This is a genomic window from Streptomyces monashensis (assembly GCF_001866665.1).
Lineage (GTDB): Bacteria > Actinomycetota > Actinomycetes > Streptomycetales > Streptomycetaceae > Streptomyces > Streptomyces monashensis.
The window spans coordinates 1-112,032 of sequence record NZ_MLYO01000045.1; the positions used below are offsets into that span (position 1 = coordinate 1).

Here is a 112,032-nt window from a genome sequence, read left to right on the forward strand (position 1 = left end):
GTGGCCTGCGTGCGGCCCTTGAGGTGGTTGTTCTCGGGCTGGTAGGTGTACGGGATGAAGGCGCGGAAGCCGCCCGTGCGGTCCTGGACGTCCCGGATCATCCGCAGGTGCTCGATGCGCTCGGCGTTCGTCTCACCGGTGCCCATCAGCATGGTGGAGGTGGACTCCACGCCGAGCGTGTGCGCGGTCTCCATGATCTCCAGCCAGCGCTCGCCGGACTCCTTCAAGGGCGCGATGGCCTTGCGCGGCCGCTCGGGAAGCAGTTCCGCGCCCGCGCCCGCGAAGGAGTCGAGGCCCGCCTCGTGGATCCGGGTGATGGCCTCCTCGACGGACACGCCGCTGATCCGGGCCATGTGCTCGACCTCGGACGCGCCGAGGGAGTGGATGACGAGCTGCGGGAAGGCGTCCTTGATGGCCTTGAAGTGCTTCTCGTAGTACTCGACGCCGTAGTCCGGGTGGTGGCCGCCCTGGAACATGATCTGGGTGCCGCCCAGCTCGACGGTCTCCGCGCAGCGGCGCAGGATGTCGTCCAGGTCGCGGGTCCAGCCCTTGTCGGTGTCCTTGGGGGCCGCGTAGAAGGCGCAGAACTTGCACGCCGTGACGCACACGTTCGTGTAGTTGATGTTCCGCTCGATGATGTACGTCGCGATGTGCTCGGTCCCGGCGTACGTGCGGCGGCGCACGGCGTCGGCGGCGGCGCCCAGCGCGTGCAGCGGGGCGTCCCGGTAGAGGACGAGAGCCTCTTCCGGGGTGATCCGCCCACCGGCAGCGGCACGGTCGAGGACGGACTGAAGGTCGGCCTTCTCGGTCACCGGACGCGTCCCTTTCGTAATGGCTTGTGGACGGACCGAACCAGCGTACGCCAGCCGTTTCACCCCGCTGACCTCAGGCCGCGCAGGCGCCGATCAGCAGTCCGGCCAGGGCGCCGGACAGCAGGAACGGCCCGAACGGGATTGTCGTCCTGCGCCCCGCCCGCCGTACGACCACCAGCGCACCGCCGTACACCGCGCCCAGCAGGAACCCGGCGAAGGCGCCGAGCAGCACGACGGACCAGCCGTACCAGCCGAGTACGGCGCCCATGCCCACCGCGAGCTTCACGTCCCCGAAGCCCATGCCGGAGGGATTGACGAGGAACAACACGAAATAGCCCGCGCCCAGCGCAACCGCACCGTACAGCGCGGTGAGCCAGTGGCCGGCGTGCTCGGGCAGCAGAGCGGCCAGGCCCAGCAGCGCGAGGGCGACGGGGGCGAGCGGCAGGGTCAGCGGGTCGGGCAGCCGCTGCACCCTGAAATCGACCACGGCCAGCAGCACCCCGACGGGCGCGAGCAGCAGCCAGACCGCCAGTTCCGGCCGGGTTCCGGTGGCGGCGGTGAGGGCGGCGCACAGGAGAGCGGTGACGGCGGCGAGGAGGGGGGCGGAGGGGGTGTACGGCAGGGTGCCGACGGAAGGTCCTGGCGTGTCCGACGGTCCGGCCGGATACGGCGGTGCGCACGCATCGGACGACTCGGCGGCAGCGGCCGCCCCCTCGTCCACGCACGCATCGGACGACTCGGCAGCGGCCGTCCCCTTGCCCGCGCACGGATCGGGCAGCTCGGCGTCAGCTGCCCCCTTGCCCGCGCACTCCCCGCAGCGCGCCGGTCCGAGCCAGCCGCGCAGCGCGTGTCCCTCCGGGCACCGGTCCCGCCAGCCCTCCCCCGCCGGGACGGCGAAACGGCAGGCGGCTCGGGGAAGCAGCGCCCCTGCCACCGCGCCCCACAGCACGGCGGCGGCGATGCCGAGCGGGACGCCGGTCATCCGGCCGCGGTGGCGCCCTCGCGCCAGGTCGGCAGGAGTTCGTCGAGAAGGGCCTCGGTGCGCGGCGGGAGACCGCGGGCGCCGCTGCGCGAGAGGAGATCGGCGGCGCGGGCGCGCAGTCGGTCCGGGTCGCCGGTGGCGTGGGTGGCGCGCAGCACCTCGTTCCACAGGCGCTCGTCCGCCGGAGCAGTGCGCAGCGCCGCGTCGAGTGCCTCGATCGCCTTTTCCGCGCGGTCCTTCTCCAGGTGGAACGCCGAGAGCGCAAGACCGATGTCCGCGATCAGCAGCGGGAGCTGGGCGTCGATGATCTCGTGGCCGAGCCAGTCGTAACGGCCCTCCGGGCGGTCGGCGAGGAGCGGGCCCCGTACCAGCACCAGCGCGTCGGTGAGCATGCGTCCGCGGACCGCGCGGTTGTCGGCCCCTTTGCCCTGGGTGGCCTCGTGGTAGAGGGAGCGCAGCACGTCCAGGTCGGAGACGACGGACGTGGCGAGGGTGAGCCGGCCGGTCTCGTCGGCACCCAGTCGCGGGCTGCCGTCGGGGTCGGTGCCCAGCCAGGCCCGCAGCCGCTCGACGAGTGCGTCGCGGACGTCCTCGGTCACGCCACGGGGCCACAACGCGGCGGCGAGCACGCGCGGATGGACGCCTTCCCGGTGCATGAGCAGCAGCGCGAGCGCCTCCCGGAGCAGGGTGCTGCGGTCGTCGTCCGGGGTGTCCAGGCCGATGATCTCGTAGGGCCCGACGAGGCGCGCGTAGACCGCGGGCCGGCCCTGTTCGGTGACGTCGACGAGGAAGGGCGGGGTGCTGGCCGGGCCGTCCGGATCGTGCTCCGGGTCGGCCTGGGCGAACAGCTCCACGACCGCGCGCTGCTGTGCGGCCGGCAGCAGCTGTGCGTCCAGTTCCAGCCCGAGAAGTGGCGCGAGCAGTTTGCCCTCGTGCGTGATCTGCATCTCCCAGGCGGCGCCGGGCAGGTCGTCGGCCTCGGTGCCGACGAGGTAGCCGATGCCGAGGCGGCTGGCGTCGGCGGCGAGTTCGGCGAGTTTGAGCGCGTCCTCGGCGGAGGGCTGGGCGGCGAGCAGCACCAGATGGGGGGCCCAACGGGTGTGCTGGGCGGGGCCGGTGCGGCCGGTGAGGACCGAGTCGTGGCCGGCGGCGCCGAGTGCGCCGCGCCGCTGCCGGGTCTCGGCCTCCATGGTCTCGGTCAGCGCCTCGATGCCGTCGAGGTGGCGCAGCCGGTTGGGTGCCAGGGCGGTGAGGTCCTCGCCGAAGCCCACGAGGGTGATGGTCATACGGTCCGACCAGCCGTTGGTGGCGAGTTCGGCGGCGACCGAGGCGAACACCGCGGCCCGGTCGGACGCGCGACCGCTCAGCGAGACGATGCCGGGCACCGCCTCCAGGTTGAGCAGCAGCCGGGAGTCGTCCATGGTGCCGAGGCTGACGAGGCCGGGGTAGGGAGCGGCGGTGTCCGTGTCGCCGTAGCGCTCGGCGTCCGTGCGGGACAGCACCCAGAAGGTCTGGTCCTGCCCGGGCCGCCAGGGTGCCGGCGGCTTCCCGGCGGGCTGGGCGAGCTGCAGGTGCAGTTCGCCGCGGCTGAGCCAGGCGGCATAGACGACGGGCAGCGGACGGGACTCTGCGGCGAGGGCGGCGGCGAGCCCGCGCAGCGACCGGTCCAGCAGCCGTACGCCCTCGGGGTCGGCGCCGACGAGCAGCGCGTCCTGGGCGCTTCGGGCGTCGCCGGTCGGGGTGGGGGGTTCCATGCCGCGCCGGCCGCCGACGGCGGCGAGCGCCGACTGCCACAGTGCCTGCCGGCGCCGGTGGCCGAGGGCCACGAGCAGTCCGGCGGCGAGCAGCGGGGCGCCGACGAGGGCTTCGGACAGACCGAAGGAAGAAGAGGAGGAGGCGTCCCGGGCGGCGGTGGCGCGCTGTCGGCCCGCCGCTGCGGCGCCGTCGGCCCCCGTGCCGGTGGCCGGCCCCCGCTGCGCGGGCATGGACACGTGGCCGCCGCCCTGGGCGTGCCGGCCGTTCTGCTCATGCTCGTGGGCGTGGTGGCCGGACTTGTCGTACCGCTGGATCTGCTTCTGCGCGGCCGGCGAGACGTGCGCGTCGGGCATCTCGACGAGTTCGCCGCCGTGGGCATCGCCGGGCATCTCCATGATCCAGCCGGGACGGATCAGGCTGGCCTCGGTGAGACGGGAGCCGTCGGCCTGGAGACGGTCCTTGTTGAGTTCGTAGATCTCCTTGTACCGGCGCCCGTCACCGAGGTGGCGCTGGGCTATCTCCCACAGGGAGTCGTGGTGACGGCCCTCGGGCGGCTGGATCCGGTAGAACTTGGTGGCCTCCTGCTTGCCTGTGTCCGACCGGGCCTGTGCCGCGGCGTGGTCCGCCTGCTCGGCGACGGCTGCTGCCGCGCGCTGGGCCTCGGCCTGCTGCGGGGGAAGGAGACCCGGCGTCTGCTGGGCGGCGGCGACCGTGCCCCTCTGGTTGCCCTCCAGGCCGGCGTGCTGCCCGAGCTGCGACAACCCGGGCGTGAGGCTGGCGGCGGTGGCACCGACGAGGAGCAGCGCGGTGACGAGCTGCCGCGCGAGCAGCTGGCTCGGGCCGGCGCCCGGGACGCGGCCCGGCAGGCCGACGCCGGAGAGGGCGGCCTTGATCTCCACGAGCACGCAGGCGGTGAACTGGGCCCAGGCGAGCCAGACGACGACGGTGAGCACGTGCAGGAAGGTCTGCACGGTGATCTCCTGCGTCAGCCAGTCCTGCGACGGCAGCCCGTGCGGCAGCGGCCAGCCCACGAAGACGGCGAGCGCACCGGGTACACCGACGACGAGCGCGAGCAGGGCGACGAACGCGAGGAACGCCATGACGAAGTCCCCGAACGTGCGCCGTCGTACCCGCACCGGGTGAGGTGTGCGGTTCCGCGGGCCCGTCGGCCTTCCCGTCGAGCCTGATGTGCTGCGTCGCGCCATGGCGGGTGTCCTGGGTCGTGGGGGCGGGAGAGTGCGGTGGGGCGTTGTCGAGAGCCTGCAGAGATCCTATGGACCGGGACTGACAGTGTGGAAACAGCGCATTCCTCAGCCGACCTCGTTCTTCGCCACGGACCGCCCGTGCACGACCACGTCGCCGCCGTAGAACAGCCCGGTGAACACCGGCTGGTACGTCAACTGGACCTCGACCTCAACCTGTTCGGTGTCCGCGGCGACGCAGTGGGTCGCGCCGATGTCGGCCGTGCTCATGCCCATCTCACGGGCGAACGCCTTCACCCGGGCGTCGCAGTCCTGGTACTTGATCGGCGCCGCGCCGCCCTGGTTCTCGTACAGAGCGTTCTTGTCGATGTCCTGGGCGGCGTACCGGGCGGCCTGTTCCGCGATGTCGGCGGCGCGTTCCCGTTTGGAGATGGACAGGCCGCCGTCGATGACGAAGGCCGCCAGCGAGAGGAAGACCAGGGCGAAGATGATGACCGCGCCCGCGCCCGAACCCCGGTCGTCCAGACGGCAGCGGCGCGCGGCCCACCAGGTGCGTCCGACGTCTCTCACGCCGACCTCCGGAACGGGTCGAGCGGGGAGGAGAAGCTTGCCGAGAGGTGGGTGGGGATGTCCAGGCCCAGCATGGCCAGACCACGCACCTGGCAGCTCACCTCGACGGTGAAGATGCTGTCGGGCGCGAAGCCCTGGCTGGTCTGGACGACCGAGACCGGGCCGGAGCAGACGTCCGACAGGTCTGCCTCGGCGGCCTTGCGGGCCTCCTCCATCGCCGTCCCGTGGTCCTTCTGGATCGAACCCGCGCGGGCCGCGTCGCGGGCGGCGCCGTCGATCGCGCCCCGGCCGTCGACGAGTTGGCCGAAGGCCACCAGCACCAGGATGAAGAGAATCATCACGGGGGCGAGGATGACCACCTCGACCGTGGACAGCCCCCGGTCGTCGGCCGTGCAGCGCCTTCTCAGCCAGGAGCGCATCAGTTCCCGGGCTCCTTCACGAACCGCTCCACCGGGCCCGACGACTGGGCGTGGACGGTCAGGTCCAGCCCGGGGAAGACCGTCGGCACCCGCGCCGTGATCACCACGCCCACCGTGTGCTGCTCGGGCTGGACCGTCTGCACGTCCGGCGAGAGCACCAACTGGGGGCCGAGCTGCTGGATGTAGGAGTCGACCACGTCCCGCGCCTCACCGCGCCACTCGCCGGGCTGCTCGTCGGCCGTGGCGCGCGCCTTGCGCGCCCCCGCCTGGGCCGCCGCCTGAGCCACGTGGTCGGCGAAGAAGTACAGCGCGAACTGCACGGTCGCGAAGATCATGAAGAAGAGGACGGGCGTGAGGAACACGAACTCGATCGAGGTCATGCCGGAGTCGGCGTTCCGGCCACGCGCGGCCGCGGCCCGCCGGCGCACCCATCTGCCGGCCCGGCCGCCGACGTTCACCGGCACCCCCGTCACCCCGTCACCCCCGTACCCCCTCGCCCGAGCCACCCGTCGTGTCGTACGTACGCTCAGCAGGTCTTGGACGCGCTCGCGCCCTTGATGCAGTTGCCGACCTTGTTGGCGCCGTCGCTCAGCGCGCTGTTGATGATGGCGGCCACCACGCCGACGATCGCCACCACGACCGCGGAGATGATGACCCACTCCACCGCCGAGGCACCGCGGTCCAGTTCACCGGAGCGGGCCCGCTCCACGCGGCCGCGCAGGAAGGTGACCAGAAAATCCACTGCCGGGATCCCGGTACTGAAATTCCGTCCGTTCATGATGAGTTGTCCTCTTTGTCGTCTCGTCTCGTACAGCAGTTGGTCGAAGTTCTTCCGAGACCGCTCACACCTGGAACACCCGCATCGCCGCGGGGAAGATCAGGAACACCAGGAACCCCGCACACAGCAGCAGCTGCGCCACGAGCATCGACTGGGACTTCTCGCCCGCGCTGCCCTCGATCTCGGCGAGTTCGCGGTGCCGCATGGTCTCGGCGCGAGAGGCGAGCGACTCGCGCACCTTGGCACCGTCGTCCGCGACGAGCGCCAGCGACGCCGACAGGTCCTTCAGCTCCTCCACGCCCAGTTGCTCACCCAGCCGGCCCAGCGCCTGCCACTGGCTGTGCCCGGTGATCCGGGCGTCGGCCAGGGCGCTGCGGATGCGCTGGTTGGCCCAGCCGTCGGAGATCTCGGCCGCCGCCATCAGCGCCTCCGGCAGACCGCGTCCGCCCGCCAGGCTCATCGACACCAGGTCCAGGTACGCCCCGATGACCCGGCGCAGGTCCCGGCGCTTGTCGGCCGCGTCCCGCCGTACCTCGACGTCGGGCAGGAGGAAGAACACCGCCGCGCATGCCAGGGCCAGCCAGACCGGGATGACCGGGCTGGAGCCGAAGCCCATCGTCCAGACCACCGCGAAGAGGAACGGCCCGAAGAACAGACCGGCGACCGCCAGCAGCACCTTGGTCGCGAGGAACCTCTCCCAACTCCGCTCCAGGACGGCCAGGTCGGCGCGGAGTGAGCGCTGCTCCCAGCCCTGCTGGAGGTAGAACTCCGAGACGCGGGCTCCGACGCGGGCACGCAGCGCGCCGAACCGGCCCTCGTCCTCCTTCGTCCGGCGCGCGGACTCGTACGCCGTTCCCCGCGCCCGCAGCGCGTCGATCCGAAAGACCTGGGCGACCGCGCTGCGCCTGGTCGGCATCAGCGCACGGATCAGGGCGTAGATGCCCAGCCCGAAGACGACGCCGACGACGATCGGCAGGGTGAGGCTCATCCCCGCACCCCCTCTTCCTGGGCCACCGCGAAGCGGGGCCGCACGAACAGCACCGCCGACTCGTCCCGGACCAGGAACCGCTCGGGCGTCTCGATCGTGGACAGCTTGCGCAGCCACCAGAACCCGAGTGCGAACAGGGCACAGACGAGCGCGAGGACGAGCTGTCCGACGGGGGTGCCGTACGGTGCGACGAAGTCCCGGTTGAAGACGGCGAGTCCGAGGACGAACGCGACCGACACGGCGACGACGATCTGCACCGAGCGCCGGGTGGAGGCGCGTTGGGCCATCACGCGCTGGCGCATGTCGACCTCCTCGCGCGCCGACTTGGCGAGCGCGCCGAGCACTTGGCGCAGACCGGGGCCGCGCAGCCGGGCGTTGAGGATCAACGCGGCGACGATGATGTCGGCGGAGGCGTCGTCGATCTCGTCGGCGAGCAGCTGCAGCGCGTCGGGCAGCGGAGTGCGGGCACGCAACCGGTCGACGAGCGCGTCCAGATGAGGCCGCAGTACCGGGGCGGCCGCCCGCGCGGAGGCGGGGATGGCCTGCTCCAGGCCGACGGCGCCGGCGATGGTGTCGCGCAGGGACTCGGTCCAGGAGGCGAGGGCCTCGACGCGGCGCATGGCGGCGCGTTCCTCGGCGGCACCGCCGAAGAGCCGGTTCCAGAAGAAGACGAGGACGCCCGCGGCGATACCGGCGACCACCCAGCGGGTCAGCAGCAGCACGACAAGGCCGACACCGACGGCGAGCGAGCCGCGCCGTCCGGCGAACCGGGCGAGTTCGGCGGCGCGTTCGTTGGCGCGCTGCTTCTCGTGCTCGGGCTTCGCCGGCAGGCCGCGGACAGCGATCAGGAGCAGCGCGAGTCCGCCGCCGACGACGACACCGCTGCCGATGGCGTACAGGACCGTGGTCGAGTACAGGGCGCCGAGCGCACCGAGGTCCATGCTCACCCCCAGCTTCCGTGGGGCCGGTAGCCGTGTGGCATCAGGTCCTCCAGGCAGGCGATGGGTGCGTGCGGTACGACCCGTCCGTCGGCGGCCTCGGCGAAGACCTCGCTGGACAGGACGCGGCCGTCGACGCCGTTGACCTCACGGACGGAGGTGACCATGCGCTGCAGCCGGCCGCCGCTCTCGTAGTTGTTGCGCCGCTGGATGAAGACGACGAAGTTGACCGCGCCCGCGATCAGCATCTGGCTGGCCTCGATGGGCAGCCGCTCCGACGCCTGCAACGCGTACGTCGAGATACGGTTGAAGACCTCGCTGGAGCTGTTGGCGTGGATCGTGGACAGCGAGCCGTCGTTGCCCTGCGACATCGCGTTCAGCATGGTGACGATCTCGTCGCCCAGCACCTCGCCGACGATGACGCGGGAGGGATTCATACGAAGGCTGCGGCGAACCAGTTCGGCCATGGAAATGGCGCCCTGCCCCTCGGAGTTGGGCAGTCGTTCCTCGAACGCGACGACGTTCGGGTGCAGTTCGGGGAAGGTGTCGAGGCCCAGCTCCAGGGCGCGTTCGACGGTGATGAGCCGCTCGTGCTGAGGGATCTCGTTGGCGAGCGCGCGCAGCAGGGTGGTCTTTCCGGCGTTGGTCGCACCGGCGATCATGATGTTCTTGCGGGCCCGGACCGCGCAGGCCATGAAGTGGGCGACCTCCGGCGTCAGCGTGCCGTTGCCGACCAGGTCGGCTATGAACACCTTGCCCATGCGGGCGCGCCGGATGGACAGCGCGGGCCGCCGGGCCACGTCCATGACCGCGGAGAGCCGGGAGCCGTCGGGCAGCCGCAGGTCCAGCTGCGGGTTGGCCGAGTCGAACGGCCGCGAGGACAGACCGGAGTAGGCGCCGAGCACCTGGATCAGCTCGATGAGCTCCTCGTCGGTCTCCGCGACGGGCTCGCCCCTCACCTCACGCCCGTCGGCGTACCCGACGAAGACCTGGTCGCAGCCGTTGATGTCGATGTTCTCGACCTCGGGGTCGTCCAGCAGCGGCTGGAGCCGCCCCACGCCGAACAGCGCCGCGTGCACGGCGGCGGCGTACTGCTCCTCGGTCTCGGCGTCCAGCGGCGCACGGCCCGCGTTGATCTCGGCGCGCGCGTGCTCCTCCAGTATCTGGGCGATCACCGCGCGGGCGTACTGCCGCTCGTCCTCCGTGGACATCGGCGCGACGCCACTGACCTGGTCCAGCCGCCGCTGCTCGGCGATCCGGTCACCGGCGTCCTGCCGGAACCGCTTGACCAGCTGATGGTCGACCGCGGTCATCGCCCGGCCCCCGTGTGCCCCTGCTGGGGTTGGTACGGCTGCTGGGGCTGGCCTTGCTGAGGCTGGTACGACGGCTGGTACTGGCCCTGGTGGGTCTGCTGAGCCTGCTGGTGCTGCTGCGGCTGCTGGCCCTGCTGCGGCTGTTGCATGTGATGGCCCTGCTGGGCCTGGGCGGAGACGGCCCAGGCGGCGCCGTACTGCTGGTTCAGATCGGCGGCGATCTTACGGGCCGAGCGGACCAGCAGCGACTTGTCGAGGCGGCCCCGCTTGCGCCCGGCCAGCATGTCGGCGCCGGCCGGGTCGTCCGCGAGGGTGCCCACGACCCGGGCACCGGTCTGGGCGTGCACCAGCATGTCGTTGACCTGGTTGACGAGCTTGCCCGAGCCCGCCGGGTCGGCGATCAGGACGACGCCGACGAGCGGGGTGGCGAGCGCCGCGGCACCGCGCGAGCCGCCGTGCAGCCGCGCGGACAGGTGGGCGGCCCGGTCCCGGACTCGGGCCAGTGCCTCGGGTTCGGTGCGGGACAGCAGCAGCACGAGCGCCGCGTGCGGGAACAGCTCGACGGCCGGGGTGTCACCGCTGACGCGTCCGCAGTCGGCGATGACGTCGGCGGGCGCCTGGGGCGAGTCTGCGAGGGCGGCGAACGAGCGCCCGAGCGTCGGCCACAGGCTGACCAGCCCGGCGGCCTGCTCGGCGACACCGAGCCCCACGAGTACTTCCAGCCCACCGCTCAACGGCTGGACATGATCCCAGAGTTGATCGGGCACCAGCCCGCGCCGGGCCGTCGCGGCGATCGACAGCAGTCCGGTGTTGGGGTTGAGCGGGCCACCGTGCGCGGCCGTACTGCGGTACACGAGGTCACCGCCCGCCGGGTCGGTCTCGGCGAGCAGAACACGGCGCGGCCAGACCGCGGCGAGCGCGACGGCCGCGGTGGTGACGCCGGGGGAACCCTTGTCGGCGGCGAGAGCGATGAGCGCCATGAGATCCGGGGTCCGCCTTACTGGTTGCCGGAGCCGGAGTCGGAGACGTGCACGACGGCGACCGCGCCGTTCGAGGCGGCGCGTGCCACGGCGGCGGCGTCGGCCTGGTCGACGATCAGGGTCAGCGAGAGATTGCCGCTGCTGATGGTGGCGTCGCCGCTGTCCTTCTTGTAGCCGACCTTGGCGGTGGCGATGGGGGCCCCGGAGGACGCGGAACCGGAGGACGAGGACCCGGTCCCGGCCCCCGTACCCGTCTTGCCCGACCCCGAACCGCCGCTGTCGACGTTGTAGACGGCGACCGTGTCACCGGCCTGGATGTCCGCCGGGTACTGGCCGTCCTTCAGCGACACACCGACGACGGCCTTGCCGGCCGGCAGCACATCGCCCTTGGTGAACATCTGGCCCACGACGATGGTGCCCGGGTAGATCGTGGTCCGCGCCTTGTAGTCCTTCAAGGCGCCCAACTGGTCCCACCGGACGTAGTCGATGCTGCTGTCCGCGGCCACCATCACGGACGTGGAGTTGCTGCTGTTGACGGACTGCCCGACCTGGATCGGCTGCGTCACCTTGACGACCTCGATCCGGTTCCCGGCCCGTAGCACGAGCGTGGTCGCACCGAGGGCACCGAGCAGGATGAGCAGCACCGCGAGCGCGGCGAGGGCGGGCTTGCGCTCACGGGGCGGGGTGGGGAGGCGGTCACCGACCGGCGGCTGCGCCGGAACGGCGGCACGACCGGCACCGGCCCCCGTACGCTCTTGGATCTTCACGCAATTGCCCCCGAACAGCTAAAGAATTCTTCAAGTAGCTGATTGCTTCGTCAAATTACCCTGCGTGCAGCCAAGTTCAGGCGCCGGGCCCCCGCACGGTATCAACACCATATAGACCCCTCAAGGCCGATCCCCTCTCGCCTGGAGGGCGGTTCATCGCACATGACCACGCGTCACAACGTCACCGCAGTTCCACACTTGATGCAGTCAATACGAAAACGCCGATGGCCAGGCTTCGCCAGATCGCCGAACCACCTAGGAGAGCCCGCATGAAGCGCTCGACCACCCTGGCCGCGTTCATGCTGTCGCTGCTGCCCCTCACCACACTCACTGGGTGCGGCGGCAGTGGCGGTGCAGACGCCAAGGGCGGTCCGGGCACCCCGACTTCGTCGGCATCGCCCTCCCCCACGAGGACGGCCAGTCCCACCCAACAGGTTCAGCAGCCAATCCTCACCAGCTCGGACGCCGCCGGGTACCTCGTGTCGAAGCCGCACTCCGGCTACGGCCTGGCCGCGTCGCAGAAGGACCTGACGGTGGACAAGTCGGCTTGCCTGCCCGCGGGTTACGCGATGAACAGCCTTCCGGTCGGCTCGCCGCAGGCGTCCCTGACCCGGATCGCCGCCAAGAAGCAGCCGGACGGGATCCTGATCCACATCACGCTGTCCGCCTACGCCCACGGCCAGGAACAGGCCGCCATGAACGTCCTTGCCGCGGCGGCGAGGTCCTGCGCCGACGGCTTCACGGCCAAGGGGCCCGGTGGCAAGAACCCCTACAAGACAGTCAGGTCAGAGCCGTCCCCGGCGGGCGGTGACGAGGCTCTCGCCTTCGCCGCCGGCTTCGACGACGCCTACGGGCACACGCAGACCGTCCGGACAGAGGCCTTCCGCTTCGGCGACCTGGTGGTCACGTACTTCGCCATCGACAGCCAGGCCTTCCTCCAGCGGACCACCGGCAACGCCAAGATCCCGCCAGCTGTCGTCAAGGCACAGAACGCAAAGCCGGCCTGACCAATCCTTTTGAATTTCCGTGCGTTTGCTTGACCTTGAGGACATGCGCCCGAAGAAACCGAACAACGCACCGGTAGCGTCATGCATCCTGACTCAACTCACGTCTCCGGGGGAGCCGATCGTGAAGAGCCGTTCCGTGCCCGTAGCCACCGCGTTGGCCGCGACAGCAGCCCTGCTGTTGACGGCGTGCGGTGGTGGCAGCAGCTCGTCAAAGGGCAACGACAAGATCGCCGGCGCCGGAGGCGGCACTGCGACCTCCTCGCCCTCGCCCAGCACTTCATCGACCGATGGCGCGTCCCGTCCTCGGATCACGCTGCCCGCCGACGTGCACGATGTCTTCGCAGGCTGGAACACCGCAGACCCCAAGGCCGGCCCAGTACTCGCCGACGCCGAACGGCGCATCGACGCCACGAACTACGCCCTCTCCCAGGGGAACCCCGACGAGCCTTCACTCGGCTTCTACTACACAGGGGATGCCCTCGTGGGAGCGGCTCAATGGGTCAAACAAGCCGTTGACGCAGGTGTCGTCCTCACTGGGACAACTCGCTACTTCAATGCCCGAGTCAACCTCTACGCAGCGAACAGCGCCACTCTGAGCTATTGCTCATTCGAAGGCAAGGCGTACGAGAAGAACCGAAAGACCGGCAAGGTCACGAAAGACCCTGTCACCGACAATTCCTACCTTCTCTACACCACACGCTTGGAGAAGAACGGCAAAGGCGTCTGGCAGACGAATGCTCTCCGGAGCGACAGGGGGAACAAGGCATGCACTCCCTGACCAGGGATAACTCAACGACATTCGCACGGAGATGGACCGTGGTGGCGTGCACTGCACTCCTCGGCTGCGTCGTGTTCACACCACCCGCCTGGGCGGGCTTCGACCCGGGCGGCGGTAGCCAGGGTGGTACCACCGCGACGTCCAAGCGGGACGGCCACACGATCGAGTCCCGCGTCTCCTTCTCCGGCTCCACCCGGTCCGCCGGCGACTCGTCGTCCTCCGCGGTCACCCCCGTCGGCAACTGGTCGCCGCCCGCCTGCTGGTACGAGCCGATATCGGCCCAGCAGTTCTCCAAGGAAATGGAGGACGGCTACAACCAGGTCGTCAACGATCCGAGTCAGCCCGACTACGCCAAGGAGGCGACGGGCGAGTACCGGGACATGTACAAGAACGGCAAGTACAAGAACTACAACCTGGACAAGGCCAATGAAGGCAACTGGTGGGTCTCCACACAGGACCCGTCTCGGTTGAACGATCCGGCGGCCTGGGAATGCAGTGACCTCCCCTTCTGGGTGAAGAACGGCGACACCCCGCCCGTCAAACAGGCGATCTCGCCGGAGATCCTGGCCGAACTCGCCTACAACCGAATCAAGTTGCCGGACACCAAGGTCTCGCTCGCTCCGGCCGATGTCACCAAGGTCAATCTCCCCACCTGGGCCTGGCTGGACAAGGCCACATTCAAAAAGGTGTCCGTCACCGCTTCGCTGAACGTGCCCGGCCTGAACATCCAGGCCACCACGACCGCCGAGCCCGTCTCGCTGAAGCTGGAGCCCGGCACGCCCGACGCCGAGACCTTCCCTTCCTCCGGTGAGTGTGCATTCAGCAGCGACCACTCGATCGGGCAGGCCTACGCCAAGGGGATGGCCGACCAGACCCCGCCCTGCGGCATCGAGTACCTGCGCTCCTCCGGCAACGGAACGTTCCCGCTGAAGGCCACGATCACCTGGGCGATCACCTGGACGGGCACGGGCACACCGGGCGGAACGCTGCCCGATGGAACGTTCGGCAAGGAACAGGATGTGAAGGTCCAGGAGATCCAGTCCGTGAACCACTGAACTACGGAACTGAGTTGGCACTCGAAGGCGGCCCGGCGACGTCGGGCCGCCGACCGGGCCGGATAGCCTTGCCGGCATTCGACGTGGCGGCGCCACGGTCCCCAGGAAGGAACACGGCCGATGCGGCTGTCCGTGACGGTGGTCCGACAGGGCACGGATCCACAGGACGTCATCCTCGACTTCGGTGAGGACGCGAGCGTCACTGAGGTGGCCAAGGCGCTGGCACCCTCGACCGCCCCCACCCCCACCCCCACCGCCGTCACCGCACTGCGGCAGGGTCGGTACGACCCGTACGACGCACGACCCGTTGGCGCGTCGGCACCCGGCGCATCGGACGGCCTGTGGGCCGACGGTCGGTACTGCGAACCAGACCTCCTGGCGGGCGACGTGCTCCGCGATGGCATGCGGATCTCCGTCGACGACGCCATCGGACCGTTTCTCCGGTCGGGGGAACCGTCCGGGCGCTACGAGCTGCGGGTCACTGGGGGTCCGGGCGCAGGCCGGGTCGCCCGGCTGGCCGCGGGTGTGAGCACGATCGGATCGGGGCCCGGTGCCACCATCGCCGTCCCCGATCCCCGCCTCCCCCACGAAGCGCTGCGGGTGAGCGTCGCCGTCGACGGCCGGGTCACCCTGACGCCGGGACCGGCGGGCGCCGAGGTGCTCCTGGAGGGGGAGGCTGTTGCCGGCGAACGCGAGTGGCCGCTGGGCACGCTCCTCACCTGCGGCAGTTCCCTGCTGGTCCTCGACAGTCCGGTGGAACCCGACGCACACCTGGCACCGATGGGCGAGGGCGGACTGGCCTACAACCGCCCGCCCCGGCTGAGTTCGCTCCCGCCGCGGGCGAGGCTCGTGGTTCCGGACTCCCCCGGCAAAGCCGAGCGCCATCGCTTCCAATTGATCGCCTCGATCACCCCCTTGATCTTCGGCGTGGTCATGTACCTCATGACCAAGCAGACGTACACGCTGCTGTTCTGCTTGATGAGCCCGGTCATGATGGCCGGCGAATGGGTCAGCCAGAACCGCGAGGGCAAGAAGAAGCACCGCACCACCATGAAGGAGTACAAGGCCCAGAAGGCCAAATACGACGAGGACCTGGCTCACCTGTGTGCAGCAGACCAGCGCGCCCGTCGCGACGCCTACCCGGACGCCGCCTCTCTCCTGCTGTTCGCGACCGGACCACGGCGACGTCTGTGGGAACGCAGGCTCACCGATCCCGACGCCCTGGTGCTGCGCGTCGGCGTCGCCGATCTTCCGGCGAACATCGAGCTCGCCGCCTCTCGGTCGAGGAGCGACGAGGGGCCGCCGGCACCGCCGCTCGTGCACGATGTGCCGCTACCGCTGCCGTTCACCGAACTGGGCGTCGTGGGTCTGGCCGGAGCGCGTACCCAGGTACTGGCCGGCGCCCGTTGGTTCGCGGTCCAGTCGGCTGTCCTGCACAGCCCGCGCGATCTGTCGATCGTGGTGCTCTCTTCCGCCCCGGACGCCGGGGACGCCTGGAGCTGGGCGCACTGGCTGCCCCACACAGCGCCGCGCAACGGGCAGGACTGCGTCTCTCTCGTGGGCGCCGACTCCGAGACCGTCGGGCGACGCGTCACCGAACTACTCAACGAACTGAATCGCCGTAAGGAGGCTGCCACTCCGGCCGGCGGCATGGGCCGGCTGCGGCCCGACCCCTACACCCTGATCGTTCTGGACGGGGCGCGGCTGCTCCGCCGGGTGCCGGGCGTTCCTCAACTGCTGCAGGAAGGGCCGCTCTACGGCATGTTCGCGCTGTGCGTGGACGAGGACGAGCGGCTGCTGCCCGAGGAGTGCCGCGCGGCGATCTGCTGGCCGACGGGCTCCGCCGACCGCGTGCTGCTCCGCGGTGCGGGACTCGACGCACTGGGTGAGGTGCTGGCCGACCAGGTGTCCCGGGAGTGGTGCGAACTGGTGGCCCGCTCACTGGCTCCTGTCCGCGACGTCAGCCGCGACGACGCCGACAGTGCGCTGCCATCGGCGGCACGCCTGCTGAACCTGCTGCAGATGCCTGATCCGACGGGCGCCGCCATCGAGCTGATGTGGCGCTCCGGCGGTGCCACCACCCGCTTCCCGGTAGGCGTCGGGGCCGAGGGCACCTTCTCTCTCGACCTCCGGCTGGACGGACCGCACGGACTCGTCGCCGGTACCACGGGTGCCGGCAAGTCCGAGTTGCTGCAGACCCTCATCACCTCGCTCGCCGTCCACAACCGGCCCGACGCCCTGAACTTCGTTCTGATCGACTACAAGGGCGGCGCCGCGTTCCAGGACTGCGCCCGCCTTCCGCACACCGTCGGCATGGTCAGCGACCTCGACGCACATCTGACGGAGCGCGCCCTGGCCTCGCTCGCCGCCGAACTGCGACGACGCGAGGAACTCCTGCTCCAGGCTCCCGCGAAGGACATCGAGGACTACACCGACACCCGTCAACTGCGGCCCGAGCTGGAGCCGATGCCCCGGCTGGTCATCATCATCGACGAGTTCGCCTCGCTGGTCGCCGAGCTGCCCGACTTCGTCGCCGGCCTGGTCGACATCGCCCGCCGAGGGCGCTCCCTCGGTGTGCACCTCATCCTCGCCACACAGCGTCCCGCGGGCGTCGTCAGCCAGGACATCCGCGCCAACACGAACCTGCGCATCGCGCTGCGCGTGACCAACCGCGACGAGTCCGCGGACGTGATCGACGCGCCGGACGCGGGGAGCATCGCGAAATCCACCCCGGGCCGGATGTACGTACGCTCGGGTGCGAACGCGCTGGTGGCCGTCCAGTCCGCACGCATCGGCGGCCGACGGCCCGGGCAGTCGTCGCGGCCTGCCGTCGGTCTCGTCCCGCTGCCCTGGAGCGCGGTCGGCCGTGCTCTGCCGAAGGCAGCCGCCGACGGCGACGACGGCACCATGGTGACGGATCTCGCGGTGCTGGTGGATGCCATCGCGGACGGTTCACGCCGCATGGGTTTCGGCGAGCCGCACAGCCCGTGGCTGCCGCCGCTGCCCACCCACGTCGCCCTCGCCGACCTGCGTCGGGAAAGCGGTCCCGCACAGGGCGACCTGTCACCGGCCGTCTTCGGTGTCATCGACGTACCCGCCCGGCAGGCTCGCTCTCCGCTTCACCTGGACCTGGTGGACGGCGAGCACCTGCTGATCGTCGGCGGTCCTCGCTCCGGACGGTCCACCACGCTGCGTACGCTCGCGGCCTCCGTGGCCATGACCACGTCCCCGTCCGACGTGCACCTCTACGGCATCGACTGCGGAGCCAACGTTCTCCTGCCGCTGACCAGGCTGCCGCATGCGGGCGGTGTCGTCACCCGCGACGAGACAGAGCGCCTGGTACGGCTGCTGGGCCGCCTCCAGGGCGAGGTGACCCGGCGCCAGCAACTCCTCGCTCACCTCGGCTTCTCTAGCGTCGCCGAGCAGCGGGCGTCGGCGCAGGGCGAGGACAGGCTGCCGTACATGGTGCTGCTCCTCGACGGCTGGGAGAGCTATGTCCAGACGTTCGAGGGGTACGACTACGGCAAGCTGATCGAAGCCGTCACCCGGCTGTTCCGTGAGGGCCCCGCCGTCGGCCTGCGCGTGGTGATGACCACGGACCGCAGCGGCACGACCGGAACCGTGACCAGCTCCTTCGGTGAGCGGCTGATCCTGCGGCTCACCAACCCCGACGACTACGGCATGGTCGGCATCAACCCGCGTTCCGTGCCCAAGGACATGCCGCCCGGCCGCGCCCTGCGTCTCACGGACGACGGCGTCCAGGAATGCCAACTGGCCCTGCTGGCCGCCGACCCGGCCGGCAAGGCCCAGGTGGAGGCAGTGCAGCAGATCGCCACCGAGGCCGCCCGTGTGCACCCGCGGCCGCCGCGACGGCTTCGGCCGATGCGGGTGGACGCCCTGCCCATCCGGTGCACGGCCAGGGAAGCCCTCGCCCTCGACCCGGAGTTCGCCCCCGTCTCGGACCTGTGGGCTCTGGTGGGCGTCGGGGGCGACGAACTGGCGCCGCTGGGGGTCGACTTGTCGGAGGCCGGACCCGGCTTCGTCATCGCCGGCCCACCGAAGTCGGGCCGGTCGAGCACGCTCACCACGATGGCACGGTCACTGACCCGGCGCGGCCTGCCCGTCGTTCTGGTCACCCCGAAACGCTCTCCGCTGAAGAACCTGGAGGGCGAGCCCGGCGTCCTCGGCGTCCTGACCGGCGACGCCTCGCAGCACGATCTCACCGAACTCCTGTCACCGGTGTCGACCGAGCGCTACGCGGTCCTCGTGGACGACGCGGAACTCCTCTACGACTCCGCACTGGCCGAGGGGCTGGAGGAGGTCGTCCGCAGCGGACTGGACGGCGATCACGCCGTCATCGCGGCCGGTTCGGCCGAGGTCCTGGGATCCCAGTACCGCGGCTTCGTGGTCGAGGCGCGACGCAACCGCCACGGCCTCCTCCTCGCTCCCACCCCGGACGCCGGCGAACAGCTCTTCGGCCTTCGCCTGCCCCGCACGACCGCGGCGGGCCCGGCGGGCCGCGGAATCCTGGTCCAGGGCAGCTCGACGACTCAGGTGCAGGCGGTCGTCGACGACTGAGAGGCCCGGAGATTCCCACCGGCACGGAAAACGGCCCGGGGGCGGGGAGTCCGAAGCTTCGGACTCCCCGCCCCCGGGCCGTAACTACTGGCTCAGTGACCCGAAGTGGCCCGGCGGATGTTCTCGTGGTGGGTCTGCGAGGCCTGGTGGGCCTCGTGCAGCAGGTCCACGATCTTCTGCAGGTGCGGCTTCATCGAGGACCACTCATGACGGAACTTGTCCGCCAGCGGACCCGTCCAGTACGCCTGGCTCTCGTCAGAGGCGGAGTTCAGACCGGAGAACACCGACTCCAGGTTGATCTTCTGGCTCTTGAAGTGATTGACCAGCTTGTTCAGCGCTTCGAGATCGGCACCACTGATATTAGCCATGGCTAACCGCTCCTCCCCGTATCAAGAACTCTGCCGCGGACCCGTCGTCCGCGAGCGGCACCGTACTCTACGCCACTCCCGAAACAACCGCGTCGGCGGATTCCTCTACAACACACGCCACCTGTATGCCCGTTGGTTCCCACATGCCATGATGTTGCTCCGCGTGGTACATGCGCATGCGACGGAAGCGGGGAGAGGTCATGGGGGATCCGGCAGCCCAGCAGAAGGTCGACAATCCATGGCGAGCGGCCTTGGTGTCACTGAAGAATGACCTCATGTCGGAAACCGAGCGGCTGAAGGGCCTACTGGCAACGGTCGACGCCGACATGCAGGGCAAGAAGGTGTGGACCAGTGAGACCGGTGGAGTCGCGGCGAACTTCCGGGACGACCTCCACGGCAAAAAGCAGCGAATCGGGACACTGGTGGGCAAGCTCATTCCGGCCGTGGAAGCCGAAATCGCCAAGTGCCCCGAGCAGGTCCCGCCGGGCGAGGCCAAGATGATGCGTATGGAGATGCAGGGCTACTGAGCCCTGGCCGGCAAAGTTCCGATAAGAGACTCCAACGGGGAAGCAAAAAGTGGGCGAGTTTTCGGCAATAGATCCGACGGCCATGCAGAGCATGATCACGTCCTACAACAAGGACAAGAGCGACCTGCGCAACAGCGTCACGAACATCAAGTCACGCTTCGACCGGTTCGGCATCGACTCCGGTGACCTGACGCAGATCCTGGGCATCTGCAACTGGCTCGACGACCAACTGTCCACGCTCACCCGCCACCAGGTCCTCGGGGCAGCCCTCGAACGGGAGAACCCCGGACTCACGATGGTCCAGGTCCCCGAGCCGGTCGTCAGCGCCGCCCAGGCCCGCAAGGACGGCAAGGACCTCGCCGACCGCATGAACAAGATCGACGGGACCGGCGACTCCGCCGAGCAGTACCACGAGATCGCCCAGCAACTGGCGGCCCACAAGGACGACCCCGACTACTGCTCGGCCTTCTATGCCGCGATCAGTCCCAACATCGCGCAGAACCTCCCCACCTTCCTTTCCTCCACGGGCAGTTCCACCGCAGGCGAGGACCTCAAGGCGTACAGCCAGGCACTCGGCTCCGCGTGCAGCGACGGCTACCCGGCACCCGGCTTCGACAAGGTCAAGAAGCTCTACCTGACCCCACCGCCCAAGGGTGACAACGCCCTCGCCTGGAACCGCGGAGCCATGCTCCAGTACGGCCAGTTCCCCGCCGACTTCCTGTCGAGGGCCGCCCGGGTCAACGTCCTGGATTCCTTCGCCAAGGACCACGACCAGAACTTGTCGTTGATCTCCCAGAACAGCGCACTGGGGCTGCCGTCCAACACCATGACGCTGTACCTCAACGCACTCGGCACCAACGGTGACGCGACTCGCGACGCCCTGGCCCACATGGGCGGGACCGGATCCGGAACCGACCTGCAGGGCAACCTGAAGTCGCTCATCGCCTACGCGAACCAGAGCCACGACCCGGACATGACCAACGCCCTCAAGTCGGCCCTGACCGCCGGATCAGGCGACCAGGTCACCCACGGAGCCGACGGCAGCCTGAGCGTCGTACCCACCATGCATGGTGGGTACGAAGCGGACTTCGCGGCAACGGCCATGTCCTCCCTCGCTCAGTCGCACGCGGACTACAAGACCTACAAGGACTACATCGACACGACGTTCACCGCGTATGGAACGCCGCCCGGTGCCCACAGCGACCAGAAGGGCGCGCAGGACGCCTTCCTGCTCCACCTCGCGACGGCCGGTGACCCGACATGGCCTCCGACCCGACCCGCCATCATCGCGGTCGGAAAGGACGCCGACGCCCTGAAGGGCGACACCGACTTCATGTCGGGTTTCTACTCACAGGGCGGCGACCGCTTCGAGGCCCAGGTCGCCTCGTCACTGCACGCGGAGGACGGCACGCACAACGGCCAGGTTCTCAGCAAGGACTCCCAGAACATTCTCGCCGAGTTCGGCGCGAACCTCGCCGCCGCCACCAAGCTGGAGGCATCGGGCAAGATCCCGACCGGCCTGACCCAGACCTTCACCAACCCGCCGGACATGTGGTCGGCGACGATGCTGATGAAGTACGGGCCGAAGGGGGGCGAGTGGGACCCTGGCTTCCTGTCCTCGATGGGTGACGCGGTGCTCCACTGGCGCAAGGCACACGACATGCGGCCCATCTATGTCGATGGTCAGACGACATTGGCCGGGTATGTCCCCGGAGGCTTCGCTGACCCCAAGAACGCCTGGTACTCCGAGCTGGGGTTGAAGGAGAACGCCGCCGACATGACCGGCGACGAGCAGTTCGCGATCGTTCAGGGCATCGATGACAACGACCCCAGCCTCGCCGTCCTGTCCAAACTCGCCGACAACGCCGACGCGTCCCGGACCCTGCTGTCCGGCAAGGACGGCTCCTTCGCGGCGCAGCAGCTGGTGAACGACCACTGGGCCACCCCGGGTACCGACTTCGACGACGCCAAGTTTCCGGCCGCCATCATCACAGCGGCCACCTCCGACCGTGAGCACCATGCCAAGGACGCGGCCGTGGCCGCGGCGAACATCATCAACGCCGGCGCGGCCAAGTACGCCGACGACAAGAACAAGAGCAGCGATGACAAGATCCTCTATCCGGTCAACACGGAGATCGAGAAGTCGCTGGCCTTCGTGTTCTCGACGTACGTACACGACTTCGCGGCCAGCACAGGCACCGATCAGAAGGCGGCGTCCCCGAACGGCGACGGAACGATCAAGGTACCCAGGGGCACCACGCTGGCGTTCCTCAGCGAGATTCTGGAGAACAAGGACAAGGACTGCGCCGGCAACGTCATCCAGGCCATCAACGCCCAGGTCAGAGCCACCTCTCAGCTCGGCGTCGAAGGGGACAACGGCGACTACATCAACAAGCTCGCCGAACTGCGGGGCGAGATCTCCAAGGCCGGACACAATGTGGACATGGACGAGGCGGCACTCGCCGACGCCGAGCACGCCAAGCAGCTCTTGTGGTTCAACATCGTCACCAGCGCTGCCGCGTCCGTGCCACTTCCAGGGGGGGCGCCGGCGGTCGAACTCGCCGAGAAATGGGCACAGGCCGCGATCTGGACGGGCATTCCCTACGGTGGCTCCAAGTTTCCGTCCGGGGCACAAGCAGCGGCGGAGGCCGATTACCAGGGCATGAAGTTCAGCGAGTCGACGTCTATGGCGGTGCCGCTGATGGAGGGGCTCGCCAAGTCCGGAAAACTGCAGCAGTGGCAGGTACCGCCCCCTCCGGGCCACCCGGAGTGGGTTCAGGGCCACATCGTCATCAAGAATGACGACGACCGCGATGCATTCAACACCTGGTGGCTCAACGCCCAGAAACACGGCGGCCTCGCCGGGTTCGACCAGCAGATGAGGGAGGCTTTCAGCCTTGGTGCGAGTTAAGCCGGTTGGCAGAGGTCGGTGGCTGACAGTTGTAGCGGCTTCGGTCGTACTACTCGGGCTCACGGGATGCGGCGGCGGAGGGGGTGATTGGAAGGAGCCCAAGCAGGGACAGGCGCTGGTCCTTCTCAGTACGGCTACGGGCGCTGCGTACGACGGGTTCGGCGACATCCCCGTGGGGCTCGCGGTCGGCAGGAATGACCAGGTCTACGGGATGTTCGTCAACCTCGTCGCCCTCGGAAAGGACCACAAGCTCAAGACGCTGCAACAGCACATAGACGGGATGCACGGACTCGTCGCCCTGCCTGACGGATCGCTGGCGACCGGCAGCGGCGGCCAGATCGTCAGACTGAGTGCTGACGGGCAGCAAACGGCGGTACTCGCCGGTACTTCGGGTCTGGGGCGCAAGGCCGGGCAGCCGGCCCCGGAGAGTGCCCCGGCGAAGCAATTCCGATTCGCCGACAAAGCTCCCGCGCCCTTTGGAGTACGCTCGGACGGCTCCCTCCTGATCACGGACGAGGACGTCATCTGGAGCCTCAAGGGCGACACTCTGACCCGCCTCTATCAGATCCCGACGGACGCGTACCGTAACGGAACCCGTTTCCTACCAGGCCAAGTAGCGAGCGGAACAAACAGCGTCTATGTGGCCGATCAGCCGACCCTCGGCGGCATCCGGACGGTCGACCCCGGCGGCACGTCACACCCCTTCGCCCTGCTGCACGGTGTCGCCGGGGTGACCGGCGACCTGTCGGCGCTCCAAGTGGCCTGGATGACGGGCGATGGCGCAAACGGTGTCTACGTCAAAGCCCACGACGAGAATGGCTCATATGTACTCCATCTGACCAGCGGCAAAGCCGAGTTGATCGTCAAGCAAGCAACCGGCGACACCGGCAGCGCGGCAAAGTCCGCTTGCAAGCCGGGCCGTCTGGTCGATGCGACGAAGCTGCCCTGCTCCATCCCGTATGCCCTGACTTACTCGGCGCACTCGGGAAGCCTCGTCATGGCGGGTAGCTCCTCGTATGTCCTGCGCGTGCCCACCAAGTAGGCATCAAGTCAAAGGATTTTGTGTGGTGACGCAATCGACACCTCAGAACCATGAAACATGAACGGCCACACTTACGCCGTTCTCCTTGCGGGTGTGACCGTGACCGCCGCCGCGTTTGACGTGATCCGTGTGTACCGGCGACTGCCGGAGAAGACTTCCGCCGAAGAGAACACTTCTGTTGAACGGAACTTCGGCTTCGTGGTGGTGTCCCGCGCCATAGTCGTCACCCTCGCCTTCATCGTCGCTGGCATGCTCTGGAACTTCGAGAACGACGAGCACTGGACCGAGAGCAAGGTCGTGCAAGCGACCGAGGACATCGCGGCCGACATGGAGCGCGGCGGGGATGCGCCCACCGATGCGGGAAGTTTCAAGTCACTGGTAGACCAGGAAGTACAAGGCTCCCGAAGCAACGGGCTCGGCCTGACAGACGACTGGGCCACACCACCGCCCGGCGCCCTGGAGAGCTACGTCATCACTGGCACCGAGTTCGAACATCAGACGCGCGAGTCACGACCCACCAAGTACCGGGCCTGCCTCGTCATCATCTCGTCGCGCCCCGTCCCGAACGGTCTGCCGACTAGCAACCCAGCGAGCAAGTACGTACACGACTACGCGATACGGACCAAGGTCGAGGCGGGCGGATGCTGAACGGGGACGCGCTGACCTACGCGCAAGTCGATCTCGAGCCAGACCGCGCAATGTTCGTGGGACGTACGACGGTGCCATGCCCGCTCACCGATCTACCCAAGAGCGACTGGACCGTCCCGGTCCGCTATTCGGAGAAGGACTCACTGGGTGTGGATGTGACGGGCCCAGCGCAGCAGCCAGCCCCGTCGGGCCCCCGAGTGCGTTCCGGCCAGGAAGGTTGCCGCGATGCTGATCATTCAACTCGCATACAACTGCCATATGGAGAACTGCACAGGGTTCAAGACAGACAACACTCCTTTCTATTTCCTGGTCGGCTCCGTTGTCTGCGCCGTCCTTTTCGTATGCATGGCGGAGGCTGTAACCACTCTCCAAAAGAGAAAGCTGTTGCAACGTGGCATCGCTGCGGGCGCGGAGATCAAGAAGGTTACCTCACGGAAAGTACACAAAGACGGAACAGTCGAGGTAGGCCTAAAGCTAGAGGTCACAGCGCCTGACGGGGAGGTGTTCGAAGCGCAGACCGACGAGGAGTTCCCGATCACCGAACTCCCGCAGATCGGCTGGTCGATCAACGTCCGCTACTCGGCAAAAGACCGACACAGAGTGGCTGCGGACGGCGCTGCCTCGCCATCCGACGGAAAGGACAGCGGCGACAGCGGCCGCCCTTGACATCGCGGCTCAGGAGCGCGCTTTTCTCCCGCTGGCTGGCAGCCCCCTTACCCGGCCAATGGGTTGCACTCGCGCCATGCCGACAGGCCTATACCCCGGCATGGGCCATAGACAACAGCACCGGGTGTCGCTCGTGGTCTCCGGGACGGTGATCACTGGAGGTGATCGGCAAGGACATCAGTGACCCGGTCAACGGTTGACGGCTTGGATTTCCTGCACCGTGACATTCTGCGTGGCCCCGAATTCGCCATCAGGCAGATCGTCACCGTTGCCGTCGCTGCCCTTCCAGTGGATCTTCCAGGTGATCGTGGCCTTCAGTGGGAACGAGCTGTTCCCGGAAGAGCGCAGGTACTTCACCCCACAGGGCGGCGTCTGATCAGCTTTCCCGTTCGCGTACGGTTCGCCGATCCTGCCGTTATTGAAATCGCAGACTCCCGACGCCGGATAGGTGACCGCGTCAGACGTGCCGGGATCGATCTTCAGCGAGTAAGGCTCCGCGGTAGCCGTCGCCGAGATGCCGAGCAGAGGAACGGAAGCAGTCACTGAGACCGGCTTGAACTCAGCGCCGTCCAGCCATGCCCATGTGGGCAGGTTGACCTTCGTAGCGTCTGTCGGTGCCAGTGTCACCCGCGTACTGGGGACTCGGATCTCGTTGTAGGCAAGTTCCGCAAGAATCTTCGGGGTGACGGCCTGGGGGATGTCGGCCGGCGGAGCGGTACCCGTGTCCACCCAGAAGATGGGTTTGGTGCAGGCAAGGGCTCCGGGATCACCCTCACGGCCCTGCGTGACGTACGAGTCCCACCAATAACCCTTGCCAGTCTTGTCCTTGTTGAAGTCTTTGTACGGGTGACCTTTGACGTAGCGGTCCCGCTGTTGGGCGTCCCACTCGTAACCCGTTGATTCCGCCGCCCAGATCGGCTCTAGGTAAACCTTCAGCTCCGCCGGGGTGTACTTGGGGGCGTAATAGCAGGCTGGTGGGGTCCAGGTCGTCGTCGGAGTGACAGAGCCGGCTGACTGGCCGGAGCCGTTCTTGGAGGTGTCGTAGACGACGGCACCAGCGGTCACTGAAACCGTCTGGTCCTTCTGGTCTGTGTTGGCCTGAGTCTCACTGCCCGTCCCCTTGCCTCCGGGAACGACGTCGGCCCATGCCGTCGGACCGGAAATCCATACCGCCGCGCCAACAACTGCCGCGCAGACAGAGACTCTGGCTACGGCTGACACTGGGTTGCCCCCCTGCTGGAAATGATCTGCGACGTCTGCCAGACGCCGTCGGCATTCTTGTCGAGCCGGGTGTTGTAGAGGACGTAACTGTTCTTCGTGACCGGCGTCTTGGCGATCTTGCCGGTCTTCATGTCCTTGCTGAAGCCCTTGCTCTCGTCAGCGCAGAACACAAGTGTCGCTGACGTCTTGTTCGTTTCGAGGGTCACCTTACGGTCGTAGTAGCGGACCTCGCCCGTTACCGTGGCGTGGGCCTGTTTGAACTGAGCCACCCAAGAGACGGCTGCTTCGAGAGCCTTACCCGTGTTGTAGTAGGCGAGCGCCTCGCCTTTGGAATCTGTGCCGGTGATCGCCGCGTCCACTGCGCGCATGCGCTCCGCGCTGTCTGCCAGTACGGCATCCTTCGTTGCGTCCCCCGTGTTCGACTCCTCGAAGGTCAGCGTCAGATCCGACGGCAGGGTGAACTTCGGGCGCCCGTCCGGACTGGACGCCGAGGCGGACGGAGAAGTAGGCGTGTCGTTCCCCGTTTCTGCTCCGGCGATCTTCCCGTTCCCCTTGGAGTCGCCGCCTCCCCCACCACACGCGGCAAGGAGGAGTACGGTCAGCGCGCCGGCGGTTGCTGTCGCGAGCGGGCGAAGTCGGCGGTCCAAGGTGCTCTCCTGGTGGGGCAGTTGAGGTCTGAGAACAGTCGATACCGTAACGGGTTTGACAACGGGCGCACCAGAGCGAATTGCCCCAAGATCAGCCTACGGACGGAGGCAGCCTGCGCCGTTCCGGTCGTCAGGGCGTGATAGTCCCGCCGCTGCCGAGGACCTCAGCCTTAGCTCTGTTTGGCCAGCAGGTCTCCGGCTCTTGCGCTATTCCTGGCCGCCATCTGCCGCCCCGTCCAATTCTCGGTACGCCACGAAGGTGCCCTTGGATGGAAGCGTTACGACAAGCCCGCGCTCCCGAAGCTCTCGCGTGGCTCGCCGCGCAGTCAGGTGAGCGACGCCATATTCCGCAGCAAGATCTCGCTCTCCAGGCAGCCGTGCCCCCGGCCGCAGTTCGCCCGACTTGATGCGCGCGGCAATGTGGTTCGCGACCTGCATGTATACGTAAGCGATCTCGTTCGGGTCGATGGGGGACCCACTCGGGTGCTCTGCCATATCGAACAACGTACGACAGCACTGACCTGCACAGTTCGGTGGAGCACGGCACACCGCTATATATCACTCATAACCACCCTGTACCGTGCCCCTGGAGACCCCGGCGAGGTGGACAGACCTCCCGGGGAATGGCCGATCTGAATGGACCAGACCGACATGCGCAAGCTTATCCACCGGATCCTCGACCGACTGAGCCTGATGCTCGCTCCCGGGACAGGACGGCGCCGCGCGGGCGGGCCTCCCCTCACGCCGGATCCCACCCCCTGGCCGGACGTCCGGCGCACCCCCGCGCCACTCCCCACCCACCGCTCGCCGTACTGCCTCCATGAGCCGATCGACGGCAGCACGACACTCCTCGTACGCCCCTACCTCGCTGCGCTGGAGAGGGAATCCACCCGGCAGGCACGTAGGCGACTCGCGCTCGTGCTCGCCGCCGACTTCGGGATCGACCTCGACCAGCACCTGATCGGGATGCAGGGGGCGGCTGCCTAGTGAAGCCAGTCACCACCGTCCGCCTCCTGCCCTGGCTGTCGCCCGAGGGGAATCCCTGCTACCTCGTGCCGGACAGCGAAGGCGGGCACCTGTCGCGCCTGGCCGACGACATCGAGGCCGTGCTACTGGCCACAGGCGCCGACGTGCTCGCCCTCGCCCGGAAGGTGCTTGGTGATCCGGTGGCACCGCATGCCGAAGTACGGTTCGCCGGGATCCGGCTCGCCGAGTGCCTGAACGACGCCTTGCGCGTGGCGGAATCACGCGGCATGCGGCTGCCCGGGACCAAGGCCCCGGACATCGGGGACGACAGCGGCTCGGGCGGGTGCACATGAGTCTGCGAGCCGTCTATCGCTACGTCTCACACACCATCCGGCACACCCCGGAAGGCGGCGTCGTGTACGAGGCGTACTGCACCGCTTCCAGTTGCGGCGCGCACTCCGGGCCGCAGGAAGCTCAGGAAGCCGTCCAGGACTGGGCTCTACGTCACACCGGGCGTACCAGTCATTCGCTGTTCCGCCGGGTGGTGACCGATCACGCCCGGGTGACCCGCGACGAGTAGCCCTGCCAACAGCGCGACGGTCCCGGACGCCGGATTTCCAAGGCAACCGGGGCCGCCATCGCCTTGAGCACGATCAGACCGCACGCCCAAACACAGGCAGCGATCCCCGCTCCACTCCGGAACCGGACCGCAGTCGCGTCAAGTCCGATGGTGGCCTTCCCTCCAGTCAGCCCGACAGTAGCCCTGGGGTCCTGCCCGAACGGGCGGATCTCACACCGCCGGCATCCCATGGCCTCCAGCCCGTTGGTCACCATCGGTAAGGACGGGGCCGGGGGCGCCCGATGGCCGATACGGCGCCCCGGCCCGGCGTCGACGGGGCCAGGACCGCGACGGCTCACGGCCTCAGCAGGTCCACCTTCACGTCCGCCGGAAACCCCGTCGTCGGGCCCACCCGGCGGGCGAACTCGGCGACGGCTGTCAACTGCGGGGCGCCGAAGCTGAAGTCGAGGGTGGTGAAGTACTGCGCCAGGGTCGCCTCGTCGAAGTTCTCCCAGCGGGCGGCCTGTTCGGCGACCTTGCCGACCTCCTCCAGCGAGACGTTGCGGGAGTCGAGGAAGGCCTCGTGGACCTGGCGGGTGATGAGCGGCTCGCGCTCCGCGTACTCCCTGCGGGCCGCCCAGACCGCGAAGACGAACGGCAGGCCGGTCCACTCCTTCCACATCCGGCCGAGGTCGTGCACGGTCAGGCCGTAGCGCGGGCCGTCGAGGAGGTTGGCGCGCAGCGCCGCGTCGCCGATCAGGACGGCGGCGTCGGCCTCCTGCATCATCAGGCTGAGGTCGGGCGGGCAGGTGTAGTACTCGGGCTGGACGCCGTAGCGCTCGGCGAGCAGCAGCTGGGCGAGCCGGACCGAGGTGCGGGAGGTCGAGCCGAGGGCGACCCGGGCGCGGTCGAGGCGGTCGAGGGGGACCTGCGAGACGATCACGCAGGACATGACGTCGCCGTCGCAGCCGACGGCGATGTCGGGAAAGGCGACGAGGTCGTCCGCGTTGCGCAGGAACTCGACGAGGGTGATCGGACCGATGTCGAGATCGCCGCGCACGAGCTGCTCGCTGAGCTTCTCCGGGGTGTCCTTGGTCAGCTCGAAGTCGAGGAGCGTGCCGGTTCTCGCGAGCCCCCAGTAGAGGGGCAGGCAGTTCAGGAACTGGATGTGGCCCACGCGTGGCCGGGTGCGAGAATTGTCCACATCGCGAGACTAGACCCCGTGCGGTACGGTGCCGGGACCGCCCCCGCCGTCGAACGGACTAACAGCCGTTCAAACATCCGGGTGAAGTGATCTTGCCCTCTATTGCTTTCGGGTGCCCGCGTGCTAGGCTCGCCGCAAGTTGCAGTTTGGTTTCCCTTGCAGTACAGAGCCTGCGGAGCATGTGACCGCGGGCTCTCGTCGTTTTCAGACGATTGCAGTTGTGCAGCACCGTTTCGCACGTGCAGGTTCTGGAGCAGGGCAACCCTTTTGAGCCCAAGGAGGGCTTATGGCTACCGGAACCGTTAAGTGGTTCAACGCCGAAAAGGGCTTTGGCTTCATCGCCCAGGAGGGCGGCGGCCCCGACGTCTTCGTTCACTACTCCGCGATCAACGCCCAGGGCTTCCGTTCGCTCGAGGAGAACCAGCAGGTCTCCTTCGACGTGACGCAGGGCCCGAAGGGTCCGCAGGCGGAGAACGTCACCCCCGTCTGATCACTGCCTGATCGCAGAACCTGAGTGCAGTACCCAAGGAGCCCCGGCCGTAAGGCGACGGGGCTCCTGCCTTTGCCGGGAACCCGCCTTCTGTGAATTCCCGGCGAATTCTCTACTTCTCTACACGTGCTGCATGACGAGGACGAAGGCCGTGCCCGGCATCAGCGCCTCGTACGAGTGGGCGACATCCCCGCGGTACGTCATGTAGTCACCGGGACCCAGTTCCGCCTCTTCTCCGGCCGGCCCCGCCTTCACCCGTCCCGTGCCGACGACCAGATGCTCCACCGTGCCCGGAATATGCGGCTCCGCCGCGCGGGCCGAGCCCGGTTCGGCGCAGATCCGGTAGATGTCCCGACGCGCCCCGGGCGGACTCGCCGACAGCAGCGTGCCGACGAAACTGGCCTGCTCGGAGCCGACGCCGGGGCCCTCACCGGCGCGGATCACCTGGACGCTCTGCACCGGCGGCTCGACCAGCACGCTGAACGGCACCCCCAGCGCCACCGCGAGCGCCCACAGCGTCTCGACGTTCGGATTCCCGCTCGCGGCCTCCAGCTGGGACAGCGTGGACTTGGCGATTCCGGCGCGCTTGGCCAGTTCGGACAGGGACAGCCCGGCGCGGGCGCGCTCGCGCTTGAGGGACGCGGCGATCCAGTCCATCGGGAGCCGGTCGGGGACCTCATGCATCTCGTTCGCTCCATCGGTACGATCGTTCGCCTTGACGGACAGGGCGCTCGCTGTCCATTCTAGAAAACATGCGTTCGCCACAACGAACAACCCCGATATCCCCGACACCCTCCATTTCCCCGGCGTCCTCCGGCATGTCCGGGGACCGCTCGCTGGTCCGCGACGCCTCGCTCGTCTGGCTGGCCAGCGGCATCGTCGGTGTCTCCTTCGGCGCGGTCTCCGTCGCGGGCGGGCTGCCGCTGTGGGTGCCGGTGCTGATGTCCGTGCTGGTGTACGCGGGATCGGCCCAGTTCAGCGCGGTCGGCGTGCTGCTCGCCGGGGGCGGTCCGGTCGCGGCGGCGGCCACCGGGCTGCTGCTCAACACCCGTACGGCCGCGTTCGGCCTGGCCGTCGCGGAGATCCTCGGCACCGGCCGCGCGGCCCGCTTCCTCGGCGCGCACCTGGTCACCGACGAGACGGTCGCCTTCGCCCTCGCCCAGAGCGATCCGGTACGGCAGCGGCGGGCCTTCTGGATATCCGGCCTCGGGCTGTTCGCCGTGTGGAACATCGGTGTGCTCGCGGGCGCACTGGCCGGCAGCGCGCTCGGCGACACCGCCCGCTACGGCCTGGACGCCGCCTTCCCGGCCGTCCTGGTCGCCCTGGTCCTGCCCGCGCTGCGCGCCGACGCGGCGGTACGACGGTGCGCGCTGGTCGGCGCCGCGCTGGCGCTGGCCGTGACGCCCGCGGTGCCGGCCGGGGTACCGGTGCTGGTCGCTCTGGCCGGGCTCTTCCTGCACCGGGGACCGGCCGCCCGGAAGGAGGCCTCCGCATGAACGCCACCGTCGTCGTGATCCTGGCCCTCGCCGTCGGCACGTACGCCTTCCGGCTGGTCGGGCCGGTGCTGCACGGGCGCGTGACGGTCCCGCCGCGGGTCCAGGAGCTGGCCTCGGCCGGAGCGGTGGTCCTGCTGGTCGCCCTGCTGGCCACGGGCGCGCTGACCGAGGGCGGCGGCTTCGCCGGGTGGGCCCGGCCGGCCGGGGTGCTGGTGGCCGTCCTGCTCGCCTGGCGGCGGGCACCGTTCGTCGTGGTGGTCGTGGGAGCGGCGGCGACGACCGCGCTGCTGCGGGTGGCCGGGGTCGCCTGATCCCCTGCCCCCGCCGCCCGTTCGGCGCGCTGCCCGGTGGGCCGGGCCGGCTCACCGGGCAGCCGGCGTCGGGAGCGCTTGAGGATCGCTGGAGGAACGCTTGAATCCGGGAGTACCGGGAGGCTGACCTGCTACGGGAACCAGCGGGGACGGCATGGGGATCGCAGCCCAAGAGCATCGGTCGCGGCGTCGGGGGAAGGCCCGGCGACCGGTTCACGATCCGTCTCTTCCTGGGGGATACACCATGCGTTCCATCGCACTGCGTACGAAGACGGCTCTGACCGCACTCGCCGGCGCGGGTGTCCTGACGCTCGCCATCGCCGCGGCCGGCCCGGCGAACGGTGTGGGCCGTGACCTGGCACAGGTCACGGCCGGTCTGTCGGGTTCGCACACGGCGGCGGGTCCGGTGCTGGCGGACGACCGTCAGCCCACCCTCACCCGGGTCCACGCCTGAGCGCACCACGGCATCGGCGGCACCGGCCGGGCGTATGCCCCGTTGGTGCCGTTCGACGTGGGTCAAAGGCGTCGCGCCGCCTCCGTGACTCCCATCGCGTCGTAGAGCGCCTCCGCAGCATGCCGATGCCGTTGTGCCGCCGGTTCGTCGCCCAGGGCATGCGCCGCCTCCGCCATACCGGACAGAGCGCGGGCGATCTCGATGCGGTAGCTGAGGCGCGAGGCCAATTGGTGCGCTTGGCGGTACATCTCCATCGCCCGGTCGGGGGCGCCCCTGCGCAGCTGGACCAGGCCGACCACATTCACCACAGCTGCCTGCCGCAGGACCGAGCTGTCGGCGGAAATCAGCTCCAGGGCACGTTCGGCGTGTTCGGCGGCCGAGCGTGCTTCGCCGAGGCGCTGGCAGAGCCGGGCCCAGTGGGCAAGAACGAATGCCACGTTCCCCGGTTTGCGGGATTCGTCGCACAGTTCAAGGGCCTGAGCGAGGCAGGCCCGTGCCCGCTCCTCCTCACCCGTGCCGAGGTGCGCCAGTGCCAGCCAGGTCAGAGAGTGGATCTCGTTGCTGCGCGCACCTACGCGCCGGTTCAACTCGGTGGCCCGGGCGGAGTACCGGACGCCTTCGGCGTAGTTCCCCGACCAGGTCTCCACGGTGCCGAGGTTGTCCAGCGCCTGCGCCTCCATCCGGTCGAGGCCCAACTCACGGTGCAGGGGAATGGCCTGGGTGAGGTAGGTACGGGCCGCGTCGAAATTGCCGAGTGCGCCGTGCAGCAAGCCCAGCACATCGAGGCAGCTCGCCTCTGATCCGCGGTCCTTGCCGGAGACCAGTGCCAGGCCTTCTTGGGCGGTGGCGATCCCGTCCGGGAAGTCGCCCAGCCACCAGTGGGCCACGGCCAGGTTGGACAGACTCACGCTCAGCAGCATCGGGTCGGCAAGCTCTCGGGCGGCATCGACCGCGATCCGGCTGACGACGCGGAACTGCTCGTAGTGCCCGCGCATGTCCAGGTAGAACAGGAGATTGCGCGCCAGCAGCGCGGTCGGGCCGGGCCGGGTCCCTGCGCCGGCCCGGGCGACAACCGCCAGCAGCGCTTCGTGTTCACGGTCGTACCAGCGAAGCGCCCGCGCGTCGCTGTCCAGCCGGGGCAGTTCCGGCACCTCACCGGCCGGTGGCTCGCCGAAGCGCTCGCGACCGGGAAAGAGCACGTCGCACGCCTGATCCGTGGCCAGCGTGTAATACCCCACCAGCCTCCCCACCGCCCCCTCCTCGTCGTCCTCCGCCTCCCGCACGCTCATCGCGTACGTGCGCACCAGGTCGTGGAAGCCGTACAGCCCGGCCTCGTGCTGTTCCAGGAGGTGGGCGTCGAGGAGGTTCTCCAGGGTGTCCTCGGCGTCGTGGACGTCGGTGCCGAGCAGCGCGGCGGCGGAGTGGACGTCGATGGCGCTGCCCGGGTGCAGGCCGAGGAGGCGGAAGGCGATGCGCTGGTCCGCGTCCATCGCCTGGTACGACAGCCGGAGCGTGGCCTCGACGCTGCGCTCCCCGGCGCTCAGCTCGCGCAGCCGCCGGGTCTCGTCGGCGAGCCGGTCGACCAGGTACTGCACGGTCCAGCGGGGGCGGTTGCGCAGCCGGGCGGTGGTGATGCGCAGGGCGAGGGGCAGCCCGCCGCACAGGCCGGCCAGCCGCGCGGTGGCCTCGGGTTCGGCGGTGGTGCGGTCGGCGCCGAGGGTCCGGGTGAGCAGGGTCGCGCTGTCGTCGGGCGAGAGCAGGCCGAGGGAGAGCCACTCGGCGCCGTCCAGGTCGAGCATCCGGACCCGGCCGGTGAGGATGGCCAGGCAGTCCTCGGCGGCGGGCAGCAGCGGGCGGACCTGGGCGGCGTCGGCGGCGTTGTCGAGGAGCAGCAGGAGTCTTCGCTGCGCCGAAACGGTTCGCCAGAGCGTCGTACGTCGCTCCAGGTCGTCGGGTATCCGGTCGTCCGGGATGCCGACGGCACGCAGCAGGGAGTGCAGGACCGCGGACGGCTCCTGCGCCTTCTCGCCGGGGCTGAAGCCGCGCAGGTCGACGAAGAGCTGCCCGTCCGGGTAGTCGGCGGCGAGCAGATGGGCCGCGTGCACCGCGAGCGCGCTCTTGCCGCTGCCGCCCATCCCGTCGACGCCGACGATCCGCGTGCTCCCGCCGGCCGGGGCCCGCCCCGCCTCCAGGATCCGCGCCAGCTCCGACTCGCGCCCGGTGAAGTCCGGCAGGTCGTAGGGCAGGGTGCAGGGCGCGGGCTCGGAGGGGGACGGCTGGAGGTAGGAGGCGGGGGCGAGGAGCGCGGCGCGGTCGGCCACGGACTGCGGCACCCGCGGGGCCACTTCGGGGCTGTCGCGCAGGATGGCCTCGTACAGCCGGGTCAGTTCGACGCCCGGGTCGATGCCCAGCTCCTCCACGAGCAGCGCGCGCACCCGGCCGAACTCCTCCAGCGCCTCCGCCTGCCGGCCGGCCCGGTACAGGGCGAGCATCAGACGGCCGCGCAGGGTCTCCCGCAGCGGATGGGCGATGACCAACTCGCGTAACGGGCCGACCAGTTCGGCGGACTGGCCGAGTTCGAGCTGGAGCTCGAAGTACTGCTCGGCGACCGCCATGTGGCGCTCCTCCAGCGCCGCGGAGGCCGCCGTGATCACCGTGCCGCCGGCGCCCGCCATGACCGGGCCGCGCCACAGGTCCAGGCAGGCCCGCAGGTGCCCGACCGCCTCGGCGGCGCGCCCGGCGGCCACCGCCTGCCGGGCCTGACGGGCCCACTGGGTGAACTCGTGCAGATCCAGCTGGTGTTCGCCGAGCATCGCCCGGTATCCGGCGCCGTCGGTGACGATCATCGAGGCGCCGTCGGGGATGTGGGTGCGCAGCGCGGCGACGGACTTGCGGATCTGGTGGCCGGCGGTCTGCGGCGGCGCCTCGTCCCAGGCGGCGGCGACCAGCCGGGGCAGCGGCACCATGCGCCCCGGCTCCAGCAGCAGGGTGACCAGGACGCGTTCCTGGGTCGGGCTGCCGAGCCGCAGGCGGTGCTCGCCGTGCCAGCCTTCCAGCGATCCGAGGATGTTGAACCGTACGACAGGACGACCCGATGCCGACGGTGCCGCCGAATCCACGAATGCGTCCCCTCCACCCCGTCGCACCGTCCGGCCCGAGATGCTCGGGACCACCTAGGTTGTACCGGAACGAGCGGCGCGGAGGGGGTGATTCCGTCCTCGTGGCGCACAGCTCGGCTCCGGCGGACAGCTCTGTCCCGACGGACAGCTAACCATCTTCACGCGAGCTGGAGGAGGGTCGCGTGCGCATCGCCTGCCAGCGCCGGGTCGTGGCGCAGGATCGCGTTCTCCACCCGGCGCAGCGCCGGGGAGGGCTGAATGCCCAGCTCGGCGTCGAGCAGACGGCGCATCCGGCGGAAGACGTCGAGGGCGTCGGCCTGCCGGCCCGCGCCGTACAGGGCGATCATCAACTGCTCGCAGAAGCGCTCGCGCAGCGGGTGGTTGGTGTGCGCCTCGGCCAGCTCCGCGAGGACGGCGGCGTGCCGGCCGAGGCGCAGCTCGGCGTCGAAGCTCAGCTCCATCGCCCGCATCCGGTACTCCTCGTAGCGGGCGGCGGCCAGCTGGCACAGGGTGCCGCCGGTCAGGCCGCCGAAGACGGGCCCGCGCCACAGCGCCAGTGCCTCGCGCAGCAGCCGGGCGGTGTTCCCCGCGTCGTCCGGCAGGGCCGCCTCGGCCCGCCGTACGGCGGCGACGAACTCGGCGGCGTCCAGCTCGCCCTCGGCGACGGTCAGCCGGTAGCCGGAGGGGTGGATGGTGACGCGCGAGGCGGGCCGGTCCGGCTCCAGGGCGCGCAGCTTGCGGCGCAGCCGGCTGACGTGCGCCTGGAGCGCGTTGGCCTGGTTGTCGGGGACGGCCTCGCCCCACATCTCCTCGACGAGGCTCTCCCCGGAGACCGGCTGGCCCTCGCTGATCAGCAGCGTCTGCACGAGGGTGCGCTGCAGGTCGCCGGAGATCTCCGCGGGACCGGACACGGTACGGACATGCAGCGCCCCGAGGACCGAGAACTTCAGCATCCTGACTCCGCCTCCCGTTGGTGTCGCTGGCGTCGTCGTCCTTCTTCCGGCGACATACCAACGGTGCCCCCGGGCCGTACCGGTTCGTTCCCGATCCGTTCCCGGTCCCCGGATCAGCCCGCGTCGCCGGTGACCAGCGCCTTCAGCGAGGTCACCCGCCGGGCCGCCACCTCGGGGGAGTCGGCGTGCACGACGAGGTGCCCGGGGGCGAGGGCGTCGGGCGGCGAGACATGGCGCACGTGCGGCAGGACCCCGACCTCGGCGCTCTCCAGCCGCCACGGCGGGTTCAGCACGGCAGCCGCCGCGAAGCGGCCCGGTCGTACGGCGTCCACGAGCCGGCCGCAGAGCACGTCGACGGCGCCGGCCGCCAGGTCGCAGCCGCCGGCCGCCTTGAGCAGCTCGGGCACCGGGTCCCCGGCGAGGCCCGCCCGGCAGCCGGTGATGACCGGGCCGTGCGGGGTGAGCGCGACGCTCGTGTGCGCGGGCCCGTACTGGTAGCCGGTCAGGTCCAGCAGGGCGGTCACCACGGCGCGCACCTCGGCGGCGCTGTCCTCGGTCAGCGGGGCCGGGTGGAGCAGGCCGTAGGGCATGCGCGCGGTGATCCCGACGGCCTGGTGCATGCCGTGCACGCTCAGCGTCTCCACGGTCAGCCCGAGGGCGCCGGGCGGGACCCGCCCGCCGCCGGGTGAGAGCCGGTTGTCGCGGACGAGGCGCCGGACGGCGTCCTGGTCCGCGAGCAGGGCGAGGGAGCGGGCGGAGTTGACGAACAGCCCGGCGTCGGCGGCCTCGGCCAGCAGGGCGCGCAGGGCGGGCTCGTCGCGGGTGTCGGCACGGGCCGAACGCACTTGGACCCCGGCCTCGGCGGCCTCGCGGACGAGACGCTGGTCCGGGTTCAGCAGGAAGATCCGGCGGACGTCGTTGTCTTCTTTCATGCCTCTGCTCGGGGTATGAGGTCGGCGAGGGTGGAAAGGCAGGCTATGAGGGGGCGTTACCGTTCCGGTCCCGGACGGATCCCCGGGTGGCGGGGACCAGGGCACGCTACCGGTTTTCCGGCCGCGCTACCGGTTTTCGCCGAGGTCCCGCGGCTGGATGCGCACGGTGTCGGCGAAGGCCCGGGCGGGCGGGCTCAGCGCGTCCCAGCGGCGCACCGCCCAGCCGACCGGCAGCGGCCGCAGCCCGGGCAGCGGGATCAGCCGCAGCGGTCCCGCGCCGGGCACGGGCGGTCCCGGTACGGCGGGTACGACGGCTCTGCCCGCGCCCAGTTCGGCGAGCAGCAGCGCCGTGTCCCAGTCGGCGACGGAGGCGTCGTAGGAGAAGCGCACGCCCGACTCGGCGCAGGCGGCGTCCAGATGGGCGGCGGAGGCGGAGTTGGGCGGCAGCCGGATGAGCGGGAGGTCGGCGAGGTCGGCGGGGTCGAGCCGGGACCGGGCGGCCAGCGGGTCGCCGGCCGGTACGGCCAGCACCCAGGGCAGCTCGGCCACGGTGCGCTGCTCGATGCCCCGCACCGGCGGGCCGAGGGTGATCCAGGCGAGGTCGAGGGTGCCGTCGGCGAGCGCGTCGAAGGTGCCCCGGCCCGAACTGACCGTGCGGAACTCCAGGTTGACCTTGGGGTGGCGGCGGCGGAAGGCGACGACCGCGTCGGACATGAAGTGCCGCACGGTGGTGGCGCCGGTGGCCACGCGGACGTGTCCGCTGTGCCCGTCGAGCAGATCGCGCAGCTGTCGTACGGCGAGGTCGAGACCCGAGATGCCCTCGGCGGCCGCGGCTTCCAGGATCCGCCCGGCCCGGGTCGTCACGACGCCGCGCGGCCGGCGCTCCAGCAGGGCGAGGCCAGTCTCCCGCTCCAGCCGCTTGACGTGCTGGCTGACGGCGGACTGGGTGCAGCCGAGCTCGCGGGCGACCGAGCTGAGGCTGCCGGCCCGGCACACGGCCACGAACACGCGAAGGTCCTCAAGTGTCACAACCCCCAAGCTATCACTGGGGTTTGCCGACAAATCTCAAGGATTGACTGAGGCCCCGGCGCGGTACGAGGATCGGTGCCGGGCCGCGATCGACCCAGGCGGCAACCCGCTCCCCGCAGCGCACCGGGCGTCCGGACCGAGGTGTGCGCCGGCCGGGGAGCGGGTGCCGACCCCTCAGTCGGTCCTCGGCCGGGAGGACTCGTACAGTCCCTCCACCTGCGGCGCGAAGTCCCGCATGATCTGCTCGCGGCGCAGCTTCATCGAGGGCGTGAGATGGCCCTCGAACTCGGTGAAGTCCCGCGGCAGCACGGCGAAGCGGCGGATGGACTCGGGGCGGGAGACCAGCTTGTTGGCCTCGTCGATCGCCCGCTGCAGGACCGCCTCCAACTCCGGGTCGCCGACCAGCAGTTCCGGCGGCACCACGTGCTTGCCGATCATCTGCCGCCAGTGGCCGACGCCATCGGGGTCGAGGGTGATCAGCGCGGAGACGTACGGGCGGCCGTCGCCGACCAGCATGACCTGGGAGATCAGCGGGTGCTGGCGCAGCCAGTTCTCCAGCGGGGCCGGGGCCACCGACTTGCCGCCCGCCGTGATCAGCAGTTCCTTCTTGCGGCCGGTGATGGTGAGGTAGCCCTCGTCGTCCAGTTCGCCGATGTCGCCGGTGGCCAGCCAGCCGTCCCGGGTCGCGGGCACGACGCCGCCGGCCTGCGGATCCCAGTAGCCGCGCAGCACGTGGTCGCCGGCGACGAGGATCTCCCCGTCGGCGGCGATCCTGACCCGGGTGCCGGGCAGCGGCCAGCCGACGGTGCCGAGGCGGGGTTTGAGCGGCGGGGTGCAGGTCGTGGCGGCGGTGGTCTCGGTGAGGCCGTACCCCTCGAAGATCTCGATGCCGGCGCCGGCGTAGAACGCGGCGAGGCGCCGGCCGAGCGGGGAGCCGCCGCAGATGACGTACCGGACGCGGCCGCCCATCGCGGCGCGGATCTTGCGGTAGACGAGCGGGTCGTAGAAGCCGCGGGCGGTCTTCAGCGAGCGGCTCGGGCCGCCGCCGGTGCCGGTCTGCCGGGCCTCCAGCGCCTCGCCGTAGCGGACGGCGGTCGCCGCCGCCCGGTCGAAGACCGTGACCCGGCCGCCCGACTCGGCCTTGGCGCGGGCGGAGTTGTAGACCTTCTCCAGCATGTACGGGATGGTCAGCAGCGCGGTCGGCCGGAAGGCGGCCAGGTCCGGCAGCAGGTCCTCGGCGGCGAGGCTCGGCGCGTGCCCGAGCCGCACCCGGGCCCGGACGCACGCGATGGCGACCATCCGCCCGAACACGTGCGACATCGGCAGGAACAGCAGCACCGAGGGGTCCTCGTCCTGCGACTTGAAGACCGGGTAGAGCAGTTCGACGGCGTTGTCGACCTCGGCGAGGAAGTTGCCGTGGGACAGCGCGCAGCCCTTGGGGCGGCCGGTGGTGCCGGAGGTGTAGATGAGGGTGGCGAGGGTGGCGGGCCCCATCATGCCGCGCCGCACCGCGACCTCGCCGTCCGGCACCTGCGCGCCGGCCTCCGCCAGCCGCTCCACGTGCTCCTTGTCCATCACCCACACATGGCGCAGATCGGGCAGGTGCGGCAGCTCGGGCCCGATGGCGGCGGCCTGCCCGGCGGTCTCGGTGACGAGGGCGCGGGCGCCGGAGTCGTGCAGGATCCAGCGGGTCTGGAAGACGGAGGAGGTGGGGTAGACGGGCACGGTGACGAGCCCGGCGGCCCAGGCGGCGAAGTCGAGCAGCGACCACTCGTAGCGGGTGCGGGCCATCACGGCGATCCGGTCGCCCGGCACCAGCCCCTCGGAGATCAGCCCCTTGGCCACCGCGAGCACCTGCTCGGCGAAGTCCGCGGCCGTCACGTCCTGCCAACGGCCTTCGGGCATACGGCGGCTGAGCGCGATCGCGCCGGGGGCGGCCTCGGCGTTGTCGAACGGCAGGTCCGCGAGCGAGCCGTGGGTGACCGGGGGCACGAACGGCGGCACGTGCACCTCGCGCACCGCGCCGTCCAGCCGCTGGATCCAGGGCTCGACGAGGACGGGCTTGCCGTCGTAGTCGACGGCGGAGACGGCGGCGGAGGAGACGGGGGCGTTCGGGTACGGGGTGGACACGGGCGGCTCCTCTGGCGTTCGTGCACCTGCGGCGGGCCTCGACAGACAGGGGGTTACCGCTGGTTAGGCAGGTGATCGTACGGGGCCACTGTGCGGAGGTTGTGCGGGTTCGGAGGTGGTCCGGGGCCAGGGATGTGCAACCTCGGGGTTTTTGTGACAGGGCCTCACGTTAGACTTACCGGCGGTAACCTTACTTCAGAGTAAGCAGTTGGGGGATGGACGTGACAAGTGCGCTGACACATCTCATAACGGGCGCCCTGCGCGCACCGTTCAAACGCCCCTCCCCCGACGCCGACTTCCCGCGCGCCCGGCTCACGCTGCCCGGGGTCCGCGTCGACCTGTCCCGCCTCGCCGCCTACGAGCGGGTCTGCGGCTTCCCGACCGGCGAGAGCGGCCTGCCGGTGACCTACCCGCACGTCCTCGGCTTCCCGCTGGCCATGCGGCTGATGAGCGACCGCGCGTTCCCGCTGCCGCTGCCGGGCCTGGTGCACACCTCGATCGACATCGTCCGGCACGGGGTCGTACCGCCGACGGACGCGTATGAACTCGCCGTGCACATCGAGGGGTTGGCGCCGCACCGGCGCGGCACGGAGGCGACGGTGGTGACGGAGCTGAGGTCGCGGGGCGAGCGGTTGTGGGAGTCCCGCAGCACGTATCTCGCCCGGCACCATACGCAGGAGGCCGTCTCCGGTCACCGCGAGGAACGGCGACCGGCGCCCGCTCTCCCGGTCCTCGACCAGTGGCGGCTCGCCGGGGACGTCGGCCGGCGCTACGGCGCGGCCTCCGGCGACCGCAACCCCATCCACCTCCACCCGCTCACCGCCCGCCTCTTCGGCTTCCCGAGGGCGATCGCACACGGCATGTGGACGGTGGCCCGCTGCGTGGCCGCGCACGGCACGAGCGGCTCCGTCATGGTGCGGGCGCGGTTCATGGCGCCGGTGTTGTTGCCCGGGGTGGTGACGTACGGGGCGGATGCCTCCGGCCGGTTCGAGCTGCGGGACAGCGGTGGGGAGCGGGTGCATGTGCGGGGGGAGGTGCGGGGGGTGGGGTGAGCGCCGTCGGGGGTGCGTCACCGTCGCCGGGTGCGCGTGGTCCGTGGTTACGCGCGCGGTTCCCCGCGCCCCTGGGGTGCTTCCGGCGGCGGAGTCCAGCGGTTGCCCCGCATCAGGTCTCCCAGTCCCGCCCACGCGAAGTTCATCAGGGTGGCCGCCGCCTGCCGGGCGGTGACTCCCGGGGTCGCGTTGGCCCAGGCGGCCAGGGACTCCGCCGCGCCCACCAGGGCCTCGGCCAGGCCCGCGACCTCGTCCTCCGGCAGGTCGGGGTCGCTGTGCGCCTCGCGGGCCGCGACGACGACCAGGCCGGTGACGAAGGCGACGATCTCCGTGCGCATCGCGGCGACCTCGGCCGCGAAGGGCTCCCCGTGGGTACGGGCCTGCAGGTGCAGGACGGACCAGGCGTCGGGGTGCTCGCCGGTGTGCGCGAAGAAGGCCAGCAGTCCGTCCCACAGCCGGCGGTCGGCCGGCAGATCAGGGCGGACCCCGGCGCGCACCGCCCGCGTCAGCGCGTCGGCCTCGCGGCGGATGCAGGCGGTGAAGAGGTCTTCCTTGGAGTTCAGGTACAGATAGACCAGCGGCTTGGAAACGCCCGCGAGTTCGGCTATCTCGTCCATCGACGCGGCCATGTAGCCACGCCGGCCGAAGGTCCGTACGGCGGCGTCGAGCATCTGCTGCTCGCGCACCGCACGCGGCATCCGTCTGGTCCTCGCCCCACCCATGGGCCCAGACTAGTTGGACGCGGTCGCCTCGCCCCGCGTGCGGGCGCTGTCGTCGGCCACGTCCTCCTGGCTGCGGTTGGCGTCCAGGTTGGCCTTCATCCGGTCGACCCTGTTCACGATCTGCACCGAGGCCCGGTCCCGCTCCTTGCGCAGCACGACCCAGCTGATCGGCGCCGAGAGGATCAGGGAGAGCAACAGGACCCACAGGAGGTTGGAGTCGCCGAAACCGCGCGGGAAGATGCCGGAGTAGACGGCTCCCCACACGACCACGAGGCAGCCGACGAAGACGCCGAGGCGCATCAGCGTGTAGCGAAGCATCTCAATCCAGTCGTCCGATTCCAAAAAGGGCCGGTTCCAGTGAAGCACGGCCCGGGGGCGATCATGCAGGGGGGTCATACGAGGGGCAGCAGCATGGTGATGTCCTCGCGGTCGTCACCGGGGGCCACCCGGATGGCGTCGGGCACCCGGCCGACCTCCTTGTAACCGCAGGACCCGTAGAACCGCTCCAGACCCGTGCCGCCCCGGCAGGTGAGCCGGATCGCCTCGATGCCGTCGAGCGTGCGGGCCGCGTCGGCGGCGGCCGCGAGCAGGTCCCGGCCGTAGCCCCTGCCCTGGTACCGGGGGTGGACCATCACCGTGTAGAGCCACACCCAGTGCGACATCAGCGGGTGCGTGTTCAGGGTGAGGAACGCGGTCGCCGCGACCGCGCCCGTGGCGTCCCGGCCCACCAGCAGCCTGGTACGGCCCTCGGCCATGGCGACGAGGTGCCTCACCAGCTCGGGGCGTATGTCGTCCACGGTCACCGGCGGCACGAAGCCGACGGAGCCGCCGGTGTTCGACACGTCCGCCCACAGCGCGAGCACCTCGTCCCGGAGGGCGGGCGAGACCGCCGGGTCCAGCTCGAACGTCAACGACACCGGCTCACACCCGCATCGGCTGCGGGGAGTCCCGGCGCGCCGGGTCCGGGCCGTCGTACTCGCGGATGATCTCGTAGCGCGTGTTGCGCTCGACCGGGCGGAAACCGGCGTCCCGGATGAGGTCGAGCAGGTCCTCGCGGGTCAGCTTGTTCGGGGTGCCGTAGTTGTCCGCGTCGTGCGTGATCTTGTACTCGACGACCGAGCCGTCCATGTCGTCGGCGCCGTGCTGGAGGGCGAGCTGCGCGGTCTGCACGCCGTGCATCACCCAGAAGACCTTGACGTGCGGCACGTTGTCGAAGAGCAGCCGCGAGACGGCGAAGGTCTTCAGCGCCTCGGCGCCCGTCGCCATCTGCGTACGCGCCTGGAGGCGGTTGCGGACCTTGCCGTCCTTCATGTCCACGAAGTCGTGCTGGTAGCGCAGCGGGATGAAGACCTGGAACCCACCCGTCTCGTCCTGCAGCTCCCGCAGCCGCAGCACGTGGTCGACCCGGTGGCGGGGCTCCTCGATGTGGCCGTAGAGCATGGTGCACGGGGTCTTCAGCCCCTTCTCGTGCGCCAGCCGGTGGATGCGGGACCAGTCCTCCCAGTGGGTGCGGTGGTCCACGATGTGCCGGCGGACCTCCCAGTCGAAGATCTCCGCGCCGCCGCCGGTCAGGGACTCCAGACCGGCGTCGATCAGCTCGTCGAGGATCTCGGAGGCGGTGAGGCCGGAGATCGTCTCGAAGTGGTGGATCTCCGTCGCCGTGAACGCCTTCAGACCGACGTGCGGCAGCGCCTTCTTCAACTCCCGCAGCGAGCGCGGGTAGTAGCGCCACGGCAGGTTCGGGTGCAGGCCGTTGACGATGTGCAGCTCGGTGAGGTTCTCGCCCTCCATCGCCCTGGCGAGCTTGACGGCCTCCTCGATGCGCATCGTGTACGCGTCCTTCTCGCCCGGCTTGCGCTGGAACGAGCAGTACGCGCACGACGCCGTGCACACGTTGGTCATGTTGAGGTGCCGGTTGACGTTGAAGTGGACGACGTCACCGTTCTTGCGCGTCCGCACCTCGTGCGCCAGACCGCCCAGCCACGCCAGGTCGTCCGACTCGTACAGCGCGATGCCGTCCTCGCGGGTCAGCCGCTCACCGGAGCGGACCTTCTCCTCCAGCTCGCGCTTGAGCCCGACGTCCATGCCAACACCTTTCTACGAAACCCGACCCCACCGTACGCCCTGCGGTTCACACCTCTTCGGGCAGCTCTCCGACCCGGTTCTCCCACTTGGTGGAGAGCACGATGGTGGTACGGGTCCGGGAGACGCCCTTGGTCCCGCTGAGCCGCCGGATGATCCGCTCCAGGCCGTCGACGTCGGCCGCCCGCACCTTGAGCATGAACGAGTCGTCGCCGGCGATGAACCAGCAGTCCTCGATCTCCGGCAGGTCCCGCACCCGCTGGGCGACGTCCTCGTGGTCGGCGGCGTCGGAGAGCGAGATGCCGATCAGCGCGGTGACCCCGAGGCCGAGCTGGGCCGCGTTCACCGTCGCGCGGTAGCCGGTGATGACACCGGCCGCCTCCAGCCGGTTGATGCGGTCGGTGACGCTGGGTCCCGAGAGTCCGACGAGGCGCCCCAGCTCCGCGTACGAGGCCCGGCCGTTCTCCCGCAGAGCCTGGATGAGCTGCCTGTCCACCGCGTCCATGCGATCGAAGCCTTCCGGTGAAGAGTTCCGAGTTGATGAGAGGTAGTGCTGTGCCGAGTGGGTACCGCGCCCGGCCCGCTAGCCGGCGGATCCGCCGCCCAGTTCGCCCGTCCAGCGCCGGTACAGGCCGTGCTCGACGCCCGCCGCGTCCAGCACCCGCCCGGCGACGAAGTCCACCAGGTCCTGGATGTGGGTGGCGCCCGCGTAGAAGGCCGGCGAGGTCGGCACCACCTGGGCGCCGGCGTCGTCCAGCGCGACGAGATGCCGCAGGGTCCGGCCGTTCAAAGGGGTCTCCCGCACGGCCACGACCAGCGTCCGGCGTTCCTTGAGGGTGACGCTCGCCGCGCGCTGGAGCAGGTCCTTGGAGAGCCCGAGCGCGACACCCGCCACACAGGCCGTGGACGCGGGCACGATGAGCATCCCCTTCGCCGGGTACGACCCCGAGGACGGCCCGGCCGCGAGGTCCCCCGCGCTCCAGTACCGCACCCCGCTGACGTCCACGTCGAAGGTCCCGGGCTTGCCGTCGGCCCCCCGGGCCAGCCATTCGCGCAGGTCTTCCTGCCAGTGGGCGTCCCGGAACGAGATCCCCGTCTCGTCCAGCAGCGTCAGCCGCGAGGCCCGGCTGACCACCAGGTCGACCGCCTCCCCCGCCCCCAGCAGCGCCCGCAGCACGGCAGCCGCATACGGCGTTCCGGAAGCTCCGGACACCCCCACGATCCAAGGCGCGCGCTGCGTTTCTCCTGCGTTCACACCTTGAGCGTACCGGTGGGTCGGGCAGGCCTCAGGCCGGGTGGGGCGCCTGGGGGTCGACGGGGAGAGCGGCGGCGGGGACGGCCAGGGGATGACGGCCCGGCCGGACAGCGCCGACCGGCTCGCCGGAATCCCCGCATCGGCGGGGAGCACTTGTCCGTGAACGGATGCATGGGCATCGCCCTCGGCTCATCCCCGCTGCGGCGGGGACTGCGCACCGCAACGTATCCGTTGCCGAGCCGCAGCAGCCGGTCGCGGCGAGCACCATCATCCGAACGGGCTACAGCGTGAGCCCTCGGACCAGGAGGTCGATGAGCGCGCAGACGAAGAGGCAGATTCCGATGAAGCCGTTGACCGAGAAGAACGCCCTGTTCAGGCGGGACAGGTCGTGGGGGCGGACGATGCGGTGTTCGTAGAGGAACGCGCCCGCGACGATCAGCAGGCCCAGCCAGAAGAACGCGCCGGCGTGCGTGGCCACGCCGTACCAGACGAACAGGGCCGTCGTCACCGCGTGGCAGGCCCGCGCACCCCAGATCGCGGCCGGGATGCCGAAGCGGGCTGGGACCGACATGACGCCGACCTCGCGGTCGGTCTCGACGTCCTGGCAGGCGTAGATCAGGTCGAACCCGCCGATCCAGATGCCCACGGCGAGGCCGAGGATCACCGCGTCCCAGGACCAGGAACCGGAGATGGCCAGCCAGCCGCCCACCGGGCCCATCGCCTGGGCCAGGCCGAGGATCGCCTGCGGGAAGTTCGTGAACCGCTTGCCGTAGGGGTAGACCACCATCGGGATGACGGCCACCGGGGCCAGGGCCAGGCACAGGGGGTTCAGCAGAGCCGCCGCACCCAGGAAGATCACCAGCGCGATCAGGGCACCGGTCCAGGCGTGCCGGACCGACATCGCGCCGGTCACCAGTTCCCGGTGCGCGGTGCGCGGGTTACGGGCGTCGATCTCGCGGTCGATGATCCGGTTGACCGCCATCGCGAACGTGCGCAGGCCGACCATGCAGATCGTGACCAGCAGCAGCCGGGCCCAGTGAATGTTCTTGTCCCACTGGTACATCGCGGTCAGCGAGGCGATGTAGGCGAAGGGCAGCGCGAAGACCGAGTGCTCGATCATCACCAGGCGGAGAAAGGCTTTCGTGCGTCCCGGCTGGGGGATCGCGGCGGACGCTGAACTCACAGTCCGTACTCCTTCCAGCGGCGGTCCACGAGAGCCGCCGTATCAGGGTCGGAGAGGACCATGTCCGGCCAGCCGCCGTCCCGGGTGTAGCCCTCCTCCGGCCACTTCTTCGTCGCGTCGATCCCCGCCTTGCCGCCCCAGAACTGCTGGTAGGAGGCGTGGTCGAGGTGATCGACGGGGCCTTCGACGACCGTGAGGTCGCGGGCGTAGTCCGTGTTGCCGAGGGCCCGCCAGGCGACCTCGTGCAGATCGTGGACGTCGCAGTCGGCGTCCACCACCACGATCAGCTTGGTCAGGGACATCATGTGCGCCCCCCAGATGGCGTGCATCACCTTCTGCGCGTGCTTCGGGTACTTCTTGTCGATCGAGACGATCGCGCAGTTGTGGAAGCCGCCGGCCTCGGGCAGGTGGTAGTCCACGATGTCCGGGACGATGATCTTGAGGAGCGGCAGGAAGAAACGCTCCGTGGCGCGGCCGAGCGGGCCGTCCTCCGTCGGCGGGCGGCCGACCACGATCGACTGGAGCAGCGGGCGCCTGCGCATCGTCACGCAGTCGATCGTCAGCGCCGGGAACGGCTCCTGCGGCGTGTAGAAGCCGGTGTGGTCGCCGAAGGGGCCCTCGGGCAGCATCTCGCCCGGCTCCAGCCAGCCCTCCAGCACGACCTCGGCGTGCGCGGGCACCTGCAGCGGGACCGTCTTGCAGTCCACCATCTCGATCCGCCTGCCCGCGATGAACCCGGCGAACAGGTACTCGTCGATGTCGCCGGGGAGCGGGGCGGTGGAGGCGTACGTCACGGCGGGCGGGCAGCCGAAGGCGATGGCGACCGGCAGCCGCTCGCCCTTTCGCGCCGCGACCTGGTAGTGGTTCCGGCTGTCCTTGTGGATCTGCCAGTGCATGCCGATCGTGCGCTTGTCGTGGCGCTGGAGGCGGTACAGGCCCAGGTTCCGGATGCCCGTCTCCGGGTCCTTGGTGTGGGTCAGCCCCAGGTTGAAGAAGGAGCCGCCGTCGTCGGGCCAGGTGAACAGCGCGGGGAGCCGGTCGAGGTCGACCTCGTCACCGTGCAGCACGACCTCCTGCACCGGGGCTTCCTTGATCTTCTTCGGCGGTACGTGGGCCATCGCGCCGAGCTTCCCGAAGGCCTCGCGCACGCCGACGAAGCCGTGCGGCAGCTCGGGGCGCAGCAGGCCGCCGATCCGCTCGGAGATCTCGCCGTACGACTTGAGGCCCAGCGCCTTGAGCAGGCGGCGGTCGGTGCCGAAGACGTTCATCGCGAGGGGCATCGCCGAGCCCTTCACGTTCTCGAAGAGCAGCGCGGGCCCGCCGGACTTCTGCACCCGGTCGACGATCTCCCCGACTTCCAGATACGGGTCGACCTCGGCCTTGATGCGCTTGAGGTCCCCCTCGCGCTCCAGCGCGCGCAGCAGGGAGCGAAGATCGTCGTAAGCCATGCGTCCCAGTATCGGCCACCCGCTACTCTGGCCCGGTCACCGGGGCCGTATCGCACTCGTCGGGGGATCGCACGCCATGCTCAGGTATCTGCCGTTCCTGCTGGTCCTGGCTCTGTGGATCTACGCCTTCGTGGACTGTCTGAACACGCCCGAGGAAGAGGTGCGGCATCTGCCGAAGGTGGTGTGGGTGATCATCATCCTGCTCTTCGGCGAGGTGCTGGTGGGTCCGGTCGCCTGGCTGATCACCGGCCGGGTGCGACGGACGGCGGACGGCGCGGCGTCCGCGCCCTTCGCGGCGGGGCATCGCGGCAGCGCCGCGCGCTGGGTGGCCCCCGACGACAACCCCGAGTTCCTGAAGTCGCTCGGGAAGAAGGACGACCCGGGCGGCGAGTGACCGCCCCGGACCACCGACCGCCCACAACGACTTGCCTTCCCCCAACTGACCTGTGGTTAATGGTTGTTACTGAGACAACAACAACCGCTTGGCCTCTGGGGGACAGACAGACATGCAACCGGCTCAGGATCCACCGCCCGCTCCCGCCACTCCACCACCCATCCCGTCCGCCCCGTCCGCTCCGCCCACGTCTGCGGCGTACATGCCGGACGTGCCCGCACCGCCCCGGCAGCCGACCGCCGTCAGCGTCGAGCTGCGGGTGAGCAAACGGATCCTGTGGATCGGCGCGGCCGTGTACCCGCTGCACAACATCGCCCGCGTCTACACCTTCGTCATGCGCCCCAAGCGCAAGGAGGCGGTGCTGCGGTTCCTGCGGAACACCGGCGTGATGCTGATCGTCGGGTTCCTCGCGATGCTGCCCGGACTGTTCGCGGGGGCCGGCGGGGACAGCTCCGGTGCGAACGGCTACGTCGCGTTCATATGGGTCGCGACGGTCGCCGCCGAGATCTACTTCATCATCGAACTGCTCTCGGTCCTGCTGGCCGCCGACCACCACGTCCTCGCGGTGGAGACCTCGGGCGCCTCCACCGCGCTGGTGACCAGCCGGACGCCGCAGTACCTGGACCAGGTCGTCGGCCAGATCTCGTACGCCATCGACCATCCGGACACCGAGTTCAAGGTGACGGTGGAGAGCCTGCACTTCTCGCCGAAGAACTACTACTTCGGCGACAACGTCAACATGTACGGCGGCAGCGGAAACGTGGGGATCAGCGGATGACGAGCAACTACTACTACGGCGACAACGTGAACATGCACGGCGGCCAGGGCAACACGGGCATCGTCAGGAACTACGCGGCCGCCGACGCAGGTCAGCAGGACCCGGCCCTGGTCGCGGCCCTCGCCGAACTCAACCGGCTGATCGGCGAGTTGCGCACCCGGGTGGCGGCGCCGGACGCGGAACTGCTGGACGACCACCTGCCCGCCCTGACCCCCGACGCCGACGTGCCCGCGCGGCAGCGGCGGGGCGCGCTGATGGCGATCGCCGGGATCGCGAGCACCGTCGGCGCGGTCGGCCAGCCGGTCGCCGAGGCGGTGCGCGCGGTCATCGGCATGATCAGCGGCTAGCTCCCCCTACGGAGACGGGGTCACGTCCTCGCCCAGCTCTGCGAGGACGCGCCCGACCGGCAGGTCGCCTCGGCCACGCCGCCACCGAAGGCGAGGTCGAGGCAGCCGCCGTCGTAGACGGTGCGCAGGGTGTCGCCCGAGCCCGTCGTCCAGCGCAGATTGCCGCCGCCCTGCGAGCAGTCGCCGACGAAGACGGCCTGGCCGTTGCCGTTGGCGCTCAGACAGGCGCCGGTCGAGACGTTGATGACCTTGACGCTGCCGTCGGAGGCACTGCGGAAGGTCCAGCCGGCGGTCGCGTCCGAGCAGGAACCGAGGCCCGTGGAGCCGTAGACCTGGATCAGGCACTTGCCGTTCTCGCCGTTGCTCAGGTGGAAGGACCCCGAGCCGCCGCTTCCGCTCCCGCCGGACGAGCCCCCCGAGCCGCCAGAGCCGCCGGAATCTCCCGAACCGCCGCTACTGGAACCGGAGTTGCCGCCACTCCCCCCACTGCTCCCGCTACCCCCACTGCTCCCGGTTCCGGATCCGGTTCCGGAACCGCCCGCGGAACCGTCCGTCCCCTGGTGGCCGCTCTGGTCCTTCCTCGCGTCGCCGCTGCCGCCCGGGTCGCCCTTCGCCTTCCCGTTCTTCCCGCCCGCCGGGGAGGACGACGCCGAGGCCGAGCCCCTTCCGGACGGCGTGGACGATCCGGAGGGGCTCGCCGAGGAGCCGGCGGGGCCGGGATCGGCCGCCGCGGAGACGGAGGCGCCGGGCCTTCCCGCGGCGCCCTTCCCCTGCGCGTCCGTGGCGAACGGAACCAGCTGGAAGGCCAGGGTCGCCGCACCGGCGCAGACGACGATCGGCACGACGGCCAGCACGACCCGCTTGCGCCGCCGCTCCCGCCCCGGCCGCTCCGGCTGTCGCGGCGCATCCGGCCGCATGACGACCTCGGGCTCCTTCCCGGCCGCGGCCGGCCCGGGCTCGCAGGACCCGGGAGGCTCGGCGACGGTCGGCTCGGGCGCCTGCCCCGGCTCCGGTACGTCCGCCGCGAACTCCGCCCGCCGTTCGAGGTGTTCGGTGACGGCGGCCGGCCACAGCGGGGTGCCGGTGGGGACGTGGGCGGCGGTCAGGTCGAGGAGTTCGGCCGCGGTGGGCCGGCCCTCGGGGTCCTTGTCCAGGCAGGAGGCGACGACCGACGCCAACTCCGCGTCCAAGGCGGTCAGTTCACCCAGATCGGGCTGCTCGTGCACGATGCGGTACAGCACCGCGTGCCCGGACTCGTCGCCGAACGGCGGGCGTCCGGAGCCCGCGTACGCCACCACCGACCCGAGGGCGAAGACGTCCACGGCGCCGGTCAGCCGCCGTGCCCCCGAGGCCTGTTCGGGCGACATGTAGGCGGGGGTGCCGACCACCATGCCGGTCCGGGTCAGCTGGCTCTGCTCGGCGGCGCGGGCGACACCGAAGTCAATGAGGGTGACGCCGTCGAGGGTCAGCATGACGTTGGACGGCTTGACGTCCCGGTGCACCATGTCCAGCGCGTGCACCGCCGCCAGTCCGGCCGCCGCGCGGTGCAGCAGCAGCCACAGCGACGCGGCCGGCAGCGGGCCGCCGTGCGCGTCGACCGCCTCGCGCAGGGTCAGCCCGGGCACGTACGCGGTGGCGAACCACGGCGGCAGCGCGTCCCGGTCCCCGGCGAGCAGCGGCGTGGCGGCACCTTCGGGCAGCCGCGAGAGGTTGTCCAGCTCGTGTCCGAAGCGGCGGACGAAGTCCTTGTCCTCGCCGACGACCGACGGCAGGACCTGTTTGACGGCGGCGTACCTCCCGTCGTGCACACCGAGGTAGACCCGCCCCATGCCACCGGCCCCGAGACGTCCGACCAGCGGGATCGACCCGATCCGCCGTGGATCTCCGTCCTCCAGCGGCCCGACTCCGACCTGTTCCCCGTTCAACTCTCTCCCCCTGTGCATCAGTCGACTTCAAGCGATCCGCTCGTCAGCGCGCGTACGACCCGAGGCCCACCAGACAGTAGACGTAGGAGTTGATCGTCGCGCCGCCCAGTGTGTAGCGGTACGAGAAGGCGTACTGCGTCCGGGGATTGCTGTTGCAGCGGCTCAGGTCCGTCGTCAGCGGGACGGTCTCGATGACCTCGTAGTGCGCGTCGGAGGCAGAGCAGGAGACCTCCTCCACACCGCTGACGGACTGCGCGGTGGTGGAGTCCGGCAGGGTTCCGTCGAGGCAGGTGCCCGAGGTGTACGGGCTGGGCTCGGGGCTCGGGCTGCTGTACGGGTCGCCGCTGGCGTACGGGTCACCGCTGGCGTACGGGTCGGTGCTCGGCGTGTACGGGTCGCTCGACGGCGTGTACGGCGCGCTGCTCGGCACGTACGGCGACGGCGACGCACCGGCGTCGTCGGACGAGCCGCCCCCGCCCCCGCTGTGAGCGATCACCACCAGCAGGATCACCACGAGGGCGACGACCCCGAGCACCCCCAGACAGGCGACGCCCTGCTTCGGCGGCTGGGACGGATGGGGCGACCGAGGCGGCTGGGGCGGATGGGGTGACGACATGGGCGGCTCCCGGGTGTGAGGATGGGCACCACCAGTGTGGTGCAGCAGAGCACTGTTCTAAAATACCTTTCTAGAAAATCATTCCAGTATGAGCCGGAAACAACAACGCGGTGAAGCGACCGTGGAGACCGTCCTGGACGCCGCCCTGCGCGTGTACGCGCAGGCGGGCGACCAAGGGCTGACCGTGGGTGCCGTCACGAAGGCGAGCGGGGTGAGCCTCGGCAGCCTCTACCACCACTTCGGCAGCGTCGACGGGCTGCTGAACGCCCTGGTCATGCGCTGGCTGGAGCGGCTGCTGGGCGAACTGGTCAAGGCCCTGGAGGGGACCCGTACCGCCCACACGGGCATCCGGGCCCTGGTCGGCGCCTACTTCGACTTCGTCCAGGAGCAACCGGACGCCGCCCGGCTCCTGCACTCCGCCTACGCCGACCGGCAGGGCATGGCCGACGGGCAGCGGCTGCGGGACGCGCAGGAGGCCCGCCTGTCGCCGCTGGCGCAGTGGGCGCAGCGGTACGTGGACGCCGGCGAGATCGCTCCGCTGTCCGGACCGCTGATCGAGTCGCTGGTCCTCGGCCCGGTGACCGCGGTCGCCCGCCGCTGGCTGTCCGGCGTGGGGGACGTGGACCTGGACGAGGCCGCGGTGGTCCTGCCGGACCGGATCTGGCGGTCGGTCGAGTCGGCCGGCGCGGAGCCGAAGTGAACGCCGCCCGCGGCGCCCTCGGCGGGAACGGCGAACGTGGGGAACAGTGACCGTATGGAACAGGAACAGGCCCGCGCCTGGCTCGCCACCGCCGTGGCCGAGGCCCGCGCCGGACTCGCCGAGGGCGGGATCCCCGTCGGCGCGGCCCTCTACGGGCCCGACGGCACCCTGCTCGGCCGTGGCCGCAACCGCCGGGTCCAGGACGACGACCCCTCGACGCACGCCGAGACGGCGGCCTTCCGGGCGGCGGGACGGCAGCGCACGTACCGCGGCACGACCATGGTCACCACCCTCTCCCCCTGCTGGTACTGCTCCGGCCTGGTCCGGCAGTTCGGCATCTCCCGGGTGGTGATCGGCGAGGCCACCACCTTCCACGGCGGCCACGACTGGCTCGCCGCGCACGGCGTGGAGATCCTGCTGCTTCAGGACCCGGAGTGCGTCACGCTGATGAGCGCCTTCGTCAGGGACAACCCGGACCTGTGGAACGAGGACATCGGTGACTGAACCCCCTCGCTCCCCACCCGCTCCCCGCCCGGCAGGTACGCCCGGTTGATCAACCCGGCGTTCGCCCCACCACCCGATCCGCTGAAATGAACCGGCCGCGCATGTCCCCGCGCCTCCCCTCGGCATTGCCTTGAAGGGGGCCCGCAACCAGGGGCCCCTTCTGTTGTGATGGGAGACGCGTGCGAATCACTGACATCCAGCGCTGCGAGGTCCGGCCGGGACGGCTCGTCGAGTGGACGCTGAGCCCGGCGACGGTCGCGGCGGCGACGGCGGTCCCGGAGGACACCCGGCCCCCCGCCTACATCCAGGAGTCGCACATCCGGACCGCCAAGTGCGTCCGGGAGGACGGGCTGTTCGTGCCGACCTGGCTGGGCACCGCCTTCGACATCCCGGGCGCGGTCGACCTCGATGTGCTCCAGGAGGCGCTGCGGGCCTGGACGGTACGGCACGAGACGCTGCGCAGCGGCTTCCGCTGGGCCGGTGACGAGCTGCGCCGGTTCACCCTCGACGCCGCCGACGTGTCGCTGCACCGGGAGGACGCCGGGGACTTCCCGGACACCGATGGGCTCGTGCGGCATCTCCAGGGCCGCTTCGACTCCGTCGCGGACGCGCTGCGCTGGCCCAACCTCATCTACACGGCGGTCGTACGGCCCGACGGTGTCAGCGTGTACATGGCCTTCGACCACAGCAACGTCGACGCCTACTCCCTGCACCGCATCCCCGCCGAGGTGCACGAGCTGTACACGGCCGGGCTGGCCGGCGCCGCGCCCGACTCCCGCGACCCGGTCGCCAGTTACATCGACTTCTGCCAGATCGAGCGGGCGGACGCGGACGGCATCGACGCCCGGCACGCGGTCGTCGACCGCTGGCGCGAGTTCATCCGGCGCTGCGACGGGACGCTGCCCGGCTTCCCCGTCGATCTGGGTCTGGAGCCCGGGGGAGCGCTGCCGCGCCAGCGGATGCTGTGCGAGCCGCTGGCGGACGCGACCGAGGCGGCGGCGTTCGAGGCGTACTGCCGGCCCTACGGCGGCAGCCAGGTCGGGCTGCTGGCCGCGACCGGATTGATCGTGCGCGAGCTGGGCGGAGCGCCCGTGTACCGGACGGTGGTGCCGTTCCACACGCGGGTGAGGTCGCGGTGGAGCGACTCGGTGGGCTGGTACGTCGGCGGCGCCCCGATCGAGGTCCCGGTCGGCCGTGCGACGGAGTTCCGGGACACCCTGCGCACCGTGCGCGACGAGCTGCGCGCCAGCCGGCCGCTGTCCCGGATGCCGCTGGCCCGGGTGCTGAGCCTGCTCGGCGCGGACTTCCGGCCGACCTCGCCGGACCTGTACTCGATCGTCTCCTACTGCGACGCCCGCACCATCCCGGGCGCCGAGCACTGGGCCGAGCAGCGGGCGCACGGGCTGATCCGGGTGTCGTACGGCGACCAGGTGTGCGTGTGGGTGAACCGGCTGCACGAGGGGCTGTGGCTGGCCAGCCGGTATCCGGACACGGACGTGGCGGCGAAGAACCTGCGGCTGTACGTGGAGCGGCTGCGCGACCGCATCGCCTCCGTCGCGCACGGGAGCCTCACCGCGGCGGTCTCCTGACCCGGAACAGACATCGCCGCTTTTCGTAACCCAACGGACACCACTGGCTCTGGTCCGGAGCAACTTCCCCTTCTTACACTGCTGTTGAGGGGGCGATCGTTGAGGGGGGCGATCGGGTGGGCAGACGGTTGCACGGACGCGGGGCGCTGTTCGACGCCGAACCGGCCGGTCTCGCACCACGGCTGATCGGCCTGCGCCCCCATCACCACCGCGCCACGCCCCTGGAGCACCCGGACGAGCCGCCCTTCGTCGTGCTGACCGGCACCCGGGGCCTCGGCAAGAGCGCGGTCCTGGCCGAGCTGCGGGACGCCTACCAGGGGCACACGCCGGTCGCGCTGGCCGACTGCGCGGAGGAGCAGTTCGCCCGGCCGCCGGTGGACCGCTCCGCCGACTCCTGGTCGCCGCTCACGCAGGCGCTGCTGGTGATCGCCGAGCAGCTCGCGGAGCCGGTGACCGGCGCCCGCCGGATCATCTTCCCGCGGCTGATGTCGGGCCTGGTCGCGGTGGCGGCCGGCGGCTGGGGCGACGCCGACTCGGAGCGGATCCGCCGGGAGGTGGAGCGGATCCTGCTGCTGAACGAGGGCGGCTCGCGCTTCGGCGGCTTCGCCGGGCGCTGGGCCGGGAAGGTGGCGGCCAAGGTGGTCGCCGCGGCCACCGGCACCGGTCCGCTGGTCTCGGGCGCCATCGAGGCGACGCTGGAGGCGATCGCCGAGGGGTTCGCCGGCCGGCGCCACCAGAAGGCGTCCGAGTGGTACCGGACGTACCCGAACGCGGGCGGCCACGCGCAGCGCGGGCTGATCCTGCTCTCCCGGCACTTCCGCGAGGACGGCCCGGCACGCGAGCACGCCGAGCGGTATCTGGTGCGGGCCCTGCTGACCGACCTGACCGAGGCGTACAGCGGGGTGCTGCCGAGGATGCAGCGCCTCGGCCGGCCGCTGGTGCTGCTGGACAACGCGCAGGCGGCGCCCGGTCCGGGGCTGGTGGCCGCCGTGCTGCGGGACCGGGCCGAGGGCGTCCGCGACCAGGTGGCGTTCGTCGCGGCCCGGCGCGGCGAGGGCCGGGCGGAACTGCGCAGCGCGGCCCGGCGGGAGCTGGCGGAGGTGGCCCGGCGCACGGACTGGGCGCCGGACGCGACGCCCTCCTCCCGGGCGCTGCTGGTGGCGCTGGCGCCGCTGAGCGCCGACGACGCCCTGCACCTGGTCGGCTCGGTCTGCGGCGACCTGCCGGTGCCGCCCCATCTTCCGCACGCCGTGCACCGGTTGACCGGCGGCAACCCGCTGGGCATCGTGCTGCTCGCCGAGTCGGCCGCGCAGAACCTGCCCGGGGCGTCCTCGCTGGGCGAGCTGCTCACCGCGCCGGTGCGGCCCGCCGAGGACCGGCCCGGCGTCCCCGCCTACGAGGCGCTGCTGGACCGGCTGGTGCCGCCCGAGCACCTGGCGGAGCTGACCGTGCTCGCCGCGGCCCACGGCATCGGCTCGGCCGGTGCGCTGGCCGGGGCGCTGCTGCCGGACACCTTCGGCCCGGCGGACGTACGGGAGTTGCGGACCCTGATGGCCGCGGAGGGGCTGCCGGCCGTGCCGGGCCGGTTCGTCGGGGACCGGTTCGTGCGCACGCTGCTGCTGCTGCGGCTGCATCTGCTGGACAGCGACCACCTGTCGTGGCGCACCGCGCACGAGACGCTCGTCGCCCACTACACCGCGCCCGAGCACGCCCGCTACCGGCTGCACCACGAACTCGCCCTCGGCGTCACGGGGTCCGCGGTCGCCGAGCTGCGCGACACCTTCGCCACGGCGGACATGCGCGACTGGCTGCGCACGCTGCGCTTCGTGGCCTCGGCCCCGTACTTCCACGCGCACGACGCCGAGGGCCGTGACTTCACCGGGCGCGGCGACGGGCGGACCGCGGTGGCGCTCGGCCGCACGGACGCCGCACAGGCCGTTCCGGAGGGCGCGGACGCCGTACTGCACTTACGGATACGGCGGCTGCTGCACGCCGTGTGGCAGCTGGCGGACCCGCTGGTGCTGCCGGACCCGCAGGTGTGCGACCGGCTCCGGTTCGAGCTGGAGCAGCTGTCCAACCTGCGGCCGGCGGCGGGCGCGCTGCTGTGGCGGGCCTCGCGGGACTGGCCGACGGCGGCGCTCGCCGGGCGCCCGATGACCGGGCCCGACGATCCCGACGATCCCGGGGACGGCGGGGACGGCGGCCCGGACGACCGGAACAGCGGGGAGGCGTGATGGCGCGCAGGGGTGTGGGGACGTGGTTGCGCGAGGGCGTGTGGGAGATCCCGCTGCGCCGTTATCTGGCACTGCTGCTGGCGGCGGCCCTGGTGACCGGCCTGGTGTTCGCGGTCCGCGTCCTCGCCCACGACGACCGCTCGTGCGCGCCCGGGGTGTCCCGGCCGCAGCACAGCGCCGAATGCGTGGGCGTGGCCACGGGGCCGGGGCCGTACGACTTCGGGCAGGCCCGGCTGACCGACGCCGTGAAGGCGATCGCGCGGGAGAACGCCCGCCTGAAGCCCGGGAGTTACGTGACGGTCGCGCTGATGCTGCCGTACACCTCCACCTCCCCGACGATGCTGAACGACATCCAGCACCAGCTCCAGGGCGCCTACCTGGCGCAGTACCAGGCCAACCACGACTCCAACGGGCAGTCCCCGCAGATCCGGCTGGTGCTGGCCAACCCGGGCGCGACGGGCACGTACGGGAAGCGGGCCGTGGACCAGCTGGCCCGGATGACGACCGGCACGGACACGCTGCGCGCGGTCGCCGGCATCGGGCAGAGCACCGCCGCCAACAAGGCGGCCGTCGCGGAGCTGACCACGCTGCACATCCCGGTGATCGGCTCCTCCATCACCTCCGACGACCTCGCCAACGGCCAGGGCGGCAAGGACCCCGACCCCTACCCCGGCCTCGCCCGGGTGGCGCCGACCAACACCGACGAGGCCCGCGCGCTGACCAAGTTCGCGCAGCTGAAGCAGGGCAAGGCGCTGCTGGTGTACGACAGCCCGGGCGACCCGTACACCACCACGCTCCAGAAGTCGTTCGCGGCACTGCTCAAGGGCTCGCGGTACGAGCCGTGGCCGTTCACCCCGCCGGCGGACCGCAGTCAGGAGGGGACGACCGCGAACACCTTCCGGCAGATCACGGACCTGGTGTGCGACACCGACCCGGGGACCGACACGATCCTGTTCGCGGGCCGGCACGTGCAGCTGCGGCAGTTCATCAACGCGCTCGGGGCCCGCGGCTGCCAGGACCGGAGGTTCACCGTGCTCACCGGTGACGAGGCGTCCTACCTGACCTATGAGAAGGACCTGAACCGCGACGCCCTGCGGCACAACCTGTCCGTGCTCTTCACCTCCCTCGCCCACCCGGACGCCTGGGTGAGGAACCCGCCGGCGACGGGCGGCTCACAGGCGGACTTCACCGCGCTCCGGACCCTGCTGACGTCCGCCGAGCGGTCACCGGTGGGCCCCATCGGCTCGGTCGCCCTGGACGACGGACAGCTGATCATCGGCTACGACGCCCTGCGGCTGGCCGTGCACGGCATCCGCGAGGCCGTCCAGCCCGGCGCGGCGGTCCCGGCGCTCGCGGACGTGGGCCTCCAGTGGCCGCAGGTCAAGGGCAGGACCCTGCGGGTGAACGGGGCGAGCGGCTGGATCTGCCTGGACGTGCACGGCAACCCGTACGACAAGGCCGTACCGATCGTGGAGCTGACCCCCGAGGGCAGCGCACGCTTCGTCCGGCTCGCCTGGCCGGAGGGAAAGCCGCCGCCCCTGGACTGCCTTCCGCCGGCGACCTAGCTAGCCCCGCCCCAGATATTCGATCAGTCGTTCGAATCTGGTCCGCCACACGGCCTCGTTCTCCCCTTCGCCCCGGAACTCCCGGGTGAAGCGCAGCACGCTCGCCGTGTCACCGTCGCGCTCCAGGTGGAACCGGAGCCGGCCGCCGCCCTCCAGGGTGTACTCGGCGACCCGGTCCACGTCCCAGGCCGTGACCCGGCCGGAGCCCAGCTCGGGCAGGCTGACCGCCCCGTCCAGCCGGGGCTGGAGAAAGCCGACGGCGGTGCACCACCCCGAGAGTCCCTCAGGGGTGGCCACCGCCGGCCAGACGTCCTCCATGCGCTTCGGGAGCCGCACCAGGAAGTGGAGTATGTGCGCGTTCCCGTGGGTCTGGCTGGTGCCCTGTGCGATGGAACCGCTCATGACACCAGTGTCACCGACCCCGCGGTCACACGCCCGCGTACGAGTGCTTGCCCGTGACGAAGATGTTGACGCCGTAGTAGTTGAACAGCCAGCAGCCGAAGGCGATCATCGCCAGGTAGGCGGCCTTGCGGCCCTTCCAGCCAGCCGTCGCGCGCGCGTGCAGGTAGCAGGCGTAGGCGACCCAGGTGATGAAGGACCAGGTCTCCTTCGGGTCCCAGTTCCAGTAGCGGCCCCAGGCGTCGCCCGCCCAGATCGCGCCCGCGATGATCGTGAACGTCCACAGCGGGAAGACGGCCGCGTTGATCCGGTAGGCGAACTTGTCCAGCGAGGCCGAGGCGGGCAGCCGCTCCAGCACCGAGGTCGCGAAGGCGCCGGGCTTGCCGCCGGTCTGGAGCTTGGTCTCGTAGGAGTCCTTGAACAGGTACAGGATCGTGGCGACCGCGCCCACGTAGAAGACCGCGCCGCAGAAGATGGCGGTGGAGACGTGGATGTAGAGCCAGTACGAGTGCAGGGCCGGGACCAGCTGGTCGCTCGCCGTGTAGAGGACGGTGACCGCGAGGCCGAGATCGAGCAGGACCGTGGTGATCAGGAAGAGGCCGAGCCAGCGCACGTTCTTCTTCAGGGCCAGCAGCGCGAGGTACACGCCGACGGCGACCGTGGAGAAGGTGATGTTGAACTCGTACATGTTGCCCCACGGGGCACGCTCCACGGAGGCCGCGCGGGCGACGACGCCGGCCAGCTCCACCAGGAACGCGAGCACCGTGAGGGAGACCGCGACCCGGCCGAACAGGTCGCCCTGCGCGTCGCCGCCGTGCGCGCCGGGGCCGTCCGGCACGTCCCGGGCGCCGGACGCCGCGCGCACGACGACCTTCGGCCGCTCCAGCACGGCGGTGCCCCCCGCCTTCTTGACGGTCACGGCGGGGCCGCCCGCCTTCTCCCGCGCCTCGCCCTCGGCGGTCAGCGCGCTGGCCGTACGGGCCACCTTGCTGCGGCTGCCGAAGATCCATTCGAGGATGTACGCGAAGAAGGCCAGGGTGTAGACGGCCATGGACGAGTAGATGAGCGTGTTGCTCATGCTCGCCAGATGTTCGTTGGTGGCGACGGCCAGCTCGGTCGCGGCGGCGAGAGTCACTTCTCAGCCCCTTCGGGTACGACGGAAGATTCGGTGGAGTCGTCGTCGGCGTCGGGGGCTCCCGGCGCCTGGTCGTAGAGGGTTCCGGCGAGGTCGCCCAGTTCCTCGGGCACCTTGGCGGACTCGCTGCGGCCGAGCCCGGCCATCTCGACGACCGTCACGCCGTCGGCGCCGCGCACCGCGCGCACCCACACCCGGCGCCGCTGGATGAACAGGGACCCGGCCAGGCCGAAGATCGCGGCGACGGCGCCGCCGAGCGCCCAGCCGCTACCGGGCTCCTGGACGATCTCGAAGCCGGCCCACTGCTTGATGTCCTTCTCGAAGGTGATCGAGCCGGCGCCGTTCGGCAGCGTCATGGTGTCGCCGGGCTGGAGCAGCTTCTTCAGCAGCTGGCCCTTGGAGTCCTTGAACTCCTTCATGTGCGTCTTGTCGAGCTGGTACACGCTCTGCGGGATGCCCGAGTCCACGCCGAGGTCGCCGTGGTAGGCGTTCACCGCGAGCAGCGGGTTCACCAGCGCCGGGAACGCCGAGAGCATCGTGCCGCTCTTCGGGTCGAAGGTCGGCACGAAGAAGGCCTGGAAGCCGAGCTGTTCCGAGACGCCCTGCCCGTTCCTGTAGCCGTCCATCACCTTGATCACGCCGTTGGAGGTGACGTTGCCGTCGAGCGGCAGCAGCGGCACGGCGTCGTGGTAGACGACCTTGCCCTTGCCGTCGCGGACGGTGACGACGGGCGCGTAGCCGTGGCTGACGAGGTAGACCTTGGAGTCGCCGATGTGCAGCGGGGAGTTGACCTTGATGGTGGCCGACTGCTCCTTGCCGTACGCGCCCTTGCTGTAGTCGATGTTCGCCTGGTAGGTGCGCGGCGTGCCGCGGTTGGGGCCGCTGACCTCGTAGGTGCCGGTGAACTTCGTCAGGTCGAAGCTGAACGGTTCGAGGTCGTCGTTCTGGAACATGCTGCCGGACTTGAAGTCGTCGTACTGGAGGATCGAGTTGGAGAACCCGTCCCCCTCGACGACCAGCTTGGTGCCGTCCGACTTGTACATCTGGCCCCAGGCGAAGGCGATCAGCAGCACGATCAGGGCGATGTGGAAGACCAGGTTGCCCAGTTCGCGCACATAGCCCTTCTCGGCGGCGACCGCGTCACCGGCGACATGGGCGCGGAACCGCTTCTTCTTCAGCAGCGCGAGCGCGGCCTCGCGGACCTTCTCGGGATCCTCGGTGGTGCGCCAGGTGGTGTAGGCGGGCAGCCGGTTCAGCCGCTTGGGAGCGCCCGGCGGGCGGCCGCGCAGCTGACCGACGAACTGCCAGGCGCGCGGGATGATGCAGCCGATGAGGGAGACGAACAGCAGGATGTAGATCGCGGAGAACCACACCGAGCTGTAGACGTGGAACAGGCCGAGCTTGTCGTAGATCGGCGCGAGCGTCCTGTGGGCCTTGCGGAAGTCGTCGACCTTGTTGAGGTCGGCGCCGGACTGCGGGATCAGCGAGCCGGGGATCGCGGCGAGCGAGAGCATCAGGAGCAGCAGCAGCGCGACCCGCATGGAGGTCAGCTGCCGCCAGAACCAGCGGGCCCAGCCGATGACGCCGAGGCCGGCCGGGGCGGAGAACTCCTCCTGCGGAGCCGTGGACAGCTGGGAGCCGGCCGCGCCCAGCTCCTCCTGGTCCCGGCTGCTCTTGTCGGTGTCGGTTGCGCTCATCGGTCAGATCCCCACAGTGAAGCCGTTGGACCAGGTCTGCATCTGCTGCACCAGGCTGTCCCAGGCGCCGGTCAGCAGCAGCACACCGGTCGCGATCATCATCGTGCCGCCGATGCGCATCACCCACACATAGTGGCGCTTGACCCAGCCGAAGGCGCCGAGCGCCTTGCGGAAGGCGAGGGCGGCGAGCACGAACGGCACACCGAGGCCCACGCAGTAGGCGATCATCAGCACGGCGCCGCGTCCGGCGCTCGACTGGTTCATGGACAGGAGGTTCACGGAGGCGAGGGTCGGTCCGATGCAGGGCGTCCAGCCGATGCCGAACAGGGCGCCGAGGACGGGCGCGCCGATCAGGCCGGCGGTGGGCCGCTTGTGGAAGCGGAACTCGCGCTGGGTGAGCCAGGGCATCAGCCCCATGAAGAAGACGCCCATGACGATCATGAGTACGCCGAGCACCTTGGACAGCGTGTCCTGGTACTCGCGCAGGGTGGAGCCGAAGAAGCCGAACAGCGCCCCGCCGGAGACGAACACGGCGCTGAAGCCGAGCACGAACAGCGCGGCTCCGCCGATCATCCGCCCGCGCCGGGCCTCGGCCAGATCGGTGCCGGCGACGCCCGTGACGTACGAGAGATAGCCGGGCACCAGAGGCAGCACGCAGGGCGAGAAGAAGGAGACGAGCCCGCCGAGCAGGGCCACCGGCAGGGCGACGAGCAGAGCGCCGTTGAGCACCGTCTGGTTCTCGCCCGTCACCGCGAGCGTCACGAGGGCACTCACGTCACTTCTCCGCCAGGACCGGCTTGAGCATCTTCAGCAGCGCCGTGTCGTCCAGCGCCTCCAGGGCCCGCGCGGCGACCTTGCCGTGCTTGTCGATGACGAGCGTCGACGGGATCAGCTGCGGGTTGAGGGTGCCCTTCTTGAAGCGGAGCATCAGCCTGCCCGTCGGGTCGTACAGGCTCGGGTAGTCGATCCCGTGTTCCTTCTCGAAGTTCACCGCGGGCGTGGTGCTCGTGTCCCGGGTGTTGATCCCGACGAACTGCACGCCCTTGCCCTCGTAGGTCTTCGAGACCTTGGCGAAGTACGACGCCTCTTCCCGGCACGGGCTGCACCACGAGCCCCAGACGTTCACGACGACGACCTGGCCCTTGAAGGACGCCACGTCGAGCGTCCTGCCGTCGATGGTCTCGCCGGACAGGTCCGGGGCCGCGTCGCGCTTGCCGAGGGGGGCGGTGGAGATGCCGTTGTTGCCGGTGACGAAGTTGGTGTTGCCACCGCCGCCGGAGGTGCCGCCCTTGCCGCACGCGGACAGGGTCAGGGCCGCGGCAGCGGCTACGGCGCTGAGCAGGGCGGCACGGCTACGGGTACTCATGTGAAAAGTTTCGCATGACGGTTCCGGGGATTTCGCGCACCCCCCTGCCGGGCGGAAAACCGCATTTCAGGGCGTACTTACACGGGACATTTCCGACAAGAAGGAACGCGCGCGGGACGTCAGGCGAGGAAGGTCTTCCAGCCGCCGGCGGGCGCCTGCCCGGGGGCCAGGGTGCGCAGCTTGGCCAGCACCTCGGGCTTCTGCACGTCGATCCAGTCGGCGAACTGCCGGAAGGAGACGAGGCGGACGTCGGCGCCCTTCTCCTTCGCCTGCGCGATGTGCTTGAAGGCCTTCTCGACGGCGTCCATGTAGATGCCGCCGTTCCAGTGCTCGAAGTGGTTGCCGATGAAGAACGGTGCCCGGTTCGAGAAGTACGCCCGCTTGAAGCCGGCGATGTACGCCCCGGCCGCCTGCTCGCGCCAGCCCGGGTAGTTGTAGGCCGGCGCCTTGGTCGAGTTCTGCGACTGGTTGAACATCATGTTGTAGTCCATCGAGAGGACCTGGAACTTCTTGCCGGGGAACGGGATCTCCTGGAGCGGGAAGTCCCACAGGCCGTGCTTCTTCACCGGCCACATCTGCAGACCGCCGGGCGAGGAGGCGTCGTAGCGCCAGCCCAGCTCACGGGCGGTGGGCAGCAGGTTCTCCTGGTTGAGCAGGCAGGGCGTACGGCCGCCGACGAGTTCCTTGTCGTAGTCGAACGGCAGGGCCGGCATGTCGGTGAAGCCGGTGTTGGTCTTCCAGTTCTTCACGAAGGACTTGGCCTGCTTGATCTCGCTGTGCCACTGCTCGGGCGTCCACCACTTGACCGAGGTGTGGGCGTCGCCGCAGAAGTGGCCGTTGAAGTGGGTGCCTATCTCGTGGCCTTCGAGCCAGGCCCGGCGGACGTTGGTGATCGTCGCCTTGACGTGGTCTTCGTTGAGGTAGCCGATGTCGGAGGCGCCGATCCTGTTGTTCGGCGGGTTGTACATCCGCTTCTTCGACTCGGGCAGCAGGTACAGGCCCGAGAGGAAGAAGGTCATGCTCGCGCCGTGCTCCTTGGCCAGGTCCAGGAAGCGCGGGAAGAGGCCGTTGCCGACCTCGCCGGCGCCGTCCCAGGAGAAGACCACGAACTGCGGCGGGGTCTCGCCCGCCTCCAGCGGCCGGGGGGCGTCCGGCTGGTGCGGCTGCTTGCCGGTGAAGGACGTGGAGCCGTCGCCTATGAGCTTGCCCGTGGGCGCGGCGTTCGCGCCGTCGCCGCCCTGGGCACTCGCGCCGCCGGAACCGTTCGCGGCACCGCCCGAAGACGTGGAGGTGCCGCAGCCGGCGAGGGTGGCGGCGGCCGCCGCGCCTGCGCCGAGGCCGAGTATTCCCCGGCGGGAGAGGGTCCGGGAGACGGTGCGCATGGAAAATCCCCGATTCGTCGCGCCTGCTGGTGGGTGGGTCCATCCACAGAGAGGGCACAGCGATCGGGGAGGTTCCGATAATTCTTATGTTTTTCGCAACAGTTGCGGCAAAAACGATCTAAGTAATGTCAAACGGACCGTCAGGAAATGACCGTCAGGCTCCGAAGGCCTTGCCCTGAGCAGCGTTGCCGCCCTTCTGCGGCTTGGCGCCGGCCCGCAGATGGGCCGGGACCAGATCGATGGCGGGCTCGCTGTAGCCGACCGACACGATCTTGTCGCCGAGGTAGGTGAACGACGTCAGGGAGGCGAGCGTGCACTGCCGCTTGCGCGGATCGTGCCACAGTCGGCGCCGTTCCACATAGGACCGGACGATCCAGATCGGCAGCTGATGACTGACCAGCACCGCCTCGTGCCCGCGCGCCCTGTCCTTCGCCGCGTTCAGCGCGGCCGTCATCCGCACGACCTGGTCGACGTACGGCTCGCCCCAGGACGGCCGGAACGGGTTGACGAGATGCTTCCAGTTCCCCGGCCGCTGCAGCGCGCCGTCCCCGACCCCGAACGTCTTGCCCTGGAAGACGTTGTCGGCCTCGATGAGGCGCTCGTCGGTGTCCAGGTCCAGCCCGTGCACCTTGGCGATCGGCGTGGCCGTCTCCTGCGCCCGCTCCAGCGGCGAGGCGCAGACATAGGTGATGTCGCGGGGCGCGAGGTGCTCGGCGACCCGGTCGGCCATCTGCCGGCCCAGCTCGGAGAGGTGGTAGCCGGGCAGCCGGCCGTACAGGATCCCGGTCGGGTTCTCCACCTCCCCGTGCCGCATCACGTGAACGACGGTGACGTCCTTGCTGCCGTTGACGGGGGTGCTCACGCGGTGGCCTCCGCAGCCGCTCGGGCCGCCGCCGGAAGGGCGTCGGCGATCTTCTGGACGGCCCGCTCGTCATGGGCCGCGGACACGAACCAGGACTCGAAGGACGACGGCGGCAGATAGACGCCGTTCGCGAGGAGGGAGTGGAAGAACGCGGTGAAGCGGAACGACTCCTGGCGCTTGGCGTCCTCGTACGTCCGCACCCTCCGGTCGGTGAAGAAGACGGAGAACATGTTGGACGCGTGCTGCACCCGGTGCGCGACGCCCTCCTTGCTCAGCGCCTCGCTGACCAGGCCCTGGACCTGCGCGGACACGGAGTCGACCGTCTCGTACGCGGCGTCGTCGAGCAGCCGCAGCTGGGCGAGCCCGGCCGCGGTGGCGACGGGGTTCCCGGACAGCGTACCGGCCTGGTAGACGGGCCCGGCGGGAGCGAGGTGCGCCATGACGTCGGCGCGTCCGCCGAAGGCGGCGGCGGGGAATCCGCCGCCCATGACCTTCCCGAAGGTCATGAGGTCGGGCCTGACCCCCTCGACCCCGTACCACCCGGCGCGGCTGGTGCGGAAGCCGGTCATGACCTCGTCGGAGATGAAGAGGGCGCCGTTCTTGTGGCAGGCGTCCCTGAGCCCCTGGTTGAACCCGGGGTCCGGCGGCACGACGCCCATGTTGCCGGGCGAGGCCTCGGTGATCACACAGGCGATCTCGCCGGGGTGCCGGTGGAAGGCCTCCTGCACGGCCTCCAGGTCGTTGTACGGCAGCACGATCGTGTCGCCGGCCTGGGCACCGGTGACACCGGGGGTGTCGGGCAGCGCGAAGGTCGCGACCCCGGACCCGGCGGCGGCGAGGAGGCTGTCCACGTGGCCGTGGTAGCAGCCCGCGAACTTGATCACCTTGGACCGCCGGGTGAACCCGCGGGCGAGCCGGATGGCGCTCATGGTCGCCTCGGTGCCGCTGCTGACGAGCCGCACCTGCTCGACGGGCTCGACCCGGGCGACGATCTCCTCGGCGAGCGCGACCTCTCCCTCACCGGGCGTGCCGAACGACGTACCGCGCGCGACGGCCTCCTGAACGGCGGCGATGACCTCGGGGTGGGAGTGCCCGAGGATCATCGGACCCCAGGAGCAGACGAGGTCGACGTACTCGCGCCCGTCGGCGTCGGTGAGGTAGGCCCCCTTGCCCGACACCATGAAGCGGGGCGTGCCGCCGACGGCACGGAAGGCGCGCACCGGGGAGTTCACACCGCCCGGTGTGACGGCGGAGGCGCGGTCGAAGAGCGCCTGGGAGACGGGCGCGTCGTAGGGATAGGGCGTTTCGCTCAGGGCACTCATGGCGATGCGGCTTCTCCGGCTTCTCGGACTCCGGTGACGTGGGTGACCTTCTCAGGGTAGGCCGCGAGCAGCGCGGGCCGCGGCCCGCCTCGGCATCGGCCGCCGCCGTCCGCGGTCGCCGGACGCCGTCGTCGCACCGTCGTCACCCCCATCGCGATCCGCCATCTGCGAGACTGAGACCTGATACACACAGCTCTTACGCACGTAATGATCTGGAGACGCTCAGGGGCCGGTAAGAACCCGATGGACTGTTGTTCCACCGCACGTTTCGGCGGGCGGCCGTGGGGGAGGTCACTGACACGATGATCGGGTTGCGCGGCGGGGGCCACGCGTCCTAGAAAAGCAGTCGGGTGGAGATATGCATCGCGGTGGCGGACTGGGCGAGGGGACCGATGACCTGGGTCCTCGACGTGCCCGGCGGGGAAGGCACCGGCGCGAAGCGGAGGAAGCGACCGAGGCACGGCAGAGCGACGCACGTCAGACACAGGGTGTACCGGGTGAGCCCGAGCGGCGCGACCGGCGGACCGACCGCCTCGGAGCGGGGAGCAGGAATGGTGGTCGGGTGGGGGTGACGTACAAATACTTCGGCGCGCCGGACGGCGCGACCGCGGCCCGCGTCCCCATCTCGATGCGCCCCGAGGAACTCGGCGGCGACGAGCTGGGCATGAACGGCATGTTCACCAAGATCAAGCCGGAGACGATGGCCGCGATGGTGCTGACCGGCATCGAGGGCGTCCCCCTGCACAAGGTGCCGCCCCTCGAACTGGTCGTCCTGCACCCCGACTACGCGGTCGTCAGACTCCCCATGACCGTCGTCGACCCCCTGCGCGGCATCGGCGAGGAGGCCGTCGGCGCGGCCGCCTTCATCTGGTCCACGGTCCCGGACCGCGGAGGCCCACGGGACGCGTTCAACGTGTACCAGCTGCTGCACGAGTGGCAGGACTTCAGCCACCGGCTGCACGAGGCGGGGCATCAGCCGTATTGCCTGGTGTGGCCCTGAGCTGGGATTTCTCGGGTAGTGGGCGGGGTTTTCGGACCCCGCCCTCGTCATGTGCCGAAAGGGGCCTTCAGGCGGCCAGGGCACATTGAGGGCACATTGGTTTCGCCGGGGGCACTGATGTGCCCTGGGCTCCTCGTGCCGACTCCTCCGTGAAGGCGTCGTCGATCGCCTTGCGGGTCCGCGTCTCGCTGGACGGCAGCAGATGCGTGTACGTCCGCAGCGTGAAGCCCGGGTCCGAGTGGCCGAGGTACTCGGAGAGCGCCTTGATGCTCTCCCCCGCATCCAGGAGCACGGAGGCGTAGGCGTGCCGGAGGGCGTGCATCCCGTCCTCCCGGGCCGCCTGGAGGTACCTCGCGCCGCGCTCGCGGGGAGGGATCACGCCGGCGGCGGCCAGGGCGCGCTTCCAGTCGCCCATGTTGAAGACGCTGCGGTTGTACGCCCGCCCCTTCTGGTCGACGAAGAGGAGACGGAAGGTCTTCGGCTCGCCGTCCGGCTTGGCCCAGGGCAGGGTGACCTCGACTGGCGGGAACTCCTTCATGTGCGCCTTGAGGGCAGCGGCAAGCTGGGCCGGTAGAGGCACGGACCGGATCTTGTTCCCCTTGGGCAGCGCGAAGACGGGCTTCGTGCCGACGAGCCGCACCTGGCGGTTGACGTGGATCCAACCGGTCTTGAAGTCGATGTCCTCGACGGCGAAGCCGAAGACCTCGCCCTGACGCAGGCCGCAGCCGAAGGCCAGCTTGCCTCCGGCGTGAAAGCGCTTGGGCAGGCCGGCGATGACTGCGCAAACGCGCTCCAGCGGCCAAGGGATGATCTTCTTCTTGGTCGCGGTCGGCAGCTTGACCGACTTCGCCTTGCAGGGGTTCTTCGGCAGCAGCCCGTCCTCCACGGCCGCGCCGAGGATGCTGGAGAGGATGTCGAAGATGCCCTCGATCGTCGACACCTCCAGGCCGGCGTCCTGAAGAGTGCGGATCCAGCCCTGGATGACCGAGGGCTGGTTGAGGGAACGCAGCTCGCGTCGCCCGAGGTGCTCGACGATGTGGTTGCGGACCGTCGCCTCATAGCGGAGGGCTGTCGTCGGACCGACGGAGTTCGCGTCCAGCCACTTCTGCGCGTAGGCGCCGAGCGTCTGCTTCGTCTCGGCTGGCACGACGTAGGAGCCGCGCCGGATTTCGACGTCGACCTCAGCGGCCCGGTTGTCCGCCTCGGCCTTGGTGTCGAAGTTCTCCTTGCGCTGGCGGCCGTCCAGATCGCGGTAGCGGACCTGCCAACGCTTGCCGACGCCGTGATCAGCGGTGGGGACCATCTGCCGCGTACGGCTCTTGTGTTCACCGCACTCGGCCTCGGTGGGCTTGGGGTGGGACTTGTGCCAGCGGTCGTACACGTCAGTCAAGAAGAACCCCCTGGATGCACTCCCAGATCTGGATTGGAGAGGTCTCCAGAGGCAGCAGGACTGCGGGCGAGACGCCGAGGGCGGCGGAGATCGCGACGAGGTCGTCGACGTCGCAGCGGCGGTGGGCACGCTCGGTGCGGCTGAGGGCGGTGTTGGACATCGGACGGCCCAGCGCGGTACATCGGGCAGCCAGCTGGTGCTGGGTCAGGCCGCGCGCGATACGTATTCGCTCTATGGCGCGGGCGGTGTGGAGGCCGGCGGGGCCTATTTCGACGGGGCGAGTTGCCATGACAGGTAGCTGTAACTTGCAGCTGGCCTTTATGGCAAGAGTTGGCTCTAAAACTCTACAGAACTCGCCGCCAGGTGACCGTGGGTGGCGTGGCGTTTATCTCTCCTATTCACGAGGCGCGGACGGGCAATTCCCGCCGGTCGCTGTGCTAACTTGCCGTCGCGCGGAAAGTTTGGGTGTTTTGAGCAGGTATCTACCGATGTGCTCACCGCCCGCTCCAGCTCATTTGCGCACCTACCTAGTCACCCTTTGGCCTGCGACAACGGCCAGCACCGACCCTGAGGGGACCCCTCGTGGGCTCAAGGACGAGGACGTAGCCGCCGACTTTTTGGTCAACGGCCGATCCGCCTCTACGGTTATTCCCCCTCCCAGCCGCGCCGAGGGAATTAGTGGAGAGTTTTAGAACCAACGCTGGACTTCTTCGCTCGCGGTGTGGCTGTGTTGTCCAGGCACGCTGTCCATGACCGAAAAGGAGCCGTATGCCGAATACCGCTGCCCGCAACGCCAACGCCTCTTCCACCGCCGACGCTGCCAGGCGTGGTCCGCTGGCCACCCCGGCGGAAGTCGCCGCCTACCTCGGCGTGCCGGTGAAGACCCTCTACCAGTGGAAGTACCGGGCCATCGGCCCCAACGTGCACAAGGTCGGCCGCCACCTGCGCTACCGCTGGCACGAGGTGGACGCCTGGGTGACCAGCCAGTCCGCGTACGACCTCGCGTCCTGAAGCCGCCGGTCCAAGCCCCTGCTCCGTCGCCCTTGAACGATCGAACCGGTGGGCCGGGCCTTGCCCGTCCGGCCCACCAGGGAGGAATGCCTGTGGACGAACCTACGTCTTCCGCCACCGCCCCCGCTCCCCCGACCTCAGCCACCGACGAGGAGCCGACGCGACCCGATGAAGGGGCCCTGCTACTGGACGAGTTGCGGGCAGCCATCGCGCGGTACGTGATCCTGCCGAGCGGCGAGGCGCTGACCGCTGTGACGCTGTGGGTGGCCGCCACCCACATCCAGCCCGCGCTCCAGCACGCGCCCCGTCTCGCGGTGGTCGGGCCAGCGAAGCGGTGCGGCAAGTCCCGCCTGCTGGACGTGATCACTGAGACGGTGCGCGAACCGCTGATCACGGTCAACACCAGCCCAGCGGTGGTCTTCCGCGCCATCGGCGACGACCCACCCACCCTGCTGGTGGACGAGGCCGACACCATCTTCGGCAGCTTCAAGGCCGCCGAGAAGAACGAGGAGCTGCGCGGCCTGCTCAACGCCGGCCACCAGCGCAACCGGCCCGCCCTGCGCATCTCCGGCCCGGAGCACAAGCCGCAGGCGTTCCCCACCTTCGCGATGGCCGCACTCGCCGGCATCGGGGATCTGCCGGACACGGTCATGGACCGGGCGGTGGTGATCCGCATGCAGCGCCGCAAGGACGGTGAGCGGGTGGATCAGTTCCGCTCCCGCCGTGACATCCCTGCCCTCCACGGTCTGCGCGACCGGCTGACCGCCTGGCTCCGACCCCTGATGGACACCGCAGCGGATCTGGTACCGCCGATGCCGGTGCAGGACCGTGCGGCGGACACCTGGGAGCCACTGGTGATCGTCGCCGAACTCGCCGGCGGCACCTGGCCCGAGCAGGCCCGTACCGCGTGTGCGGCCATGTGCGCGGCCGAGGCGGGCAAAGACGAGGAGTCCAACCTGAAGACGCGCCTGCTGCAGGACATCCGCCGTGCCTTCGCACGCTGCGGAGATCCCGACATCATGCGCACCCGTGACCTCCTGGACGAACTCCTCAAGGATCAGGAGGCGCCTTGGGCTGAGTACGGCACCGCCGGCCTGAGCCCGCGCCACCTGGGGATCCTCCTGAAGGACTTCGACATCAAGGCCGCCACCCACCGCTTCGAAGGCGGACGGCAGGCCAAGGGCTTCGCCCGCCTCCGCTTCATCGACGCGTGGGCCCGCTACTGCCCCGAAGAGCCGACGGCCGACAGCGGCGACGAGAACGACGCCCACGTCCCGAGCCCGCACCCGTAAAGACTCGTCGCACTCGTCGCATCGCAGGTCAGCCCCGCGACGGGTGTCCTCGCTGTGACGAGTCCACCCGTACCACGGCGGCCATCCGTACCTGCCTGACCAGGCATGCGACGGGTGCGACGAGTCACTGCCCTTCCCGCCAGCCCCTTGTGCCCATGGCACCCGCCATCGCCTGGAGTACGCCGCTTGCCTTCACGCACCACCACGTCCCCCGTGCCGGTCTTGACCGCCGCGATCCGCCTCGGGGTCGCCCTGGTCGGCACGATCGGCTTCGCCCTCTCCTACGACGCCCTGCGGCAGATGGCCGTCGCCATCCACATCCGCGGAGTGCTGACCTACGCCTTCCCGCTCGTGATCGACGGGTTCATCGCCATCGGCGTCGCCGCCCTGCTCATCCTTCGTGCCGCACCATGGCGTTCTCGTCTGTACGTCTGGGCACTCGTCGGCCTCGCGACCGTCACCAGCATCTGGGCGAACGCCCTCCACGCCGTCCGTCTCAACCAGCAGGCACACACCGCCGGACTCCACCTCGACAACGTCACCGTTGGCGCCCTGTCCGCCATCGCCCCACTCGCGCTCGCCGGCGCTGTCCACCTGGATCTTGTGATCCGCCGCCACCCCGCACCCCAGGCCGACGAAGCCGCCGCCACAAAGAGCCACAACGTCCCCGACCCCGGCCACAACACCATCGAACCGCCCGCCCCTGCGGAGGACGACGCCGGTCTGCCGGCGCAGGCCGAAAACTTGCCCGATGTGGCCGAACCCCCGAACACGGCAGAGGAAGCGGTCGATGTGCCGCAGAAGGCACACGCCAACACGGATGCGCACGAGCACGACGCAACCTTCGAAGAACTGCTCGTCGTCGCGCGCACCGCACCGTTGGGACGCGGAGGTCGCGCCTCACGCCGCAACATCGAGACGGCCATTCGAGCCGCCAGGTACCGCATCGGCAAGGACCGTCTGACGCAGATCAAGGACCGGGTGCAGGCCGAACTCGACGAGTCAGCCCGTCATGCCGAGCCCGGCAAGGAACCCGCCGGTGTCCTCTGACGGCCACAGACGCTTCCGTCCCCACAACACCCGCAACGGTGCTTGGAGAAACCGCCCGATGCATGACGACCACGAACTCCCAGCTTTGCAGCCCGAGATGACCACCAACGCCAACCAGCCAGCAAGGTATGCCGTTGGACCGTCCAAGGGCCGGTCCAACAGGGATGCCTCCGCCCCAGGGGTGGCGAAGGCCATCGGGCACCAGGGGGCGCCCGAGGAGGAGGAACACGCCGACGCAGGGACCGGCGTGCTCCCGCGCGCCGCCGAAGCAGCCGCCCTGCACCGCATCGCCCGTCGCCGCAAGCGCAAGGACACCCAGCGCAAGGAACGCGTCGACGTGCGCTACAGCATCGAGGAGAAGGCCGCGATCCTCCGCAAAGCCCGGTCACTGAACATCGCCGGCGCCCACTACGTCGGCGCTGTCGTCATGGCGCACATCCATGGCGACCTTGCCCTGCCCGGCCAGCGCACCCCGCTCGATGACTACATCGACGAGCTGACCGCCCTGCGCGAGCAGGTCGCCAAGATCGGCAACAACGTCAACCAGATCGCCCGGAAGCTCAACGCGGGCGGCCATCCACGCCCTGGGGACAACGCTGCTCTGACCCATGCCGAGCGCACCCTTACGGCGGTCCGTGCCGCCGTCGGCGAGATCGCTGCAGCCGCTAACCAGGCCGTCACCAAGAAGGCGGCCTGATGATCGCCAAGATCAGCAGCGGCAAGGACACAGCCGGCCTGATCCGCTACCTCTTCGACACCAAGAGGGCCACGGACCACACCGACCCTCACCTCGTCGCCTCCTGGGACGGTTTTGCCCCCGACCCCGGCCGAAGCGACGACTTCGCCGCCACAAAGAAGCTCCTGGTGGCTGACCTCGACCTGCGCGTCAAGCAAGCCCGCCGACTGAGACGTGCTCCAGAGCAGCATGTCTGGCACTGCTCCGTCCGAGCCGCCACAACCGACCGCCACCTCAGCGACGAGGAGTGGGCCCACATCGCCCGCCGCGTTGTGGCGGCCACCGGCATCGCGCCACAAGACGACCCGGACAGCTGCCGCTGGGTCGCCGTCCGCCATGCACTCGACCACATCCACATCGCCGCCACCAAGGTCCGAGGCGACCTGAGTACCGCGCGCCACTGGAACGACTACCTCACCGCCGACCGCGAACTCGCCAAGATCGAGAAGGAGTACGGTCTTCACCAGGTCGTGCGCGGAGACCGCACCGCCGCCAAGCGCCCCACTCGCGCCGAGCAGGAGAAGGCCCGCCGCGCCGGCAAGGCCACCTCCCGCGAGCACCTGCGCACCACCATCCGGCAGCTGGTGTCCATCGCCACCAGCCCCGAGGACTTCCTTCATCTACTCGAGGGCGTTGAGGGCGTGCTCATCGACGTCCAGCACTTCCCCTCCGGCGACGTGCGCGGCTACAAGGTCGCCCTGGAAGGCGACACCAACGCCGCCGGCGAGCCGATCTGGTTCTCCGGCGCCAAACTCGCCCCCGACCTGTCCCTTCCCAAGATCGCGGAGCGCCTCACTGCCATCGACACCGCGCCGGCCACCGAGCCGGGCAGCCGACGCAGACCCAACCCCTGGCACCAGGCCACCGTCGCGGCCGAGCGCATCCCCCACCACCTCGACCACGGCGACGACGAAGTCGCCCAGGCCCACATCGCGGCTCTCGGTGAGGCCATCGACGTCCTTCCGCTGCTCGCCCCCAGCCACCTGCGGCCACACCTGCAGCAGGCCGCCACAGCGTTCGAACGTGCCACCCGCTCCCGCATTCGCGCCCAGCAGGACCATGCCCGCGCCCTCCGGGGCGCCGTACGCGCCCTGCGCACCGCCCCGGTCACCGGTGACGGGTCCGGGCTGGCGATGTTCCTCGACATCGCTGTCCTCGTCGTCCTCGCCGCGGCCCGCTGGCACCAGGTCCACCGGCACGACCAGCAAGTCGCCGCCGCTCACCAAGCTCTGGTCCACCTGCAGGCCGCCTACCACCAAGCCGCCGCCGGACCGCTTACCGCCCTGGCCCAGCGTCAGCCACCGGTCCGCACCATGGAACGGCACGCCCAGCGGATCCTCGTGATCCTGCCCGACCACGTCCAGCAGGTCCTCGACGACCCAGCCTGGCCGGCACTGGCCGCCGCCCTGACCGAAGCGGAGAACGCGGGTCACGACCCCGAGCAGCTTCTCCAGCACGCCGCACGGCTGCGCACCCTGGACGAAGCCCGCTCCACCGCCAGGACCCTCACCTGGCGAATCCAACGCCTCGCCGCCCGGCAGATCCCCAGCGACCAAGCACGAGCCGCCCAAACCAGCACGAGCGTTGCAGCCCGGCCTGGTCTGACGGCATCCGCTCGCCACCGGTGATTCCGGCGCTGGCCCACGGCACAATCCCTCATGGCGTTACCAGCCGGACGCGTAGATCCGCTGCAGCGGCCTCTGCCTATGCAGCTTCAGCCTCACGCAGAGGCGAGGACTCGCTTGCCCGGAGCGTGGACACCTCCCTGGCCCATGCCGAGACCTCCGCAAAGTGCTCCGGTTGGACACCCTCTCGGGGATTGGGCTGGATCAGGAGAGTCGGCAACCCGCGGGCGACACGCTCCACTGACCATTCGTGGTCGAGGCTGGTGAAGTCGTCGTCGATCCACACAGCGGGCGCGTCGCCCAGCCAGGCGTCGACGTGGTCGCGCTTCCACAGGTAGCCGTTGGGGTGGCTGGTGGTGATGTCGGGGCGTGGCAAGTCGACGTGCGGTAGTGGCGGGAGGCCGAGAAGGGGGCCGATCAGGGTCGTCGCGTCCTGGCGCCAACTGGTGCACCAGACGGGTGTGAGGAGGCCGGTACGGATCAGGTCCATGAGCGCGGGACCGTGTGCGGGGTTGAGCCAGATGGTGACCGGCTCGTCGGCACTGCGGCCTGTGGGTACGACCTCGTGACGGGCATGGGTGGCGGGGGTGGTGCCATCCGCGTCGGGGAAGGGTATGAGGACGCCGTCGATGTCGATGAGCAGGTAGGGACGCATCGGTTCCTCCACGGAAGCCGGGGCAGGTGTCAGAGCTTGCGTGTCGTGATCAGCAGGGTGGTGGGCCAGCGGCCCTGTCGGGGGTCGTGGAAGTCCTGGGCGGAGGCGAGCCACAGGCCCGCGCGGTCGAGGTGTTTCTCCCAGCGGCAGGCATCGAAGTCCCAGCGAGCGACGGGCAGGCGGGTGCGGTCCGGCAGCGTGACGTAGTCGCGGCGGGGTCGGTCGTCGGCAGCGGGGACCCGGCCGCCGCGCTGTGGGTGGGGGACGGAGAAGACCAGGCTGCAGCCGGGCTTGAGGCGGTTGGCGACGGCGGGGAGCAGGAGTTCGGGGGCGACGAGGCCGATGGCGCCGAAGACGGAGTAGACCGCGTCGAACTGCTCGTCGGCGGCCTGCAGATAGTGCAGGGCGTGTCCGGCGACGAAGGTGAGGTTGTTCAGCCGTCCGTAATGTGAGCGGGCCCTGCGGACTTGCAGACCGACCAGGTCGACGCCGGTGACGTGGGCCGCGTGCCGGGTGGCGAGGCATGCGGCGTTGTGTCCGGGGCCGCAGCCAAGTTCGACCACGCGCTTGCGGCGCAGGTCAGGGCCGAGGATCTCGGCTCCGGGGCCGATGCCCGGCCGTGTAGTCCACTCCATCCGGGCGGGTGGGGCGAGTGGCTCGGCCGGGCCGGCGGCCGTGCGCTGGAGTGCGTGGGCGTACCAGGGGGAGGCTTGCGCAAGCACCTACACCTCCAGGAGCTGGAGGACGTCGGAGAGGTGCCTGCGGACGACCTTGATGTAGGTGGGATCGGTGGCGGGGTCGTTGATCCAGCGGATGGACTGCTCCATGAACCACTCGAGGGCCCACATGCGGTGCCAGCCCAGCGCCCACTTCTCCGCGGGCAGGCCGCCCCGCTCGGCGAGTACGTCCGGGGTGCCGCCTTCGGTGACGTAGGACTCCAGGAAGACGCGGAGGCGCACGGGGTCGGGGTCGTCGAGGGTGCCGTGCCAGCTGGCGAGGTCGAGCAGTCCGGGTCCGGTGAAGGCGCGAGCGAAGTCGAGCAGGCGCCAGCCGCGTCGGCCGATGTGGAGGCTGGTGGGGTGGAACTCGGAGTGCACCCAGCCGAACGGGGCCAGGGTGGTTCCCTGCGCGCGGGCGTCGGCGGCCTGGGCGATCTGGTTGAGGGCCTGCTCGATGTCGCCGGTGTCCTGCCACCGGTCGGCCTTGCGGAGCTGGTCGAGGTGGTCCAGGGCGTGGCTGGGCAGGGCCCGTAGCCCTTCCTCGTGCATTACGGGCAGCGCGCCGGCCGTGCGCGTGCGGTGGAGAACCACGGCCGCGGCGGCACCGTCGAGGTCATCCGCTTCTCGGATGGGGGTGCCGAGGTCCTCCAGGAGCATGCCGAGCCAGCCCTCGATCCGGACCGAGTGGTAGACCTTCGGGACGGGGGTGCCGAGGGTGTCGGCCAGCCGTAGGGCCTGGTCCTCGCTGTCGAAGGGCCTCTTGGCGTACTTGAAGATCCGCGTGCTGCCGTCGGGGAAGGTCACGCGTTCGACGCCGGACATCGACCACACCCTCACCTCCTCGCGCTTGGCGGCGGTCTGGTTCGCGACGATGCACAGGTTGGCGAGGAGATCGGTGGTGAGGTTGTCGTTCACGGGGACTCCATTACGGTCGTGACGGCATCCGGGGCGGGCGAGCGGACCTGCCCGCCCCGAAGCCTTGCTGCTGGTCTTACGCGGCGGGGCTCACGCGGTGGGCGTAGACCTGCTCGATCCAGCCGGCCTTGAAGGCGGCCAGGTCATCGCGGAAGTTGGCCATCGAGGCACCGTAGGGCGCGACGACGCCGCCGGACTGGTCCGGCACGGACTGGCAGCCGTGCACCAGACGTCCGCCGAGGGCGGCGTGGGCCTTGATGGACTCGATGCGGCGGTGCTCGTTGAACCAGCCGCCGTGGTAGACCTCGTCGAGCATCCCGCCCATCTCGTCGTCCAGGTCGAAGACGACCGAGGTGGCGGCGGGGAAGAACCAGCACGGGCCGACGTTGGAGATGTGCCCGTCGAGCTCGACCTTGTTGAGTGCCATGAGCGTGGCCGCCTCGCGCAGCATCCGCAGGTGGTCGGCGGTGATCTGCGGCAGGCCGAGCCCGTCGAGGTGGTCGTCGCGGAACAGGTAGGCGTACACCTCGTAGGCGGTGGACAGCACCCGGGCGGCGTCCGAGGTGGACTCGCCATGGGCCTTGATGAAGTCCAGCGCGAGCTGCTCCACCGCGCTCTCGGTGGTCTCCTGCGCGTCCAGGAGCTGGGACTTGACCAGCTCCCAGTCGGCGACGAGCCAGGTGTTGGACTCGAAGCGGAAGAAGTACTCGGCCGGGTCGATCGTGATACGCCGGCCGTCGACCTGGATGCCCGGCAGGCGGCTCCAGCGCTCGTCGAACGCCTCGGGCAGCTCGACCGTGATGGCCGTGGTGTCGATGGTGGTCACCATGTCTCCGTCTCTGATCGGCCGGATGCGGGCACAGGAATGCCCGAACCCGGAGCGGGCGTACGGAACTTCGGGAAGCCGCCCGGCCGAAGGGGGAGCCTGGTCACAGTGTCGGACCGGGCCGGGCGACTGATGTTTAGTGAACACGCCGTCACGCACAGTGGGTACGGTGTGGGCGAGGCCAAGCGGTATACGCGGTTTACAGCCCCCAGGACGGAGGAGGTCATGGCGGCACCCGACAAACCCCATGTCCGTTTACGCGAGGCCATCCACGCGATCGGCTGCACGTATGACGCGCTGGCCAAGGACGTGCGCCGGATCGCCGCGGAGAACGGCGAGATCATCCACACCAACAAGTCGGCGATCTCCCACTGGGTCAACGGCACCCGTCAGCCCACCGGACGGACCGGCCGTTACCTGGCGGAGGCCCTCTCCCGCCGGGCCGGCCGCCCCGTCACCCTCACCGAGATCGGCCTGTGCGACCCCGAGGTCGCCGTCCCTGACGACCCTGATCCTGTGGTCACGGTCACCGACCTGGGCCGTGCCGACATGGAACGGCGCCGCTTCCTCGCCGTTGCCGCCTTCACGACCGCAGGCGTGGCCATGCCCTTGGCCTACGACCACGAGGCCGCGTCCCGGATGCTCCGCGCTCGCACCGGCAGGGCCCTGGTAGGAGCGGAGGATGTCGATGTGGTCCGCCAGATCACCGCCGTGTTCAGCGCGGCCGACGAACGCCTGGGTGGCGGCCACGGGTTGACCACCGTCACCGCCTACCTCGCCGACACCGCCGCTCCGATGCTGCGTGCCCGTTTCGCCTCAGAAGCCTTGCGCCGGGCCGCCTTCGGCGCCGTCGCCGAGCTGGCCTACCTCGCGGGCTGGAAACACCACGACCTCGGCCAGGAGGGCGCCGCCCAGCGCTACTACCAGGTCGGCTACCAGCTCGCCTGCGAAGCCGATCCGCATGGTCACGCCGCCTGGATGATGCGCGCCCTCGCACACCAGGCCCTCAGCCTCAAACAGCCCCACCACTGCGTCGACCTGGTCGAAGGTGCCCTCAGCCGTGGACTCGGCCGCGTAGACGGTCAGACCGAGGCCCTGCTCCACATCACCCACGCTCGCGCCTTCGCCGCAGTCAATGAGAAACCGGCAGCGGTGCGCGCCCTGCTGGCAGCTGAAGACGCTCTGCTCCGCGACGACGGACCCCAGCCCAGCTTCTCCCTCGTCAGCGGTCCGGCCGCCGGCACCGTCGCCAGCCACACGGCTCGCACCCTCACCGACCTCGCCGATCACGTCGGAACGGAGCAACAGCACCGTGACGCGCTCATCCGCTGGGACCCCGTGAAGTACAAGCGCGTCCACGCCCTCACCTACGCCGACCTCGGCGACAGCCTCGCCGCCCAGGCCCGCGCCGATGAGGCAGTCGCCGCCTGGAGCGAGGCCCTCACGCTGATGGACGGAATGACCTCCGACCGCACTCGCAAGGCCATCACCTCCATCCGATCAACCCTGGCGGTCTACCAGCGACGCAAAGTACCCGGCGCCGCCGAACTGGCCCGGCGCGCGCGGGAGGCGCTCGCCTAACATGCCCACCAACCCGGCCGACGAAGGGACCCCCGTGGCTCAGCCGACAACCGACGACCAGACCAAGGCGCTCAAGCCCGCCCATGAATCCATGACTCTGCTGGTCGCCGCCGTCATCGTCCACGACGAGGCCACCAACCGCGTGGTCCTCCTCCAGCGCAGCGACCAGGCCAAATTCGCCAAGGGCATGTGGGACCTCCCGGTCGGCAAGAGCGAGCCCGGCGAGCCGATCACCGCGACGGCAGTCCGCGAGCTGTACGAAGAGACCGGTCTGACCGTCAAGCCGGAAGCGCTCAAGGTCGCCCACATCATCCACGGCGCCTGGGGCGTGGAAGCTCCCAACGGCTTCCTCACGGTCGTCTTCGTCGCCCACGAGTGGTCCGGCGAGCCGGAGAATCGCGAACCGCGCAAGCACGCCCAGGTCCGCTGGGTCGACACCGACGCCATCCCCGAGGAGTTCGTGGAGACCACCGCCAGCGCCCTTCATCGCTATCTGGCCGACGGGCCCCAGGTGTCGCTGGACGGTTGGGACTGACTGGGCGGCTCTCGTTCGAGGCAAGTGCAGCCGGATGCCATCGCGTTCACAGCATCATGCACTGGGTGAATTCCTCCCAGTGGCGCCGTCGAGTATCTGAGACGCCTCGCCGCTCACCTACCGGCAGGGAACGCTCACGGCAACAGCCGATCCAGACGTACGGCGCGGCTCCACCGCCCAGCGCACGCGAGTGAGGCAGAGGGCCGGCAGGGCGCCGCGCGGCCGTGACCGGTCCCCCGTACCGGTCACGGCCCCGCTGGTGTGGAGGTTGGTCATGGGCCTGATCAGCATCAGCCACCCGCAGCGACAGGTTCCTTTGCGTCTGCGGCGCCCGGGTCGGTGCAGCAGCTGCTGCCCTGCTGCTTGGTGAGAGTGTCGGCGTCGGCCTTGACGACGTACACCTCCCAGGGCTCCTGGCCGGGGCCGTGCACCCAGACCTTGTCCTGGAGGGCGTAGCAGCAGGTGGTGTCTGCTTCCTCGGTGGTGGTCAGGCCGGCCTCGCTCAGGCGGGTGGTGGCGGCATGGACGGACTCGGTGGATTCGACCTCGACGCCGAGGTGGTCCAGCCGGGTGGCCTCTTCGGCGGTGCCTTCGATGAGGACGAGCTTGAGCGGGGGCTCGGTGATGGCGAAGTTGGCGTAGCCGTCGCGGAGCTTGGCGGGTTCGGTGCCGAACAGCTTGCTGTAGAAGGCGACGGAGGCGTTGAGGTCGGGGACGCGGAGGGCGAGCTGTACGCGGGACATGGCGTATCTCCTTGGATGGGTGAGGAGTTCAGCAGCCGCCGGAGGTGGCGGCCGGCGTGACGACGTCGATCTGGAGGGTGGACGGGGCGCCGCAGCAGCCGCCGCCTTCGCCACCCTGGGCGGCCGTGTCGGGGGCGTCGTAGAGGCCGGCGCCGCCGCACACGCCGGTCTCCGGCAGGGTCAGCTCGACGCGCTCGGCGGCGTCGCGGTCGCCGGCGAGCGCGGCGGCGATGGAGCGGACCTGCTCGTAGCCGGTGAGCGCGAGGAACGTGGGCGCTCGGCCGTAAGACTTCATGCCGACCAGGTAGAGGTCCTGCTCGGGGTGGGCGAGCTCGTTGACGCCGTGCGGGTAGACGGTGCCACAGGAGTGGACGTTCGGGTCGATCAGCGGGGCCAGCGCGATCGGGGCCTGGAGGCGTTCGTCGAGGCCGAGGCGGACCTCGGACAGGAACGACAGGTCGGGACGGAAGCCGGTCAGCACGACGACCTCGTCGACCGGGTCGAGGTGGCGGCCGTCCTCGGCGACCAGGACCAGCCGGTCACCGTCCCGTTCCACAGCCTGTGTACGGAAGCCGGTCACCGCGCTCGCGTGGCCGGCCTCGACGGCCGCCTTGGCACGCAGACCCAGGGCGCCCCGGGCGGGGAGCTGATCAGCCTCGCCGCCGCCGAAGGTGTTCGCGCCGATGCCGCGCCGCAGGACCCATGCCACGTGCGTGCCGGGCTCCTCCTCGGCCAGGTCGGCGAGGGAGGCCAGCGCGGTGAAGGCGGAGGCGCCGGAGCCGACGACCGCGGTGCGCCTGCCCGCGTACCGGGCGCGGACCAACGGGTCCCGTAGGTCTGGGACGCGGTAGGAGATGCGGTCGGCCGCCGCCTTCTCGCCGAGGGCGGGCAGGCCGTCGGCGCCGATGGGACTGGGGATGGACCAGGTGCCGGATGCGTCGATGACGGCTCGCGCGCTGATCCGCTCTTCACGGCCGTCGGCCAGCTCGATGTGCACAGTGAAGGGCTGCTCGTCGCGGTCGGCGTCGACGATGCGGTCGCGGCCGGCGCGGGCGACGCCGGTCACGGTGGCGCCGTAGCGGATCTTGTCCCCGACGACGTCGGCGAGCGGCTGCAGGTACTGCTCGGCCCAGTCACCGCCGGTGGGGTAGGTGCCGCCGTCGGGGCGGACCCAGCCGGTGGGGGCGAGAAGCTTCTCGGCGGCCGGGTCGGTGACCTCGGCCCACGGGGAGAACAGCCGCACGTGCGCCCAGTCGCGCACGGCGGTGCCCGCGGAGGGGCCCGCCTCAAGGACCAGCGGTTCGAGACCGCGCTCGACGAGGTGGGCGGCGGCAGCGAGGCCGACGGGGCCTGCGCCGATGACGACGACGGGCAGCTGGTGGGTGGCGGGCGCGTTCACGGTGTCCCCTTTGCTTCGACGTTTGTCGATGGCTTGTGCGGCCAGCATGGCACCTGATTCGACAAGCGTCAACATAGACATTTATCGAAGTGCGTCCCCCACCGCTCTCGCTCGTTGACTGAGACCCCTCGTCCGCCTGGTTCGACATGTGTCAACATAGATGTATGTCGAATACCAAGGTGCTGCCGCTGGTCGAGCCCGACTCCGACGCCGTGGCGCCGTGCTGCCCGCCGCTCACCGAGCGCCCTTTCACGGCGGACGAGGCCGAGACGGCCGCGCGGATGTTCAAGGCGCTGGGCGACCCGGTGCGGCTGCGGCTCTTCTCCGCGGTGGCCTCGCACGAGGGCGGGGAGGCGTGCGTGTGCGACATCTCCGACGTGGGCGTCTCCCAGCCGACCGTCTCCCACCACCTGAAGAAGCTCAAGGAGGCCGGTCTGCTGACCTCCGAGCGGCGCGGCACCTGGGTGTACTACCGGGTCGAGCCCTCCGTGCTGGCCGCGATGGGCAAGCTGCTGACCATCGCGCCGGCTGCGGCCTGACCTCGACCGGGGAGTACACCGTGAGCAGCCTGACCAGCGTGACCGTCGCGCCGTTGGCCCCCGCGCATGCCGACGAGGTCCTGGCGATCTACCAGGCCGGAATCGACGAGGGCAGCGCCACCTTCGAGACGGCTGCCCCGACCTGGCCGGCGTTCGACGCCGCGAAGCTGCCCAGGCACCGCTTCGTCGCCCTGGACGAGCGTGAGGTCGTGCTCGGCTGGGTGGCCGCCACGGCGGTCTCCGACCGCTGCGCCTACTCCGGTGTCGTCGAGCACTCCGTGTACGTCCAGCCCGACGCCCGCGGTCGCGGCGTGGCTTCCACCTTGCTCAAGGCACTGATCGACTCCACCGAGGCGGCCGGGATCTGGACCATCCAGTCCGGCATCTTCCCCGAGAACATCCCCAGCATCGCCCTGCACCTGCGGGCCGGCTTCCGCGTCATCGGCACCCGCGAGCGCATCGGGCGCCACCACGGCCACTGGCGCGACGTTGTCCTGGTCGAGCGCCGTAGTCCGGTCATCGACTGACCAATCCGCTCACGTGCTGGGGACATCGGTGCCCTGCGGGTTCCAGAGCGCCGAATACTGCTTCACCTCTTCCGGTATGAGCTGGTTGTCTCCTTGCGTGCGCAGCAGGGTGGTGTCCCATGGGCGCGTCCCGTCAGTACGGGGAGTAAGCAACACACCGAGCGTCGCCGTCTGATCCGCCAGGCCCGTCTGCTGGTGCAGCTCGTGATGGCGCAGCAGGACATACGACTGAAAGGCCGCCTGGATATCGGGGCCGAAGCGTGTGGCGCACCCGAAGATCAGCTGTCGGGTGCCGGATGGAGCGATGGAGCGGCGCCAGCGCCATTTGCAGTGCCCGGGGGGAACCTGACGCACATCGCGCAGCATGTCGAGCAGCAGCTGGCCCCACTCGGCGCGGGCGCCTACCGGCAGCTCGTCGACCTCGGAGAGTAGGAGCAAGCGGTCGGCTTCGCTCATGTGTTGGCCGAGCGGGCTGATGGCGATGTCTTCGAGGATGATGCGCATAACCCGGTGCGCGCGATCGGACCCCACCGGTGCCTGCGGAAGCTGCGGTACGGAGAAGCGGACCCCGCCGAGTTCAGCGACTTCAGGGCGTATCTCTCCGGGAGGCGCGTCGGCGTCCGCTGCAGCGAGGTCGTAATAGCGCACCGGTTCGTCCCCGAGAGCCACCGGGTCCATGTCGGCCACGCGGAAGAGGTAGTTGACCACCGCGGTGGTCGAACGTAGCTGATTGAACAGGAAGTCCCAGTCCCGTCGAACCAGCGCCACGCAGGGCAGGCCGGGCAGCGCGCAGTCAACGATGGTGTCATCGGGTATGCGGTCGTGGTCGAGCACGACGACGCCGATCCACTCGTAGTCGTTGCCGTCGACGGTGAGAGTCTGGCCGCGTCCGTTCTCGAAATCGGCCGGGGCGGAACGCAGGCTACGCACAGTCCCCTTCGCCTGGCGCGCAGCTTTGGCGCCCCTGTTCCGCAGCCAGTTCCGCTCACTGGCATCGTCCTTGTGGGCGCCCTCCCGGCTTTTGACCTGAATGACAGCGCCCCGGCTGCCGGTCAGGAGCATCCGGTCGCCCAACTCCCGCTGCCCCGAAGAGACACGCTTGATTGCGGAGTGGCAGACGAAGTCAGGGAGCCCCCACGTGGCCGCTGCTCGATGAGCCGCCATCTCCGCTCCGGTCCCCTGGTCGACACCTTCCGGAAGGGGAAGCGCTGCCGGCACAGGCCGCACGAACACACCAAGGGCCGTTTCCACCACGAGAGTCAGCTCAGGCAGGTAGTCGTTCCCGGCCGCAGTGGGTCTTGCTTGCTCCATCGCCCTATTAGATGCCCCGCCCAGGAGCGCACGCAGCGAATTCCCTGATCTTGGCGACTTGGCGCCTACCCGAGCGAGGCAGCGATTTCACGAGCGGCTTCCCGAGCCGGCCGCCCGACCCCGATCAGCGTGGCCGAGGCCGGGCCGGTCCAGTCGCCGTAACCGAGCAGGTGCAGGCGCGGCTCGCTCACCGCACGCGTGCCTTAGACGGCGATGTGACCGTGGCGATCCCAGCCGGAGCGGTGCCAGGTGGGACAGCGCCGGCCGGAAGCCGGTGCACCAGATGATCGCGTCCGCCTCGGCGCGCGACGCCCAGCGGGCGAAGGTGATAGCCGGCGGCAAGCCCGGACTGGCCACCGGCGATCACCACAACCGGAGCTGTCCGCGTCATTCGGCGGCTTCCCGGCCGGGCATGAAGACGAGCGCCACCAGCGCGAGTCCGACCACGACTCCGACGAGCTGCATGCCGATGAACCCCGCGACCGACGCGGGGGCGATGCCGGCGAAGGTGTCGGTGAAGGCGCGGCCGATGGTCACCGCCGGGTTCGCGAAGGACGTGGACGAGGTGAACCAGTACGCAGCACCGATGTACGAAGCCACGGCCACGGGCGCGAAGCGGAGGCGGTCGGTGCGGGCCAGGCCGAAGATCAGCAGGATCAGGCCGGCGGTCGCGACGACCTCGCCCAGCAGCAGGTGGCCGGCCGATCGGTCGTGGGTGGACCACTTCACGAGCGGTTCGCCGAACATCGCGTCGGCCAGGACCGAGCCCGTGATCGCACCGGCGATCTGAGCGGGGACGTATGCCGCCGCCTCGCGCAAGGTGACGCCGGGGCCTCCGCGCCGGGCCATCCACCACTCGGCCAGGGTGACGGCCGGGTTGAAGTGCGCACCGGAGACCGGGCCGAACAGGGTGATCAGGACGCCGAGCCCGAAGACAGTGGCCGTGGAGTTGGCGAGCAGCTGCAGCCCCACGTCCTTGGTCAGTTCCGTGGCCTGGATGCCGGAGCCGACCACGATCGCGACGAGCGCCGCCGTGCCGACGAGTTCGGCGGCGGCCTTGGCGAGCAGCGGAGGACGCCGGGGCGGGGTCGCGCCCGGAGCGGGCTGCGGCTCGGCGGCGGGGGCTATGGGGGATTGCCCTGTTCTGCCGTGCTGGGTGGCCTCGGTGGCGGTCAACAGGAACTCCTCGGTGCAGGTCGCCGTCAAGGCGGGTGATCAGGGGCAGGACCGCTTCATGTCGTTCTCGGCGGTGGCACGCGCGGTCTCCGCGAGGTCGGCGAACTGACCGGCAAGCGAGGCGATGACGTCGGGCTTGAGCCGGTAGTAGGTGAACCGGCCGCACGGCTCCGTCTCCACGACCCCCGCCTCGCGCAGCACCTTCAGATGGTTGGAGAGGTTGGTCTGCTTGGCCCCCGTCTCCTCGATCAGGTGCGTCGTGCAGAGCGTCTCCTTGGCGAGCAGGGTGACGATCTGGAGGCGGAGCGGATCCGCGAGAACCCGCAACAGATCAGTGTCGACTGACGTCAGCATGGACTGATACTTTCACATCATTCCTGGCTGATACCAGCCTGGGCTGATCCACTGACGAAGGAAGAACCGATGCCCTCCAGCCCGCTCGCCTCCGTGCTGTTCGTCTGCATCCACAACGCCGGGCGTTCGCAGATGGCCGCCGGCTTCCTCTCCCACCTCGCGGGCGACCGGATCGAGGTCCGCTCCGCCGGCTCCGTCCCCGCGGACCGGGTCAATCCGGCCGCGGTCGAAGCGATGCGGGAGGCCGGCATCGACATCGCCGACCAGCAGCCCAAGCTCCTCACGACCGAGGCCGTCCAGGCGTCCGACTACGTCATCACCATGGGCTGCGGCGACGCCTGCCCGGTCTTCCCCGGCAAGAAGTACCTCGACTGGACCCTGGAGGACCCCGCCGGCAAGGGCGTCGAGGCCGTCCGCCCGATCCGCGACGAGATCAGGAAGCGGGTCGAGGCGCTGATCGCCGAGGTCGACGCCCAGCAGGAGGCGTGACATCCGCGACGGGCAACGGCGCCGCCGATGCGACCGGCTCCGGATAGACCACCGCCGTCGAAAATTACCTACCTACTGCGGGCAGCGACCAACCGATCCGCCAGCGCAGCAGTCTTGAGCCGGCGGACACAGGGGGACACCCAGCGAGATCGGCCACATCACCTCGACACCCGCCTGGTGCACCCCCTTCACAGAACACGCGTTCGACGTGAAGGATGGGTGTGATCGCGTGCCAGTTCGGTACGTCGCTCGTTAGGCAGCGCAGTCGGAGCGCAGAGTGGGCAAGCGCTGGTGGCCCTTGCCCTACTGCTACGGGAGGGGACCCATGGGCGATCGCAGCACCATCGAGTGGACTGAGGCGACCTGGAATCCCACCACTGGTTGCGATCGCATCTCCCCCGGGTGCGACAACTGCTACGCCCTGACGTTATCCAGACGCCTCAAGGCGATGGGGGTGGCCAAGTATCAAGCCGACGGTGACCCCAGGACATCCGGTCCCGGCTTCGCCCTCACCCTCCATCCGGACACGCTGGCCATCCCACGCCAGTGGAAGACCCCCCGCATGGTCTTCGTCAACTCAATGAGCGACCTGTTTCACGCCAAGGTGCCCTTGGACTTCGTACAGCAGGTCTTCCACGTAATCGCCGACACCCCACAGCACACCTATCAACTCCTGACAAAGAGGGCCCGCAGACTCCGGCGACTGGCGGGCCGACTCGACTGGCCGCCCAACCTCTGGATGGGCGTCTCCGTCGAGAACGCGGATCACCTGGATCGCATTGACGATCTGCGTCAGGTGCCAGCCTCAGTGCGCTTCTTGTCCTGTGAACCACTGCTCGGCCCTCTGACAGGCTTGCGCCTGGACGGCGTCGGCTGGGTGATCGCAGGTGGAGAATCCGGCCCCCAGCACCGCCCCGTGCAAGAGGAATGGCTGGTCGAGATCCGCGATGCCTGCAACGAAGCCGACGTGCCGTTCTTCTTCAAGCAGTGGGGTGGCCGCACACCGAAGTCCGGAGGCCGTGAGCTCGCCGGCATCACGTGGGACCAGATGCCGCCCCGGCTGCACGTGGCAGCAGCGCAGTAACGGCCAATCTTCAACAGGCGCTGTACGCGCTCTGGTGACATATGGCAACGGTGTGTGACCCTCTCCCCAGCAGGCCGTATCGGAGTAGGGGGAGCGGTCATGGCCGTACCGAAGGATGCCGTGTGGGAACGCGATCCGCACACGGCCGCCAAACACGACTTACTCAAGCAGTACCTGGAAGCGTGGGCGCCGATTCTGCTGTCGCGGCACGACGTGATCACATACGCGGAAGGGTTCGCGGGGGCCGGCGTCTACAAGCAGGGCGAGCCCGGATCTCCCGTCGTCGCCTATGAGGTCTTCGCCCGCGCTCTGCACCGTTCCCCGAAGCGCGTGCGGCTGGTCCTCATGGAAGAAGACCCCCGACGGGTAGAAGAATTGCAGCGCCAGATGGCCCTCGCTCAGTCGAGAAACAGGGAAGACATCGCTGCACGTCTGTCGATCGACATCGAGCAGGGAGACTTCCACCCGGCCCTCCTGAGGAAGCTGCAGCGCACCGGCAGGCTGGGCAAGCCCCTCTTCGTCCTCCTGGACAGCTTCGGTGGGCCCGACATCCCGTACTCGCTCCTGCATGAACTCGGTCGCTACCGAAGCACCGAAGTCATGGTCACCTTCGAGCCTGCCTTCCTCACCCGGTTCGCCGAGAGACACGACGGCCACCGACAACTCGGCGACGAAGCCTTCGGCAGCCAGGAGTGGCAACACGTATTCCGGCAGCCCTCCTCGCACAAGTTCACCTTCCTGCGCGAGCAATACCGAGCCACACTGCGCCAGGCCGGTTTCACACACACGCTGTACTTCGAGATGGTCGACGAGGGCGGCAGGAAGCTCTACCTGATCTTCGGCACCCAGCACGAACGAGGACTGGAGAAGATGAAGGACGCCATGTGGAAGGTGGACCCCTCCTACGGCATCCGCTACCGCGACCCCAGGGACACCGAACAGCAGATGCTGGATCTCGTGTTCGAACCGGATACGGCTCCGCTACGACGGATCCTGCATGACTTCATATCCGAAGCGCCCAAGGGGCGAACTGTCCCGGAACTCCAGCGCTACACGCTCTTGGAGACCGTCTACCGGCCCGCCCAAGTGATTACGGCCGTCCGGCAGCTGCGTGAGTCGGGCGCCGTGACGACGGAACCGCGCGCCATCAACACCAAGACCCGAGTAAGCGCGGCTGCAACGAGTCCCTCTGCCGGTCCTTCAGCCGAGCAGGGTGCCCTCTGGTGAAAAGCCACCAGGGCACATCCAGGGCACATGAGCCCGGGAAACGGTGTTGACCTGTGAGAACTACGGAGAGGAGTTATCCCAGGTCAGCACCATTTTCCGTGCGAACCCCCAGGTCAGCGACCCGCCGCTCCCAATCGCTGCACGAGTGGCAGGACTTCTCCCACCGGCTGCATGAGGCGGGGCATCAGCCGTATTGCCTGGTGTGGCCCTGAGCCGGGGGTTTGGTGGGCTCGGGCGGGGCTTTCGGGTCCCGTCCTCGTCGGTGCCCAGGAGGGCCTCCCCGAGAGGCCGGTGATGTGTACGCGACACCCGTGCGCTACCGTGACTCACTTTTGTCGCGCACCTATTGGGGGGTCTGATGCGGCGCATCACAGCGGCAGCGAGTGTCGTCATCGCGCTCGGCCCGGTTCTTCTGGCCGGTGCTTCAACGGCCTCGGCCGCCAGTGGATCACTGACCGTCACGACGTTGGACCGGAGCGGCAAGCCGGTGTACGCCCAGGTGGCGGTCTACAACACGAAGACGAACGACTTCCGCTTCATCGACAGCAACAAGGCGACGCCGCTGCCCGCCGGCAGCTACGAGCTCGTCACGTCCGTCGCCGACGCCCGGGACGAGGGGACCACGGTCGGCGGGCACAGTGTGACCGTCTCCGGGACCACGAAGACCACGTTCGACGCCCGGCAGGGCCGCGCGGTCAAGGTCTCGCTCAGCCCGAACCCGGGCAGCGGATACGACCAGACGGTCAGCGCGTACGTGTGTGCCTCCGACAACGGCCCGGCCAGCATGGGCACCTCGGCACCGGCGGGCGACCTGTACGTCATCCCGTCGAGCAGCAAGGCGTACGAGCTGTCCTACGGCACCACGTACCAGCCGCGGTCGGCGACCGGCGGGGACTTCTGGGTGGCGTCCGCCACGCACACGGGCGGTGTGCCGTCCGGGGTGTCAGCGACGCTTGCGCAGTCCGGGCTGACCGCCCTCAAGGTGTCCGCCCGTTCGGGCCCGGACAGCGGACAGGCGGACTTCTCGTTCAACTACTCGTCGGCGAGCGGCGGCTCCTGCTCGTGGGGTCCGAACTCGCTCCGGTTCCAGCGTGAGCTGCCCAACTCCTTCACCGCCCATCTCCCGGCCGGGCAGTGGCAGGTGAGCCAGCAGGGCAACGACTTCGTCTTCGGCGGCTTCCACGGCTACGCGGCGGGCAGGACGACCTCGCTGACCCTCGGGCACGCGGTCTGGGGGCCCGGCGGGCGGCTGCCCAACACCTGGTACAAGCAGCTGTATCTCGGGTCCGTGAATCCGTTCGCCGACCCGGCCCTTCCCGACGGCGGCACGCTGGCGAGCGGCAGTGTGAAGCTGACCCACGCGGGCAGGACGCTCTACTCGCACGCCTACGGCCCCGGGCAGGAGATCGACGGGCATCCGGTGCTCCCCGGTGCGGGCTGGTACACGCTGTACGAGAGCGGCCGGCGCGGCCTGCCGTCCGGTTCGCTGTCCACCACGGCGAGTCTCAGCCTGACCTTCTACGCGGACCCCGGCAGGAACCAGCAGATCCGGGACTACATCACCCGGTTCTGGCCCGACGCGCTGAACTCCAGGAACCAGGCGGCCCCCGGGTCGACCACGACCGTCGTCCTGGGCATGCAGCGCAACGGCACGGACGACGGCACGATCCAGCAGCTGTCGGACAGCGTGAAGTCCGTGCGGGCCTGGTACACCACCGACAACGGCACGACCTGGCACGCCGCCGGCGCGAAGCTGTCCGGCGGCAGGTGGACCACCGCCGTCCACAACCCGGCCTCCGGCCGCGTCGGCCTGCGCTCGACGGTCACCGACACCCACGGCGACAGCTCGACCACGACGGTCTACAACGCGTACGCCGTCGGCTGAGGCCCGACGGCCCCGCCATCGCCGCACCGGCGGCCCGCCCCGGGATCTCCCTCGGGCGGGCCGCGGGACGGAACCGGCCCTCGCCACCGCCACGGGGCCCGCGGCCGCTGTCTCAACTCCCCTACTCCGGACCGTCGTTCCCGAAGACGGCTCCCCCGGCGACTCCCCCGGCGGCACCGTCGGCGTGCCGCGCCGCGCGCCCGCACCGTGACGGCCGCGGCGCGGGAACGGCCCTCGCCGAGGCGCGCCCGGGCCGCCGTACCGCTCATCCGTGCCCGCCGGGTACGCGACACCCTCCCGCCCGTTGGGAACCGGCCGTGGTGGGGTTATCGTCGAAATCCTGGGGCCAGGACGAGGAGGACGGCCGGTGATGTCGCAGGACGAGGCCGTGATCGGCTGCACGGGCACGGTGCTCATCGGGACCCGCGGAACCGCCGGGCCCGGCGAGGTGCTGGTGCGGGTCAGAGGCGGCTCCGAGACCTTCCTCGCCTGGTCCGAGAGTCCCCTGCCCGCAGGCGCCACGGTCCTCGTGATCGAATCACGCGGATGCCGCGAGGTCGGCGTCATCGAGTGGGTGGATCCATTGGACGCGCTCGACGGGGACACCGCCGGCGCAAGCTGAGGAGTACAGGCATGTTCGGATACCGCGTTCCCGCTCCCGACGAGGCGATGCTGATCTCGGGAGGCAGGCGGGGACTGGGGGGCGCTCCGTTCCGCGTGGTCACGGGCCACGGCAAATTCGTGCTTCCGGTCTTTCGCAAGGTCCGCTTCCTCACGCTGTCGATGTGCGAGGCGGAGGTCACCGAGACCTGTGTGACCAAGCAGGGCATCTCCCTGCACGTGCGAGCGGTCATCGCCTTCAAGGTCGGCAACGACCAGGAGAGCATCATCAACGCCGGCCAGCGTTTCCTGTCCGACCAGGAGCAGATGTCGGTGCTCACCGGCCGGATCTTCGCCGGTCACCTGCGGGCCATCATCGGCTCGATGACGGTCGAGGAGATCGTCACCGAGCGGCAGAAGCTCGCCGCCGAGGTCCTCGACACCTCGAAGGTGGAGATGGCCAAGATCGGCCTGATCGTCGACTCGCTGCAGATCCAGTCGATCGACGACGGCGACACCGGCTACATCGCCGCGATGTCCGCCCCGCACAAGGCGGCCATCCAGCGCCAGGCCCAGATCGCCCAGGCGCAGGCCACCCAGGCCTCGGTCGAGGCGGAGCAGGCGGCGGCCCGCAAGCAGGCCGAGTACGCCCGGCAGACCGCCGTCGTCCAGGCCGAGTACTCGGCTCAGGTGGACCGCGCGCAGGCGCAGGCCTCCCAGGCCGGCCCGCTGGCGCAGGCCCACGCCCAGCAGGAGGTGCTCGAAGCACAGACCGAACTGGCGCAGAAGCAGGCCGAGTTGCGGCAGCAGCAGCTGGTGGCCGAGGTCGTCAAGCCCGCCCAGGCCGAGGCCGAGCGGGTCCGGATCCTCGCCGCCGCCGAGGCCCAGCGCATGAAGATCCAGGCGGAGGCCGCGGCCTCCTACGACCGGGTCGCGCTGGACCGGATGCTGATCGACCAGCTCCCGCAGATCGTGAAGGAGGCCGCGGGCGGCCTGGCGGGCGCCAACGTCAACGTCCTCAACGGCGCGGACGGCCTCGGCGAGATCGCCGCCGGCCTGGTCTCCCAGGGCCTGACGATCCTCGACTCGGTCCGCCAGAACCTGGGCGGCCAGGACAAGGAGAAGACCGACACCGCGGACGCCGCCGGGGGCAGCAACCCGAGCGGCCTGCTCCAGCTGCGCGCGGGCAAGGGCCGGTCCTCGGACGACGACGGTCCGGTCACCGTCGACTAGTACGGCGGCGGGGCACCTTCGCAGGCGGCGTTCCGGGTCGGGTCCGGGGTCCCGGTCCCTGCCGGAACCGCCACCGCGAGGTCCCAGGCGCCGTCCGACACGTAGGACCTCACCGCAGAACCGATCACGAGAACGGCCACCACTCCCACCGGTGACACCCCGGCCCGGCGGCACCACCCGGAAACCCTACGTATTGTAGGTTCCCAACCGCCAGCGGCCACACGTCTGTTCAACGGGGGACCCATGCAGGACACCGAGACGAAAGCCGGCGAGGAGGCGGGCGCGCGCAGCCTCGCGCCCACGGTGACCCTGCTGGTCGTCAGCCTGGTCGTCGCCGCCGTGGGCGTGTACGAGCTGTGCGGTTTCGGCCTGCACAGCCTCGACCGGCGCCCACACCTGTTCAGTGACGGCCTCGCGACCGGCGGGGTGATCGTCGCCGCGGTGGCGGCCGGTGCGGCGGTGGGCAACCTGGCCTGGCACCTGACGGCGGCCCGGCGCAGTACGGGTAAATCCGGTTGATTTCCGGTAAGACGCACAGCCGGGACACAGAAAGGGCCGGGTAAGGCGAGCACAGGGAGTTCCCAGGAAGGCGGGAACAGGCAGATCCAGGTAAGAGCGGATGCCGGTACGCTCCCGATAGCCCCGGCGCCCGGACCATCGCCGTCCGATCCGTATGAATCCGGTGAATGTCCTCGCATCGGGGCCGCGCACCACGCGCACCCGCGTTTGCCCTACGGACTGTAGGGTCGACGTTTGCCCCGTCCCTCCCCACCCAAGGTGACCAGTCACCATGCCCGCAGAGCAGTCGACCGTGATCGACGCGCAGGTCCCCGGCCAACGCGGCGGACGCCGCGAGTTCCAGTTGCCCACGCCCAGCCCCCGGCTGCGCGCCGCGGCGGCCTCGGCCACCGTCTGGTACCTGCGGCTGATCGCCGTCTTCAACGTCATCGCGGTGATGTCGCTGCCGTTCCGCAAAGAGGTGCAGGAACACAACGACGGCAAGCTCTTCACCGCACGCCACGTGCACGCCCACGTCCACCACGCCGGCAAGTTCTTCACGCCGTACCTGGCCACCGCGGGCCTGGTCTCGGCCGCGGCGGCGATCTTCCTGGCGCTGGTGATGCGGCGCAGGAAGCGGGCCGCGTGGGTGGTCAACATGCTGCTCGCCGGTCCCCTGTTCGTGCTGTACGTCCTCGCGCTCACCCAGCACCCGTTCAGCGGCCACGTCTTCAACTGGGTCTCCACCGCCCTCACCGGCCTCTTCGTGGCCGCGCTGCTGATCGGCCGCCGGGAGTTCAACGCCATCGGCGACCCCTCCAGCCCGAAGCTCGCCCTGGCCGTCGGCGTCGGCGGCGTCCTGGTGACCGGCGGCCTCGGCACACTGCTCGTGCACGCCACCAACAAGCTGCACCACGCACCGGTCCTCGAAGAGCTGGCGTACACCCTGCTGCGCGGCATCAGCGTCGGCCCGCTCGCCGACCGGGTCGACTCCGTGCACGCGCCCCGCTGGGTCGACATCATCATCAACGTCCTGCTGGCCGGCGTCTTCTGCCTGGTCCTGTACGCCTGCTTCCGCTCCCCGCGCGGGCGCCGGCTGCTCACCGACGAGGACGAGGAGAAGCTGCGCGCGCTGCTCGACAAGCACGGCGCCCGTGACTCCCTCGGCTACTTCGCGCTGCGCCGCGACAAGGCCGCCATCTTCTCGCCCACCGGGAAGGCGGCCGTCACCTACCGCGTCGTCGGCGCCGTCTCCCTCGCCTCCGGCGACCCGATCGGCGACCCCGAGGCCTGGCCCGGCGCCATCGACGCCTGGCTGTCGGAGGCCCGCCGGCACGCGTGGACCCCGGCCGTGATGGGCGCGAGCGAGGAGGCGGGCACGATCTACGCCCGCCACGGCCTGGACGCCCTCGAACTCGGCGACGAGGCGATCGTGGACATCGCGGACTTCACCCTGGAGGGCCGCGCCATGCGCGTCGTCCGCCAGGCCCACAACCGGGTCAAGCGGGCCGGCTACACGGTCCGGGTCCGCCGCCACGAGGACATCCCCGAAGAGGAGATGAACCGGCTCGTCCAGCGCGCCGACGACTGGCGCGACGGCGCCACCGAACGCGGCTTCTCGATGGCCCTCGGCCGGCTCGGCGACCCCGGGGACGGGCGCTGCGTGATGCTGGAGTGCCGCGACGCGAACGACGAACCGCGCGCCCTGCTCAGCTTCGTGCCCTGGGGCGAGCACGGCCTGTCCCTGGACCTGATGCGCCGCGACCGCGACAGCGAGAACGGCCTGATGGAGTACATGGTCGTGGAACTCCTGGTCCAGGCGAAGGAGTTGGGGATCCAGCGGGTCTCGCTGAACTTCGCGATGTTCCGAGCGGTCTTCGAGCGCGGCGCCCGGCTCGGCGCCGGTCCGGTCCTGCGTCTGTGGCGCTCCGTCCTCACCTTCTTCTCCCGCTGGTGGCAGATCGAGTCCCTGTACCGCGCCAACGCCAAGTACCGCCCGGTCTGGGAGCCGCGGTTCCTGCTGTTCGCCAAGTCCAGCGACATACCGCGCATCGGCCTGGCCTCGGCCCGGGCGGAGGGGTTCCTCGAACTGCCGGGTATGGGCGGGAAGTCGTAGGACCGCGCGGCGGCGACGGCTGAAGAGCGGTGGCGGCGGCTGATGATTCTCAGCCGCCGCCACCGCTCTTCGCCTCACACGATCCCGCCGCCCACGGTGAACCCGATGACCGAGCCGCCGCCCTCGCGCCGGAAGGCGAACGGCGCTCCGCCGTGCGCCATGGCGACCTCGCGGACGATGGACAGCCCGAGGCCCGAGCCCGGCAGGGAGCGGGCGTCGGCGGCCCGGTAGAAGCGGTCGAAGATGCGGATGAGGTCGCCCTCGGCGATACCCGGCCCCCGGTCCAGCACCTCCACCCGCACCGTGCCCGAGCGGGCCGGCCCGGTGACGTCGATCTCGATGGGCGACGTGCGGTCCCGGTCGAACTTGGCCGCGTTCTCCACCAGGTTGGACATGGCCCGCTGGAGCATGCCCGGCCGGCCGTCGGTCGTCGTGTCACCGCTCGTACGCAGCACGATCTCGCGCCCGGTACGGCGCTTGGCCAGCCCCACCACCTCCTCGGCGATGTCGGCGAGGTCGACGCGCTGCGGCGGCTCGGTGTCGGACTGCCCGGCGGCGAGGTCGACCAGCTCGTTGACCAGGTCGGTCAGTTCGCGGGCCTCCTGGCCGAGGTCGGCGACCAGGTCCTCACGGGTCTCGGGCGGAAGCTCGTCGATACGGCGCAGCAGCGAGATGTTCGTCCGCAGGGACGTGAGCGGGGTGCGCAGCTCGTGTCCCGCGTCCTGCACCAGCCGGCGCTGGTCCTCCTCGGACTGCGCGAGCCGGCCCAGCATCCGGTCGAAGGCACGGCCCAGCCGGCCCACCTCGTCCAGCCCGGTGACCGGCACGTCGATGCCCAGCCGGCGGGTGCGGGCCACGTCCTCGGCGGCGGAGGTGAGGATCACCAGGCGCCGGGTGATCCGGCGCGCCAGCCACCAGCCGAACAGGCCGGCGGCCACCACGACCGCCGCCATCAGGATCAGCGTGCGCCGCTGAAGGGTGCGCAGCAGGTCTTCGGTGTCGCTGAACTCCTGGGCGATCTGCACCGCGCCCCGCCCGTCGCCGAGCGAGATGGTCGCGATGCGGTACAGGTCCGAGTCGACCGGCACGTCCTTGTGCTGGACCACCTTCCCGGCGGTCTGCGCGAGGGCCATCGCCTTGTCCCGCGAGGTGACGGGCAGGCTCGGACTGCCGTGGTCCACTATCTGGCCCTGCGCGCCCAGCACCTGGACATCGGTGCGCGCCGGCCGGACCAGGTCGTGCCCCGGCCGGGACGACGAGAAGTCCTCCGGCACCATCTCGTGCTGCCGCACCTCGTCCCGTACGTCCTGCACGACCTGCGAGAACACCGACTGCTGGTCGACCCGGACCAGCCGGGCGGCGGAGCTGTAGGACAGGATGCCGACGAGGATCGTGACCGCAGCGGTGACGGCCGCGAAGGAGACGACGAAGGTGGTGCGCAGGGAGACGAGCCCCGGCCGGCGCCCGGCCAGCGACCGCCTGAGCCGCGTGAGGCGGCCCACTCAGTCCTCCCGCAGCACGTAACCCACGCCCCGCACGGTGTGGATCAGCTGCGGGGCGCCGGGCTCGTCGAGCTTGCGGCGCAGGTAGCCGACGTACACGGCGAGGTTCTTGGAGCCGGGTCCGAAGTCGTAGCCCCAGATCCGGTCGTAGATGGTGGAGTGGTCGAGCACGATGCCGGCGTTGCGCACGAGGAGCTCCAGCAGCTCGAACTCGGTGCGGGTCAGCTCCAGTTCGCGCTTGCCGCGCCAGGCGCGGCGGGCCTGGAGGTCCATGCGGATGCCGGCGGCCTCGACCTGCCGGTCCGAGATCTGGACGTCGGCCCGCACGGAGTCGTTCCCGCCGCCGCTGCCGCTCGCCCCGGCGGGCACCGGGAGGGTACGGCGCAGCAGCGCACGCAGCCGCGCGAAGACCTCCTCCACGTCGAAGGGCTTGACGACGTAGTCGTCGGCGCCGGCGTCCAGGCCCGCGATGCGGTCGGCGGTCTCCACGAGGGCGGTGAGCATGAGGATCGGGGTGCGGTTGCCCTCGGCGCGCAGCACACGGCACACCTGGAGACCGTCGATGCCGGGCATCATCACGTCCAGCAGGAGGACGTCCGGCGGCGTCTTGTGGGCCTGGGCCAGCGCTTCCACGCCGTCGGCGACCGCCGTCACCGCATACCCTTCCAGCGTCAGCGCACGCTCCAGGGCATGGCGGATGGCACGGTCGTCTTCGGCGAGCAGCACAGTCTGGGGCACGTCCCCAGTTTGCCAAGCCCTCCGGCGGTTCGGTCGGGACGGGCGGCCGTACGATCACCCTTTTTACCGCCCTCTCACCGTCACAGCGGAACCCGGTCCCACCGCTTTCCGTCCTCTCACCATCTCCGCCCCGCCCGACCGGGCGGGGCGGAGTGACGACGATCAGCCCGTCGGCCCCCGCCACGGCGTCCTGCGCGGCGGCGAGCCCCCTGCCGGGGAACCCGTCGGTGAAGTGGTGCGCGATCCCGACGGCGAGCTAGCGCAAATCGACGACCCGCACGTCCACCGGCACCGGCGCCCGCCGGACCACCGCGGCGGCCGGCCGGTCGGCCGGCAGCCGGGTGGACGACGGCACACTCAGCCCCGCGGACACCACGCCGAGCCTCATGCGACGACCTCCTTGTCCGCCTCCTTGCGCGCGCCCCCACGCGCGGCGGCGAGCAGGGACTGGTGCGTGGGCGCCTGCGGCACCGCGGCCGGCCGGCCCTTGGCGAACTCCTCGCGCAGCACCGGCACGACCTCCTCGCCCAGCAGGTCGAGCTGCTCCAGCACGGTCTTCAGCGGCAGCCCCGCGTGGTCCATGAGGAACAGCTGGCGCTGGTAGTCACCGGCGTACTCGCGGAACGCCAGCGTCTTCTCGATCACCTGCTGCGGCGAGCCCACGGTCAGCGGGGTCTGCTCGGTGAAGTCCTCCAGCGAGGGCCCGTGGCCGTAGACCGGCGCGTTGTCGAAGTACGGCCGGAACTCACGCACCGCGTCCTGCGAGTTCCTCCGCATGAACACCTGGCCGCCGAGCCCGACGATCGCCTGCTCGGGCGTGCCGTGCCCGTAGTGGGCGTACCGGGCCCGGTACAGCTCGACCATCCGCCTGGTGTGGTCGGCCGGCCAGAAGATGTTGTTGTGGAAGAAGCCGTCGCCGTAGAAGGCCGCCTGCTCGGCGATCTCCGGCGAGCGGATCGAGCCGTGCCAGACGAACGGGGGTACGCCGTCCAGCGGCCGCGGGGTCGAGGTGAAGCCCTGGAGCGGCGTGCGGAACGTGCCCTGCCAGTCCACGACGTCCTCGCGCCACAGCCGGCGCAGCAGGGCGTAGTTCTCGATGGCGAGGTCGATGCCCTTCCGGATGTCCTGCCCGAACCACGGGTACACCGGCCCGGTGTTGCCGCGGCCCATCATGAGGTCCACCCGGCCGTCGGCCAGGTGCTGGAGCATCGCGAAGTCCTCGGCGATCTTCACCGGGTCGTTGGTGGTGATCAGCGTGGTGGACGTGGACAGGACGATGCGCTCGGTCCGCGCCGCGATGTAGCCGAGCATGGTGGTCGGCGACGACGGCACGAACGGCGGGTTGTGGTGCTCACCGGTCGCGAAGACGTCCAGACCGACCTCCTCGGCCTTCCGGGCGATGGCGACCATGGCCTTGATCCGCTCACCCTCGGTCGGGGTGCGCCCCGTGGTGGGGTCCGGCGTGACGTCGCCGACCGTGAAGATCCCGAACTGCATGGTCGCTCACCCTCCAGATTGTTGACTGTTCAACCATACCTCTCCAACGGCCACCCCACCCCGGCCATTCCCCCTACGGCACCAGCACCAGCCGCCCCCGCACACCGCCCTCCGCGAGCCGCGCATGCGCCGTGCCCGCGTCCTCGAAGGCGTACGTCCCGGCCACCCGCAGCGTCAGCGCCCCCTCGTCCACCAGCCGCGCCAGCTCCGCCAGCCGCGCCCCGTCCGGCCGCACGGCCACCGAGCCGGTCCGCACGCCGCGCACCGCGCCGGGGTGCTCACCGGGCCGCACGCCCACGTACGCACCGCCGTCCCGCACCCACGCGAGCGCCCGCTCACCGAGCACCGCCGCGTCCAGCACCGCGTCCACACCCCCCTCTCCGGCCTCACCGGCCCCGTCGACCGTGAAGCGCGCCGCCCCCAGCGACCGCACCAGCTCCTCGTCGCCCGCCCGGGCCTGCCCGACGACCTCGATCCCCCGGCGCGCGGCCAGCTGCACCGCGAACCCGCCGACCGCGCCCGCCGCCCCGGTCACCAGCAACGTGGCCCCCGGCGCGAGCTCCAGCAGGTCCAGAGCCTGCAGCGCGGTCAGCCCGTTCAGCGGCAGGGTGCCCGCGTGCACCGCGTCGACCGACTCCGGCGCCCCGGCCACCGCGTCCGCGTCGACCACGACGTACTCCGCGTGCGCCCCGAGCGGCGCGTCCACCCCCGGCACCAGCGCCACCACCGCGTCGCCGACCCGCCAGGAGGCGGGAGACCCCACCGCGTCCACCGTCCCGGCCACGTCCCAGCCGAGCCCGAGCGTCTTGCCGGCCCCGCCGAAGAAACCGGTGCGCACGGCCGCGTCCACCGGGTTCAGCGCACCGGCCGCCACCTTGATCCGCACCTGCCGGGGCCCCGGCTCCGGCACCGCCGCCTCCGCGACCTCCACGACCTCCGGACCGCCGAACGTCCGCACCACGACTGCACGCATGAGAAATCTCCCCAACTGATGGTTTATGCGGCACTTTCCCGCCGCACCACCAACCGTAGGAGAGCTACTATCCATTGGTAAGTAATTACCTGAGAGTGCGTAGCTGACCCGAAGGAGAGCACCATGCCGACGACCACCGCGGCCCAGCGACGCGAACAGGCCCGCGCCGACTACGACGCCTTCCTGCGCGAGTGCCCCACCAACCAGCTCCTCGGCCGCCTCAGCGACAAGTGGGTCAGCCTCGTCGTCGCCGCCCTGGCACCCGGCCCCATGCGCTACAGCGACCTCGGCCGCAAGATCGCGGGCGTCAGCCCCAAGATGCTCACCCAGACCCTGCGCACCCTCGAACGCGACGGCATCATCAGCCGCACCGTCACCCCGTCCGTCCCCGTCCGCGTCGACTACGCCCTCACCCCGCTCGGCACCAGCCTCGCCGGCCTCCTCACGGCCGTGAAGGCATGGGCGGAAACCCACTTCGACGACGTACGAGCGGCCCGCGAGACCTACGACACCGAGAACCCCGCATAGGCCGCCCGGACCGGGAACCGGACCTCAGAAGGTGTACGCGTCCCCGGTGTCCAGCACGAGGACCTTCAGCCCGTCGTTCGACCGACCCCTGTCCACCGCGCCACCCGCCCACACGGCGTCCACCGCCAGCGTGACCTCCGACGACCGCTCGCCCAGCCGCACCGGCACCCGCAGCAATTCCCCCGCCGCATCCACCGCCACCGCACCCGTCCCGCACAGAAGCGTGCGCTCGTCCTCCCGCACACACCGGGCCGGCAACTGCTGCGCCGCGGCCAGCGGCACCGACCAGCGCAGCCGCACCGTCGCGTCCGGCACGGCGGCCGGCCCGCCGTTCCACGGCGTCAGCCGCAGCTCGACCGCTCCCCCCTCCAACTGCGCGACCCCGTGAAACGCCAGATCCACCTCCGGAGCGGAAGCCGAAACCGGACCGGGAGCGGCCACAGCACCCCCGCACACCAGCACCACCCCGGCACACACCACCCCCGACACCACTGCCCGAGCCCGCATCCGCACGCCACTCACCTCGCACTCCGGCCACCCTGGCTGTCGTAGGCATGTATGCCACCGCAGCCACCGCCCAGGCGCCCTCCAACAGGTGACACGCGCGGATGACAAGCTGGACGGCATGCCGGTCCTCCGCTCCGCCGCCCTGTTCGTCGTCGCCGCGCTCTTCGAGATCGGCGGCGCCTGGCTGATCTGGCAGGGGGTACGCGAACACCGCGGCTGGCTGTGGATGGCCGGCGGAGTACTCTCCCTCGGCGCGTACGGCTTCGTCGCCACCTTCCAGCCCGACGCCCACTTCGGCCGCATCCTCGCCGCCTACGGCGGGATCTTCGTGGCCGGCTCGATCCTGTGGGGCATGGTCGCCGACGGCTACCGCCCCGACCGCTACGACCTCACGGGCGCCCTGATCTGCCTCGCCGGCATGGCCGTGATCATGTGGGCCCCGCGGAACGGCGGCTGACCCTCACTTACGCTGGACCGAGCACCGCCACCGGACCCCCGAACGACCACAGGAGCAGCCCATGGCCCCGGCCCCCGCGTCCCGCATCGCCGTCGTCACCGGTGCGAGCAGCGGCATCGGAGCCGCCACGGCCCGACAGCTGGCCGAGGCCGGGTACCGCGTCGTCCTCACCGCGCGCCGCAAGGACCGCATCGAGGCGCTCGCCGAGGAGCTGACGAACGCGGGACACTCGGCGACGGCCTACCCGCTGGACGTGACCGACCGCACCGCGGTGGACGAGTTCGCGAGCGCCTTCACCTCGATCGCCGTCCTGGTCAACAACGCGGGCGGCGCCCTCGGCGCGGACCCGGTGGCCACCGGCGACCCGGAGCACTGGCGCACGATGTACGAGACGAACGTCATCGGCACCCTGCACGTCACCCAGGCCCTGCTCCCCAAGCTGGAGGCGAGCGGCGACGGCACGGTCGTGGTGCTCACCTCCACGGCCGGCCACGGCACCTACGAGGGCGGCGGGGGCTACGTCGCCGCCAAGCACGGCGAGCACGTCCTCGCCGAGACCCTCCGCCTGGAGATCGTCGGCCGCCCGGTCCGCGTCATCGAGGTCGCCCCCGGCATGGTCAAGACCGACGAGTTCGCCCTGACCCGCTTCGGCGGAGACACCGCGAGGGCCTCCAAGGTCTACGAGGGCGTCGCCGAACCCCTCACGGCCGACGACGTCGCCGACACGATCACCTGGGCCGTCACCCGCCCCAGCCACGTCAACGTCGACCTCCTGGTCCTGCGCCCCCGCGCCCAGGCCTCCAACACCAAGGTCCACAGGGAACTGTGATGCCGGACAACACCGAGTCCGAGTCCCCCGAGCCCGTCGACGCCCTCGACTCCCTCGAGAAGACCCTGGAACAACGCCGCCTCGCCCAGGAGAAGAAGGACGAACGCCGGGTCTGGTGGTTCCTCGGCTACTTCCTCTTCGGCATCCACATCGTGGCCTTCGTGATGATCTACGCGGTGCGGCACGGGAAGTAACCCAAAGGGGTTAACCCCACCGATCCCCCGATCAACAACCGAACAGGCGCCCTAGGCTCGCGCCACACGATCAGCTCGACGGCCCCCGGCGGAGATTGCAGTCCCTGCCGGGGACCTCACCAGCATGGAAGCGGACCTTCCTGTGGCTGACTGCGAGCCTAACGCGCACCGTTTCATGGACCTGACGGTGCCCGAGTATGCGTACATGTTCGGGTTCTTACAGGCGGACGGGCACCTGGCGCAGGGCGCCGGGCGCCGGGCAGAAAGGACGTCTGACCGTCGAAATCAGCGCCCGCGACGTCGACTTGCTTCGCAAGTTCCAGAAACTGACGCCATACAACAGCAGCATCGCTGAGCGCACCCGGTCGACGAACTTCGCCGAGACGCACACCGCCGCGATCTGGACCCTGTGTTCCCCGGAAGCCAGGACGAGGATCAACGAACTCGGCATCCCGTACGGACGGAAGTCGCGGAGGATCGCCCCGCCAAAAGTCGAGTTCTCTCCTCGGGACTATCTGCGCGGCGTCATCGAGAGGCCGCCGACCGAGTGGCGGACTGGGTTCGTCCCGCTGCTTCAAGACCCAGGCCTCCCCGCATCGAGTGGACGAAGGAAATGGACCGAGTCCTGCCGGCAGCTCCGAAAATCGCGCACGCAGCAGCCGAACTCGGCTACTCCCAGAGTGCTTGCCAACAACGCCGCTGGAAGCTACAGAACGGCGTAGCCCCCTTGCCTGACTGAGCAGGCCGACAGGCGCAGCGAGCATTCGCCGCGCCCGTCACCGCGCTCAGCCCTTCACGCAGACGAACTGCTTCAGCTTCGCCACGACCTCCACGAGGTCACGCTGCTGCTGCATGACCTGGTCGATGTTCTTGTAGGCGCCCGGGATCTCGTCCAGCACCCCGGAGTCCTTGCGGCACTCCACACCCCGGGTCTGCTCTTCCAGGTCCTTGGTCGTGAAGTGACGCTTCGCCGCGTTACGGCTCATACGCCGACCCGCCCCGTGGGAGGCCGAGTTGAAGGCCTTCTCGTTTCCGAGACCCTTCACGATGTACGAGCTGGTACCCATCGAGCCGGGAATGATCCCGTACTCGCCGGAGCCGGCCCGGATCGCCCCCTTGCGGGTGACGAGCAGGTCCATGCCGTCGTACCGCTCCTCAGCGACATAGTTGTGGTGACAGGAGACCTCCGGCTCGAAGGCCGGCTTGGCCTTCTTGAACTCCTTGCGGATCACGTCCTTCAGCAGCGCCATCATCAGCGTGCGGTTGTACTTGGCGTACTCCTGTGCCCAGTAGAGATCGTTCCTGTAGGCCGCCATCTGCGGGGTGTCCGATACGAAGACCGCCAGGTCGCGGTCGACCAAGCCCTGGTTGTGCGGCAGCTTCTGTGCGACACCGATGTGGTACTCAGCCAGTTCCTTGCCGATGTTGCGGGAGCCGGAGTGCAGCATGAGCCAGACCGAATCCGACTGGTCGAGACACAATTCGATCATGTGGTTGCCGCTTCCGAGCGTTCCCATTTGCTTCAAGGCCCGCTCCTGACGGAATTTGACCGCTTCTGCGACCCCCTCGAACCGCCCCCAGAAGTCGTCCCACCCACCGGTAGCCAGCCCATGAAAATCCCCCGGCCCCACCGGGTCCTCATGCATCCCCCGCCCCACCGGAATCGACTGCTCGATCTTCGACCGCAGTCGCGACAGGTCGCCCGGCAGGTCGTTGGCGGTCAGCGAGGTCTTCACCGCCGACATGCCGCAGCCGATGTCCACCCCGACCGCCGCCGGGCACACCGCGCCCGCCATCGCGATGACCGAGCCGACCGTGGCGCCCTTGCCGTAGTGCGCGTCCGGCATCACGGCCAGGCCCTTGATCCACGGCAGGGTCGCCACGTTCTGGAGCTGGTGCAGGGCCACGTCCTCCACCGTCGCGGGGTCCGTCCACATCCGGATCGGGACCTTCGCGCCCGGTATCTCCACGTACGACATACGTTCCTCATTCCCCCGTGGGCGGTAACAAAAGACTCAGAACCGACAAAAACGTTAAAGCGCAAAAGCGGCGCCATGGTCGGTGATATAGGACAGGGGACCGGCGGGCGCGGCAGCGCGTGCGATACACATTGTCTCCAGGGGGCGCCCCGCTGCGGCAAGCGATTAACCAGCGGGGACACTGGAGCAGCAAGCGAGCGCACACCCATCCGAGAGGAGCCCGACCGTGCAGCGGAAGGCGTACGTACCCGGCGCAGCCGCCCTCCTCGCGGCCCTGCTGGCCGGCTGCACGAGCGGCTCCGGCGGCAGTGGCACGACGGACAACGCGAACCCGGGCGACGCGGGTGCGACGACGGTCGCGGCGCAGCCGGGCAAGTACCGCACGCTGCCCGAGCCGTGCGGCGCGGTCAGTCATGACTCGCTCGACACCCTGCTGCCGGGCATCAAGCAGATCGCCGATCCCGATCAGCGGGACAAGGCCTATCAGGGCGACGCGGAGCTGACCTACGACACCGATCGGAAGGTCGGCTGCCACTGGAAGGTGGACTCCGACGACGCCACGGACCGGCTGTCGGTCGACTTCGAGCGCGTGGTGTCGTACGACAACGCGGTCAGCGACGACGATCAGGCGAAGAAGCTGTTCGGGGACAAGGAGTCGGCCGCCGATCTGCCGAAGGCGAGCAGTTCCCCGTCGGCCGGTGCCTCCTCCTCCGCCTCCCCCTCGGGGTCGCCGAGTGGCTCCCCCTCGGTTTCCCCGTCCGGCTCGGCTTCCGGTTCGGCGTCCGGCTCGCCGTCCCCCTCCGGCACTCCGGCCGATCTCCAGCCGCGGGTGCTGACCGATCTCGGTGACGAGGGGTATCTGGACGACCAGCTCGCGTCGTCCGGTTCGACGGCCGAACAGCGGACGGTGACTGTGGTGTTCCGCACGTCCAACGTCCTTGTCACACTCGTGTACGAGGAGCAGCCGATGGCGATGGGGTCGGTCCCGGACAGCAAGGAAATGCAGGACAGGGCCCGTAATCTGGCCGCCAAGCTGGACGACGCGCTGGGTGGCTGACGGCGTCCGGTGCCCCTTGTTCCCCCGCTCGCAATGAACGTGAACGGAAACCGCACAGCTCCTTCACCGCGTACGGTGGCCCCGCAGGAACCCGCACGAACACCGAGCGTAGTGAAGGAACCATGCGAGCAGCACAGCGAGACGACCGTGCCCAGCAAGTGAGGCGTGGCAAGCGCCTGAGCCGTGCGCTTGTCTGCGCGGCAGCCGTTCCCGCGGTACTGATCACCGCCGCCTGTTCGTCGGGCTCGGGCGACGCGAAGAGCAAGGGCGGCGACAGCAGCGCGAAGCAGTCGGCGGACGGGGCGGGTTCGTCGTCGGCGAGCGCGTCGCCGACGGTGCAGGCGGCCGCGTACAAGAATCTTCCGGACCCGTGCGGCGTGCTGTCGAAGGGCACGCTGTCGGATCTGGTGCCGAAGGGCATGTCGGGCAAGAAGGGTGGTTCGGACGCTTCGTCGTCGCGTTCGTCCTGCTCGTGGAGCAGCCTGGACAACAACGGTGTGAAGGGCTCGCAGTTCCGCTGGCTGAACGTGTCGCTGCTGCGCTTCGACTCGGACACGACGCGTGGCACCGGTGAGGCGCAGGCGCACACGTACTTCGCGCAGCAGGTGAAGGGCGCGGAGGCGGTGGACGGCGCGAAGAACACCAAGGAGGTGCCGCTGTCCGGCACGGGTTCGGAGGCGACGGCGGTGCGCTACGACCTGAGCAAGAAGGAGGGCCTCTTCAAGCAGCAGACGGTGGTGGCCCGGGTCGAGAACGTGGTGATCACGCTGGACTACAACGGCGCCGGTCTCGCGGGCGACAAGACTCCGGACGCGGACGAGCTGACGCAGTCGGCGACGAAGGCTGTCAAGGAGGCGGTCGCGTCGGTCACGAAGGCCAACGGCGGTTCCTCGTCGTCGGGTTCGTCGCCCTCCGCCTCGCCGTCGCCGTCGAAGTCGGGTTCGGCCGACAAGTCTGCGTCCGCGTCGCCTTCTTCGAGCGCGTCCCCGTCCAAGTCGGCGGGCGCGAAGGGCTGATCATCGGCCCGTTTCGCCCGTTTTCCCCGGCCTGTGGCGGCGGGCCGGGGAGCGGCGGATCCTCCGACCGGTGCCACGTTCTCCGTACGCGTGTGCCACCCTGTTGCGCGCAACAACAGGCAAGGGGAGGGGAGTACGCGTGGCCGCGCCACCGCAGCTGACTCGATTGCACCGCATACTCATCGGCGTGGTGGTGTCCGGCGCCCTGATCATCGCCGGCATCGGTTTCGCCGGCTCGTACGCGGCGGTCCGTGAGCTGGCCATCAAGAAGGGCTTCGGGAACTTCTCGTACGTGTTCCCGGTCGGCATCGACGCGGGTATCTGTGTCCTGCTGGCCCTGGATCTGTTGCTGACCTGGATACGCATCCCGTTCCCGCTGCTGCGGCAGACGGCGTGGCTGCTGACGGCGGCGACGATCGCGTTCAACGGCGCGGCCGCCTGGCCGGATCCGCTGGGCGTGGGCATGCACGCGGTGATCCCGATCCTGTTCGTGGTCGCGGTCGAGGCGGCCCGGCACGCGGTCGGCCGGATCGCGGACATCACGGCCGACAAGCACATGGAGGGCGTGCGGATCACCCGCTGGCTGCTCTCTCCGGTGCCGACGTTCCTGCTGTGGCGCCGTATGAAGCTGTGGGAGCTGCGCTCCTACGACCAGGTGATCAAGCTGGAGCAGGAGCGTCTCGTCTACCAGGCCCGCCTCCACTCGCGCTTCGGCCGCGGGTGGCGCAGGAAGGCTCCGGTGGAGTCGCTGATGCCGCTGCGGCTGGCGCGGTACGGCGTGCCGCTGACGGAGACGGCTCCGGCGGGCCTGGCGGCGGCGGGTATCGAGCCGGTGCTGCTGCCTGCGGTGCCGCAGCAGCCTCAGTTGCCGGCGGCGGCCGTCGGTGCGGGCGGTGCGGGCGTGGGCGGGCGTGCCGACGGGGCCGTACCGGTGTCCGTGCCCGTTCCGCAGCAGGTGGCGCCGCAGGACGGGCAGCGTCCGGGGCCGTCGGCGGAGGGGGCCGACCAGAGCCCCTGGTTCCAGGCGCAGCAGCAGGCCGAGTACCACGGCGGCTACGACCCCTCCTTCACGCCGCCTCCGGAGCCGCAGTACGTGCCGGAGGAGGAGTACGGGGAGTGGTACGAGGAGCAGCAGCCGGAGGACTTCCAGCAGCCTTCTCCGGAGGAGACGGGCAGCTTCCCGATCCCGGTGGGTCCGAACCGTACGCGTGAGCTGGGTGACGGCGGCGGCGTCCCGGAGCCGCAGCCGACGGAGGAGGACTTCTACCTGGTCTTCCGCAAGTCCATTGACGGCAGTTACCCGACCGGCGCCCAGTTCAGGGACGACGTGGAGGCGACGTTCGGCATCGCGCTCGCGCCGAACGACGCCAACCGTATGGTCAATCGCTTCACCAACCGCCACACCGCGGAACTGGAAGAGGACCACATCGCATAACCGGCAGCGAAACCGGCGACGAAACCGGTATCGAAAAGGGGCCCCGGGAAGAGGGCCCCTTTTCCTTACCCGTTTACTGATCCGGCCTTACGTTCCGGACCCTTAGGCGCCGAGCAGGCGCCGCACCCGCTCCTGCCCCACCGCGAGCAGCAGTGTGGGCAGGCGCGGGCCGGTGTCGCGGCCGACGAGCAGGTGGTAGAGCAGGGCGAAGAAGGTCCGCTGGGCGGTCTTGATCTCCGGCGGGAGTTCCTTCGGCGTGGCGTCGGCGGAGAAGCCGGCCTGTACCTTCGGGACGCCGTAGACGAGGTGGGTCAGTCCGTCGAGGGACCAGTGCTCGGCGAGGCCGTCGAGCAGCAGGCGTACGGACTGCTGGGAGGCCTCGTCGAGGGACTTCAGCAGCTCGGCGTCCGGCTCCTCGCGCACGATGGTCCGCTGGTCGGCGGGGACGTGCGTGTTGATCCAGGCCTCGGCCTTGTCGTAGCGCGGCCGGGCCTCGTCGAGGGAGGCCAGCGGCTGCTCCGGGTCCAGCTCGGAGAGGATGCGCAGGGCCTGGTCCTCGTGTCCGGCGGTGATGTCGGCGACGGACGCGAGCGTGCGGTACGGCAGCGGGCGGGTGGTCTTCGGCAGCTCGCCGGCGGCCGTGCCCACGGCACGCGTGTACGCGGCGACGTCGGCCGGCAGCGCGGAGCCGTCCGCCACCTTCCCGGCCAGCTTGTCCCACTCGTCGTAGAGCCGCTGGATCTCCTGGTCGAAGGCGATCTTGAAGGACTGGTTGGGGCGGCGGCGGGCGTAGAGCCAGCGCAGGATCTGCGGCTCCATGATCTTCAGCGCGTCGGCCGGGGTGGGTACGCCGCCGCGGGACGAGGACATCTTCGCCATGCCGCTGATGCCGACGAACGCGTACATGGGGCCGATGGGCTGCTTGCCGCCGAAGATCCCGACGATCTGGCCGCCCACCTGGAACGACGACCCCGGCGAGGAGTGGTCGACGCCGCTCGGCTCGAAGATCACGCCCTCGTAGGCCCAGCGCATCGGCCAGTCGACCTTCCAGACCAGCTTGCCGCGGTTGAACTCGCTGAGCCGGACGGTCTCGGTGAAGCCGCAGGCGGTGCAGGTGTAGGCCAGCTCGGTGGTCTCGTCGTCGTACGACGTGACGGTCGTCAGGTCCTTCTCGCAGGTGCCGCAGTACGGCTTGTAGGGGAAGTACCCGGCGGAGCCGGAGGAGCCGTCGTCCTCGCTCGCCGCGCCCGAGCCCTCCTCGGCCTCCAGCTCGGCCTCGTCCACGGCCTTCTGCTGGGGCTTCTTGCCGGTCTTCGGCTTGGTGCGGTACTGGGCGAGGACCGCGTCGATGTCGGCGCGGTGCTTCATGGCGTGCAGGACCTGCTCGCGGTAGACGCCGGAGGTGTACTGCGCGGTCTGGCTGATCCCGTCGAACTCGACGCCCAGGTCGGCGAGCGAGGCGGTCATCGCGGCCTTGAAGTGCTCGGCCCAGTTCGGGTACGACGAGCCCTTCGGGGCCGGGACCGAGGTCAGCGGCTTGCCGATGTGCTCGGCCCAGGAGTCGTCGACGCCCGCGATGCCGGCCGGGACCTTGCGGTAGCGGTCGAAGTCGTCCCAGGAGATCAGGTGCCGGACCTGGTACCCACGGCGGCGGATCTCGTCCGCGACCAGGTGCGGGGTCATGACCTCACGGAGATTGCCGAGGTGGATGGGTCCGGAGGGGGACAGGCCGGACGCGACGACGACCGGTTTCCCGGGGGCCCGGCGCTCCGACTCCTCGATGACGTCATCCGCGAAACGGGAGACCCAGTCGGCGGTCTCGGTGCTGCTCTGAGCCACGATCGGCACGTCCTTCTTTCTGGAACGGGGAGGCACTCCATCTGATCGGGGTGACCTTCTCATTCTCACAGACCCGATCGCGCGCGCGAAAACCCCTTTACCCTCCGTGGGATACTGACCGGGTCTATCCATCCCCACGAGGAGAACGGCACCCACTCCTATGGCCTCGGTCACGTCCCTCAGCGATTCCGTCCAGCAGCACCTCGCGTCCGCGCTCTCGGCCACCCTGCCGGAGGCCGCCGGAGCGGACCCGCTGCTGCGACGTAGCGACCGGGCCGACTTCCAGGCGAACGGGATCCTGGCCCTGGCCAAGAAGGCGAAGGCGAATCCGCGGGAGCTGGCGACGACGGTCGTCGGCCGGGTGGCGACCGGCGACGAGCTGGTCAAGGACGTCGAGGTCTCGGGCCCCGGCTTCCTGAACATCACGATCGCGGACCGCGCGATCACCGCGAACCTCGCCGCGCGGTACGCGGACGACACGGGCCGCCTCGGCGTGCCCCTCGCCGCGCACCCGGGCACGACGGTGGTCGACTACGCGCAGCCGAACGTGGCGAAGGAGATGCACGTCGGCCATCTGCGCTCCGCGGTGATCGGCGACGCCCTGCGCGGCATGCTGGACTTCACCGGCGAGAAGACGATCGGCCGGCATCACATCGGTGACTGGGGCACCCAGTTCGGCATGCTCATCCAGTACCTGGTGGAGAACCCGGGCGAGCTGGCCCCCGCGGCCGACGTCGACGGCGAGCAGGCCATGTCGAACCTGAACCGGGTCTACAAGGCCTCGCGCGCGGTCTTCGACGCGGACGAGGCGTTCAAGGAGCGGGCGCGCAGGCGGGTCGTCGCCCTGCAGTCCGGCGACAAGGAGACGCTGGAGCTGTGGCAGCAGTTCGTGGACGAGTCGAAGGTCTACTTCTACTCGGTCTTCGAGAAGCTGGACATGGAGATCCGTGACGAGGAGATCGTCGGCGAGTCCGCGTACAACGACATGATGGCCGAGACGGCGCGGCTCCTCGAGGAGTCGGGCGTCGCGGTCCGCTCCGAGGGCGCGCTCGTCGTCTTCTTCGACGACATCCGCGGCAAGGACGACCAGCCGGTGCCGCTGATCGTGCAGAAGGCGGACGGCGGCTTCGGGTACGCGGCCTCCGACCTCTCCGCGATCCGCAACCGCGTCTTCGACCTGCACGCGAGCACCCTCCTCTACGTGGTCGACGTGCGGCAGTCGCTGCACTTCCGCATGGTCTTCGAGGCGGCCCGCCGCCAGGGCTGGCTGAACGACGACGTCACCGCGCACAACATGGGCTACGGCACGGTGCTGGGCGCGGACGGCAAGCCGTTCAAGACGCGTGCGGGCGAGACCGTACGGCTGGAGGACCTGCTGGACGAGGCGGTGCAGCGGGCCGCCGAGGTGGTGCGGGAGAAGGCTCAGGATCTCACCGAGGACGAGATCCAGGAGCGGGCCGCCCAGGTCGGCATCGGGGCCGTGAAGTACGCGGACCTGTCGACGTCGCCGAACCGGGACTACAAGTTCGACCTGGACCAGATGGTCTCGCTGAACGGCGACACCTCCGTCTACCTCCAGTACGCGTACGCCCGTATCCGCTCGATCCTGCGCAAGGCGGGAGAGGTACGCCCCGCCGCCCACCCGGAGCTGGAACTGCACGCGGCGGAGCGGGCGTTGGGCCTGCACCTGGACGCGTTCGGCGACACGGTCTTCGAGGCTGCGGCGGAGTACGCCCCGCACAAGCTGGCGGCGTACCTGTACCAGCTGGCGTCCCTCTACACCTCCTTCTACGACAAGTGCCCGGTCCTGAAG

At 70.0% G+C, this 112,032-nt stretch carries 111 protein-coding genes and 2 pseudogenes (1 of these 113 only partly in view); 51 read left to right on the forward strand and 62 right to left on the reverse strand.

The features are described 5' to 3' along the window. The 12 genes from BIV23_RS25995 to BIV23_RS26050 form a co-directional block, all read right to left on the reverse strand. On the reverse strand, window positions 1–812 hold an 812-nt coding region (locus BIV23_RS25995), incomplete at its 3' end, for a radical SAM protein (RefSeq protein ID WP_071383391.1). A 73-nt stretch (window positions 813–885) separates the two neighbouring features. After that, a complete protein-coding gene (locus BIV23_RS26000) occupies window positions 886–1,794 on the reverse strand; it encodes a prepilin peptidase (RefSeq protein WP_071383392.1) in 909 nt (302 codons plus the stop codon). Then, entirely contained in the window at window positions 1,791–4,754 is a 2,964-nt protein-coding gene (locus BIV23_RS26005; protein WP_071383393.1) for a BTAD domain-containing putative transcriptional regulator, read from the reverse strand. The genes BIV23_RS26000 and BIV23_RS26005 overlap by 4 nt, the downstream gene beginning before the upstream one ends. 105 nt (window positions 4,755–4,859) lie before the next feature. Beyond that, window positions 4,860–5,321 (reverse strand): TadE/TadG family type IV pilus assembly protein, encoded by a 462-nt coding sequence (locus BIV23_RS26010; protein WP_071383394.1) that lies wholly within the window; start codon window positions 5,319–5,321, stop codon window positions 4,860–4,862. After that, window positions 5,318–5,740 (reverse strand): TadE/TadG family type IV pilus assembly protein, encoded by a 423-nt coding sequence (locus BIV23_RS26015; protein ID WP_071383395.1) that lies wholly within the window; start codon window positions 5,738–5,740, stop codon window positions 5,318–5,320. The genes BIV23_RS26010 and BIV23_RS26015 overlap by 4 nt, the downstream gene beginning before the upstream one ends. Beyond that, the gene (locus BIV23_RS26020) at window positions 5,740–6,204 is read right to left on the reverse strand and encodes a TadE family protein (RefSeq protein ID WP_071383396.1); all 465 of its coding nucleotides are present in this window, start codon (window positions 6,202–6,204) and stop codon (window positions 5,740–5,742) included. Before BIV23_RS26020 ends, BIV23_RS26015 begins: the two co-directional genes overlap by 1 nt. A 62-nt stretch (window positions 6,205–6,266) precedes the next feature. Further along, window positions 6,267–6,518, reverse strand: a complete 252-nt coding sequence (locus BIV23_RS26025; protein WP_071383397.1) for a hypothetical protein — start codon at window positions 6,516–6,518, stop codon at window positions 6,267–6,269. Window positions 6,519–6,582: 64 nt separating this feature from the next. Next, entirely contained in the window at window positions 6,583–7,506 is a 924-nt protein-coding gene (locus BIV23_RS26030) for a type II secretion system F family protein (RefSeq protein ID WP_071383398.1), read from the reverse strand. Then, window positions 7,503–8,447 carry a type II secretion system F family protein gene (locus tag BIV23_RS26035; protein WP_071383399.1) on the reverse strand — a complete coding sequence of 315 codons (945 nt, stop codon included), beginning with the start codon at window positions 8,445–8,447 and terminating at the stop codon, window positions 7,503–7,505. The genes BIV23_RS26030 and BIV23_RS26035 overlap by 4 nt, the downstream gene beginning before the upstream one ends. Before the next feature lie 2 nt (window positions 8,448–8,449). Beyond that, window positions 8,450–9,757 (reverse strand): TadA family conjugal transfer-associated ATPase, encoded by a 1,308-nt coding sequence (locus BIV23_RS26040; RefSeq protein ID WP_071383400.1) that lies wholly within the window; start codon window positions 9,755–9,757, stop codon window positions 8,450–8,452. Continuing rightward, window positions 9,754–10,737, reverse strand: coding sequence for a hypothetical protein (locus BIV23_RS26045; protein WP_245790642.1), 984 nt, complete (start codon window positions 10,735–10,737; stop codon window positions 9,754–9,756). The genes BIV23_RS26040 and BIV23_RS26045 overlap by 4 nt, the downstream gene beginning before the upstream one ends. 17 nt (window positions 10,738–10,754) lie before the next feature. Continuing rightward, a complete protein-coding gene (locus BIV23_RS26050; protein ID WP_071383401.1) occupies window positions 10,755–11,504 on the reverse strand; it encodes a hypothetical protein in 750 nt (249 codons plus the stop codon). Window positions 11,505–11,773: 269 nt separating this feature from the next. Here BIV23_RS26050 and BIV23_RS26055 point away from each other — a divergent pair, with 269 nt between their 5' ends. The 4 genes from BIV23_RS26055 to BIV23_RS26070 all read left to right on the forward strand — a co-directional run bounded on the left by BIV23_RS26055 (window position 11,774) and on the right by BIV23_RS26070 (window position 18,922). Next, on the forward strand, window positions 11,774–12,511 hold the full coding sequence (locus BIV23_RS26055; RefSeq protein ID WP_071383402.1) for a hypothetical protein: 738 nt from the start codon (window positions 11,774–11,776) through the stop codon (window positions 12,509–12,511). 121 nt (window positions 12,512–12,632) lie between these two features. Continuing rightward, window positions 12,633–13,289, forward strand: coding sequence for a hypothetical protein (locus BIV23_RS46770; protein ID WP_079173370.1), 657 nt, complete (start codon window positions 12,633–12,635; stop codon window positions 13,287–13,289). A 38-nt stretch (window positions 13,290–13,327) separates the two neighbouring features. Further along, on the forward strand, window positions 13,328–14,344 hold the full coding sequence (locus BIV23_RS26065) for a hypothetical protein (RefSeq protein WP_342746380.1): 1,017 nt from the start codon (window positions 13,328–13,330) through the stop codon (window positions 14,342–14,344). Between the two features lie 120 nt (window positions 14,345–14,464). Continuing rightward, complete coding sequence (locus tag BIV23_RS26070; protein WP_071383405.1) at window positions 14,465–18,922, forward strand: type VII secretion EssC family protein; 4,458 nt, start codon at window positions 14,465–14,467, stop codon at window positions 18,920–18,922. Window positions 18,923–19,014: 92 nt separating this feature from the next. On the opposite strand, the gene BIV23_RS26075 is transcribed toward BIV23_RS26070, so the two are convergent. Then, a complete protein-coding gene (locus tag BIV23_RS26075) occupies window positions 19,015–19,290 on the reverse strand; it encodes a WXG100 family type VII secretion target (protein ID WP_071383406.1) in 276 nt (91 codons plus the stop codon). 200 nt (window positions 19,291–19,490) lie between these two features. Between BIV23_RS26075 and BIV23_RS26080 the strand changes: the two genes are divergently transcribed. The 5 genes from BIV23_RS26080 to BIV23_RS26100 all read left to right on the forward strand — a co-directional run bounded on the left by BIV23_RS26080 (window position 19,491) and on the right by BIV23_RS26100 (window position 25,084). After that, window positions 19,491–19,817, forward strand: a complete 327-nt coding sequence (locus BIV23_RS26080) for a hypothetical protein (RefSeq protein WP_071383407.1) — start codon at window positions 19,491–19,493, stop codon at window positions 19,815–19,817. A 49-nt stretch (window positions 19,818–19,866) separates the two neighbouring features. Continuing rightward, entirely contained in the window at window positions 19,867–22,728 is a 2,862-nt protein-coding gene (locus tag BIV23_RS26085) for a DUF6571 family protein (RefSeq protein ID WP_143079116.1), read from the forward strand. Window positions 22,729–22,939: 211 nt separating this feature from the next. Beyond that, on the forward strand, window positions 22,940–23,770 hold the full coding sequence (locus tag BIV23_RS26090; protein ID WP_143079117.1) for a hypothetical protein: 831 nt from the start codon (window positions 22,940–22,942) through the stop codon (window positions 23,768–23,770). Window positions 23,771–23,863: 93 nt separating this feature from the next. Continuing rightward, window positions 23,864–24,418, forward strand: coding sequence for a hypothetical protein (locus tag BIV23_RS26095; RefSeq protein ID WP_071383410.1), 555 nt, complete (start codon window positions 23,864–23,866; stop codon window positions 24,416–24,418). A 225-nt stretch (window positions 24,419–24,643) separates the two neighbouring features. Next, on the forward strand, window positions 24,644–25,084 hold the full coding sequence (locus tag BIV23_RS26100) for a hypothetical protein (protein WP_071383411.1): 441 nt from the start codon (window positions 24,644–24,646) through the stop codon (window positions 25,082–25,084). A gap of 189 nt (window positions 25,085–25,273) precedes the next feature. Here BIV23_RS26100 and BIV23_RS26105 read toward each other — a convergent pair whose 3' ends face one another. The 3 genes from BIV23_RS26105 to BIV23_RS46775 all read right to left on the reverse strand — a co-directional run bounded on the left by BIV23_RS26105 (window position 25,274) and on the right by BIV23_RS46775 (window position 27,447). Continuing rightward, complete coding sequence (locus BIV23_RS26105) at window positions 25,274–26,305, reverse strand: hypothetical protein (protein ID WP_071383412.1); 1,032 nt, start codon at window positions 26,303–26,305, stop codon at window positions 25,274–25,276. Beyond that, the gene (locus tag BIV23_RS26110) at window positions 26,293–26,952 is read right to left on the reverse strand and encodes a hypothetical protein (RefSeq protein WP_071383413.1); all 660 of its coding nucleotides are present in this window, start codon (window positions 26,950–26,952) and stop codon (window positions 26,293–26,295) included. Before BIV23_RS26110 ends, BIV23_RS26105 begins: the two co-directional genes overlap by 13 nt. Window positions 26,953–27,159: 207 nt before the next feature. Then, complete coding sequence (locus tag BIV23_RS46775) at window positions 27,160–27,447, reverse strand: winged helix-turn-helix domain-containing protein (protein ID WP_079173383.1); 288 nt, start codon at window positions 27,445–27,447, stop codon at window positions 27,160–27,162. A 156-nt stretch (window positions 27,448–27,603) separates the two neighbouring features. Here BIV23_RS46775 and BIV23_RS26115 point away from each other — a divergent pair, with 156 nt between their 5' ends. Genes BIV23_RS26115 through BIV23_RS46780 form a run of 3 tightly spaced genes read left to right on the forward strand, consistent with a single transcriptional unit; the run spans window position 27,604 to window position 28,498 of the window. Next, window positions 27,604–27,939 (forward strand): hypothetical protein, encoded by a 336-nt coding sequence (locus tag BIV23_RS26115; protein WP_071383498.1) that lies wholly within the window; start codon window positions 27,604–27,606, stop codon window positions 27,937–27,939. After that, on the forward strand, window positions 27,939–28,271 hold the full coding sequence (locus BIV23_RS26120) for a hypothetical protein (RefSeq protein ID WP_071383414.1): 333 nt from the start codon (window positions 27,939–27,941) through the stop codon (window positions 28,269–28,271). The genes BIV23_RS26115 and BIV23_RS26120 overlap by 1 nt, the downstream gene beginning before the upstream one ends. Beyond that, complete coding sequence (locus BIV23_RS46780; RefSeq protein WP_079173372.1) at window positions 28,268–28,498, forward strand: DUF7848 domain-containing protein; 231 nt, start codon at window positions 28,268–28,270, stop codon at window positions 28,496–28,498. The genes BIV23_RS26120 and BIV23_RS46780 overlap by 4 nt, the downstream gene beginning before the upstream one ends. A 334-nt stretch (window positions 28,499–28,832) precedes the next feature. Here the strand turns inward: BIV23_RS46780 and BIV23_RS26125 are convergent, their stop codons facing one another. Then, window positions 28,833–29,681: a menaquinone biosynthetic enzyme MqnA/MqnD family protein gene (locus tag BIV23_RS26125; protein WP_071383415.1), complete on the reverse strand. Its 849-nt coding sequence runs from the start codon at window positions 29,679–29,681 to the stop codon at window positions 28,833–28,835. A gap of 286 nt (window positions 29,682–29,967) precedes the next feature. Here BIV23_RS26125 and BIV23_RS26130 point away from each other — a divergent pair, with 286 nt between their 5' ends. Then, window positions 29,968–30,171: a cold-shock protein gene (locus BIV23_RS26130; protein ID WP_003974443.1), complete on the forward strand. Its 204-nt coding sequence runs from the start codon at window positions 29,968–29,970 to the stop codon at window positions 30,169–30,171. A 120-nt stretch (window positions 30,172–30,291) separates the two neighbouring features. On the opposite strand, the gene BIV23_RS26135 is transcribed toward BIV23_RS26130, so the two are convergent. Then, window positions 30,292–30,855 (reverse strand): helix-turn-helix domain-containing protein, encoded by a 564-nt coding sequence (locus BIV23_RS26135; protein ID WP_071383416.1) that lies wholly within the window; start codon window positions 30,853–30,855, stop codon window positions 30,292–30,294. A 68-nt stretch (window positions 30,856–30,923) separates the two neighbouring features. Between BIV23_RS26135 and BIV23_RS26140 the strand changes: the two genes are divergently transcribed. The 3 genes from BIV23_RS26140 (at window position 30,924) to BIV23_RS26150 (ending at window position 32,432) form a co-directional block, all read left to right on the forward strand. Continuing rightward, the gene (locus tag BIV23_RS26140; protein WP_071383417.1) at window positions 30,924–31,667 is read left to right on the forward strand and encodes an AzlC family ABC transporter permease; all 744 of its coding nucleotides are present in this window, start codon (window positions 30,924–30,926) and stop codon (window positions 31,665–31,667) included. Next, on the forward strand, window positions 31,664–31,978 hold the full coding sequence (locus tag BIV23_RS26145; RefSeq protein ID WP_071383418.1) for an AzlD domain-containing protein: 315 nt from the start codon (window positions 31,664–31,666) through the stop codon (window positions 31,976–31,978). Before BIV23_RS26140 ends, BIV23_RS26145 begins: the two co-directional genes overlap by 4 nt. 244 nt (window positions 31,979–32,222) lie before the next feature. Then, the gene (locus tag BIV23_RS26150) at window positions 32,223–32,432 is read left to right on the forward strand and encodes a hypothetical protein (RefSeq protein WP_071383419.1); all 210 of its coding nucleotides are present in this window, start codon (window positions 32,223–32,225) and stop codon (window positions 32,430–32,432) included. A 62-nt stretch (window positions 32,433–32,494) separates the two neighbouring features. On the opposite strand, the gene BIV23_RS26155 is transcribed toward BIV23_RS26150, so the two are convergent. The 5 genes from BIV23_RS26155 to BIV23_RS26175 form a co-directional block, all read right to left on the reverse strand. Continuing rightward, on the reverse strand, window positions 32,495–35,551 hold the full coding sequence (locus tag BIV23_RS26155; protein WP_071383420.1) for an AfsR/SARP family transcriptional regulator: 3,057 nt from the start codon (window positions 35,549–35,551) through the stop codon (window positions 32,495–32,497). 158 nt (window positions 35,552–35,709) lie between these two features. Next, entirely contained in the window at window positions 35,710–36,504 is a 795-nt protein-coding gene (locus tag BIV23_RS26160; RefSeq protein ID WP_071383421.1) for an AfsR/SARP family transcriptional regulator, read from the reverse strand. Between the two features lie 113 nt (window positions 36,505–36,617). Next, window positions 36,618–37,436, reverse strand: coding sequence for an ATP-grasp domain-containing protein (locus BIV23_RS26165; RefSeq protein WP_071383422.1), 819 nt, complete (start codon window positions 37,434–37,436; stop codon window positions 36,618–36,620). 126 nt (window positions 37,437–37,562) lie between these two features. Continuing rightward, window positions 37,563–38,465, reverse strand: a complete 903-nt coding sequence (locus BIV23_RS26170) for a LysR family transcriptional regulator (RefSeq protein WP_177240035.1) — start codon at window positions 38,463–38,465, stop codon at window positions 37,563–37,565. A 174-nt stretch (window positions 38,466–38,639) separates the two neighbouring features. Further along, a complete protein-coding gene (locus BIV23_RS26175) occupies window positions 38,640–40,595 on the reverse strand; it encodes an AMP-dependent synthetase/ligase (protein WP_071383424.1) in 1,956 nt (651 codons plus the stop codon). 215 nt (window positions 40,596–40,810) lie between these two features. Here BIV23_RS26175 and BIV23_RS26180 point away from each other — a divergent pair, with 215 nt between their 5' ends. After that, complete coding sequence (locus BIV23_RS26180) at window positions 40,811–41,647, forward strand: MaoC/PaaZ C-terminal domain-containing protein (RefSeq protein WP_071383425.1); 837 nt, start codon at window positions 40,811–40,813, stop codon at window positions 41,645–41,647. A gap of 47 nt (window positions 41,648–41,694) precedes the next feature. Here the strand turns inward: BIV23_RS26180 and BIV23_RS26185 are convergent, their stop codons facing one another. The 8 genes from BIV23_RS26185 to BIV23_RS26220 form a co-directional block, all read right to left on the reverse strand. Next, window positions 41,695–42,369, reverse strand: a complete 675-nt coding sequence (locus BIV23_RS26185; RefSeq protein ID WP_177240036.1) for a TetR/AcrR family transcriptional regulator — start codon at window positions 42,367–42,369, stop codon at window positions 41,695–41,697. 9 nt (window positions 42,370–42,378) lie between these two features. Next, window positions 42,379–42,687 carry a DUF4229 domain-containing protein gene (locus BIV23_RS26190; protein ID WP_071383500.1) on the reverse strand — a complete coding sequence of 103 codons (309 nt, stop codon included), beginning with the start codon at window positions 42,685–42,687 and terminating at the stop codon, window positions 42,379–42,381. Window positions 42,688–42,761: 74 nt separating this feature from the next. After that, window positions 42,762–43,286, reverse strand: a complete 525-nt coding sequence (locus BIV23_RS26195) for a GNAT family N-acetyltransferase (protein ID WP_071383426.1) — start codon at window positions 43,284–43,286, stop codon at window positions 42,762–42,764. A 4-nt stretch (window positions 43,287–43,290) separates the two neighbouring features. Continuing rightward, complete coding sequence (gene mqnE, locus BIV23_RS26200) at window positions 43,291–44,454, reverse strand: aminofutalosine synthase MqnE (protein ID WP_071383427.1); 1,164 nt, start codon at window positions 44,452–44,454, stop codon at window positions 43,291–43,293. A gap of 46 nt (window positions 44,455–44,500) precedes the next feature. Beyond that, window positions 44,501–44,956 carry an Lrp/AsnC family transcriptional regulator gene (locus BIV23_RS26205; protein WP_071375597.1) on the reverse strand — a complete coding sequence of 152 codons (456 nt, stop codon included), beginning with the start codon at window positions 44,954–44,956 and terminating at the stop codon, window positions 44,501–44,503. Window positions 44,957–45,034: 78 nt separating this feature from the next. After that, window positions 45,035–45,706 (reverse strand): UbiX family flavin prenyltransferase, encoded by a 672-nt coding sequence (locus BIV23_RS26210; RefSeq protein WP_071383428.1) that lies wholly within the window; start codon window positions 45,704–45,706, stop codon window positions 45,035–45,037. A 280-nt stretch (window positions 45,707–45,986) separates the two neighbouring features. After that, window positions 45,987–46,889, reverse strand: coding sequence for a menaquinone biosynthesis prenyltransferase MqnP (mqnP, locus tag BIV23_RS26215; protein ID WP_071383429.1), 903 nt, complete (start codon window positions 46,887–46,889; stop codon window positions 45,987–45,989). Next, window positions 46,886–48,337, reverse strand: coding sequence for a menaquinone biosynthesis decarboxylase (locus BIV23_RS26220; RefSeq protein ID WP_071383430.1), 1,452 nt, complete (start codon window positions 48,335–48,337; stop codon window positions 46,886–46,888). Before BIV23_RS26220 ends, mqnP begins: the two co-directional genes overlap by 4 nt. A gap of 76 nt (window positions 48,338–48,413) precedes the next feature. Here BIV23_RS26220 and BIV23_RS26225 point away from each other — a divergent pair, with 76 nt between their 5' ends. From BIV23_RS26225 to BIV23_RS26235, 3 genes are all read left to right on the forward strand, one after another. Next, window positions 48,414–48,731, forward strand: coding sequence for a PLD nuclease N-terminal domain-containing protein (locus BIV23_RS26225; protein WP_071383431.1), 318 nt, complete (start codon window positions 48,414–48,416; stop codon window positions 48,729–48,731). Between the two features lie 202 nt (window positions 48,732–48,933). Next, the gene (locus tag BIV23_RS26230; RefSeq protein WP_071383432.1) at window positions 48,934–49,509 is read left to right on the forward strand and encodes a DUF6232 family protein; all 576 of its coding nucleotides are present in this window, start codon (window positions 48,934–48,936) and stop codon (window positions 49,507–49,509) included. After that, a complete protein-coding gene (locus BIV23_RS26235; RefSeq protein ID WP_071383433.1) occupies window positions 49,506–49,856 on the forward strand; it encodes a hypothetical protein in 351 nt (116 codons plus the stop codon). Before BIV23_RS26230 ends, BIV23_RS26235 begins: the two co-directional genes overlap by 4 nt. A gap of 20 nt (window positions 49,857–49,876) precedes the next feature. Here BIV23_RS26235 and BIV23_RS26240 read toward each other — a convergent pair whose 3' ends face one another. Both BIV23_RS26240 and BIV23_RS26245 read right to left on the reverse strand, forming a co-directional pair. Then, entirely contained in the window at window positions 49,877–51,799 is a 1,923-nt protein-coding gene (locus BIV23_RS26240; protein ID WP_071383434.1) for a serine/threonine-protein kinase, read from the reverse strand. A 25-nt stretch (window positions 51,800–51,824) separates the two neighbouring features. Next, a complete protein-coding gene (locus tag BIV23_RS26245) occupies window positions 51,825–52,397 on the reverse strand; it encodes an LppU/SCO3897 family protein (protein WP_143079118.1) in 573 nt (190 codons plus the stop codon). 88 nt (window positions 52,398–52,485) lie between these two features. Between BIV23_RS26245 and BIV23_RS26250 the strand changes: the two genes are divergently transcribed. The 5 genes from BIV23_RS26250 to BIV23_RS26270 all read left to right on the forward strand — a co-directional run bounded on the left by BIV23_RS26250 (window position 52,486) and on the right by BIV23_RS26270 (window position 58,989). Beyond that, window positions 52,486–53,097: a TetR/AcrR family transcriptional regulator gene (locus BIV23_RS26250; protein ID WP_071383436.1), complete on the forward strand. Its 612-nt coding sequence runs from the start codon at window positions 52,486–52,488 to the stop codon at window positions 53,095–53,097. 54 nt (window positions 53,098–53,151) lie between these two features. Continuing rightward, window positions 53,152–53,601, forward strand: coding sequence for a nucleoside deaminase (locus tag BIV23_RS26255; RefSeq protein ID WP_071383437.1), 450 nt, complete (start codon window positions 53,152–53,154; stop codon window positions 53,599–53,601). 179 nt (window positions 53,602–53,780) lie between these two features. After that, window positions 53,781–55,190: a condensation domain-containing protein gene (locus tag BIV23_RS26260; RefSeq protein ID WP_071383438.1), complete on the forward strand. Its 1,410-nt coding sequence runs from the start codon at window positions 53,781–53,783 to the stop codon at window positions 55,188–55,190. A gap of 116 nt (window positions 55,191–55,306) precedes the next feature. Next, complete coding sequence (locus BIV23_RS26265; protein WP_071383439.1) at window positions 55,307–57,424, forward strand: hypothetical protein; 2,118 nt, start codon at window positions 55,307–55,309, stop codon at window positions 57,422–57,424. Then, a complete protein-coding gene (locus BIV23_RS26270; RefSeq protein ID WP_071383440.1) occupies window positions 57,424–58,989 on the forward strand; it encodes an ABC transporter substrate-binding protein in 1,566 nt (521 codons plus the stop codon). Before BIV23_RS26265 ends, BIV23_RS26270 begins: the two co-directional genes overlap by 1 nt. Here BIV23_RS26270 and BIV23_RS26275 read toward each other — a convergent pair whose 3' ends face one another. From BIV23_RS26275 to hemL, 8 genes are all read right to left on the reverse strand, one after another. Then, window positions 58,990–59,391: an SRPBCC family protein gene (locus BIV23_RS26275; RefSeq protein ID WP_071383441.1), complete on the reverse strand. Its 402-nt coding sequence runs from the start codon at window positions 59,389–59,391 to the stop codon at window positions 58,990–58,992. A 25-nt stretch (window positions 59,392–59,416) separates the two neighbouring features. Continuing rightward, complete coding sequence (gene ccsB, locus BIV23_RS26280; RefSeq protein WP_071383442.1) at window positions 59,417–60,523, reverse strand: c-type cytochrome biogenesis protein CcsB; 1,107 nt, start codon at window positions 60,521–60,523, stop codon at window positions 59,417–59,419. Continuing rightward, the gene (gene resB / locus BIV23_RS26285) at window positions 60,520–62,220 is read right to left on the reverse strand and encodes a cytochrome c biogenesis protein ResB (RefSeq protein WP_071383443.1); all 1,701 of its coding nucleotides are present in this window, start codon (window positions 62,218–62,220) and stop codon (window positions 60,520–60,522) included. The genes ccsB and resB overlap by 4 nt, the downstream gene beginning before the upstream one ends. A gap of 3 nt (window positions 62,221–62,223) precedes the next feature. Next, window positions 62,224–62,994 (reverse strand): cytochrome c biogenesis CcdA family protein, encoded by a 771-nt coding sequence (locus BIV23_RS26290; protein WP_071383444.1) that lies wholly within the window; start codon window positions 62,992–62,994, stop codon window positions 62,224–62,226. A 1-nt stretch (window position 62,995) separates the two neighbouring features. Then, window positions 62,996–63,586 (reverse strand): TlpA family protein disulfide reductase, encoded by a 591-nt coding sequence (locus BIV23_RS26295; protein ID WP_071383445.1) that lies wholly within the window; start codon window positions 63,584–63,586, stop codon window positions 62,996–62,998. Window positions 63,587–63,705: 119 nt separating this feature from the next. Further along, a complete protein-coding gene (locus tag BIV23_RS26300; RefSeq protein ID WP_071383446.1) occupies window positions 63,706–64,968 on the reverse strand; it encodes a polysaccharide deacetylase family protein in 1,263 nt (420 codons plus the stop codon). 154 nt (window positions 64,969–65,122) lie between these two features. After that, entirely contained in the window at window positions 65,123–65,782 is a 660-nt protein-coding gene (locus BIV23_RS26305; protein WP_071383502.1) for a histidine phosphatase family protein, read from the reverse strand. 44 nt (window positions 65,783–65,826) lie between these two features. Further along, entirely contained in the window at window positions 65,827–67,143 is a 1,317-nt protein-coding gene (gene hemL, locus BIV23_RS26310) for a glutamate-1-semialdehyde 2,1-aminomutase (protein WP_071383501.1), read from the reverse strand. Window positions 67,144–67,510: 367 nt separating this feature from the next. Between hemL and BIV23_RS26320 the strand changes: the two genes are divergently transcribed. Then, window positions 67,511–68,152: a hypothetical protein gene (locus BIV23_RS26320; RefSeq protein ID WP_177240037.1), complete on the forward strand. Its 642-nt coding sequence runs from the start codon at window positions 67,511–67,513 to the stop codon at window positions 68,150–68,152. A 67-nt stretch (window positions 68,153–68,219) separates the two neighbouring features. On the opposite strand, the gene BIV23_RS26325 is transcribed toward BIV23_RS26320, so the two are convergent. Both BIV23_RS26325 and BIV23_RS46785 read right to left on the reverse strand, forming a co-directional pair. Next, window positions 68,220–69,533 carry a tyrosine-type recombinase/integrase gene (locus tag BIV23_RS26325; RefSeq protein WP_071383447.1) on the reverse strand — a complete coding sequence of 438 codons (1,314 nt, stop codon included), beginning with the start codon at window positions 69,531–69,533 and terminating at the stop codon, window positions 68,220–68,222. Between the two features lies 1 nt (window position 69,534). Next, window positions 69,535–69,831, reverse strand: a complete 297-nt coding sequence (locus BIV23_RS46785; protein WP_079173373.1) for a helix-turn-helix domain-containing protein — start codon at window positions 69,829–69,831, stop codon at window positions 69,535–69,537. A 479-nt stretch (window positions 69,832–70,310) separates the two neighbouring features. On the opposite strand from BIV23_RS46785, the gene BIV23_RS46790 reads away from it, so the two are divergent. The 5 genes from BIV23_RS46790 (at window position 70,311) to BIV23_RS26350 (ending at window position 75,259) form a co-directional block, all read left to right on the forward strand. Continuing rightward, window positions 70,311–70,553: a helix-turn-helix transcriptional regulator gene (locus BIV23_RS46790; protein WP_079173374.1), complete on the forward strand. Its 243-nt coding sequence runs from the start codon at window positions 70,311–70,313 to the stop codon at window positions 70,551–70,553. Window positions 70,554–70,639: 86 nt separating this feature from the next. Continuing rightward, window positions 70,640–71,845 carry a DUF3631 domain-containing protein gene (locus BIV23_RS26335; protein ID WP_071383448.1) on the forward strand — a complete coding sequence of 402 codons (1,206 nt, stop codon included), beginning with the start codon at window positions 70,640–70,642 and terminating at the stop codon, window positions 71,843–71,845. 213 nt (window positions 71,846–72,058) lie between these two features. Further along, window positions 72,059–72,895 carry a DUF2637 domain-containing protein gene (locus BIV23_RS26340; protein WP_071383504.1) on the forward strand — a complete coding sequence of 279 codons (837 nt, stop codon included), beginning with the start codon at window positions 72,059–72,061 and terminating at the stop codon, window positions 72,893–72,895. A 58-nt stretch (window positions 72,896–72,953) separates the two neighbouring features. Then, window positions 72,954–73,592 (forward strand): plasmid mobilization relaxosome protein MobC, encoded by a 639-nt coding sequence (gene mobC / locus BIV23_RS26345; protein ID WP_079173375.1) that lies wholly within the window; start codon window positions 72,954–72,956, stop codon window positions 73,590–73,592. Continuing rightward, window positions 73,592–75,259, forward strand: a complete 1,668-nt coding sequence (locus BIV23_RS26350; RefSeq protein ID WP_071383450.1) for a relaxase/mobilization nuclease domain-containing protein — start codon at window positions 73,592–73,594, stop codon at window positions 75,257–75,259. Before mobC ends, BIV23_RS26350 begins: the two co-directional genes overlap by 1 nt. Window positions 75,260–75,335: 76 nt before the next feature. Here BIV23_RS26350 and BIV23_RS26355 read toward each other — a convergent pair whose 3' ends face one another. The 4 genes from BIV23_RS26355 to BIV23_RS26370 form a co-directional block, all read right to left on the reverse strand. Then, a complete protein-coding gene (locus tag BIV23_RS26355; protein ID WP_071383451.1) occupies window positions 75,336–75,911 on the reverse strand; it encodes a hypothetical protein in 576 nt (191 codons plus the stop codon). Window positions 75,912–75,940: 29 nt separating this feature from the next. Continuing rightward, window positions 75,941–76,633, reverse strand: a complete 693-nt coding sequence (locus BIV23_RS26360; RefSeq protein WP_071383452.1) for a class I SAM-dependent methyltransferase — start codon at window positions 76,631–76,633, stop codon at window positions 75,941–75,943. Next, window positions 76,634–77,545, reverse strand: a complete 912-nt coding sequence (locus tag BIV23_RS26365) for a phosphotransferase family protein (protein WP_071383453.1) — start codon at window positions 77,543–77,545, stop codon at window positions 76,634–76,636. It lies immediately after the preceding gene. A 76-nt stretch (window positions 77,546–77,621) separates the two neighbouring features. Next, on the reverse strand, window positions 77,622–78,371 hold the full coding sequence (locus tag BIV23_RS26370; RefSeq protein WP_071383505.1) for a hypothetical protein: 750 nt from the start codon (window positions 78,369–78,371) through the stop codon (window positions 77,622–77,624). A gap of 225 nt (window positions 78,372–78,596) precedes the next feature. On the opposite strand from BIV23_RS26370, the gene BIV23_RS26375 reads away from it, so the two are divergent. Next, on the forward strand, window positions 78,597–79,952 hold the full coding sequence (locus BIV23_RS26375; protein WP_071383454.1) for a helix-turn-helix domain-containing protein: 1,356 nt from the start codon (window positions 78,597–78,599) through the stop codon (window positions 79,950–79,952). A 1-nt stretch (window position 79,953) separates the two neighbouring features. Beyond that, the gene (locus BIV23_RS26380; protein ID WP_071383455.1) at window positions 79,954–80,487 is read left to right on the forward strand and encodes an NUDIX domain-containing protein; all 534 of its coding nucleotides are present in this window, start codon (window positions 79,954–79,956) and stop codon (window positions 80,485–80,487) included. A 290-nt stretch (window positions 80,488–80,777) separates the two neighbouring features. On the opposite strand, the gene BIV23_RS26385 is transcribed toward BIV23_RS26380, so the two are convergent. Then, on the reverse strand, window positions 80,778–81,230 hold the full coding sequence (locus BIV23_RS26385) for an ArsI/CadI family heavy metal resistance metalloenzyme (protein ID WP_071383456.1): 453 nt from the start codon (window positions 81,228–81,230) through the stop codon (window positions 80,778–80,780). A gap of 28 nt (window positions 81,231–81,258) precedes the next feature. Continuing rightward, a complete protein-coding gene (locus BIV23_RS26390; RefSeq protein WP_071383457.1) occupies window positions 81,259–82,629 on the reverse strand; it encodes an FAD-dependent oxidoreductase in 1,371 nt (456 codons plus the stop codon). Window positions 82,630–82,793: 164 nt separating this feature from the next. Here BIV23_RS26390 and BIV23_RS26395 point away from each other — a divergent pair, with 164 nt between their 5' ends. Continuing rightward, entirely contained in the window at window positions 82,794–83,168 is a 375-nt protein-coding gene (locus BIV23_RS26395) for an ArsR/SmtB family transcription factor (protein ID WP_071383458.1), read from the forward strand. A 29-nt stretch (window positions 83,169–83,197) separates the two neighbouring features. Further along, on the forward strand, window positions 83,198–83,695 hold the full coding sequence (locus BIV23_RS26400) for a GNAT family N-acetyltransferase (RefSeq protein ID WP_107471266.1): 498 nt from the start codon (window positions 83,198–83,200) through the stop codon (window positions 83,693–83,695). A 9-nt stretch (window positions 83,696–83,704) separates the two neighbouring features. Here the strand turns inward: BIV23_RS26400 and BIV23_RS26405 are convergent, their stop codons facing one another. The 4 genes and pseudogenes from BIV23_RS26405 to BIV23_RS26415 all read right to left on the reverse strand — a co-directional run bounded on the left by BIV23_RS26405 (window position 83,705) and on the right by BIV23_RS26415 (window position 86,536). After that, the gene (locus tag BIV23_RS26405; RefSeq protein ID WP_143079119.1) at window positions 83,705–85,006 is read right to left on the reverse strand and encodes a hypothetical protein; all 1,302 of its coding nucleotides are present in this window, start codon (window positions 85,004–85,006) and stop codon (window positions 83,705–83,707) included. 65 nt (window positions 85,007–85,071) lie between these two features. Further along, window positions 85,072–85,321, reverse strand: a pseudogene (locus tag BIV23_RS52170) (pyridine nucleotide-disulfide oxidoreductase); the annotation flags it as partial. Window positions 85,322–85,393: 72 nt separating this feature from the next. Next, window positions 85,394–86,182 carry an aquaporin gene (locus BIV23_RS26410; RefSeq protein WP_071383506.1) on the reverse strand — a complete coding sequence of 263 codons (789 nt, stop codon included), beginning with the start codon at window positions 86,180–86,182 and terminating at the stop codon, window positions 85,394–85,396. Window positions 86,183–86,221: 39 nt separating this feature from the next. Further along, window positions 86,222–86,536, reverse strand: coding sequence for an ArsR/SmtB family transcription factor (locus BIV23_RS26415; RefSeq protein ID WP_071383461.1), 315 nt, complete (start codon window positions 86,534–86,536; stop codon window positions 86,222–86,224). 69 nt (window positions 86,537–86,605) lie between these two features. Here BIV23_RS26415 and BIV23_RS26420 point away from each other — a divergent pair, with 69 nt between their 5' ends. From BIV23_RS26420 to BIV23_RS26455, 8 genes are all read left to right on the forward strand, one after another. Continuing rightward, entirely contained in the window at window positions 86,606–87,025 is a 420-nt protein-coding gene (locus BIV23_RS26420) for an arsenate reductase ArsC (RefSeq protein WP_071383462.1), read from the forward strand. Window positions 87,026–87,350: 325 nt separating this feature from the next. After that, window positions 87,351–88,109 (forward strand): DUF5131 family protein, encoded by a 759-nt coding sequence (locus tag BIV23_RS26425; protein ID WP_071383463.1) that lies wholly within the window; start codon window positions 87,351–87,353, stop codon window positions 88,107–88,109. Between the two features lie 99 nt (window positions 88,110–88,208). Continuing rightward, window positions 88,209–89,336, forward strand: a complete 1,128-nt coding sequence (locus BIV23_RS26430; RefSeq protein WP_071383464.1) for a three-Cys-motif partner protein TcmP — start codon at window positions 88,209–88,211, stop codon at window positions 89,334–89,336. 358 nt (window positions 89,337–89,694) lie between these two features. Continuing rightward, the gene (locus BIV23_RS26435) at window positions 89,695–91,221 is read left to right on the forward strand and encodes a hypothetical protein (RefSeq protein WP_071383465.1); all 1,527 of its coding nucleotides are present in this window, start codon (window positions 89,695–89,697) and stop codon (window positions 91,219–91,221) included. A 370-nt stretch (window positions 91,222–91,591) separates the two neighbouring features. Next, on the forward strand, window positions 91,592–91,843 hold the full coding sequence (locus tag BIV23_RS26440) for a hypothetical protein (protein ID WP_071383466.1): 252 nt from the start codon (window positions 91,592–91,594) through the stop codon (window positions 91,841–91,843). 11 nt (window positions 91,844–91,854) lie between these two features. Further along, window positions 91,855–93,054: a flotillin family protein gene (locus BIV23_RS26445; RefSeq protein ID WP_071383467.1), complete on the forward strand. Its 1,200-nt coding sequence runs from the start codon at window positions 91,855–91,857 to the stop codon at window positions 93,052–93,054. Between the two features lie 243 nt (window positions 93,055–93,297). Then, window positions 93,298–93,573 carry a hypothetical protein gene (locus BIV23_RS26450; protein ID WP_071383468.1) on the forward strand — a complete coding sequence of 92 codons (276 nt, stop codon included), beginning with the start codon at window positions 93,298–93,300 and terminating at the stop codon, window positions 93,571–93,573. A 271-nt stretch (window positions 93,574–93,844) separates the two neighbouring features. Further along, complete coding sequence (locus BIV23_RS26455; protein WP_079173376.1) at window positions 93,845–95,668, forward strand: phosphatidylglycerol lysyltransferase domain-containing protein; 1,824 nt, start codon at window positions 93,845–93,847, stop codon at window positions 95,666–95,668. Window positions 95,669–95,742: 74 nt separating this feature from the next. Here BIV23_RS26455 and BIV23_RS26460 read toward each other — a convergent pair whose 3' ends face one another. From BIV23_RS26460 to BIV23_RS26480, 5 genes and pseudogenes are all read right to left on the reverse strand, one after another. Then, complete coding sequence (locus BIV23_RS26460; RefSeq protein WP_071383469.1) at window positions 95,743–97,170, reverse strand: sensor histidine kinase; 1,428 nt, start codon at window positions 97,168–97,170, stop codon at window positions 95,743–95,745. Beyond that, window positions 97,171–97,896, reverse strand: coding sequence for a response regulator transcription factor (locus BIV23_RS26465; RefSeq protein ID WP_071383470.1), 726 nt, complete (start codon window positions 97,894–97,896; stop codon window positions 97,171–97,173). It lies immediately after the preceding gene. A 160-nt stretch (window positions 97,897–98,056) separates the two neighbouring features. Further along, window positions 98,057–98,296, reverse strand: a pseudogene (locus tag BIV23_RS26470) (NAD(P)H-dependent oxidoreductase); the annotation flags it as partial. Continuing rightward, window positions 98,293–99,405: an LLM class flavin-dependent oxidoreductase gene (locus tag BIV23_RS26475; RefSeq protein ID WP_071383471.1), complete on the reverse strand. Its 1,113-nt coding sequence runs from the start codon at window positions 99,403–99,405 to the stop codon at window positions 98,293–98,295. The pseudogene BIV23_RS26470 and the gene BIV23_RS26475, both read right to left, overlap by 4 nt. A 73-nt stretch (window positions 99,406–99,478) precedes the next feature. Continuing rightward, window positions 99,479–100,378: an NADP-dependent oxidoreductase gene (locus tag BIV23_RS26480; protein ID WP_071383472.1), complete on the reverse strand. Its 900-nt coding sequence runs from the start codon at window positions 100,376–100,378 to the stop codon at window positions 99,479–99,481. A gap of 123 nt (window positions 100,379–100,501) precedes the next feature. On the opposite strand from BIV23_RS26480, the gene BIV23_RS26485 reads away from it, so the two are divergent. Further along, complete coding sequence (locus BIV23_RS26485) at window positions 100,502–100,906, forward strand: winged helix-turn-helix transcriptional regulator (RefSeq protein ID WP_071383473.1); 405 nt, start codon at window positions 100,502–100,504, stop codon at window positions 100,904–100,906. Window positions 100,907–100,930: 24 nt separating this feature from the next. Here BIV23_RS26485 and BIV23_RS26490 read toward each other — a convergent pair whose 3' ends face one another. Next, window positions 100,931–101,308, reverse strand: coding sequence for a hypothetical protein (locus tag BIV23_RS26490; protein WP_342746381.1), 378 nt, complete (start codon window positions 101,306–101,308; stop codon window positions 100,931–100,933). A 223-nt stretch (window positions 101,309–101,531) separates the two neighbouring features. Here BIV23_RS26490 and BIV23_RS26495 point away from each other — a divergent pair, with 223 nt between their 5' ends. The 3 genes from BIV23_RS26495 to BIV23_RS26505 all read left to right on the forward strand — a co-directional run bounded on the left by BIV23_RS26495 (window position 101,532) and on the right by BIV23_RS26505 (window position 102,893). Next, a complete protein-coding gene (locus tag BIV23_RS26495; RefSeq protein ID WP_071383474.1) occupies window positions 101,532–101,870 on the forward strand; it encodes a YnfA family protein in 339 nt (112 codons plus the stop codon). Window positions 101,871–101,931: 61 nt separating this feature from the next. Then, window positions 101,932–102,699 carry an SDR family NAD(P)-dependent oxidoreductase gene (locus BIV23_RS26500; RefSeq protein ID WP_071383475.1) on the forward strand — a complete coding sequence of 256 codons (768 nt, stop codon included), beginning with the start codon at window positions 101,932–101,934 and terminating at the stop codon, window positions 102,697–102,699. Beyond that, window positions 102,699–102,893: a hypothetical protein gene (locus BIV23_RS26505; RefSeq protein ID WP_071383476.1), complete on the forward strand. Its 195-nt coding sequence runs from the start codon at window positions 102,699–102,701 to the stop codon at window positions 102,891–102,893. The genes BIV23_RS26500 and BIV23_RS26505 overlap by 1 nt, the downstream gene beginning before the upstream one ends. A 217-nt stretch (window positions 102,894–103,110) precedes the next feature. Here BIV23_RS26505 and BIV23_RS50525 read toward each other — a convergent pair whose 3' ends face one another. Next, window positions 103,111–103,332 carry a hypothetical protein gene (locus BIV23_RS50525; RefSeq protein WP_177240040.1) on the reverse strand — a complete coding sequence of 74 codons (222 nt, stop codon included), beginning with the start codon at window positions 103,330–103,332 and terminating at the stop codon, window positions 103,111–103,113. Between the two features lie 346 nt (window positions 103,333–103,678). Then, on the reverse strand, window positions 103,679–104,872 hold the full coding sequence (locus tag BIV23_RS26515) for an RtcB family protein (RefSeq protein WP_071383478.1): 1,194 nt from the start codon (window positions 104,870–104,872) through the stop codon (window positions 103,679–103,681). A 226-nt stretch (window positions 104,873–105,098) separates the two neighbouring features. Here BIV23_RS26515 and BIV23_RS26520 point away from each other — a divergent pair, with 226 nt between their 5' ends. From BIV23_RS26520 to BIV23_RS26530, 3 genes are all read left to right on the forward strand, one after another. Further along, window positions 105,099–105,929 (forward strand): hypothetical protein, encoded by an 831-nt coding sequence (locus tag BIV23_RS26520; protein ID WP_071383479.1) that lies wholly within the window; start codon window positions 105,099–105,101, stop codon window positions 105,927–105,929. A gap of 122 nt (window positions 105,930–106,051) precedes the next feature. After that, on the forward strand, window positions 106,052–106,945 hold the full coding sequence (locus BIV23_RS26525; protein ID WP_079173378.1) for a DUF3558 family protein: 894 nt from the start codon (window positions 106,052–106,054) through the stop codon (window positions 106,943–106,945). 139 nt (window positions 106,946–107,084) lie between these two features. Continuing rightward, window positions 107,085–108,380 (forward strand): DUF2637 domain-containing protein, encoded by a 1,296-nt coding sequence (locus BIV23_RS26530; protein WP_107471261.1) that lies wholly within the window; start codon window positions 107,085–107,087, stop codon window positions 108,378–108,380. Window positions 108,381–108,482: 102 nt separating this feature from the next. Here BIV23_RS26530 and lysS read toward each other — a convergent pair whose 3' ends face one another. Next, window positions 108,483–110,228: a lysine--tRNA ligase gene (gene lysS / locus BIV23_RS26535; protein WP_071383480.1), complete on the reverse strand. Its 1,746-nt coding sequence runs from the start codon at window positions 110,226–110,228 to the stop codon at window positions 108,483–108,485. A gap of 151 nt (window positions 110,229–110,379) precedes the next feature. On the opposite strand from lysS, the gene argS reads away from it, so the two are divergent. After that, window positions 110,380–112,032, forward strand: partial view of an arginine--tRNA ligase gene (gene argS / locus BIV23_RS26540; protein ID WP_071383481.1) — the 5' portion only. Its footprint extends 111 nt past the window's final position; the window shows 1,653 of its 1,764 coding nt (coding positions 1–1,653); the start codon lies at window positions 110,380–110,382; the stop codon falls past the right edge of the window.

What these genes read in the sequence shown, in the direction of transcription:
- BIV23_RS26430 (WP_071383464.1), top strand. Translation starts at nt 88,209, where the DNA reads ATGGCCGTACCGAAGGATGCCGTGTGGGAACGCGATCCGCACACGGCC.
- BIV23_RS26355 (WP_071383451.1), bottom strand. Translation starts at nt 75,911, where the DNA reads ATGCGTCCCTACCTGCTCATCGACATCGACGGCGTCCTCATACCCTTC.
- BIV23_RS26435 (WP_071383465.1), top strand. Translation starts at nt 89,695, where the DNA reads ATGCGGCGCATCACAGCGGCAGCGAGTGTCGTCATCGCGCTCGGCCCG.
- BIV23_RS26190 (WP_071383500.1), bottom strand. Translation starts at nt 42,687, where the DNA reads ATGCTTCGCTACACGCTGATGCGCCTCGGCGTCTTCGTCGGCTGCCTC.
- BIV23_RS26090 (WP_143079117.1), top strand. Translation starts at nt 22,940, where the DNA reads ATGTTCGTCAACCTCGTCGCCCTCGGAAAGGACCACAAGCTCAAGACG.
- BIV23_RS26395 (WP_071383458.1), top strand. Translation starts at nt 82,794, where the DNA reads ATGTCGAATACCAAGGTGCTGCCGCTGGTCGAGCCCGACTCCGACGCC.
- BIV23_RS26180 (WP_071383425.1), top strand. Translation starts at nt 40,811, where the DNA reads ATGGACGTGACAAGTGCGCTGACACATCTCATAACGGGCGCCCTGCGC.
- BIV23_RS26135 (WP_071383416.1), bottom strand. Translation starts at nt 30,855, where the DNA reads ATGCATGAGGTCCCCGACCGGCTCCCGATGGACTGGATCGCCGCGTCC.
- BIV23_RS26475 (WP_071383471.1), bottom strand. Translation starts at nt 99,405, where the DNA reads ATGCAGTTCGGGATCTTCACGGTCGGCGACGTCACGCCGGACCCCACC.
- BIV23_RS26185 (WP_177240036.1), bottom strand. Translation starts at nt 42,369, where the DNA reads ATGGGTGGGGCGAGGACCAGACGGATGCCGCGTGCGGTGCGCGAGCAG.
- BIV23_RS26385 (WP_071383456.1), bottom strand. Translation starts at nt 81,230, where the DNA reads ATGTCCCGCGTACAGCTCGCCCTCCGCGTCCCCGACCTCAACGCCTCC.
- BIV23_RS26235 (WP_071383433.1), top strand. Translation starts at nt 49,506, where the DNA reads ATGACGAGCAACTACTACTACGGCGACAACGTGAACATGCACGGCGGC.
- BIV23_RS46780 (WP_079173372.1), top strand. Translation starts at nt 28,268, where the DNA reads ATGAGTCTGCGAGCCGTCTATCGCTACGTCTCACACACCATCCGGCAC.
- BIV23_RS26270 (WP_071383440.1), top strand. Translation starts at nt 57,424, where the DNA reads ATGGCGCGCAGGGGTGTGGGGACGTGGTTGCGCGAGGGCGTGTGGGAG.
- BIV23_RS26205 (WP_071375597.1), bottom strand. Translation starts at nt 44,956, where the DNA reads ATGGACGCGGTGGACAGGCAGCTCATCCAGGCTCTGCGGGAGAACGGC.
- BIV23_RS46790 (WP_079173374.1), top strand. Translation starts at nt 70,311, where the DNA reads ATGCCGAATACCGCTGCCCGCAACGCCAACGCCTCTTCCACCGCCGAC.
- resB (WP_071383443.1), bottom strand. Translation starts at nt 62,220, where the DNA reads ATGAGCGCAACCGACACCGACAAGAGCAGCCGGGACCAGGAGGAGCTG.
- BIV23_RS26450 (WP_071383468.1), top strand. Translation starts at nt 93,298, where the DNA reads ATGCAGGACACCGAGACGAAAGCCGGCGAGGAGGCGGGCGCGCGCAGC.
- BIV23_RS26150 (WP_071383419.1), top strand. Translation starts at nt 32,223, where the DNA reads ATGCGTTCCATCGCACTGCGTACGAAGACGGCTCTGACCGCACTCGCC.
- BIV23_RS26145 (WP_071383418.1), top strand. Translation starts at nt 31,664, where the DNA reads ATGAACGCCACCGTCGTCGTGATCCTGGCCCTCGCCGTCGGCACGTAC.
- BIV23_RS26115 (WP_071383498.1), top strand. Translation starts at nt 27,604, where the DNA reads ATGCGCAAGCTTATCCACCGGATCCTCGACCGACTGAGCCTGATGCTC.
- BIV23_RS26425 (WP_071383463.1), top strand. Translation starts at nt 87,351, where the DNA reads ATGGGCGATCGCAGCACCATCGAGTGGACTGAGGCGACCTGGAATCCC.
- BIV23_RS26040 (WP_071383400.1), bottom strand. Translation starts at nt 9,757, where the DNA reads ATGACCGCGGTCGACCATCAGCTGGTCAAGCGGTTCCGGCAGGACGCC.
- BIV23_RS26160 (WP_071383421.1), bottom strand. Translation starts at nt 36,504, where the DNA reads ATGCTGAAGTTCTCGGTCCTCGGGGCGCTGCATGTCCGTACCGTGTCC.
- BIV23_RS26380 (WP_071383455.1), top strand. Translation starts at nt 79,954, where the DNA reads ATGCCCACCAACCCGGCCGACGAAGGGACCCCCGTGGCTCAGCCGACA.
- BIV23_RS26505 (WP_071383476.1), top strand. Translation starts at nt 102,699, where the DNA reads ATGCCGGACAACACCGAGTCCGAGTCCCCCGAGCCCGTCGACGCCCTC.
- BIV23_RS26255 (WP_071383437.1), top strand. Translation starts at nt 53,152, where the DNA reads ATGGAACAGGAACAGGCCCGCGCCTGGCTCGCCACCGCCGTGGCCGAG.
- BIV23_RS26350 (WP_071383450.1), top strand. Translation starts at nt 73,592, where the DNA reads ATGATCGCCAAGATCAGCAGCGGCAAGGACACAGCCGGCCTGATCCGC.
- BIV23_RS26035 (WP_071383399.1), bottom strand. Translation starts at nt 8,447, where the DNA reads ATGGACCTCGGTGCGCTCGGCGCCCTGTACTCGACCACGGTCCTGTAC.
- BIV23_RS26140 (WP_071383417.1), top strand. Translation starts at nt 30,924, where the DNA reads ATGCGTTCGCCACAACGAACAACCCCGATATCCCCGACACCCTCCATT.
- BIV23_RS26300 (WP_071383446.1), bottom strand. Translation starts at nt 64,968, where the DNA reads ATGCGCACCGTCTCCCGGACCCTCTCCCGCCGGGGAATACTCGGCCTC.
- BIV23_RS26500 (WP_071383475.1), top strand. Translation starts at nt 101,932, where the DNA reads ATGGCCCCGGCCCCCGCGTCCCGCATCGCCGTCGTCACCGGTGCGAGC.
- BIV23_RS26455 (WP_079173376.1), top strand. Translation starts at nt 93,845, where the DNA reads ATGCCCGCAGAGCAGTCGACCGTGATCGACGCGCAGGTCCCCGGCCAA.
- BIV23_RS26025 (WP_071383397.1), bottom strand. Translation starts at nt 6,518, where the DNA reads ATGAACGGACGGAATTTCAGTACCGGGATCCCGGCAGTGGATTTTCTG.
- BIV23_RS26240 (WP_071383434.1), bottom strand. Translation starts at nt 51,799, where the DNA reads ATGCACAGGGGGAGAGAGTTGAACGGGGAACAGGTCGGAGTCGGGCCG.
- BIV23_RS26445 (WP_071383467.1), top strand. Translation starts at nt 91,855, where the DNA reads ATGTTCGGATACCGCGTTCCCGCTCCCGACGAGGCGATGCTGATCTCG.
- BIV23_RS26165 (WP_071383422.1), bottom strand. Translation starts at nt 37,436, where the DNA reads ATGAAAGAAGACAACGACGTCCGCCGGATCTTCCTGCTGAACCCGGAC.
- BIV23_RS26495 (WP_071383474.1), top strand. Translation starts at nt 101,532, where the DNA reads ATGCCGGTCCTCCGCTCCGCCGCCCTGTTCGTCGTCGCCGCGCTCTTC.
- BIV23_RS26030 (WP_071383398.1), bottom strand. Translation starts at nt 7,506, where the DNA reads ATGAGCCTCACCCTGCCGATCGTCGTCGGCGTCGTCTTCGGGCTGGGC.
- BIV23_RS26005 (WP_071383393.1), bottom strand. Translation starts at nt 4,754, where the DNA reads ATGGCGCGACGCAGCACATCAGGCTCGACGGGAAGGCCGACGGGCCCG.
- BIV23_RS26405 (WP_143079119.1), bottom strand. Translation starts at nt 85,006, where the DNA reads ATGGAGCAAGCAAGACCCACTGCGGCCGGGAACGACTACCTGCCTGAG.
- BIV23_RS26015 (WP_071383395.1), bottom strand. Translation starts at nt 5,740, where the DNA reads ATGCGCTCCTGGCTGAGAAGGCGCTGCACGGCCGACGACCGGGGGCTG.
- BIV23_RS26220 (WP_071383430.1), bottom strand. Translation starts at nt 48,337, where the DNA reads ATGGCTTACGACGATCTTCGCTCCCTGCTGCGCGCGCTGGAGCGCGAG.
- BIV23_RS26225 (WP_071383431.1), top strand. Translation starts at nt 48,414, where the DNA reads ATGCTCAGGTATCTGCCGTTCCTGCTGGTCCTGGCTCTGTGGATCTAC.
- BIV23_RS26320 (WP_177240037.1), top strand. Translation starts at nt 67,511, where the DNA reads ATGCATCGCGGTGGCGGACTGGGCGAGGGGACCGATGACCTGGGTCCT.
- BIV23_RS26230 (WP_071383432.1), top strand. Translation starts at nt 48,934, where the DNA reads ATGCCGGACGTGCCCGCACCGCCCCGGCAGCCGACCGCCGTCAGCGTC.
- BIV23_RS26485 (WP_071383473.1), top strand. Translation starts at nt 100,502, where the DNA reads ATGCCGACGACCACCGCGGCCCAGCGACGCGAACAGGCCCGCGCCGAC.
- BIV23_RS26375 (WP_071383454.1), top strand. Translation starts at nt 78,597, where the DNA reads ATGGCGGCACCCGACAAACCCCATGTCCGTTTACGCGAGGCCATCCAC.
- BIV23_RS26275 (WP_071383441.1), bottom strand. Translation starts at nt 59,391, where the DNA reads ATGAGCGGTTCCATCGCACAGGGCACCAGCCAGACCCACGGGAACGCG.
- BIV23_RS26100 (WP_071383411.1), top strand. Translation starts at nt 24,644, where the DNA reads ATGCTGATCATTCAACTCGCATACAACTGCCATATGGAGAACTGCACA.
- BIV23_RS26335 (WP_071383448.1), top strand. Translation starts at nt 70,640, where the DNA reads ATGCCTGTGGACGAACCTACGTCTTCCGCCACCGCCCCCGCTCCCCCG.
- BIV23_RS26075 (WP_071383406.1), bottom strand. Translation starts at nt 19,290, where the DNA reads ATGGCTAATATCAGTGGTGCCGATCTCGAAGCGCTGAACAAGCTGGTC.
- BIV23_RS26420 (WP_071383462.1), top strand. Translation starts at nt 86,606, where the DNA reads ATGCCCTCCAGCCCGCTCGCCTCCGTGCTGTTCGTCTGCATCCACAAC.
- BIV23_RS26130 (WP_003974443.1), top strand. Translation starts at nt 29,968, where the DNA reads ATGGCTACCGGAACCGTTAAGTGGTTCAACGCCGAAAAGGGCTTTGGC.
- mqnE (WP_071383427.1), bottom strand. Translation starts at nt 44,454, where the DNA reads ATGGACGTCGGGCTCAAGCGCGAGCTGGAGGAGAAGGTCCGCTCCGGT.
- BIV23_RS26440 (WP_071383466.1), top strand. Translation starts at nt 91,592, where the DNA reads ATGTCGCAGGACGAGGCCGTGATCGGCTGCACGGGCACGGTGCTCATC.
- BIV23_RS26245 (WP_143079118.1), bottom strand. Translation starts at nt 52,397, where the DNA reads ATGTCGTCACCCCATCCGCCCCAGCCGCCTCGGTCGCCCCATCCGTCC.
- BIV23_RS26070 (WP_071383405.1), top strand. Translation starts at nt 14,465, where the DNA reads ATGCGGCTGTCCGTGACGGTGGTCCGACAGGGCACGGATCCACAGGAC.
- BIV23_RS26055 (WP_071383402.1), top strand. Translation starts at nt 11,774, where the DNA reads ATGAAGCGCTCGACCACCCTGGCCGCGTTCATGCTGTCGCTGCTGCCC.
- BIV23_RS26000 (WP_071383392.1), bottom strand. Translation starts at nt 1,794, where the DNA reads ATGACCGGCGTCCCGCTCGGCATCGCCGCCGCCGTGCTGTGGGGCGCG.
- BIV23_RS26305 (WP_071383502.1), bottom strand. Translation starts at nt 65,782, where the DNA reads ATGCGGCACGGGGAGGTGGAGAACCCGACCGGGATCCTGTACGGCCGG.
- BIV23_RS26525 (WP_079173378.1), top strand. Translation starts at nt 106,052, where the DNA reads ATGCGAGCAGCACAGCGAGACGACCGTGCCCAGCAAGTGAGGCGTGGC.
- BIV23_RS26080 (WP_071383407.1), top strand. Translation starts at nt 19,491, where the DNA reads ATGGGGGATCCGGCAGCCCAGCAGAAGGTCGACAATCCATGGCGAGCG.
- BIV23_RS46785 (WP_079173373.1), bottom strand. Translation starts at nt 69,831, where the DNA reads ATGGCAACTCGCCCCGTCGAAATAGGCCCCGCCGGCCTCCACACCGCC.
- BIV23_RS46775 (WP_079173383.1), bottom strand. Translation starts at nt 27,447, where the DNA reads ATGGCAGAGCACCCGAGTGGGTCCCCCATCGACCCGAACGAGATCGCT.
- BIV23_RS26515 (WP_071383478.1), bottom strand. Translation starts at nt 104,872, where the DNA reads ATGTCGTACGTGGAGATACCGGGCGCGAAGGTCCCGATCCGGATGTGG.
- mobC (WP_079173375.1), top strand. Translation starts at nt 72,954, where the DNA reads ATGCATGACGACCACGAACTCCCAGCTTTGCAGCCCGAGATGACCACC.
- BIV23_RS26480 (WP_071383472.1), bottom strand. Translation starts at nt 100,378, where the DNA reads ATGCGTGCAGTCGTGGTGCGGACGTTCGGCGGTCCGGAGGTCGTGGAG.
- BIV23_RS26250 (WP_071383436.1), top strand. Translation starts at nt 52,486, where the DNA reads ATGAGCCGGAAACAACAACGCGGTGAAGCGACCGTGGAGACCGTCCTG.
- BIV23_RS26295 (WP_071383445.1), bottom strand. Translation starts at nt 63,586, where the DNA reads ATGAGTACCCGTAGCCGTGCCGCCCTGCTCAGCGCCGTAGCCGCTGCC.
- BIV23_RS26415 (WP_071383461.1), bottom strand. Translation starts at nt 86,536, where the DNA reads ATGCTGACGTCAGTCGACACTGATCTGTTGCGGGTTCTCGCGGATCCG.
- BIV23_RS26045 (WP_245790642.1), bottom strand. Translation starts at nt 10,737, where the DNA reads ATGGCGCTCATCGCTCTCGCCGCCGACAAGGGTTCCCCCGGCGTCACC.